The following is a 115,343-nucleotide window of genomic DNA, read 5'->3' as shown; positions in this document are numbered from 1 at the left end:
CGACGGTCACCGCGTGTTGCTTCGGTTGGCCAACCAGGTTCAGCACCTCAGCCCTCCCACCGCACACAGCACCCGCCCCGGCTATCGAATCGTCAGTTGGCGCAACCGAACCCCGGACGAGCTGATCCACTCCTTCTCGGAGGCTTTGAACCGACTCCTCGACGCGCCGGGCGCTGAACTGCAGGTGCCCGAACGTAATTGGGGAGCCGACGAGGTCAGATCGTGGGAACAGAAGATGACGGGTGGCTCTCGAGTACTCCTGGTGTGCTGCGCGGTCGACGACGGCGTCGGCGAAGTAGCCGCAGCGACAGTGGTGACGGTGGACGAACATGACAGCACCCACGCATCGCAGCACGACACCGTGGTACTTCCCCAGCACCGCGGACACGGTCTCGCTCAGTGGGTCAAGGAGCAACAAGCGTCTGTGTTGGCAGCTGAATTTCCCTCCGTGCGAAAGATTTACACAACGGTGAACGCGGAGAATCACCCGATGCTGACCGTCAATCGGAGCCTGGGATACCAGACCGTCGCGGAGCGGATCCTGGTGGAAATCAGGAGAGCCGAGAGTGCGCCGCACAAGCCTCGGTGACGATCTTCCTCCACAGGAGCGGGTGAGACTGCCAGAAGTTGTGCGCGACACCGTCGACGACCTCGAAACTGCCGTTAGGCACGAGCTCGGCCAGTTGCTGCAACGGCCACGACGGGCGAATGTCGTCGGCCGCCGCGAGAAATGTCATGGGCACTGGTGAGTCGGCCAACTGCCGAAACAGCTGTGGTTCATGGATCCATTCGATGAACGATTCTTGAAGCGATTGCCAGACAACAGGTTCCCAAGGTATCTGGGGGTCCGGCTCGATTCCCGCTTCGTACTGCTTCGACCATGTCCGGTCCTTGTGGAGGCCGTGCCCCGCGATGCCGACGACGCCGGACACCGATTCCGGACAGTCGAGTGCGTACCGCACCGCCAAGTCGGATCCCCACGAGTGCCCCAGCACGACCCAGCTGCCGATCCCGAACGTGCGTCGGACGAGTTCGAGGTCCGCAACGGCCTGCGCCATCGTATGAGCGCCGCCACCGGACCGGCCGACTCCGCGTGGCTCAGGGCACCACGCGCGCATTCCTTCCGGAACCAGCTCGTCGTGAGCAAGATAGTGAACGCATCCCGGGCCGCCGGAGAGAACCAGAACGTCCGCCCCTGCCCCACCGACATCGACGTGAAGACGTACGCCGTCCGTGTCGACCACGTGCCGGGATTCCATGAGGAAAAAGCCTAACGCTTACGCGGGTATCCAGCCGCCGAGACGACAAAGGCCGCCTCCATGAGCATCCACCCACCCACCTGCACCGAGAGGTCTCGCTCGGGCACGCTCGACGAGCGCACCGTTCCGGCGGCGAAGGTGGCGATGTCGCCGGACAGACTCGGCAACTGAGCATCCTTGGTCCAGTCGTGCCCGAACAGCGGCAGGCCTTCGATCTGCAGTCTGTTGTTCCAGGCAGCTTCCGCGGAGGAGAGAACGATCTGCGCTGCGAGTTCGCGCGCTCGCAGGTCCTCGTGAGTCTCCCAGGACAGGTTCACCACCACGAACGCGAGGTAGCGAGCCAGGATTGCGTTGAACAGTCCGCCGTCGCCTCCGCCACCGCCCGTGATAACTCCGTACTCGGTCATGCCGTCGTACACCGCGTCGACGAGTTTGTGGACTCGCTCGCGGTGGCGCGGTTCGCCCAATCGCGTCGACAACTCGGTTTCCAACCCCAGCGTGACGCCTTGACAGTACGAGTAGATCGCGCGCTCGAGGGTGCCGTCGCGGCGGATACCGTCGAAGATCAGTCCGGAGTCCGGATCCCGCAGCGTCTCGTCGATCCAGTCGGCCGTTGCCTGCGCACGCCAGAGTTTTCCGGTGCGCGCCAGCATGATTCCGGCGGGTCCGTTTGCCGGCGTGTTGTAGAAATCGGAGCCTTTGCACCACGGAATACCGCCGCCGTCGGCCGGGGACCACGAATCGAAGAGTTGCGATTCGAGCGCCTGAACCGCGGTTCGGTGATCGACCGAGAACATGCGTTGCGCACGTTCGAGCGAAAGGCCCAGCCACGCCATGTCGTCGTAGTAGTTGTTGGTCCACGCCGAGACGTTGCGGACCCGCACACTGCGGGCAACCTTCGCGACCCGGCGACGACGCTTGGGGGTCGGGTCACGTTCGAGTGCGTCGATCGCAGTATCGAGCAGGTGCGCTTGCCACCAGTAGTGCCACGGCTTGAACATCCGCTCGCGTCGAACAGCAGGCCAGGCAACCACGCCGAGTGCTGTCCGGGGCATTCCCCACAGGCGCCGAAGGTGACGACTGACTATCGCGCCCTCAGCCGCATCGGCCCGCTCTGCCCACACTTCCTGCATAACTACCTATCCTGTCTGGTCGAGGCGCTACACGCTAGCCGGAATTCGCGGGCGAGATCAGCGGGAATCGGCGAGATCGGCATGCTCACGTACCCACGCGTGCATCGCGATGCCGGCCGCGACACCGGCGTTGATGCTGCGAGTCGAACCGAATTGTGCGATCGAGACCGTCATGGACGCAACCTCTTTCGCATGATCGGTCACTCCGGGGCCTTCTTGACCGAACAGCAGGATGCACTCCCGCGGCAGGCTTGCCGTTTCCAGCGGCACCGACCCCGGGGTGTTGTCGACGGCCACGATCGTGAGTGAATTCTCACGGGCGTACTCGACGAGTTCGCCGATGTCTGCATGGTGAACGATGTGCTGGTATCGATCGGTCACCATGGCGCCCCGCCGATTCCAGCGCCGACGCCCCACGATGTGGACCGCGGCCGCGGCAAACGCGTTGGCCGTGCGGACCACCGTGCCGATGTTGGCGTCGTGCGCGAAGTTCTCGATGGCGACATGCATCGTGTGACGGCGCGAGTCGATATCCGCGACTATCGCTTCCCGCGTCCAGTACCGATACTCGTCCAAGACGTTTCGACGATCACCCTCGGCCAGAAGTACCGGGTCGTAGCGCTCGTCGGTCGGCGGTTCCGTGTCGTGCTCCTCGGCCCAGGGTCCGACGCCGTTGGGATTCTCGCCCCACTCGGTGGGTCCCGGTTCACCGGCTCCGCCGGACACGTCGTCGGCTGCGACTTCGGTCATCAGAACACCTCGTTGGAATCTGCAGCCACGGTGAAGCCGTGCGTGGTCTGATCGTTGACACACGAGACGTCTGTCGCGGTGGTCGTACAGGTGAAACCCAGTTTGCTCAGCGGTTGACCGGCCGCCAACACCGGATCGGCGTCGGGGCCGCCAGAGGTGTACACCTCTCCGCCCGAACACATGAAAGCACCCTCACCCTGGTCGGTGACGCGAATACCGTTGCCCCAGTTGACCATGCAGCTCTCCGGCCGCGGCGGAACGGGAGTGGTCGTTCCCTCGCACCCGGCTTCGATTCTGGTGGGCAACTTGATGATGCCGCACTGGAAGTTTCCGTCGGGAGTGGTGAAGTAGTACGACTCGTTGCGCTCGAACTGCACGTCCGTGAGTGTCGTCGTCGGTGGCAGCGTCGTGGTCGGTGGTTCGGTGGTCGTGGGGACGACGGGCGCGACGGTGGTGGTTGTCGTCGGCACTGCGGTAGTGGTGGACGAACTGGGCTGCGCCGCTACGGTCGGCGCTGAATCCGCCTCCCCGCTGCACCCTGCGAGCACGAGCGCCGACCCGACGCCCAACAAGACGAACCCCACCCGAACACGAACCACCCGACTACCTCCACACACGTCATCTTGGCCCAGCAACAGCCGACAGTGCACTCTATCGTGTGGTCGACTAAGTGCTGGTGACGCGCTTGTTCATCAGCCGTGAGAGCCACGCGGGCGAGAACCGCGACGCGCTGAGGAAGAGCTTCGCCTGAGTTCCGACCGGGTAGTGAACCTTGTGCATCCGTCCGGCGCCGCGTGTGGCCGCCCACAGTTCCTGCGCGACGTCGGTTGCAGTCAGCTTGATACCCAACGATCTGGTGGCTCCGGTGTCCATTCCAGTGACCATCGCGGTCTGGACGAACAACGGCCAGAGCGCGAGAACACGGATGTCGTGCTGTGCCCATTCCAGATCGAGCGCCTCGGTCAGGCCGCGGATCGCGAACTTGGTTGCACCGTACGTCGCCAGTTCGGGCTGGCCGTAGATCGCCGAAGCGGAGCACAGATTGACCACCTGGGCGCCGACGGTATCGCGGAGGTACGGGAAAGCCGTGTGCGTGCCGTTGAGGGTGCCGGTGATGTTGATGTCGACCATTCGGCGATGCGCCGCAAGAGAAATATCCTCGAACCGTCCCGACGAGAGCACGCCCGCATTGTTGATCAGGATGTCCAGACGCCCGGACTCCCCGGCAAAATCGGCCAGACACTGCGCCCACCCCGCCGGATCGGTGACATCCAGGACACCCGTCACGACACTGCCGCCGAAACCGTCGATCTCGGCCTTCAAGGAGGCAAGGCCGGCGTCGTCGATGTCGAACGCGCCGACGCGGTATCCGTTGCGCGCGAACAACAGCGACGTCTCCCGCCCGATTCCAGCCGCAGCACCGGTGATGAAGACGTTCGGTTCGCTCATCCGGTCAGGCTATCCTGGATGTGGAGGAAATCTGATGAATCACCGTCGCGTCGTACACACCGTGTGTTTCATCGCGGTGGGGTATCTGATCGTGCTCGCCGTGTGGCTCGGATGGCTGGTCGAGCACACCCCACCTGGCACGCTGCCCTATCAGATCGGCGGGCTGCTCGCCGCTTTCGGCTCGGTTCTCGGATTCGGAATGGCATGGGCCAACCGCCCGACCCGCGCCGAGCGCAAACTCGAAAAGCACGGCCTCGAAGGGTGGGCACGAATCGACACCGTCACACCCCTGCGCCGAACCGTCGACGGCGAATTGGCCAAGCTCGCACTCCACCTCACGGTTCCAGGTTCCGATTCGTACTCGGGCCGGATCGAGTACGAGATCCGACCCGAGTACAAAGACAAGATCACTCCCGGATCCACGGTCACCGTCATGGTGGACCCGAAGAACCGAGACCGAATCATGCTGTGCCCGTGAAGGACTAGACGCTCTTCTTGCGTCCCAGCGCCAACATGCCCTCCACCAGCATCAGCTGCGCTCCCGCGTACGACGCCAGGATCACTCCCTCGGCAGCAGCGCGGCCGGCGGTCCCGCGGATGAACAGACGACGCACCACGATCAGTCCGTCGGATGCGGTGAAGAGCACTCCGCCCAATCCGAGCCAGGAGCGTCGATCCTTGTTCGGGACGACCACGTCGAGCACGGCGTTGGACTGCGGTGCCAGAGCGGGGTCTGCCGACAACGTCGAGGTGGTTCCCAACATCAATCCGTATCCGGTGAGCGGCGTCGACACGCTCGGGGCCTTGGCACGGAGCAGTCCGGACGCCGTCGACCAACCGCTGATGCGGGGCCGCAGGGCAGCGCGGGTCGGCCGAGCGCCGCGCCGCAGCAGGAGCGCCGAGTAACTGGCCTGCATCACCGCGAACGAGGACGCGCCCTTGATCAGACGAGCATCGTTGTCCGGGTCGATCATGAACACGTCGCCGACAGTTGCAGCGGCGAGACCGGCCAGAAGCAGTGCGGTATCGGCAGTTTCCGTCTCCGAGCGCTTGCGCAGCACTCGGGCGGCCAGAGCGGGTGCGATCAACGGCTTCGCGATCTGCTGAACCCGCTCGTTACCGACTACTGCCCCGAACACTGTCGCTGCCGTCGCCGCCGCAAAAACTGCGTGCTCGATGCCCCACTTGCCCGCCATCACAATCCTCCTGTTGGTTACACGTCCAACAGCGACCGTACTGGGTCACTCAGGCGGCATCGCCGGATTTGACGTCCGCGCCGTAGACATCGACGTATTCCTGCCCCGACTGGTCACAGAGCACTGCCATCAATTCGTCCGTCGCCGCACGCACGACGGCCTGGTAGCCACGAAGTTCGCGGTACCGAGAGAAGTCGATCGGCTCCCCTACCGTGATCCGGACCTTGCTGAAGCGCCACATCCGCGTACCCGGCGGGTTGACTGCGTCGCCGCCGTGTACGACTACGGGAATGACCGGCGCCCCGGTTTCCAAGGCAACTCGAATCGCTCCGGTCTTTCCCTTGTACAGGCAACCGTCGGGTGATCGTGTTCCCTCGGGGTAGATCCCCCAGACACCACCCTTGTCGAGAATCCCGATGGCCGTGTCCAACGCCGCACGGGAGGCGTCGGCGCCGCTACGGTCGATCGGCACCTGACCGGCCCCACCGAAGAACCAGCGCTGCATCGCGCCCTTCACACCGGTCCCGGTGAAATATTCACTCTTCGCGACGAAGGTGATGCGTCGGCGCACCATGAGAACCAGGAAGAACGAGTCGACGACTGCCCGATGGTTGCCGGCGAGAATCACCGGCCCTTTCTTGGGGATGTGGTGCTGCCCCTCGATCGTCGGCCGCCCGAACAGCCAGAGGACCGGGCCGATCAGGACGTATTTGAACAGCCAATAGAGCACAGGGCATCACCTTTTCCGTCTAGTAGACAGTGTCTACGACGAGAATAGTAGACACTGTCTTCCATGACTGTCAGCAGCCTTCGCGAAACACTCGTCGCCACCGGCGTCGAGATTCTCGATGCCGACGGCGCCACAGAACTGACGCTACGGGAGATAGCGCGTCGGGCGGGCGTGTCGCACGGCGCCCCGCGGAGATACTTTCCGACCCACAACAGCCTGCTAGCCGCAATTGCCTCACACGGCCTGCGCGATCTCGCCGACAGACTCAATCCCGTCCTCGCCGGCAAACAACCCGCTCGTAGCCGATTGATCTCGGCAGCAATCGAATACGTGTCATTCGCCCAGGAGCGACCGGCGATGTTCGAGTTGATGTTTCGCCACGACCTCCTCGAGGGCGCAGGCAGCAACCTCCGAGAGTCTTCTCTCCCACTCTTCGCCGCCCTGCAATCCCTGACCGAAGAGGCCGACGCCTCCGATCCCACCACATCTGCGTTGAACATCTGGACCGGAACCCACGGCATCGCAGTGCTGGCGGCAAATCGAAGCCTCGCACTCGTCGCACCCGACCTCGATGTGCCGTCGCTGGTAGCCACCGCCGTGACGGACCACCTTCCACGGACTCGTTGATTTACATAGTTAACCTATGCAATAATATTCTTCGTGACAGACGAAGAACAGCAACTGCACGAACTACTCGTCGACCTCGTGAGCAATACGCACCGCTTCGCGAAGCTGGCAGGCTCCTTCGCGTCCGATCAGTACCCACGCGCCTGGCTGCGCGCACTCTCGTTACTCGAGGAATACGGCGAAATGCGGATCAGCGACTTCGCTCGACTCGACAGAAGCTCGCAGCCCTCTGCCACTGCACTACTGCGCAAACTCGGCGAGAACGGTTACGTCGAACGCCGCGCCGACCCCGAGGACGCCCGGGCAGTTCGAGTGGCCATGACGGACAAGGGCCGAAAGATCTTGAACGACGGTCGAAACGAGATCGCCGACGCTCTAGTCCCCCACTTCGTCGAACTCGGGCCCGAGCAGATCAAGAAACTGGCCGACGGATTGGCCGAATTGCGGTCCATCATCAAGACTTCCGATCCCAGCTGAAACACCCACCACTGAAAAAGGAGGTGGCCGTGAGCAACACGACCGCGACATCAACGCACCAGAACGAGGCTCCGCCGAGCCTCCTGAAACAACCGAAAGCGGTGTGGGCGGTAGCCTTTGCCAGCGTCATCGCCTTCATGGGCATCGGATTGGTCGATCCGATCCTCAAGCCGATCGGCGAACAACTCGACGCCACACCGTCGCAGGTTTCGCTGCTGTTCACCAGCTACATGCTCGTCACCGGCGTGGCCATGCTCATCACCGGTGTGGTGTCCAGCCGCATCGGCGCCAAGAAAACACTTCTTGCAGGCCTTGCCATCATCATCGTGTTCGCTTCTCTGGCAGGCGCTTCCAGCACCATCGGCCAGATCGTCGGATTCCGTGCGGGCTGGGGACTCGGCAATGCACTGTTCATCGCAACGGCGCTCGCGGCAATCGTCGGCGCGGCCAGCGGCGGCGTGGCACGGGCGATCATCCTGTACGAGGCTGCATTGGGCATCGGTATCGCAGTCGGACCGCTGGTCGGCGGAGTTCTCGGTGACATCAGCTGGCGCGCACCGTTCTTCGGCGTCGCAGCCCTGATGGCGGTCGCCTTCATTCTCATCGTGGTGATGCTTCCGAGCGCACCCAAGCCCGAACACCACACGTCCATCGCCGCGCCCTTCCAGGCGTTGCGGCACCGCGGGCTACTCACCGTTGCCATCACCGCGCTGCTCTACAACTACGGATTCTTCACGCTGCTCGCGTACACGCCGTTCCCCCTCGACATGGGGGCGTACCCGATCGGATTCATCTTCTTCGGTTGGGGCCTGATGCTGGCGATCTCGTCGGTTTTCCTCGCCCCTCGCCTGCAACGACGCTTCGGCACCCTGCCGATGATGATGCTGGCACTGACCCTGTTCGCACTCGACCTGGGCATGATGGCGCTGTTCACCGAGAACAAGATCGTCTTGATCGTCGGTGTCGTCCTCGCCGGTTTGTTCCTCGGCGTGAACAACACACTCATCACCGAAACCGTCATGATCTCAGCTCCCGTGGAGCGGTCGACCGCCTCGGCTGCTTACAGCTTCGTTCGATTCGTCGGCGGCGCCGCTGCTCCGTGGGTAGCCGGCAAGCTCGGCGAATCCAACGTCCACATGCCGTTCTGGGTCGGCGCGGTGCTCACCCTCGCCGCCGTATTCGTCCTGTCGAGCGGACGTAAGGTTCTCGCTCACGTCGACGACCACGATCCCGCGCCGCACAGCGTCGACGAAGCACTCGCCGTCACCGTAGGCGACTGACCCCTGTGAGTGGTTGAGGAGTGCAGGGACTCCTTAACCACTCACGGGGCGTCAGCTCAGGTTCAGATCTTCCAGGCCCAGCAGCGAGCGGTACTCGACGCCCTCGGCACCGATCACCGCATCCGCACCCGTCGCGCGATCGACGACCGTAGCGACTCCGACCACGGTGGCCCCTGCCTCGCGCAGGGCCTTCACTGCTGTCAACGGCGAATTGCCCGTCGTGGTCGTGTCCTCGACAACCAGGACACGCTTGCCGACGATGTCCGGGCCCTCGATCTGGCGCTGCATCCCGTGGGCCTTCGCGGCCTTGCGGACGACAAACGCATCGATCGGTCGGCCGGGAGCGTGCATCACCGCCATGGCAACCGGGTCGGCGCCCATCGTCAAACCGCCGACGGCGTCGAAATCCCAGTCCGCGACCAGTTCACGCAGCAGCGAGCCGATCAGCGGCGCTGCCTTATGGTGAAGTGTCGCGCGGCGAAGGTCGACGTAGTAATCGGCTTCCTTGCCCGAGGACAATGTCACCTTTCCGTGTACAACAGCCAATTCGCGCACCAGCGCAGCCAAATCCTCACGATCGCTCATGAGTGCTCAGCCTACCGACCACTGCCTTGTGTTCGGCTTCTGCCTCTGGGCTACGTCCGGCTTCCGCCTCTGGGCTACGTCCGCCCGCGGCCACGTCCGACGATGTTGGTCAGCCGGCGAACCAGCCCCTTGGGAACGAGACGCCCGGCCGTCGTGAGGACCTTGTACTGGAATCCCGGAATACTGATGACCTTGTCGTCACCGAGATCCTTCATCGACGCCGCAACCACCTGGTCGACGCTCAGCCACATCGGCTTGGGGATCGTGGACATCTCGATGCCCGCGCGCTCGTGGAACTCGGTGCGAATGAAGCCCGGGCACAGCGCCTGCACGCGCACTCCCGTCCCGGCCAACCCGCCGGACAGCCCTTCGGTGAACGAGATGACATAGGCCTTGCTTGCCGAATACGTCGAACCCCGCCCGGACAGCAGGCCCGCGACGCTCGCCACGTTGACAATCGTTCCGTGCGCCGACGCGATCATGCTGGGCAGCGCCGCACGGGTCAGCCGCATCACGGCGGTGACGTTGACGTCGAGTTGAGACTGAAGAAGCGCCGGATCGGCGGTCCAGAACTCGCCGGAGGTACCGAACCCGGCGTTGTTCACCAACACCTCGACGCCCTTCTCCAAACGAAGCGCGACCGTGTCGCGTCCGGCCTCCGATGCGAGATCGGCAACCAGAATCTCCGACTCGGTGCCGAACATCGTCTTCAACTCGGACGCGAGGTCGTGCAATCTGACCTCGTCACGTGCGACGAGAACCAGGTCGTATCCGAGGGAGGCGTATTTCTTGGCGAAACCGGCGCCGAGACCAGAGGTGGGTCCGGTCACCAGGGCAACGGGACGCACAGGGCGATCCGAGTGGGAAGTCGACATACCGGCCACGCTAGTGGTTATCGCGCCTGGACGGGAACCTTAAAGGTCAGTCGACCGGGCGAATTGTGCCCGAGCGCTGCGACGCCGGACGCTGAGCCGGCTTGTCAGCCGCCTCGGGCTTGCGCAGCGATTGATCCGGACGTGGCGCAGATTCCCGCGGTGCGGGCTCACGCGGTGCGGACTCACGCGGGGCAAATTCACGCGGCGGAGCGTCACGGGGCGGCTGCTCTTGACGCGAACGGGGCTGTTCTACCGGATCCGGAGTTGGGCGAGACTTCTCGGCGCCCGGCCGCGGGCGGCTCGGATCGTGATCGACCTCGAGTTCGTTGGGATCGGTGACGGGAGGCAGGACATGCAGAATGCCGGACAGGCGCGCAACCGACTCGATTGCCGCGTCCCAGTCCCGGCCGTTACTGGTCACCGGAAGCGAACCGAGCGTCCACTGCCCTTCGCTCCACAGCATGCTGATCGACGGCGGAACCGATTCGGTGAACGCCACCATGCGCTGATCACAGACACGACGTGCGATCTCGAGATCGGTCGCGAAGACGACTCGTGAACCGATCGCACCCAACAGGTTCAGGTCGCCGTCCTTGGGCGGAGCCGTCGACTTCAACCGAAGATCGATGTCGACGTCCGACCCGATCTCGCGGCGAACAGCCACGATGGTTGCGGTCTCCTCCAGGTCGAACAGCACGAACTGCTCTCCGCGACGGCGGCCGCGGACGACGTCGGTAGCAGTGAGGTAGTCCTGCTTGGCCATGACCGCGCGGTGCCATTCACCTGCCAGCTGATCGTCAGTGGCCGTGTACGTGTAACCCTGCGCCTTGGCCCAGATCTGACGCACTCGCCCGGATTGATCTCGCCTCGTCCTGTCGACGTACAGAAGCGCACCCGCGCCTGCGAGTGCAATTGCTGCCAGTCCGAACCACATTCCAGTCATCACCCTCCAGGGTAGCGACTCGCGGCCTCAACCTCCCGCGACACCCTGGTGGACTCGCCCGATGTGTCGTGAACGACTCAGTTGCCGAACTTCGGCAGCGACGTACTCAGAATCGTGTTGGCGGTCATCGTGCCGTTCTCCACCGGCGTTCCGTCAACGACGATGTTGTCTCCCGGTTGCAGATCGGCGATGGTGGCGCGGTTGAGCGCGATGAGCGTGGTGTCCGCGGTGGTCAGAATCGTCACCTGCGAACCCCCGATCGAATCGATGACCAACGTGCCGCCGTCGTTCGACTTCACGGTGCCGACGGCTCCCCCGGCGTCACCGATGACTTCGCCGAGCCCGCCTGGAAGCTGGCTGAGCGGAGAATCCGTCGTCGGAGTCGGCGCCGTGGTGCTGGCCTTCGGCGGTGTCGTGGTCGGCGCCTGCGTCGTGGTGGTCGGGGGAACGAAAGCGGTCTGGGTGCCCTTGTCGTTCGAGCCGAACGCCGAGAACGCGATGATCGCGATCACGGCGACCAGGATCCCGACCACACCGGCGGCCACCCACGTCGCGAGCTTGCGCTTCTTACCGCCGCCCGACGATCCATCGTCGATGAACGGCTGTTCCGGCGGAACTCCACCGCCACCACCGGCAACCGGATACTGCTGTGTATTTCCGTACTGCTGCGTGTTCCCGTACTGATCCGGGTTCCCGTACTGCTGAGCGGTGTACGGCGGATAGGCCTGCGTCGCACCAGGCGGCGGCGCCTGCGGATCGAACTGCGGGTTGTAGGCAGGGAACGCCTGAGTGGGATTCGGCTGCTGCCCCTGCTGCCCCAAGTACTCCGTGTTCTGATCCGGTCCGCCGTAGGGATACTGCTGTGCCCCCGGATACTGCTGTGCCCCCGGCTGCTGACCGAAATACTCCGTCGGCTGGTTCGGATTCTGGCCGGACACCGTCCCGTACTGCTCCGTCGGCTGGTCGGGCGTACGCCCCCACACCTCGGTGGCCTCGGGATCCTCACGGCGCGGCCCACCCGAGTTACGCGGATCGTTCTCATCGGTCATGCCTGGCTCACCTTCGGTTGGGACGAAAGAGCGTCGGAGTCGTTCGGAGAGGCGCGGGTGCACTCGTCCCCGGTTCGAGCATCCAGCCATCCAGGGTAGAACAAAATGCGAATGCCCCGCCGATCCAAGTGGATCGACGGGGCATTCCGCTTACCGAATCAGGAGAGAACCAACTGATCCGCGTCCTCGCTGACACCGACGTGCACGGTGTCGCCGTCCTGGACCTTGCCGGCCAGGAGCAGCTTGGCGAGCTGGTCGCCGATCGACTGCTGAACGAGTCGACGCAATGGCCGAGCGCCGTACAGCGGGTCGTAGCCGCGCACTGCGAGCCACATCCGAGCCGCACCGTTCACCTCGAGGGTGAGACGACGCGCAGCCAGACGCTTCTGCAACTGCTCGAGCTGGATGTCCACGATGTGCTCCAACTGCTCCTCGGAGAGCGAGTCGAAGATGACCACGTCGTCGAGACGGTTGATGAACTCCGGCTTGAACGCGTGGCGTACCGCATCCATGACCTGCTCCCGCGTGCCACCGGATCCCAGGTTGGAGGTCAGGATCAAGATGGTGTTGCGGAAGTCCACCGTGCGGCCTTGACCGTCGGTCAGTCGGCCTTCGTCGAGCACTGCAAGCAGGACGTCGAACACGTCCGGGTGTGCCTTCTCGACCTCGTCGAAGAGGACCACCGAGTACGGGCGTCGCCGAACTGCTTCGGTGAGCTGGCCGCCGGCTTCGTAACCGACGTATCCCGGAGGGGCACCGACGAGTCGGGCCACCGAGTGCTTCTCACCGTATTCGCTCATGTCGATACGGATCATCGCGCGCTCGTCGTCGAAGAGGAAGTCCGCCAAGGCTTTGGCGAGCTCCGTCTTACCGACGCCGGTCGGGCCGAGGAACAGGAAGGAACCGGTGGGCCGATTGGGGTCGGCGACACCTGCTCGGGCGCGGCGAACCGCATCCGAGACGGCGACGACGGCGTCGGTCTGGCCGACGACGCGCTTGCCGAGTTCGGACTCCATGCGGAGCAGCTTCTCGGTTTCGCCTTCCATCATCCGGCCGGCGGGGATTCCGGTCCAGGCTGCGACCACGTCTGCGACGTCGTCGGGCCCGACCTCTTCCTTGAGCATCACGTCACCGTCGGAGGCAGCTCCGGAAGCGGCTGCTGCCTCTTCCAGTTCCTTCTCGAGCGCCGGGATACGGCCGTAGCGCAACTCGGCTGCCTTGCCCAGATCGCCGTCACGCTCAGCGCGTTCGGACTCTCCTCGCAGGGTTTCGAGCTGTTCCTTCAGCACGCGCACCGAGTCGATGGCCTGCTTTTCGTTCTGCCAGCGGGTGCTGAGCTGATTGAGCTTTTCGCGGTCGTCCGCGAGTTCCTGACGCAGCTTCTCGAGCCGAGCCTTGGACGCGTCGTCGGTTTCCTTCTCGAGTGCCACTTCTTCGATTTCGAGTCGGCGAACCGTGCGTTCCACCTCGTCGATCTCGACGGGACGCGAGTCGATCTCCATACGAAGTCGCGATGCGGCTTCGTCCACGAGGTCGATGGCCTTGTCCGGCAGGAACCGCGACGTGATGTAGCGGTCCGACAGCGCGGCAGCCGCCACCAACGCGGAGTCGGTGATGCGCACGCCGTGGTGCACCTCGTAGCGCTCCTTGAGGCCGCGCAGGATACCGATGGTGTCCTCGACCGAGGGCTCACCGACGAGCACCTGCTGGAAACGACGCTCGAGTGCTGCGTCCTTCTCGATGTACTTGCGGTACTCCTCGAGTGTGGTCGCACCGACCAGTCGCAGCTCACCACGGGCGAGCATCGGCTTGATCATGTTGCCTGCGTCCATCGCGGATTCACCGGTGGCTCCGGCGCCGACGATGGTGTGCAATTCGTCGATGAAGGTGATGACCTGTCCGGCACTGTTCTTGATGTCGTCGAGGACAGCCTTGAGGCGTTCTTCGAATTCACCGCGGAACTTGGCACCGGCGACCATGGACCCGAGATCCAGGGACACGACGGTCTTGCCTCGCAGCGATTCCGGGACGTCACCCGCGACGATGCGTTGGGCAAGGCCCTCCACGATCGCGGTCTTGCCGACGCCGGGCTCACCGATGAGTACCGGGTTGTTCTTGGTACGACGCGAGAGCACCTGCACGACACGGCGAATCTCGGTGTCGCGACCGATCACCGGGTCGAGCTTGCCGCTACGTGCAGCTTCGGTGAGGTCGGTGGAGTACTTTTCCAGCGCTTGGTAGGTGCCTTCGGGCTCCGGGCTGGTGACGCGAGCGCTGCCGCGGACGGTGGTGAAGGCTTCACGCAATGCGTCCTGGGTAGCGCCATGACGTACGAGCAACTGTGCGACGTCGGAGTCCCCGCCGGCCAGTCCGTAGAGGACGTGCTCGGTGGAGACGTATTCGTCGTCCATCTCGGTGGCGAGGTGCTGAGCAGCAGTGAGTGCCGCGAGTGCCTCACGCCCGAGTTGCGGGGTGGAGCTTGCGCCGGTTGTCTTGGGTAGGCGATCGACGATTGCCTGTGCTTCACGGTGTACGACCGTGGGGTCGACGCCTACAGCTTTGAGGAGTGGGGCAGCGATGCCGTCGGTCTGGTCGAGCAATGCGACCAGCAGATGGGCAGGCCGGATATCGGGGTTACCCGCCGACGACGCCGACTGCAGTGCAGCCGTCATCGCAGCCTGGGTCTTGGTTGTTGGTGTGAACGAGTCCACTTGTCACCTTTCTGGCGAAGTCGAACGGGAAGAGCCGCGACCGGTTGGTATTGCGACTGTGTCAATATGCTCAACGCGGACAAACTTGAGTCTATTCCGCTCAAGTTTGTTTTCGCCAGGCCGAGTTGGTTTCGTAGGTCACATTTTCAGCCGTACTAGAATTGTGGCGAGAGTTGCAGCTGGTGCGAAAGGGGGATGGATTGGATCCGACAGTGATCGCCCGTCTGCAATCCAGCCTCGATTCTCTGACCGACGACGAAGAGAGCCGTGCGCACTTCTCGGCAGTGTTCTACACCGGCCTCTTTGCGGAACATCCTCTGTACCGCTCATTGTTCCCCGCCGGGATGGAATCGCAGGGCCACCGTTTCTTCAGAGCCATCGAGTTCGTCGTGAAGAATCTGCCCCAGCATCGCCGAATCCGAAAGTTCCTCACCCAACTCGGCCGCGACCACCGTCGCTACGGCGTCGAGCGTGAGCACTACGAGGCCGCCGGCGTCGCTCTGAAGCGTGCGGTTCGGTCGATGTACGGCACGAGCGCGCACAGCCGCTACAAGTGGACGCCGGAGCTGGACGAGGCCTGGTCTCAGTTCACCGACCTCGTCGTCGGCACGATGGCCGACGGCGCCGAATCCGATACGACCCCGGCGCTCTGGGGCGCAACCGTGGTCAGTCACGAACGAGTCCTCGACGATCTGGCGATTGTTCGCCTCGAAGCCGACCCACCCATTCCGTACGGGGCGGGGCAATACGTAGGTGTTCAGATTCCCCAGCGCCCGAAAATGTGGCGGTACTACTCACCGGCGATTCCGACCAACCCTTTCGGTCAGCTCGAGTTCCACATCCGCAAGGTGTCGGGAGGATGGGTCAGCCCCGCGATCGTCAGCGAAACCAACGTCGGTGACCGCTGGGTCATGTCCACTCCCCTCGGCGGTCTCGAGGTCGACTTCACCAGCGACCGTGACGTTCTCATGATCGGGTCCGGCACCGGTATCGCTCCACTGCGGGCACAGGTGATGGAAATGTCTCAACGCGCGCACAACCCGCGCGTGCACCTGTTCGTCGGCGGCCGCTATCCGTGCGATCTCTACGACCTCGAAACCCTCTGGCACATCTCGCTCAGCAACCCGTGGTTGACCGTCGTACCGGTTTCCGAAGAACCCGAAAACCCTTGGTGGCACAACGGACCGGTGCTCGAACCACCGTTCGGAATGCACAGCCGGCTGATCGGACCGATCGGAAAAGTGGTCGCGCAGTTCGGCTCGTGGGCCGACCGCCAGGTGCAGATCTCGGGGTCACCGTCGATGATCAAGACAACCGTCTACGCCTTGCGTGCCGGCGGAACTCCGCTCGACCAGATCCGGCACGACCCGCTCTACTGACTACAGGAGTACTTTCATGGCCCAGCGAACCTGGTCGAGCACAGTCGTCGAACATCACCGTCTCCGTGAGGATCTGGCGGTTGTTCGTCTTGTCGGCGACGTCGTCCCGTTCCGACCCGGCCAGTACGTCGACGTCAGCGTCCCGCAGAATTCGCGGTTGCTCCGTCGACTCTCCCCCGCACTGCCTCCCTCACACGACGGGAAGTTGGAGTTTCACGTCAAGACGGTTCCCGGTGGTTGGGTCAGCGGTTCGATAGTCAAGGACACCCAGCCTGGTGACGTCTGGCAGATCCTCGACCCGCGCGGCAACCTGTCCGTCGACGAGAACGGCCCCACCGTCATCATGGTCGCGGGCGGAACCGGTTTGGCCCCACTCCGGTCGATCATTCTCGATCTGGCTCAGACCCCGAACCCGCCGCAGGTGTACCTCTTCTTCGGTGGCCGAACGCTTCGTGATCTCTATGCTGCGGACATGCTGTGGCTGCTCGCCGACCAGTTTCCGTGGTTGCAGCCCATTCCTGTCGTCGAAGATCTCTCCGACGGCGGCCCGCCCGACGGATGGTTCGACCGGTTGAACGTCGACATCGGATTCGGCGACGATCATCTCATCGAAGGCACGCTCGCCGACGTCGTCGCGTCGTACGGTGCATTCACCGAACATCAGGTCCTGGTGTGCGGATCGGCGGCCATGGTTCGGTCGACGCGTGATCGATTGATCGAGGCCGGAACGCCGGCCGAGGTCATTCAGTTCGATCCGTACTGACGGTCAGTACGTCGGGTCGTTGCGAACGGTGTCGACGTCGATGCCCACTGCGCGAAGCCTGAATTTGGTGCTGTTGACCATGGATTCGCTGCCGACGACCTGAATGTCGTAGCCCGCCCAGTCCCCGAACGAGGTCACGACCTTACCGACCTTGCCGACGATGCGCCGCTTCATGCCGATCGGCGGCAGTGGCTCCGCTTCGGTGTGCCACCACGGATTCTCGTCTTCTTCGGAGACCGGGATGATCGTGAGCCACGGGTACTTCTCGGCCAGCTTCCACAGATGCGGAAGGTCGTAGAGATCGCACGGATGCTGTCCGGAGTAGAACAGTTGGACCTTGCGAGTGTTGCCGCGTCGGATCAGTTCGAGGATCTGAGCGCGAAGAGGCGCGACACCTGTTCCCGACGCGATCATCAAAAGGTCCTTGGAGTTCTCCGGAATCCCCAAGGCGCCGATGGGCGAACCGACCACCCAGGTGTCACCGACAGCGGTCTGGTTCACCATGACCGGGCTGACCCACCCGCCGGTGACCTGGCGGATGTGGAACTCGAGGATTCCGGTCCCGTCGTACGGCGTGGCCGGAGAGAGGTAGCGCCACATCCGTGGCCTCGCGGCGACCTGCACGCTGACGTACTGACCGGCGCGGTACTCCATCGTCTGGTCGAGTTGCAGCCGCACGACGGCGACGCCCTTGATGACCGGGCGGCATTCGATGACCGTGGCACTCCACGCGGGCGGACCGTCTTCCGCGTTGGCGGCGTCCATCATCGCTGCCGAGATGATCGCGAGCGCGTTGCGCCACGCGCTGTCGACCTCGTCTGTCCACATTTCGGCGCCACCGAAAGTCTCGAGTGCTTCGATCAGGGCATTGCCGACTGCCGTGTAGTGCTCGTCGGTGACGCCGTACTTACGGTGATCGCGGCCGAGCTGCGCGAGGTACTCGAGTATCGCGTCGGACTCGTCGAGGCGTTCGACGACGTGAGCGATAGCGCTGACAAGCCGGTCACGCTGCACATCCATCGCTGCCGGAAAGAACTCCCGGGTTTCGGGCGATCGAGCGAACAGGATCGAATAGAAGGTACGGGCGAGCCGTTCCGGACCATCTTCTACCGCAGCGACGGATTTGAAGCTCGACCGGACCAGAGAGATTGCTTGCGAATCCACGCTCATCCTCGTCCCGACTAGACGCGGCAAGACCCGCCGCGGAATTTCGTCTGCAGCTTATGTCACAAATGTCTGACTCGTAAATCATTCTGGACAAGTGTCACAATGCGACCCCATTTCGCGGTGTGACCGTCCCTTTCTTATTCTTGCGTGCAAGATAAACAAGAGCTTCGACACTCTCGATCGCCGAGCTAACGTTCAGCGAAATCTCAACCAGCCAAACAGGAGTCGTGCCGTGGATTTTGTTCGACAGGACGAATTGCCCACCGATAGCGGGCTTACGTCCCAGATCGCCTCCACTACCCCGACGCTGACCGAGCTTCAACGTCGGGAACTCGAGTGCGTCGAATTTTTCGACTCTCCGGAACTGGGCCACCTCCCGACGTCTCGGCGGCGTGAGGCCTTGCGTGAACTCCATCGGACCGGCACCTACACGCACACAGCGGAGGAATTGCTCGTCGGCGCCAAACTCGCGTGGCGAAACCACGCCAGGTGCGTCGGTCGCGCGCATTGGCGGACCCTCAAACTCATCGACGCGCGCGATGCCGTCACGGCTTCCGCTCTCGCCGAAGCATGCTGGGAGCACCTGCGACTGTCGACCAACGGCGGCGCTCTGCAGTCGGTCGTGACGGTCGGACCACTCCCCCGCGAGGACGGTCAGGAGTACCGAATCCTCAGCCCGCAACTGATCCGCTACGCCGGCTACCGGCAGCCTGACGGCACCATTCTGGGCGACCCGTGGCACGTCGATCTGACTGCTCAGGTCACCGCGATGGGGTGGAAGGGCGCCGGTACGCCGTTCGACGTTCTCCCCGTACTGATTTCGGTTCCCGACGAACCCCTGCAGTACTTCGACGTCCCGACCGACCTGATTCTCGAGGTCGAGATCGAGCATCCCGAATACAGCTGGTTCGCTGATCTGGGGCTTAAATGGCATGCCGTCCCTGCGGTCTCGGACATGAACCTCGACATCGGCGGAATCGTTTATCCCTGCACGCCGTTCAGTGGTTGGTACGTCAGCACCGAGGTAGGCGCACGCAACTTCAGCGACACCGATCGCTACAACATGTTGCCCACCATCGGAGCGATGATGGAGCTCGACATGAGCCACGACCGCACGCTCTGGAAGGACCGCGCACTGGTCGAACTGAACCGTGCAGTTATCCACAGCTACCGCAAGGCCGGCGTCATCATGGTCGACCATCACACTGTCGCAAAGCAATTCATCGATCACATCGCGCGTGAGGACAAGGCCGGGCGCAAGTGCCCGACCGACTGGTCATGGGTGAACCCGCCCATGTCCAGCTCGCTCACGCCGACGTTCCACCGCCTGTACGACGAGCCCGATCTCGACATCCGGCCCAATTTCGTGACAAAAAAGAAGAAGGGCACCGACCAAGGCCGGTGCCCCTTCCACAACTGATCGCGCTCAGAAGGGGATCTGCCCCAATCCGACGCCGACCACGAGCATCGTGATCGAGATCAGGCCCGCTCGCCACAGAACCTTCTTGTGGTGATCCGCCAGAGAAACACCGGCGAGTGTGACCAGTAGCAGGATCGCCGGGACCAGCGGGCTCTGCATGTGCACGGCCTGCCCGGTGATCGAGGCGCGCGCCATCTCCACCGGCTCGATGCCGTACTGCGCTGCAGTCTCGGACAGCACCGGCAGCACACCGAAGTAGAACGCGTCGTTGGTCATGAAGAACGTGAGCGGGATACTCAGGACGCCCGTGATGACGGCGAGGTGCGGGCCCATCGCGTCGGGGATGACCTGAAGCAGCCACTCTGCCATCGCCTCGACCATGCCGGTTCCCTGGAAAACGCCGGTCAGCACCGCTGCTGCCAGCACCATCGCGACCACCGAGACGATGCTCGACGAATGGCGTGCGATTGCTTCACCCTGATCCTTGACCGCCGGGAAGTTCACCGCGAGGGCGATCGACGACGCGATCATGAACAGCACCGGGATGGGCAGGATGTCCATCACGAGTACGACGAGAAGGATCGTCGTCAGCGCAGCGTTGAACCAGAGCAATTTCGGCCGCAAGGTGTCCCGCTTGGGGTCGAGGCCGTCGATGAATCGTCCGGTGTCGCCGCCGTCGTCCTCGGAGTCGTTCGAGCCGCCGGTGCCGGCGCTACCGGTGCTGGAACTTCCACCGTTTCCGACCTTTTCGAGGATGCGCTCAGAAGTCAGGACCAAAGTCCCGATCCTGCGGCGCTCCATGATCCCGAGGTGAATCGCGAATCCGAGCACCATGATCAGGCCGACGATCAACGACGGCACCATCGGCACGAACACGTCGGAGGGCGAGAGTCCCAGCGCGCTCGCGGCCCGGACGGTCGGGCCGCCCCACGGAATGATGTTCATCGTCGCGTTGGACAGGCCGGCGATCACCGTCAGAACGACGGGACTGACACCGAGTTTGAGGTAGAGCGGAAGCAGCGCCGAGGTCACGATGATGAAGGTCGTCGAACCGTCTCCGTCCAGCGAGACCACCATCGCGAGCACTGCGGTTCCGACCACGAGCCTCATCGGATCGTCTCGCACCATCCGCAGGATGAGCTTGACCAGCGGATCGAAGAGGCCGACGTCGATCATGATTCCGAAGAAGATGATCGCGAAGAACAACAGCGCCGCGGTGGGTGCGAGCGACTTGATGCCGTCGGTGATCATGTCGCCGATTCCGAGGCCGGCCCCGGCAAGTAGTCCGAAGGCCACCGGAACCAGAGTCAGTCCCACCACCGGGGTCGCGCGTTTGGTGAGAATCAGGAACATGAACACCGCAACCATGAGGAAGCCGAGTGTGACGAGCATGATGAACTCCTTTAGTGCTGAATTGCCGAGAAAAACGGCACGGCAAATCGAGCCGGTGACCTTCGTGGAGGTGAAACGAAACTTCGGTAGTGCTCAGTTGATGCCGGGCGGATCGAGTGTTGCGTCGACGAACCGGGATTGATCGGTGAGGAATGCGGAGAACTCGGGTTCGGTGAGAACTGCACTGTTCCAACCGTTTCGGCGAGACAGCTCGTTCCAGCGCGGACTTGCCGCCAGATCCCGCACCAAATTCTGCAAGTGCTGACGCTGATCGTCCGTCAGGCCCGGCGGCGCCATGAGGCCGCGCCAATTGGTGAACGTGACGTCGACGCCAGACTCCGCCATCGTGGGCGCATCCACCGCCGGGGTACGGGCCGGCGAGCTGACCGCAAGGACCCGAACCGTGCCTGCCGCAATCTGATCGAGGTACTCACCGATACCGGTGGCGGCTACGTCGACCTGCCTCGTGAGCAGTGCGGGAAGCAGTTCGCCGCCGCCGTCGTAGATGCGGTACGGGGAGCGCGACGGATCGACGCCGACCGCCCGTGCGAACAGAAGGCGGAACAACCCGTCCGGTCCACCTTCACTCGAACCACCGCCGATCGAGATCGACGACGGATCCGCCACCCAGGCCTGCGTCAGATCGGCGAGAGTTTTGTACGGTGAATCTGCTGGAACCAGTAGCGCTTCCGGTTCTTCGACGAGTCTCGCAATCGGTGTCACGTCGGCAAGTGTGTGCTCGGACGGCAGTATCTCGAGCGAACCGAGAACTCCGAGCCCCATGACCATGAGTAGGTCGGGATTCCCGCTTTCGAGAGCCAACCGGTTGAGTCCGACGATGCCGCCCGATCCGGGCAGCACAACGACGTCAGCGTCGACGGTCCCTTCGTCGGCCAGTGCTTGCACCATGGTCCGGGCGGTCAGGTCGTAACCACCACCGGCCACCGAGGGCACCAGTACGCGCAGTTCTTCGGAACTCTCACCCGCTCGGCCACCGGCGAAGAAGGACTCGACCGGAGTGCATCCGGTCGAGAGCACGAGAGTCATCGCGCAGGCACCGAGCAGGGCGATATGCCTGCTCAGCCGCTTCGATGTGCTCATGGCTTCGTCCTTGTCTGCCGGTACCGATGTGTGAACAGGTTTCATACTGACGCACTTTGTGACTGGGGTCACCATTGGGAAAGCAAATTGATTTGTGCTCATTGTGCTCACGAACGGCCGCTTTCCCGGCATCGAACTGAAGGCTAGGGTCTGGCTGGTGTCCTCAGGAAACGAGCAGGCGGAGCGAGAGAGCAAGTCGTCTCTGTTTGCCCGGCTGTTTCGCCGCCGGCACACTCTGGCGACACAACTTCTCGAACTGCAACTTCTGATCGTCGTTGCAGTTCTCGTGTGCGTCACCGCCCTCTCCCTCGCGCAGTCGTCCGCGAGTTTCCAACGCGAGGAGGGACGTCGCGCACTCTCGGCAGCGGAATCGCTCGCAGCCAATCCGGCAGTACGCGAGCTACTCCCCCAGGCGCAGACCCGTCTCCGCTCCGGACTACAAGGTTCGGTCGACTCGGTACGCGCCATCTCGGGCGTCACCTACGTCTCGCTTGCCGACGCCGACGGCAGTGTCGTCATTTCGACGCGTCCCGGTGATGTCGGCATCGACGCACGTCAGACGGAGGATCGGTCGTGGACGGGTTTGGTCGACACGCCCTCCGGCAAGGCCGTGGAGGCGCACGTTCCGATTCTCGGCAGCGAAGGAGCGATTACCGGAACCGCGATCGTCGGCATCGAGTACCCCTCGATCTGGACACGGCTGCTGCAGTCTGCACCGAATCTCCTGGTATACCTCGCGGTGGCATCCCTTCTCGGCGGCGTCGGGTCGATCCTGTTGGCCCGCAGGGTAAAACGGCAAACCCTCGGCATGGAAGCCGGCGAGATCCTGGACCTGGTTCGCCAACGTGAAGCAATGCTGCGCGGTCTCAAGGAAGGCGTCATCGCATTCGACGCGCAGGGAAAGGTGGTGCTGATGAGCGACAGTGCCCACCAACTCCTCGACATCCCACGCGGCAGCGCCGGTAGATCGGTGCGGGACCTCGGTCTCGACGACCGCCTCCAGAGTGTACTGACCTCCGGCACAACCGAATCCGATCAGTTGGTTCTTGTCGGCGATCGCCTGCTCGTCCTCAACACCGTCTTGATCGAATCGAAAGGCCGCACCATCGGGTCGGTCACCACTTTCCGCGACCGCACCGAATTGCGCTCCGTGGAAGAAGAACTCGACGTGACCAAAACCAGCACCGACGCACTACGCGCCCACATCCACGAGTTCGACAATCAACTGCACACCATCTCCGGCCTCATCCAGCTCGGCGAATACGACGAGGTGGTCGGCTACGTCGAGGGTCTGACCATGGAGCGCGCGCAGGTCAGCGCGACCGTGACCGAGAAGATCGCCGACGTCGGCACCGCCGCACTCGTGATCGCCAAGATAGGTGCTGCTGCACAGGGGTTGGTCACGGTCGAACTGGCGGCGGACACGCATCTGGAACCGGTGGACCGCAGACTCGGACGAGATCTCGTGACAGTGGTCGGAAACCTCGTCGACAATGCCGTCGACGCCGTCGGTGAGATGCCGGAAGCCGCGCGCCGCAAGGTTCGGTTGTCGATTCGGGGCCGTGGCACCGCGGTCGAAGTGCGGGTCGAGGACGCCGGCCCCGGTATCGCGCCGGAGAATCGCGACAGGGTGTTCGGCCAGGGTTGGAGCACCAAGGGACAATCGAGTGACGGACACGGTTTCGGTTTGGCGCTGGTGCGCCTGACGTGTCGTCGGCGGGGCGGCGACGTCACCGTGAGCACTCGTTCGGCAGAGGACATCGAGTGGACTGTCTTCAGCGCAGTCCTACACGACGGAGAGGGCGCATGATCCGGGTACTGGTGGTCGACGACGACTTCATGGTGGCGAAGGTGCACAGCGGATTCGTCTCACGGATAGACGGTTTCGAAGTGTGCGGCGTTGCCCATTCGGCCGAGACCGCGCTGGCCGCAGTCGGTGAGTTGCAACCCGACCTGGTGCTTCTCGACGTCCACCTGCCCGGCACCACCGGACTCGATCTGATCGCCCCGTTTCGCGAGCTGGCACCGGAGCTGGATGTTCTTGTCATCACTAGTGAGCGCGAGGCCGGCTCGGTCAAGAAAGCGCTGCGCAGCGGCGTCGTGCATTACCTGATGAAGCCCTTCACGTTCGAGGTTCTCCGTGAGCGTCTCGAGCGTTACCGATCGACATATGCGAATCTCGACAGCTCCGGCGAAGCAGAACAGGAGGCGGTGGACGAGGCTTTCGGCGTGCCAGGTGGCGCGACAACGGCGTCGTCCCTCAAGGGTCTACCGAAAGGACTCAGTCCTGAGACCCTTCAGCTGGTCGAGGCAGCACTACGAGACGAAACCGAACCCGCCTCGGCCACAGACATTTCCGAGAGGGTCGGCATCTCACGCGCGAGCGCGAGGCGCTACCTCGAATACCTCTACGAAACCGGGCGGTCCACCACTTCGCTGAAATACGGAGTGGTGGGCCGCCCGGAACGTCGTTACGTCTGGAAACGCTGACCCTTCGCTACACGACGCTGGTTCCTAGACCGCGCGGGCGCTGGTCTCCCAGTACCGCGCGCGCAGCGCCTTCTTGTCCAGCTTGCCCAGCGGTGTCAGCGGGAGTGATTCCACGAAGTCGATGCTCTTGGGAGCGTGAACCGAACCCTTGGCTGCCTTCACCTTGTCGACCAGTTCCTCGGTGTCGACGGTCAGTCCGGCACGAAGTACGACACAGGCCTTGACGGCTTCGCCCCACTTGTCGTCCGGCACACCGACTACCGCCACCGACGCGACGGACGGATGCGCCGAGATCACGTCTTCGATTTCGCGGGGGAACACGTTGAAACCACCGGTCACGATCATGTCCTTCTTGCGATCGACGATGGACATGAACCCGTCCTTGTCCTTGCGCGCGATGTCGCCGGTGTGCAGCCAACCACCCCGGAACGCCTCGGCGGTTTCGGCCGGCTTCTTCCAGTAGCCCTTCATGATCAGCGGGCCACGGACGCAGATCTCACCGAGTTCTCCCTGCGGCACCTCGTTGAGGTCGTCGTCGAGCAACCGGACGTCGAGCCACGGCACCGGACGCCCACACGTGGCGAGGCGGGCCGGATCGTCGGCGAGGTGTTCTTCCTTGCGCAGCACCGAGATAGTCATGCCGCACTCGGTCTGACCGTAGAACTGGAAGAAGATCTGACCGAACTTCTTGATGCCCTCCTGCAGTCTGGCGGGAGACATCGCGGACGCTCCGTAAAACAGCGTCTGCAAACTCGAGACGTCCCGCTTGGGCAGATCGGGGTGGTCCATGAGCATGTAGATCATGGTGGGCACCAACATGGTTGCCGTGATCTTGTGCTTCTCGATCGCTTCGAGCACAGCACCTGGCTCGAAGGCAGGCAGGACGATCAACGCACCGCCGCGCAGCAAGGTCGGGATGAAGAACGCTGCACCTGCGTGTGAGAGTGGCGTGCAGATGAGGAAGCGGTTGTCCTCGGGCCACTGCCACTCCGACATCTGGATCTGATTGAGCGCAGCACCCGAACGGAAGGATCCGACAACACCTTTGGGCTTGCCGGTCGTTCCACCGGTGTAAACCATGCTGCTGGCGTCTTCGGCGTCGACGTGCGCTGCCTTCAGCGGCGCGGGCTCGAACGTGGCAGCCAGCGCGAGGATGTCGATTCCCACCTCGGACGGCCCCATCGAGAGCACGTTGGTCAACGAGGGTGACGACGCCTTCAACTCGGCGGCACGCTCTTCGAAGGCATTGGGATCGAAGATCAGCGTCTCGATCTCGGCGTCGTCGACGATGTACTTGTGGTCGTCGAGCGATCCCATCGGGTTCAAGGCGCTCGCCCGGCAGCCGGTGATCATGGTCGCGCCCATACTGATCAGAACCTCGGGGCGATTCTTCGACAGCATCGCGGTGCTGGTGCCCTGAGTGATTCCCAAAGACGCGAGCGCCTGGGCGAAGCAGCTGATCTGATCGCGCATCTGACCGCCGGTGAGGATCACGTCGCCGAGGTACAGCGCGGGCTTGTCGTGATTGCGTTCCAGAGCGGTGATGAGCAGGTCCGGACCGTATACCGGTCGGTGCAGGTCAGCGAACTCGTCTGTCATCTGGTCTTCCTTCTGCTCGGCGCGTGCAGTCATCGAGATGTGCTCCCGGTCACGGATACGATATCCAGAATTGCACAAAACTGGAACAGGTTCCACCTCTTCGATCGAATCCGAGAATGCTCCCGATCAGCGGGAAGCCCGTCGTCACCCGCGAGAGCGGTGGTTAGCGTCGATGTACCCACCGAGACGACAGCGTCTCGGTCGCGTCCAACGGAGAGTGTCATGACTACCAACCTCGGTACCGCCCACTTCACGGCAACTGCTCCGCGTACTGCCACCACGCTCCTCTCCGATTTCGACTCGTTGTACGGCACCGTGCGCTCGGCACCCGACGGGGCCGTCGTCGAGCAGGACGTCGTGTTCTTCGGACGCCCCGATCCAGGCGCACTGCTCACCGGATCCGTGAGGGCGCTGAGTTCGACACTCGAGCGGATCACCGAATACCACGACCAGACCGGGCATCTGGTGGCCGAGGTCTTCGTCCGGGAAGCCCCGACAGCGGGCACCGGAACCGATTCCGTTGCCGCCCTTGCTGATTTCGCTGCTCGTCGTTACGGCTCGGCGTCACTACGACGCTTCCGCGGACGTTGCACCGCGACTTCCACGGGAACAGATCTGCACTGCTCCGTGACAGTGCTCGCGACGTACGAGAAGGACCACGAGAGCGTGGCCGACGTAGCTCTGGTCGCCACCGATCCCGCTGGGGTCGTCACTGCCCGGGCCTGGGCGACTTACGCGATCGACGATGTGGCGACACTCGCGAGCTGAATCTCTGCAGGTCACCGAGTAAGCGTTCCATCCAGCGGGAACTGCCGTATCTCCAGCGGACGCTTCGTCGTTGTATGAGACGGATCACATCACTGGAGCGTCGCAAGACGCGGCTCGGAGGAAGACATGGCACTCGGAACCGGCCCACTCACCACTACGGACACCCCGACGCAGACGGGCGCCGGCGAGGAAATTCGAGAAATCGAAGCGGCAGCGCCTCCCGCACGGTTCGCACGTGGATGGCACTGCCTCGGACTGAGCAATACCTATCGCGACGGTCAGCCCCACCAGATCGAGGCATTCGGCACCAGCCTTGTCGTCTTCGCCGACAGCAAGGGCGACATCAAGATTCTCGACGCATACTGCCGCCACATGGGTGGCAACCTTGCTCACGGAACCGTCAAGGGCGATTCGATCGCCTGCCCGTTCCACGACTGGCGTTGGGGCGGTAACGGAAAATGTACGGCGATCCCCTACGCACGACGCGTTCCGCCGCTGGCCAAGACGCGGGCATGGATCACTCTCGAGAAGAACGGTCAGCTGTTCGTCTGGCACGATCCCCAGGGAAATCCCCCGCCCGCCGAGGTCACGATCCCCGACATCGAGGGCTTCGGAAGCGATGAGTGGAGCGACTGGAGCTGGAACACGCTCACCATCGAAGGCTCTCATTGCCGCGAGATCGTCGACAACGTCGTGGACATGGCCCACTTCTTCTACGTTCACTACTCGTTCCCCAAGTACTTCAAGAACATCTTCGAAGGTCATGTCGCGAGCCAGTACATGGAATCGGTGGGACGTGAGGACGTCATCAGCGGCACCAACTACGGCGATCCCAACGCTGTGCTCCGTTCGGATGCTTCATATTTCGGACCGTCGTACATGATCGACTGGATCAAGAGCGAAGCCAACGGGCAGATCATCGAGACCGTCCTGATCAACTGCCACTACCCGATCTCGAACAATGCGTTCGTCCTGCAGTACGGCGCGATGGTCAAGAAGCTACCCGGTATGGACGACGAGTCCACTGCCGCGATGGCCGCGCAGTTCACCGAGGGCGTCGAGATGGGATTCCTTCAGGACGTGGAGATCTGGAAGAACAAAGCTCCGATCGACAACCCCCTGCTCTCCGAGGAGGACGGCCCGGTTTACCAGTTGCGTCGCTGGTACAACCAGTTCTACACCGACGTCGAGAATGTCACGGAAGACATGACGAAGCGCTTCGAATTCGAGATCGACACCACCCGCGCAGTGGAGAGCTGGAAGCGGGAAGTCGCCGAAAACGTTGCCGCACGCGACGCCCAGGCACTCGAGACAACCTCCTGATCCGCAGTCGAAAACACTGCTGAGACAACCAGACTGGATGCAAGGAACAACATGACGTACGAAGTGCTCGAACAGATCAACGCGATGGCCGACGACATCTTCGCCGAAGGCATCGAGGCCGAGCGGATCGGCCGGGTGGCCGACGACACCGCCAAGAAGATGAAGGCAATCGGTTCCATCCGCATGCTGCAGCCCAAGGAGCATGGCGGCATGGAGGCGCATCCGCGCGAATTCGCCGAAACCGTCATGCGCATGGCTTCACTGAACCCGTCGGCCGGCTGGGTCCACGGGATCGTCGGAGTTCACCCGTGGCAACTCGCGTTCGCGGATCCCAAGGTGCAGCAGGAGATCTGGGGATCCGATCCCGACACCTGGATGGCATCGCCGTACATGCCCGGCGGAATGTGTATCCCCACCGACGGCGGCTACAAGTTCTCCGGTCGCTGGCAGTTCTCCTCCGGTACCGACCATTGCGACTGGGCATTCCTCGGCGCGATGGCGTGCGACAAGGACGGCAACATGGAGATGCCGCCGCGCATGCTCCATGTGATCATTCCGCGCACCGACTACGAGATCATCGAAGACTCGTGGGATGTCATGGGACTTCGCGGCACCGGCTCCAAGGATCTCGTAGTCAAGGATGCGTATGTCCCCGATTACCGCGTCATGGACTGCGACGAGGTCATCGACGGCACGGCAGTGCGCAAGTACGGGCGCACCGAGACGCTGTACCTCATGCCGTGGTCGAACATTTTCCCCCTCGGAATCACCGCCGCCACGATCGGCATCTGCGAGGGAATGCTCTTCCACGCCAACGAGTACCAAGCCGATCGCATCAACGCGCAGGGCACGGCGATCAAGGACGACCCGTACACCTTGTTCGCCATCGGTCAGGCAACCGCCGACATCCGGGCTGCGCGCGACACCCTGCTTGCCAACGTCGACCGCATGTGGGATCGAGTGGACGCTGGCAAGGAAGTGACCTTCGAGCAGCGCGCGGAGGGACGTCAGACTCAGGTACAGGCCGCCTGGCGCGCCGTCAACGCAATCGATCAGGTCTACCCACGCTGCGGTGGCAACGCATTGCGGATGGACAAGCCGCTTCAGCGATTCTGGCGCGATGCTCATGCTGGACAGCATCACGCAATTCACGTGCCGAGCACCGTTTTCCACGCCGCATCACTGAGCCGTCTCGGCGCAGACCCGCAGGGTCCGCTGCGGGCGATGATCTGATCAGACTTCGACACAAGAAATCGACAGGAAAAAGACACGATGACACGCACTGACATCAAGGGACTTGGCTACGTCAAGATCTCGACCAACGACATGGCACGTTGGCGCACTTTCGCTTTCGACGTTCTCGGCTTCGCCAAGGGCAGTGGGCCGGACGAGAACGCGCTCTACCTACGACTCGACGAGCGTGCTGCTCGCATCGTCGTCGTCGAGGGTGAGCGCGACGAGATCGTCAACATCGGTTGGGAGGTCGCCGACCACGCCGCACTGCGCCGCGTTCAAGAAGCACTCGAGAAGAACGGCACCGAGGTCGAGCAGCTTTCGCTCGCCGAAGCAGATGCTCGACGGGTCGAAGAGGTCATCGCCTTCACCGATCCCGGCGGAGCAGCCATCGAGGTCTTCCACGGAGCGATCCTCGACCACAGCCCCGTGGTGACGCCCTTCGGCGCTCGATTCGTCACCGGCTCACAGGGTCTCGGCCACGTCGTACTCCCCGTCATGGACAGTGCTGCGAGCTTCGACTTCTACACCGAGGTGCTCGGCTTCTACCCGCGCGGCGCCTTCCGCCTGCCGGCCCCGCCTGAATTCGGGCCGCTGCGAATCCGTTTCATGGGCGTCAACGAGCGTCACCACAGCTTGGCCCTGTGCCCGGCACCGCACGGCGGCGCACCCGGCCTGATTCACATCATGGTCGAGGTGGACACCCTCGACGCCGTCGGCCAGGCACTCGACCGCGTGATGAAGGACGGATTCTCCGTGTCGTCGACCCTGGGTCGTCACACCAACGACAAGATGATCTCCTTCTACGTCCGCGCACCCGGCGGCTGGGACATCGAGTTCGGCACCGAGGGCGCGAGGGTGGATCAGGACTCGTACTCCTCCGAGGAGATCACCGCTGACAGCTACTGGGGCCACGACTGGTCCGGAAGCGAACCACTGGCAGCTATGTAGTACCCGCCGGTGGCGATCAATACCTGCCGGTGGCGATGTAATACCTGCCAGTAGTTAAACGACGAGGGGGTTTGCGCGAGCATTCGCGCAAACCCCCTCGTCGTTTCCACCGCGACGCGCCCGAAAACAGACCGGTGATCCACTTCACAAATCCGTAACTTTATGACACTATTTCTAATTGAAATAGCCAGTTCACTGGTTGTGGAGCTCTAAGAGAAGTGAGGTACACGATGACACTGCAGGCTGTGGATGCTTTAGGCGCCGATTCGGCCCCGACAGCAATTCTCGATCGCGTCTCGCTGGTTCTCGACGCCTTCGACGGTCCCGGCAGGTTGACGCTCGCTCAAGTCGTTCGGAGCACAGGCCTTCCCCGCTCGTCTGCCCACCGCATGCTCGAACGTCTCGTCTCGATGCGTTGGCTGCGTCGCGACGGCCGTGACTACGAACTCGGTATGCGCCTCGTCGAACTGGGATCGCTCGCGGTTCATCAGGACCGCCTCCACGCTGCAGCCATGCCCCTTCTCCACGAGCTCTACCGAGTCACCGGATTCGTGGTTCACCTCGGCATCCTCGACGGGCCCGATGTGGTCTACATGGAGAAGATCGGCGGACGCCTCGCCGCCGCAGTGCCGACGCGTGTCGGTGGTCGACGCCGCGCCGAGACCACTGCGATCGGTCAGGCACTGCTCGCGTTCGGTTCGCCGAAGTCCTCGGGCTACGCACTGCCCCACCTCGCCAGAATCCGCGAGTCCGGGGTGGCCTTCGAATCCGGAAACGGCCTACCGGGATTCAGCTGTCTTGCGGCACCGATCGGCCCCATCGGCCGCGCCGTCGCCGCGGTATCCATCTGCGCGCCGTCGAAGGCCCTCCGCCTCGACCACGTCAGCGCAGCGCCGGTCCGTATGGCGGCCGCTGCAATTTGGCGAGGCATCGACGGCGGATCGCTGAGCGTCACTCCGACTTTGCAACGTCGTCATCTGCTGCGCAACATGCCGACCGCAGCCGGGGCCTGACTCAGATACTCGAACCGTTGCCGGTGAGCCCGGCTTGCTCGAGCGCCAACACGTACTCCTCGACGTTCTTCCATTTGCCAGGCGTCGAGGGCAACGGTGATCCCAGTCGGTCGTGCTCGGCGACGTTCGCGAACTCGGCGGTCGCACGATCGATGTCGTCGAGCAGTTCGCGAGCAAGTTCGATCTCGGCTCGGAAGTACCGTTCCGACCATCGCAACGTCATGACCGGGAACGACCAGGCCGGCTCGTTCTCGGCATGATCTGCGTGGAGTTTCGCGCGTCGAATCTGCTCTTCGACATTGGCGATGTGGGCTTCCACCAGCGCCTTCAGTCGCTCGGGCTCGTTGAGGTGTCCCATCCACAGACGCAACATCACACCGTGCTTGAGCACCGGAACTTCCACCGGTGCCTCCCGTGACCACGTCCGGACGGCGTCGGTTCCTGACTGAGTAATGGAGTAAAGGCGCTTGCCTCGCACCCCTGGTTCGGAGACGACCCGGGACTCCACGAACCCAATGCTTTCGAGCTTCTTCAGTTCTGCGTACACCTGGCTGATGGACGGGCTCCAATAGAAGAAGCCGACACTCCAGTCAGCCCACTTCTTCAAATCGTTTCCGGTCAGCTCCTCCCCGAACGTCAGCATCCCGAGCACTGCCCAGCTGGTAGCGGGAAGTCCTCGGGACACGTCATCAGGTTCGGACATGCCCGAAGTCTAACAATCACTGGTCATTTGCTGGTTTCGTAGAATCCGAACGGACCGCTGAGCGGGATCAAATTTGCTCGAAACCCCTCCACCTGCCACTCGGTCGGTCCTGACCCGTGCCGAGAAGCCATTGCTGCCATTGAGTGGGACTGCCGCTGGATTACGGCCGCGGCGCCACACATCGTTGCTTCTGAAGCTGTTTGCAGAGTTTTGAACAAAAGATTTGAACAAGGAGACGACATGACCGTGGAAAACGCCGAGCCGCCAGTTCTGGACGGACGCACACTTCGCAACGTGATGAGCAATTTCTGCACCGGCGTCACCGTCATCACCGCTCACGACGGAAATTCACCCCTCGGTTTCACCTGCCAGTCCCTGGTCTCGGTATCGCTTGATCCCCCGTTGCTCTCGTTCTGCCCGGCGAAGACGTCGACAAGTTGGCCGAAGCTTCGCGAAACGGGAACTCTCTGCATCAATGTTCTCGCCCACGATCAGCAGGACATGTGTTCGGCGTTCGCTCGCGGCGGGACGGACAAGTTCCTCGGCGTCGAGTGGGATGCCGCCGGCAACGGTGCTCCGGCGCTGAGCGGCGCGCTCGCCCGCATCGAAGCAACGGTCGAGCAGGAGCACGACGCCGGTGATCACACCATCGTCGTCGCACGCATCACCGATCTGAACGTGCTGCGCCACGACGGTCCGCTTCTGTTCTACCGCGGCGGGTTCGGACGCTTCGACGCCTGAGTGCTCAGGCTGTCCCGCTGCGTGGGAGATGCCGGCGCCGAATCGAGCCCGCACCGATAGCGTCCGAAGTAGTTGTCAGACCCTGAACTTCTCGACTGATCGGACTAACTCGATGACCACTCTCGAACCAGACACCACGGCCGCGATCACGGCGACGGTTACCACCTACCTCGACGCCGTGGCTCGCGGATCGTCAGCGGACATCGCCGCCCTCTACGCCGAGAACGCGACGCTCGAAGACCCGGTCGGCAGCGAACCCCGCGTCGGCAAGGCCGCGATCACCGAGTTCTACGGCGCTCTCGAGGGCGGTTCGCAAGAGACGGAACTGCTTACCTTGCGGGTGAGCGGATCCAGCGCGGCCTTCCACTTCCGCGTCGTCACACCGGTGGGCGATCAGGTCTACGAGGTCGAACCGATCGACGTCATGACTTTCGACGAGGACGCCAAGATCACGAGCATGCGCGCCTTCTGGTCACCGGCCGATCTGATTGCACGCTGATGCGTCAGGTCAGTTGCCGCAACTGCGGAAACCGTGTCCTCGTCGAGAAGTACAGCGAAGCGCACACCAGCGTCCAATGGCTCGAAGAGTCGCAGGAAGTGTGCCCGGAGTTGGGTCGCGCGAACAGCCGTGCCAACGCTCAGCGGACGTGTGGCGCTCTGCGCCAGACGATCAACGACCTTGCCGACGCCGGTGAGCTGGAGATGAGCCTGCGCAGCTACCCGGTGCCGGGCAAGCTGTCCTGAACGCTTCCGCGTAGCATTTCGGCGAACATGCGCGCCGATTCCAAGTCGTCGGCGTTCGGCCGCCCCTTCCGGATACCGCCGAAAGGCTTGAACGGGAGATAGGTATCCCACGCACGGGACGAGAAGGCTGCGACCACATCGAAGCCCTTCTGTTCGAGCAACTGAACCAGTGGACGCGAGAAGCGATGAATCCCCTTGTCAGGAAAACCACTGGTGGCGAAGACAAAAGCCTTGGATCGCCGTTCTTCGGGGAGTGCCTCGACGAACGAGCGTAAATCTGCGTGGTACGAGCGTAGGTAGATGCCGGAGCCGAACCCCACCAGGTCGTAGTCGGCGAGCTGCGCGGCGTCGATGTCACCGGGCTCGACCACGCGAGCATCGAGAACTTCTCCGATGACGTCGGCGATCAGCTTCGTATTGCCATGGGAGACAGAGGTACACACGATGATCGTCTTCATTGACTTCTTTCTTTCGTCGCAGCGTCTCCGGTGCTCTCTTCATTTGCGCGTACGTAGATCCAAGTGATGAATCCACCGCACATTGCAAAGATCACGGCGACAATCGAATACATGTCGAGGGGAAATCCAGTCCAGATCAAGCCTGCAACAAGAACCATTGCACCAACAGCCAGACCCGCCGATACTTCCTTGGACATACGCACCCCTCCCCTGGCTTGTCACCGACAGTTCCAGGATAGAGGTCCCGGCGAAGCTACGGAGAGGGTGGCGATGGGGAATGATGCCGGTATGTCAGCACGATTGAAGGGGCGAAGACGTGCGGTGAACGCGCTGCTCGTCGACGTCGAACGATGGGCCGCTGAGCACGATGACGTCAAAGCTGTAGCGCTGGTCGGGTCCTACGCGCGCGGCGCGGAGCGTATGGCGAGTGATCTTGATCTGATGATCCTGGCCGACGACGCGAACGCGCTCGCAAATGAAGACTGGTTCGACCGGCTCCGCCCCGACGCGCGATTCATCAGAGCCGCCAACTGGGGGCCAGTCCGAGAACGACGCTTCCGCCTACGGTCCGGCCTCCTCGTCGAACTGAATTTCGCGAGCGAGAGCTGGGCCGACCTTCCGCTCGACGCGGGCACTCGACGCGTCCTCGAAGACGGCCACCGAATCCTGTACGACACCGGGCCTCTTCGCGTCGCTACGAGCGAGGGAAGAACTGCTCGATGAGCACCAAGACGGTCTTCGAGACCTTGGCCGCCGAAATAAACGCGCTGCGCGGCTCTCCCGTCGTCGCGATCGACGGCGTCGACGGGAGCGGCAAGACGACATTCACGAAAAGTCTTGCAGCACAGCTGAATGAACGCCCCGCCATTGTGATTCACGTCGACGACTTCCTCAATCCGCCGGAGATTCGCCATCGCAGAGGTCGGCTGTCACCGGAAGGCTTCTGGCTCGACAGCTACGACTACGACGCCCTCGAGCGTCATGTTCTCGCCCCTCTGAGACCGGGAGGTAACCGCGAGTACCGACCACGACGGGACAGCGACGCGTACTTGCATGCAGCCGACGGAGCCGTAGTCCTCGTCGAGGGACTCTTTCTGCATCGGGACGAACTTGCTTCCCGATGGGACTATTCGATCTTTCTCGACGTGCCCTTCGAGATCACCGCCGAGCGAATGAACCTTCGCGACGGAACGAACGCGGATCCGGAACACCCGTCGATGAACCGTTATGTCGGCGGCCAACGTCTGTACTTCGCGGCTGCAGAGCCCTGGACCCGCGCGGACAGTGTCATCGACAATTCAGACCCGAAACTGCCTCGAATCACGACACATGCCGCCCACTGGAGTTGGCAGTCCGCATCGCCGGCCCCGCGTTTCATCGGTGCGCTGTGGATGTGAATTGGAAGGTTGCGGCATCCACGATCTCAGCGGGCGTGATGTCGATTTCGCCGTTGAGCCAGGCCGTCACCAATTCGGCCAGGCCGCCCACGAACAGTAATCCGTTGATCTCACCCTGATGGGGAGGCCAAGCTCGATCGCCGTACAAGAGCGCAGCCTCGTCGGCCACCATCTGCGCGAACCCACGCAGCGCTCCCCGCCTGTGAGTGCGCAGCGGCTCGTAAGCCACCGACTCGACCATCGCGACACGCCCTTTTCGAGGATCGTCCGTCAGGATGTTGACGAACGAAGCAATGGCGCTCCGCACGCGCTCCTCCCGTGTCCCATCGGTCGTTCGGAGTGCAGCCATTCCGGCCACGCGCACCTCGTCGACGATTCCGTCGAAAACCTGCTGGAGGAGTTCGTCCCTGCTGGTGAAACTCTCGTAGAAATATCGCTCTGTCAGCTTGGCATGCGCACAGATGGCGGTCATGGTGGCACCCTGCCTGCCCGCGGCTGCAAACACGTCCAGTCCTGCTGCGAGCAAGCTTTCACGCCGAAGCGCGGCCCGCTGCTCACCACTCAGACCGGCATATCGACGGGGTGTGGGAGAAGCCATGAGTCGATCTTGACAGACAACGCGACTGTGACGCAGACTACCCCCATCTGACAGGCGCCACTGTCAGATGCAAACGGAAGGCAGGTACGTGATGTCGAAAATCCTGGCCGCTCCACCCATCCGGTCGCAGTTGCGTCCCATCTCAGGCAATTCGGGACTACCCGGAATAGGGCAAACTTTCGAATACATCCGCGACCCTCTCGCTCTGATGCAAAAACGCTGGGATCGTTACGGCGAGGTCTCGTGGTTCTCGATGGCCGGTAGACGGTGGGTCGCAGCCCTCGGACCCGACGCATGCCAAGAAGTTCTCCAGAACAAGGACCGCGCTTTTGTCAACAGCGACGGTTGGTCAGTGCTCATCGGCCCCTTCTTCCACGGGGGTCTGATGCTTCTCGACTCCGAAGAGCACCTACGACAACGACGCATCATGCAACAAGCCTTCACGAGATCGCGTCTCGAAAAGACCGTGGACGTGCTGAATCCCGCGATCGCCTCCGCGCTCGACGCCTGGACTCCGTCCGATGGCTTCCGCGCCTACACCGCTCTCAAAGCTCTCACACTCAACCTCGCGACCGACATCTTCATGGGCGGCGCGGAAGGGACCACTGACAACGAAATCGACTCTGTGAAAAAAGCTTTCGTCGATTGCGTGCAAGCTGCAACCTCGGTGATCCGTTATCGAGTTCCCGGCACCAGATGGAAGCGCGGCCTCGACGGGCGCCGAACCCTCGAAAACTTCTTCCGCCGCTACCTACCTGCGCGCCGTTCACGCGAAACCGACGACCTGTTTTCCGTTCTCTGTCACATCGAATCAGACACCGGACAGCGCTTCAGCGACGGCGAGGTGATCGATCACATGATCTTCCTGCTGATGGCCGCACATGACACCTCCACCATCACCATCTCGACAATGATGCAATATCTCGGCCAGAATCCTCAGTGGCAGAACAGATGTCGGGCGGAATCACTCGCACTGAGTACGTCGACGCCGAGCTATGCCGAACTCGACCAACTCGCAGGCTTGGACCTGGTGATGAAAGAATGCCTCCGACTCGTCGCTCCCGTGCCGGTCATGGCTCGCCGAGCGGTGTGTGACACCCAGATACAGGACCACTTCGTACCCGCTGGGACCTACGTGTCAGTGGTGCCACATTTCACTCACCACATGCCGCAGTACTGGCCCGACCCCGAACATTTCGATCCCGAACGTTTCGCGGACCACCGACGTGAAGACAAGGTGCACCGGTATGCCTGGGAACCGTTCGGTGGAGGCGTGCACAAATGCCTCGGCATGCACTTCGCCGGCGTCGAAATCAAAGCGATCATGCACCACCTGCTCACACGCTTCGATTGGCAGGTCGCGCCCGGCTACACCGCCCCTCTCAACTACATGTCCTTGCCGTTCCCCTCCGACGGACAGCCGATCGATCTGAAACCACTCACGACTTCTCATGACCGGTAGCGACCGAACAGACGTCAGGATCAACTCGCACATGACTACCGGCACAGACGCTTTCGAAATCCAGAGGAAAACATGAGCACTCGGCCCGCCCGAAACCGGCATGCACGCGCTGCTCCGAAACCAGAGGTCGTCTCAGCGGCGGAGTTCCTACTCGCAGAATCCGACGCCCATGTCTTCCGTCGCCGCTATCTCGAACTGCTCACCCACACCACAGCGCCGGATGGCGCAACCGTCACGGACTACACGGTCGCCGAAAGGTATCTACTCAACTCTGCAGCAAAGAGACGTGCTGCGCGGCGCCCGGCCACTCCTTAGCCACGATCGCCGGTCGGGCAGCGCTCGCGGCGAACGTCGAGAACATCGGTACGGGGTTCACGAATTCGTCTTGGGGTAACGACGAAGAATAGAGTGCGCTGCCTGGGTGACGGTGGTGCGATCGTAGGTTTGCACGAAGTCGAAGGTCCGCTCGAGATCTGGACCGTTGTCATGAAGATCTCGCGCCGACAGCATCGCCGCATGGTGTGGTCCCAGAGTGACGACCGTCCACTCGTTGACGAGATCATCACCCGGGTCGAGCGGTGCGTGTTGAACTTTACCGTCGAGCATCACGGACAGTCCGACACCGTAGACACCGGCAAACCCTACGGTATCGGCGAGGTGACGCCACCGTGCTGTTGTGGATGCGGTGAAATGCTCGGCTTGTTGAAAGGTGCCCAGAACAAGCATCGAGGAACCCGATGTGGCGGCTTGCGCTTCGAGAGACTTACTCAGTTGGATCAACAGACGCTTGGTACCGCGCCGGATCCGGCTGTGAGCAGACACGATCGAGTAGGGAGTGCCCACGTCGGGGATGGGATCACTCCACACCGGACTGTCGGGCATCGCGACGACCGGTTCGGACAACAGTGAACTCGGATCGTCGACTGCGGGATACAACTCACCCGTTCCGTATGTGGCTCCGATGGTGATTGCGGCAAGACGGGACGATTCCGAGTCGACACCCTCGGCAAGGATAATCGCGTTCGATCGCTCGACGTAGGCGCCGAGCGCGTGCACCGTCGTTCCAACTTCGAAATATGCCGCCTTGGAGAGTAATTCAGCGGAAGTGATAATGATGTCGGGTTCGACCAAAGACAGAAGTGTCGCCGAGTGCCTGTCGATGCCGACGCCGTCGAGTGCAATCAGACGCCCGCCCGCGCGGGCTTCTCTGATCACTGCCAGAGAGTTGTGGGGATCGGTAAGCACCGATGCGCTGTCAACCGTGATGACGATCCGTTGCAGATTTCTCGTCACTCCTTCGATACCAGGAGCGTTCAGAGCTGCTCGGGAAGCCGAGTCGACTGCCACCAGCAACGGCAGGCGATCCGCGACGGTGCATGCGAGTGCAGTACGGGACATGGCCAGTTTGTGACTGTCGAATTCCGAGCGTTGCTGCATCAATTGCGAGGCGCGACGGAGGGCATGCGCCGAACACAGAGAGGAATTGTCAGGCCCACGCAATTGCAACTCGGCGCCTGCAAGTGCGTGGTCGTCGAGGCGGCGTATCGGTGCGAACTGCATGCTTACTTCCAGACCAATCACATCGGAGAACTGGGTGATCGGAGAATTCGACGATGTCGAACCGTTGCTGGTGTCATACGCCATGGTGTGGCTCTTCACTACGAGTCGGGACCACCAAGCGTTCATGCGGCCGGACGCGTCGATGGCAGCGCCGGCTGCTCGACACCGAACGAGAATACCGCAAATCTCGGCGCAACCCGGTGACGACAACCTGATCCCGCGCCGCAAAGTGCACATCGACACGCAGATCAGACCAGATACCAAGTCAACGCGTATCGAGCACTGCTCACTTCACATCGTTCGTGGGAGTTGTTTCCGGCTCAAGCACCGAGAGCATCAGCGGTCGACGTGGCAACGCCCGCAATGAGTTCGGAGGCGCCGAGAGCCTGAAAGATCATGGAGACCGCTCGCGTCGGGGCAAACAAGCGAATGCGGTTGTTGCCACGCCCCGCAGCATCGACAACGGCATTCGCCACTCCGGACGACATGAAGGTCACGCCGGAGAGATCGACGTGAATATCGGTTCCGACCAGGAGAAGTCGGTCGAGCGCGTGCACCAATTCCACCCGCTGACCCATGTCCAATTCTCCGGCAAGTCTCAGTACCGCATACGAAGGGGTGTAGCTTTCCACGTCGATACTGTACCGATGCCCTTCTCGGCCGGCGCTGTCAAAGAGATCGAGAACATTTGCAGCTGAAGAACGTTCGTTGATCGTAGTCATGAAAGCCTCTTGTCTGGACTCGGCGTGCCCCACCGCCCGAATCAGCGATGAATCACTGTGCGTCGGATAACCAACCGTGTCGGTCACTGCGTTCCAGACGAACTCTGCCACCGGCAGGTTTCGCCGACACAACCACATCTATAACGCTAGGGTCTCGAAAACGTCACAGCGCGATATCGCACTTTTGGCGCCACCCCCGACGCACTGAACCGCTACCTCGCCTGGCCCCCGACGTGCCTGCGGGGCGACGTCTCTGCGGCGCCGACCACTGGCTTTCTCGCTCATCGGGAAGGTGGGTTCGCCGCACCACCATTCCGCAATACCTTCTGTGACATGGATAACATTGTCGACGTACTCGTCATCGGATCGGGCGCTGCCGGATCGGCCGCAGCGCTCCAAGCGCACGCCGACGGCGCATCGGTCGTGATTCTGGAAAAGAGCGGACCTGATTCCGCGGGCGGCAACACTCGACTGTCCGGCAGTGGATGGTTCGTCAACCAGGACCCCGCTGCCGCCCGAACCTTCCTGCGTTCGTTGAACGGGGAGTTCCCCGTTGCCGAGGACGTCATCGATGCCTGGGCCGAGAACACTCACGGACTGTCCGACTGGATCCGCAGTCTGGGTGCAACTGTAGCGATGACCGGCGATTTCCATTCCGCGGCAGAGTTCGCCGAACTTGACGGAAGTTCTTGTTACGCAGGGATGGACACCGTCGAAGGGAAGATGGGCAATGAACTTCTCTACCGGTTCCTCGTCTCCGCTCTCGCTGAACGCGGCGTCACAACACTATTCGACACCGAAGCCACCGGACTGCTGACGGATGAATCCGGAGCGGTGACCGGAGTCGAGATCCGTTCGGGTGAAAAGACTTCGCAGATCCAGGCACGCCGGGGCGTCATCCTTGCCACCGGAGGATTCGAAGCAAATCCGACGATGGTGCGCGACTACTTGCGTCTGGAGAATCCGAAGATCTGGGGCTCACCATCGGCAACCGGCGACGGTCACCGCATGGCACAGGCCGTGGGCGCCGATCTGTGGCACATGAACAACATGATGACCATTACGGGAATTCCCGGCGACCTCGAAAATCCGACTGGATTCTTCCTCGCACTGTGGAACGCGCACAACTATGTGTTCCTCAGCCGGGAAGGTAGACGCTTCACCGACGAGTCAGCCGAAATGCGGCATGGTCATGTGTTCAGAGAGGGTTCTTACCAACACTTTCCGGTGCAACCGATGAACGTCGTCTTCGACGAGACGATGAGGTTGGCCGGACAGCTGAGCCCCGGCCGCGACGCACTGCCCGTCGGCCACAGGGTTCTCGACGAAGGGTACGAGTGGAGCTCGGACAATCAAGCCGAGATCGACAAGGGATGGATCCTAAAGGCGGACACGCTCGCCGAACTCGCCGAGAAACTCGGACTGGACCCAACAGTCGTGGAAACGAGCGTGCGACGCTACAACGAGGCGTGCGCGGACGGCATCGACCATTCGTTCGGCCGCAATCCCGAAACTTTGGCCCCGGTGGCTACCGCTCCGTTCTACGCCGTCTCCGGGTCGCCACTGCTGGGATGGAGTAGCGGTGGGCCGCGCCGCGACGGTCATTCCCGCGTACTCGATACTGCCCGCAATCCAATTCCTGGCCTCTACGCCGCGGGCGCGGTCAGTTCCACCTACAGCGCGGCCAAGGACGGCGGATTCCACATTGCCGACGCCTTCGCATTCGGCCGTGTCGCCGGGGCCCATGCCGCCGCGCGTAAAGCTTGATATCGCCGGCCTTTCGACTGACTAGCCACGCACGATTACGTGGCTGGTCAGTTGTGGTCGATCGTCACGCAGATGAATCCTCTGCGCCGGATGAAACCGGGATTCGTACCGGACGCTATCGCCTCGGCCGTCCCGTAATAGCTCACATCGCGCGGACGTCCCTTCGCACGCCGCAAGGACTCGTCGAAGCTTGCTTCAACCCAGATTCGTAGGTCGAACTGATCTCGCATCAGTCCGCGAAAAAGCAGCACTCCCTCGACGATCACAATGGCGCGATCCGGGACTCGTGGCTTCGACACCACAGATTCGTCTGTCTCCGGATCAGTCGAGACGTAGGAAATTTCGGTAACTTCGGCCAACCGTAGCGGCACCATCACACGGCTACTCAGGTTCGAATAGTCGTACGCATCCTCGAGATACCCACGCACCGTGTCAGGATCTTTGTTCCGTACCGCTTTCGCAGTCGAGAACTCGTCCCCATGGATCATGATGAAGTCATGGCCCGACTTCGAGATACCGGCAGCCAACTCGTCCGCGATCGTCGATTTTCCGGAAGCCTCGATTCCCGAGATCCCGACAAAAGTGCGTCCGGCCCGATCTTCGTGGCAGCGCACGACGTGCTCGACTAGAGAACCCGAATCATCCGCGCCGAAGGTCTTCTGCCGATTCACACCCGAGCAGCCTTGACCTCGTCGAAGAACGCGATGACGGCTGCCTCGTTCTCCGGCGGAACAGTCAGCGATGCCCGTGGACCCGCTACCGCGATCGAGTCGTCGGCGAGCCTGTTCCCGATGGTGAGTTTCAGTCCCGACTTCGACGGTTTCGCCTTCACCGCAATGTGTTCGACATGCCAACGAGCCACTTCGCTCGTGCTCGCGGCGGTGCGGTCGAAGACCTCCACCGTGCGGTGGTCGAGGACCATCACGATGTTGATCCCGACGGTGACTTCCAGATAGCGCCGTTCCGCCACGGTGTACGCCTTTCGGTTAGGTGAAACCGACGCTACACACCGTGGCGGAACTCAGCGTGTCAAAACCTCAGCTGTTCAAGATTTCAGCTGTTCGAAACCTCAGCGGGACGAACTTCCTGCATCCACCGGCAGGGCGACCGACGTGATGTAGCGAGCCTCGTCGGAAGACAGGAACAGAGCAGCGTTCGCTACGTCCACCGGTTCGATCCACGGAATGGCGAGCATGTTCATCGTCATCGCTGCGGCAGCAAATTCTTCGCGCGTCGGGTTCTCGAGATCGGGGCGGAACTTGCCGCGCACCAACGGGTTTTGAATCATGAGGGTGTCGACGTTGGTGGGATGGACCGTATTGACGCGTACGTTGTGCGGAGCCAGTTCCTTTGCCAGCGAACGCATCAGACCAACGACTCCATGCTTGGCTGCGGTGTAGTGCGCGACTCCGACCAGCCCCCGAAGTCCGGCGATGGAGCTTGTGAGTGTCATCGATCCCCCGCCCCGCGCGATCAAGTGCGGAGCCGCGACGGTCGTGGTGTGCCACACGCCGGTCAGATTGACGTCCAGCATGGTCTGCCACATCGTTTCCGACATGGTCAGGGCCCCGTCGGAGGACGTGATACCAGCTGTAGCGCAGACGATGTCGAGACCACCGAGCATTCCGACGGCCGAGTCCACGGCACTGCGTAGTGCCTCGAGATCCCGAACGTCCACTACCGCAGATTCGACCTTTCGCCCCAGCGCCCGGATCTGCGCCACTGTCTCATCGAGATCGGCCTCCGTCGCGGGCGGCGTGACTGTGGTTTCCACCGAAGTGCACACGTCGACCGCGATGATGTCCGCGCCCTCTTCGGCAAAACGCACGGCCTGAGCCCGCCCGATTCCTCGTGCCGCACCCGTGATCAGCGCGATCTTGCCTTCCAATCGAGAAGTCATCAATTCACACTTTCTGGGTCAGGCCGGCGTCGACAACCAACTGACAGCCGGTCATGTAGCGGGACTCCGCGGATGCGAGAAACAGGACCGCATTACTGACGTCCACCGGATCGACCCAGGGAACGGGCAGCAAGTTGCGAGCGCTGAGCACTGCAGCAGCGTCTGCTTCGGTGGGATTCTCGATGTCCGGGCACAGGTTCGCGAACACTCGCTCGTTGATGATCATCGGGGTACGTACCGAACCCGGATGCACGGAGTTGACGCGGATACTCTGCGCCCCCAACTCGTTGGCCAGCGTTCTGGCCAGGCCCACCACGGCATGCTTGGCTGCGCTGTAATGACTTGCTCCGGCAATACCTTTGATTCCCGCTGTCGAGCTGACCAGAACGACGGATCCACCGTCGCCGAAGTGCGGAACGCAGGCCTTGACGGTGTGCCACGCGCCGGTCAGATTGACGTCCAGCGAGCGGTTCCACACTGCAGGATCGATGGTCCACGACGGTCCCGGCGTGTCGTAGACGCCCGCATTCGCGACCACGACGTCCAACCCGCCGAGTTCGGTAACGCACTCGGCCACGACGGCGGCCAGACCGTCGAAGTCCCGAATATCCGCCACACCGGTGACCGCGACACCACCTCGATCACGCACTGCCTGAGCGGTTTCCGCCAACCCCGATTGCGCCTGTTCGACATCCAACGCGATCACGGACGCGCCTTCCTCGGCGAGCCGCTCACAGTGTGAGCGTCCCATTCCTCCGGCAGCACCCGTCACGAGTACCCGCTTGCCCTCCAGCCGGCTCATGCGTGCACCGCGCTGTTCAGTTCGAAGCCTCGGTATCCCGCTGCTGCCACGTCTGCACAGATGTCGGAGTAGACACCGAAGCCTCCGATGAAGGGCATGAATATCCTCGGCTTTCCCGGGATGTTGGCTCCCATGTACCAGGAGTTCGCGGATGGGAACAATGTTGCCGACGCCCGGCGTGAGCACTCCTCGAGCCAGTTGTCCACGGCTTCGGCACTCGGCTCGATGGTGTCGATCCCCGCCGAATCGAGGTGGTTGATCGCGTCGGCGATCCAGTCGACGTGCTGTTCGGCAGCGAGAATCATGTTGGACAGCACACTCGGGCTGCCCGGCCCGGTGACGATGAACAGGTTCGGGAAGCCGTGAACTCCCAAACCAAGATAGGTTCTCGGACCCGCATGCCAGTTCTCTCGCAAGGTCTCGCCGTTGCGGCCACGGATCTCGATGCGATCGAGTGCCCCGGTCATCGCATCGAAACCGGTGGCGAACACCAATGCGTCGAGTTCGTAGTGCGAGTCGGTCGTCTTGATCCCGGCCTCGTCGATTGCCTCGATCGGTGCGCTCTTGAGATCGACCAGGCTCACGTTGTCACGGTTGTAGCTCTGGTAGTAGTCGGTGTCCGTCACGATCCGCTTGGTCCCGATGGGGTGGTCGTTCGGGATCAGCAGGTCGGCGATGGCCTGATCTTCGACCACCGATCTGATCTTGGCCTCGGCAAATGCGGCCGCCGTCGCGTTGGCGTCGATGTTGCTGGTCTGGTCTGCGAAGGTTTTGGCGAACAGAACACCGCCGAGCTTCCACCGCTCCTCGTAGGCCGCGTTCCTCTCGGCCTCGGACACCTCGAGCGCGCTGCGAGGATCCGAAACGAACGGAGATCCACCGCCACTGCGCTTGGACAGCGCTCGACGCTCGGCGTAGTCGGCCTTGATCTCTGCGCGTCGTTTGTCATCGAGAGGCGTGTTTCCCGCCGGCACACTGTAATTCGCGGACCGCTGGAACACGAAGAGGTGATCGGCCTGCTCGGCGATCAACGGAACGGACTGGATGCCCGACGATCCGGTGCCGATCACTCCCACTCGCTTGCCGGTGAAATCGACGCCCTCGTGCGGCCAGAAGCCGGTGTGGAAGACCTCACCGCCGAAAGTCTCGCGACCTGCAATGTTCGGAACGTTCGCGGTCGAGAGGCTGCCCGTGGCGCACACCACGAACCGCGAGGTGACGTCATGACCACCGTCGGTGTGCACTCGCCACGTCGACGAGTCCTCGTCGAACTGTGCGCTCAGGACACGGGTATCGAAAGTGAACCCACTGCGTAGGTCGAAGCGATCGGCGACTTGATCGAGGTAGGACAGGATCTCCGGCTGCGCGGCGTACTTCTCGCTCCAGTCCCAATCCTGTTGCAACTCTTCGGAGAACGAGTAGGAGTAGTCGAAACTCTCGACATCGCAGCGTGCGCCCGGGTAGCGGTTGAAGTACCACGTGCCGCCCACTCCGGAGCCCGCCTCGAAGCCGTGGACACGCAGCCCCTGCTCGCGAAGTCGGTGCATGGCGTACATGCCGGCGACGCCGGCGCCGATGACTACGACGTCGAGTGGTGCGGTGGAGAAGTCAGGATCGGTCATGGTGGCCACGCTACGAGTGGGTTGAATGGTAGAGGAACAGGTTCTCCCGCTGGGTGGGCGGAGCCTCCACCCCATGACGCTGGGTGGGCGGAGCCTCCACCCCATGACGCTGGGTGGGCGAAGCCTCCACCCCATGACACTGGGTGGGCGGAGAGCGCTGTGTCCACCGATCGGGGGACAGCGATGTCGTCCAGCACTCGGACCCGTAGGTGGACAGACCCGAAGGGATTTCGGGGCCATAGTTGTCTCATCACAGAAACACACGGTCACCAAGACCGACAAATCGAGGAGAACATGATGAGCACCAACACAATTCGACCTGAAGCACTTTCCTTCTCCGGCCTCAGCATGGCAGCTCTGGTTGCCCGCTCCGCCGGTGCGAACACGGTGAAGTCGATGACCGACACATCCGTCACGACGGCGATGATCAGCAATTCGGGTCGCGGGGCCCTGTATCTGGTCGACGCATCCAACCCGAACGGCGACTGGGTCGTCCCGCCGGCGGACTACATCCTCCCCAACATGAACGTGAACGTTGTGGCCACGAGCAAGAACCAGAACGACTTCCCCATCGTGCTCACGTACCGCTCCGACGACGGTGGAGTGTTTGTCTTCAGTGCCACCAACTCGAAGACCAGGGCGGATGCCGGAGGTACGCACGCCCCCGACAGCCACGACGTCACGGTGACGATGACCTCGGGTTACCCGGCCATGAACGTCACGTACGTGCTTCGGTGACGCTTGCTCACTCCAACAATCCCTGCCGCATTGCAGCGGCGACGGCGGCGCCTCGATCGTTGACTCCGAGTTTCTCGTAGAGGCGCTGCACGTGGGTTTTGACGGTGGAGGGCGCAAGAAAGAGTTGTGAGGCAATGGCCGGGATGCTGGCGCCCTGCGCGATCAATCCGAGAACCTCACGTTCGCGCGCGCTGAGCGTCGGACCGGACGGTTCACTACGACGCCGAACCTCTCCTACCAATCCGGCGGCGATACTGGGCGGCAACACATCTCGTCCCGCAGCACAGTCGAGCACGGCACTCACGATCTCGGCGCGAGTGGATTCCTTCGGCAGGAATCCGGCAGCACCGGCTTGCAGGGCCTGGTACACGACAGACGATTCGTCGTGAGCGCTGAGCAGAAGCACACGCGTCGGAAGCTCGTCTCGAACGACTGCGGCGGCGACCTGAGTTCCATCCAGGTGCGGCATCCGGAAGTCGAGCAGCGCGACCTGCGGGCGTAGTTCGCGGATCATTGCGAGCGCTGCTGCGCCGTCGTCGGCCTCGCCCAGGACGTCGATGCTGTCACTGCCGGTCAGAGCCCGAACCACGCCCTCACGGAACAGTGGGTGGTCGTCGCCGACCACCACGGAAACCTTGCCGGCCAGCGGCTTCGTGCCTTCGCGCATTGCTCACTTTCTCACGCCCGTACCAGCAATGCGAGCACTTACGCCTCCCCCGATCGGGGGACAAGAGATTCAACCCCGCCACGGCCCCGTCGGCGGACATACTGCAGCACTCATTCGCGACAAGATTGATTCATCGCCGAGAACGGCAACCACACACCATCCCAGGAGCAGACATCATGCGTACCAACACCACCCGCTTCGTAGCAGTCACCGCAATCGCCCTCACTGTCGGCGGAACCGCACTGGGAACCGCAGCGATCGCCAACGCCGGCACCATGCCCACCGACGGCCCGACGGTTGCCATGACCATCACCAACAACACCGACAACCCGATGCTGCTGGACAGCGCGTCCAACCCCTACGGACAGTGGATCAACGGCCCCCGCTCCTACCTGGCCCCGCACACCACCGAAATCGTCACCGCCTACAGCAGCGATCCCCGCGGTATCGGTGTCGACGTCACCTACAACGTCGCCGACGGCGTCCAGACGGTCATGGCTGCCAACAACTACGTCGGCAACCCCACCCTCGACGGGACTCGCATCATCGGCGACCCGACGCACGTCATCCTCACCGACTACATGGCCACCGGCTACCCCACGATGAACGCCTCCTACGACGTCTTCACGCAGAACTGAACCAAGCGTTGATGCGACCACGAACTTGATCCGCTACGGCCCACGACCCGGTATCCGCATGGATGTCGGGACGTGGTGTGCGCTGACCAGCTCAGACGCGTTCGACCAACACGCAGCGGGCGCCACTGAAGATCGTGGGCATGCACTTGTTGCAGTGGATGCACAGTGATTGGGTATCGGATTCGGCCGCGATCCGATTGATCAGATCCGGTTCTCTGAGCAGCGCCCGTGCCATGGCGACGAACTCGAACCCTTCCGCCATTGCGGTATCCATGCCCGCTTTGTCCGTGACACCCCCGAGCAGCACGAGCGGCAACTTCACCGCAGCACGAATCTGCCGAGCCTCTTCCAGCATGAACAACGGCTTGTACGGATAGGTATGCAACATGCTCTTCCCCACCAACTGCACACCGAGTCGAACAGGTTGCGGCATCGCGGCGGCGAACTCGCGGATCGGCGCATCGCCCTTGAACAGGTACATCGGGTTGAGCAGTGAACTGCCCATCGTCAACTCGAGCGCGTCGACGCTTCCGGATGCTTCGAGCCACTGCGCCACCTGGATTGCTTCGTCCACCCAGAATCCGCCTGGCACACCGTCGTCCATGTTCAGCTTGGCCAAGATCGCGATCTTGTCACCGACGGCATCGCGCACACTGCGTGCAGTTTCGAGTACTACGCGAGCCCGGTTCTCCAGCGATCCGCCGTAGGAGTCCTTACGACGGTTGAGTTTCGGGCTCAGGAACGAGCTCGCGAAATAGTTGTGACCGAAGTGGATCTCGACGGCGTCGAATCCTGCCTCGACGGCAAGTCGCGCAGCGCTCCCGTGCGCGGCCGCAATTCTGATGATGTCCGCTGTCGTGGCAGTGCGAATCATCCTCATGCTCAACGGATTGAACGAACTCGACGGTGCCAGCGCGGGCAGTCCGGTCGACTTCTGATTCGCCACGGGACCGGCATGGCCGAGCTGCGCCGACGCAGCAGCACCTTCGGCGTGAATGGCATCGGTGAGCCGCCGAAGCCCGGGGAGGGCATCGGGCCGCATCCAGAGCTGGCCGTATTCGGTGCGCCCTTCCGGTGCGACGGCGCAATACGCGACGGTGGACATCCCGACTCCGCCGGCGGCTGGGCGACGATGGAACTCGATCAGCTCGTCGGTGACCAGGGCGTCGGGAGTTTTGCCTTCGAATGTCGCGGACTTGATGATTCGATTTCGAAGGGTCACCGGGCCGAGCTTCGCCGGGGCGAGCACGTCGGGAGCAGTGGTCATCGAGTTTGCCTCTCGCGGGAGTTGTTTGCAGGACGGTAGATCGATGGCCCCGAGCCGGCTAGGGCCCGTGCCACGGAGCGGGAAACGGCTTCAGCCCGGCCGAGGTGGCCGGGCTGAAGCCGTCATTGCCGTTCAGACGCGTCCGAAATACGCATCCTTGAGCACTGCCAGGTCGTCGATGTCCTTGGCGTCGGCGTCGAGAACCACCTTGCCGATGTCGAGGACCGTCACATGATCGGCGACGCTCATCGCGGCCTCGACTGCCTGCTCGACCAGTAGAACAGCCAGGCCGGTTTCCTTGAGTTGTTGGACGCGGTCCATCACCTCACCGACGATCACGGGAGCGAGACCGCCCGAAGGTTCGTCGAGAAGGAGCAACCTAGGCTGCGCCATCAGCGCTGCGCCGATCGCGAGCATCTGCTGCTGACCGCCCGACATGGAACCGGCGGGAAGCGAACGCTTCTCCCCCAGGATCGGGAACATCTCGTACATCGATTCGACGGATTCCATAAGCTCGCCGCGCTTTGCCTTGCGGGTGTACCCGCCCAGCAGGAGGTTCTGCTCGACGGTCTGCTTGTGGAAGACCCGCTTGCCCTCCTGCACGTACGCCATCCCCTGTCGTACCCGTTTGTGCGCGGGGACTCCGGTGATGTCGGCGCCGTCCATCTCGACGGTTCCGGAGGCCACCTTGTTGAGGCCGGACAGGGCACGGAGCGTGCTCGTCTTGCCTGCGCCGTTGCGTCCGAGCAGGGCGGTCACCTGACCGGGATAGACGTCGAACGAGACATCCCAGACGACGCGCAGATCGCCGTACCCGGTCTGCAAGTTTCGGACCTTCAGAATCGGTTCCATCACTTCACCTCACTGGTCTGATGGTCTACCGCGCCGATTTCTTCGAGAAGTGCTTCTTCGTCACCGGACTTGACTCCGAGGTACTCGCTCAAGACGCGTGGGTGATGTTCGATGGTTGCCGCATCGCCGGTGGCGATCACCTGCCCTTGCGCCAGCACGACTATCTCGTCGGCCAGCGAGAGGACGAGGCGGAAGTTGTGCTCCACCAACACCACTGTCGCCCCGGCATCTCGCAGTACCCGGATCAGATCTGCCAGGCGTTCGAGTTCGTCCTCGTCGAGTCCGGATGCCACCTCGTCGAAGAGGACGACCCTCGGTTCGGCGATGACGGCGCGAGCAACCTCGAGCATGCGACGCATCCCCAGGGGCAGCGACGTCGCGATCTCGTTGCGCAAGTGCGACATCCCCACGAGTTCGAGGACACGCTCGGCCTCGACGATGTCGGCCTTCGCGATCCTGCGGAAGCTGGGCAGGCGAAGCACAGCCGACGCCATCGACGCTCGGTGCACCGAATAACGTCCGGATGCAACAGCTTCCAGAACCGTGATGTTTTCCGGAATCGTCGGAGTTTGGAACGTGCGCGCCACACCCACGCGCGCCACCTTGTGCGGCGACGACTGCGAGACCACCGTGTCACCGATCGTGATCACGCCCGCATCTGCGGTGTAGAAGCCGCAGATCATGTTGAGCATGGTCGTCTTACCCGAACCGTTGGGCCCGATCAACGCGGTGACCTTACCGGCCTCTGCGGTCAGGGTTGCCGCATTGAGCGCCTGGTTGCCACCGAACGCTTTGGACACTCCGTCGACCACCAACCGTGCTCCGTTGATCGGCGCCAGTTCCGTTGTCCCACCGCTGTTTTCCTTTGCGGTGACTACGCCCAGGCCGGCCTTGCGATCGAGTTTCGAGACGATCGCTCGCCCGACCTTGGTCAAACCCCCGGAGAGAAGCACACCGCCGATGATCAGGAAGCCGCCGTAGAAGATCAGCGAATACTCCTGGAACGCCGTCGACTGGTTGGGACCGAGCTGCATGATCGCGGCACCGACCACGGCGCCGTACACACTTGCCGCACCGCCGAGGATCGACGCCGCCAGAACTGCTGTGGCAAAGGTGAACCCGAAGGCTTCCGGCGAGATGAACAGGTCGGTGTTGGCGAACAGCGCACCCGCCAGACCGGCGGGGAACGCACCGATGGCATAACCGAGCAGCTTCATCCGGAACACCGATACACCCTGCGACGACGCCAGAACCGGCGACTGCTTGAGCGTGCGGAACGCGATGCCGTGGCGCGAGACCACCAGGTTACGCATCACCGCGAACCAGAGCACGGTCACGACGACGACCACCATGTAGTACTGCTGGGTGTCGAGTTCGGAACCGAAGAACGTCGGCGGCTCCATACCGGTGAGGCCGTTTCGGCCGCCGGTCTTGCCACCGAAGATCGCCAGTACGTCCGGTACCAGCAGAACCAGGAAGAACGACGTCATCGCCAGGGACCAGTTGCCCAGGCGCAGACCGGGAACACCGGTCAGGATTCCGACCGCCAGTGCCACTGCTCCGGAGGCAGCAAGCTGAAGCAGAATGTCGGTGTGACAGGCCTGGGACATCAGACCCGCGGTGTAGGCACCGGCCGCGTACATCGCTGCCTGGCCGAGTGCCAGTTCACCGGCAAAGCCGAGGCTCAAGTTCAGGCCACTGACCACAAGTGCCAGGATGCAGGCCAATTGAATCTGACGTGATGTCGACAGGTCGAGTCCCATCACGGGCAGCAGCAGGATCACCACGGCCAGGACGAGTGGGATGATCCAGCTCGGTAGGGAACGGAAAGTCCGCCACGCACTTACCATCTCACACCACCCGTTCTCGGACATTGCCGAACAGTCCAGCCGGTTTGACCATCAAGATGACGATCAGCACCGTGAAGACGGCGATATTGCTGTACTGACTTCCCGCCCACAGGGCGGTGAACGATTCCACCAGGCCGACGGTCAGACCGCCGATCAAAGCGCCAGGCAGAGAGCCGAACCCGCCGATCGCCAACGCCACGAATCCCTTGAGGGCCAACGCTGCACCCAACGTCGCAACTGCAAACGTCTTGGGGCCGACGAAGAGTCCGAGGACACCGGCCAAGGCACCCGAGAAGGCAAACGCTCCCAGTGCCAACCGTCGTACGTTGACTCCTCGCAGCATCGCCGCTTCACGATCCTCGGAGATGCCGATCAGAGCCAGACCCGTCATCGTTTTCTTCGAGACGTAACTCAACCCGACGACCAGTGCGATCGCCGCAACCAGCAAAGCGATCTCGACCGGGTAGGTACGGCCGCCGAGCAGGGTGATCGGTTCGTTCGATCCGAAGAACGGAACCGTGAGAGGTTCACTACCCCATATCAATTGAGTGGCGCCGTTGAGCAGAGTTGCGACACCCAACGTCGTGACCAACTGGTTCTGGTGATCGGCCACCGGTCTGATCGCGACGATCTCCTCGACCGAGGCGAGGAGCATCACGGTCACGGTAGCCATGACGGCCACCACGAGAACGGGGAGTTTCAGGGTCACCAGACCCGTGTAGGCGACAAAGGTGCCCACCATCATCAGCTGAGCTTGAGCGAAGTTGAATGTGTTGGAGGAAACGAAAACGATGTTGTACCCGATGGCAACCAGCACGTAGACCGCGCCGAGCGCCAACCCGGACCACAGAATGGTCATGACGCAGCCGGGTTTCCGAACTGACCGTTGAGGATCTTCGTCGGACTGATGAACTTCAGCTCGCTGGTGTCCGGGTTCGGGCCGTGGTTGTCGGAGCTGAAGTTGTAGCGCGAGAGGAATGCGGTCTTGGCATTCTCCTGGACCTCAGTGGTTTCCAGTGCTTCGGCGAGCTTCTTCGGATCGGTCGAACTGCCGACCTTCTCCGCTGCCGCCGCGACGAGGGGGAAAGCGTCGTAGTTGTCCGCGAGGATCAGCGTCGACGGGATGGAGCCCAGCGAAGCCATCGTGTCCACCATCGTGTTGACGAGTGCGTTGTTCGGATCGAACACCGTGCTGCTGAACACCTGCGTCACCAGGTTCTTCACCTGCGGGGTGCCGAGCACACCGGCCGGCGGATCATTCGCGATCAGGTTGGTGGCAGACACCGAGGTGTTTCCGACCAGCGGCACGTCCCAGCCGAGTCGCTCGAGGCTTTGCAACACGTATCCGAGAGGAGCGCCGTACGCATCCAAGGCGATTGCCGCGGCACCCGAATTCTTGAGCGACTGCAACTGCGCCGTCATGTCCAAAGCGGCGGCGTCGTACTCCTCGTTACCGGCGGCCTTCAGACCTGCGGATTGCAAAGCACTGGTCATTTCTTCGCCGAACAGCTCACCGTAAGCGGTGCTGCCGTGCAAGACTCCGACGCTGCTGTAACCCTTGGACTTCGCGTACTCGGAAATTCCGCGAGCGGTATCGGTCGCACCCGGAGCCAGATCGAAGTTGAGCGGGAACTTCGAGGGGTCCGTCGAATCGGGCGAGGGAGCCATGCTCATCGAGAGAATGTTGTTCTGCTTGAGGATCGGCAGAACCGCAGCCGCGATCGACGAAGGACCCGAGTTCAGGTAGAGGTCAGGCTTGTTACCCGAATTGATGGCTTCGCGCAGCTTGGTGACGGCGATGGTTGCGTCACCCGCGTCGTCCACCGTAGTGAGCTCGATCTGACGGCCACCGATCCCCCCGGCTTCGTTCTGCACCTGAACGCCCGCCTTGGTGGCGAGCAGAGAGGTCTGCGAGTTAGCCGCGAGAACTCCCTGTGCACTGATCCCGCCGGTCAGCAGCACACGGTAGGGCGAGTCCGCACCTCCGTCGGACTCCGAAGAACCACTGCACCCTGCAAGAGCCAGAGCCGTCACGGCAACTGCCGCAACAAGAATGGGCCGACGATTCATGTCTGCACTCCTAGAACACATTGATGCACCGAACGTCAGGCGAATACCTGACGAAAGAATGATCGGCCGGAGGACGTGCCTGATTTCGAGCACCAGCCAACCAAGCACCCGCTTGATGATCTAGCAAGCAGTTGCTTGGGATGGAGCATAGAATGTGATCTGGATAACGTCAAACGCTGAAAAGCGGAGTCATGGAAGCGGACGCTATGCACATTGAGGCGGCGTCGACAGATCTCTTCCCGCTGGGTGGAAACGCCGAAACGGCTCCACGCCCTGGCGGATTCGACGAAATGAATCCGACAGGGCGTGGAGCCGTTTGTGTAGAGGTCCGACTATCGCTGGTTGCGGGGCTTCCAGACCACCAACGCGTTGTTGCGCGGAATCGGCACGAGATCCCGGCGATAGCCCGCATGGACTTTCGCGATCTCCTCGGCCAATTCGCGGACGCGATGCTGCAGAGCCTCGACCTGGTTGGTCAGTTCGATGATTCGCTTGATTCCGGCAAGGTTGACTCCCTCGTCCTGCGAAAGCCGTTGTACTTCACGAAGAAGCGCAACATCGCGCGGGGAGTAGCGTCGTCCGCCACCGGTGGTTCGATGCGGGGTGACCAACCCGAGTCGGTCGTAGTTACGCAAAGTCTGCGCGTGCATTCCGGCCAACTCGGCTGCCACCGAGATCACGAAGATCTGAGCGTCAGGATCGACCGTCGCATCCCATTGATTCTGCGGTCGCTCTGTCATCATGCACCGGCCCACCCGGCCCGTGGATCGAACCCGCTCGCCTTCTCGGCTTCGAGATAGGTTTTCAGCGCTTCGATCGCCGGGTCGTCCAACTTCTGCGGAACGGATACCTTGACCGTGACCAGAAGGTCACCGGCACCGTCCGGCCGCTTGGGGATACCGCGTCCGCGAACTCGCAGAATGCGTCCGTCCACCGTTCCAGCCGGAACCTTCACTCCGACACGGCCTTCCAAAGTCGGCACGGACAGTGTCGTTCCCAGCACCAGCTCGCCGTAGCTCACCGGAACCGTCAGTGTCAGGTCGTCGCCGTTGCGTCCGAAGACACTGTCCGGCTTGACGCGGATGTTGACGAACAGGTCGCCGGCCGGAGCGCCGCGGAGTCCCGCTTCGCCCTTGCCCTTGAGTCTGATCTTCTGACCGTCGCTCACACCGGCAGGCACGCGAACCGTGATGGTCCGTGTGCGATTGGTGACGCCGCTACCGTGGCAGTCTTCACACGGCGAGTCGATGATCGAGCCGGTTCCCCGGCAATCGTCACACGGCTCACTGAATCCGAAGGCGCCCTGGTTCCGGCTGACCACGCCGGTTCCGTTGCAATGTGGGCACACTCGCGGACTGGTGCCTGGCTTTGCGCCGCTGCCGTGACACGTGGTGCACGACGTAGGGCTGGTCAGACGAAGAGGGACGGTGACACCGAGCGCTGCTTCACGGAAGGCGAGCGTCGTCTCGGTCTCGAGATCCTTGCCTCGACGCGGGCGGTTGGGCGCAGCTGTTCGCTGGCCCGCTCCCCCGCGGTTGAACAATCCGCCGAAGATGTCTCCGAGACCCGAGTCCTGCCCACCGGCCCCGCCGCCGAACAGGTCGTTGATGTCGAAACCACCAGCGCCGGGGTTGAATCCGCCGCCGCTCTGCGCGCGGGGACCGAAGCCGCCGCTGGCAAAGAGGCGCCGAGCCTCGTCGTACTCCTTGCGCTTGTCCGGATCAGACAGAACGGCATGAGCTTCACTGACGGACTTGAAACGCTCTTCGGCCTTCGCATCGTCAGGGTTGGCGTCGGGATGAAGATCCCGAGCCAGCTTGCGATACGCCTTCTTGATTTCGTCGGCCGTCGCGGTGGACGAGACGCCCAGCTCCTTGTAGAAGTCCTTCTCGATCCACTCCCGTTGACTCACTGGGCGTCTCCTCCTCTCACTCTTACTTCGCTTCTTGTTCTGAACCGTCTGCAGGCTTGTCGCCTACCCGGTCCGTCACGGCCACCATTGCGGTCCGAAGGACCCGGTCGCCGAGCTTGTATCCCTTGCGCATGACCGTCCCGAGTACGGGGTCGTGGCCTTCGCCTTCATGTTGCACCGCTTCGTGGAGTGCGGGATCGAAATCGTCACCCTCGCTGCCGAAGTCGGTCAAACCCAGACCCGTCAGGGTCGTGTTGAGTTTGTCTGCGAGTGCACGCAGTGGACCCGATTCGAGGTCACCGTGTGCCCGAGCGCGATCCAGGTCGTCGAGAATTCCGATGAGCTCGGTGATGACCGAAGCCCGCGCGGTTTCCTTGATGACCTGCTTGTCACGCTCGACGCGACGACGGTAGTTGGTGAACTCCGCCTGAAGTCGCTGCAGATCCGCAGTCCGTTCGGCGAGCTGATCGGTGGCGGATGCTTCCTCCACGATCGACTCTGCTTCCTGAACTACCCCTGTGTCTTCCGAGTCGAGCGGCGGCAGGGATTCCCCCGCCGCCTCTCCCTGTGCACCGGTCTCGGGGTCGACCGGGTTGTTCTCGGGGTTGTCCGAGGTCACTTCTTGTCCGAGTCGGTGGGCTCGTCGACAACCTCGGCGTCGACGACGTCGTCGTCATTGCCTGCGCCGTCGGTGTTTCCGGCCTCGTTTGCAGCGGAAGCCTCGTAGATGGCCTGGCCCAGAGCCTGCGACTCGGTGCCCAGCTTCTCCACTGCGGTCTTCACTGCAGCGATGTCGGTGCCTGCCAGGGCGTCGTTGACGTCCTTGACCGCTGCCTCGACCTTGGTCAGGATCTCCTCGGAGACCTTGCCCGCGTTCTCACCTTCACGCTGCTCCTTGACGAACTTCTCCGTCTGGTGGACCAGCGACTCGGCCTGGTTGCGAACCTCTGCCTCTTCGCGACGGGCCTTGTCTTCCTCGGCGTGAGCCTCGGCGTCCTTGACCATGCGCTCGATCTCTTCCTTGGACAGACCGGAGCCGTCCTGGATCTTGATCGTGTTCTCCTTGCCGGTGCCCTTGTCCTTCGCCGTCACGTGCACGATGCCGTTGGCGTCGATGTCGAAGGTGACCTCGATCTGCGGAACGCCACGCGGGGCGGGCGGCAGATCGGTGAGCTCGAAGGAGCCGAGCAGCTTGTTGTGCGAAGCGATTTCGCGCTCACCCTGGAAGACCTGGATCTGCACCGAAGGCTGGTTGTCGTCAGCGGTGGTGAAGGTCTCGGAACGCTTCGTGGGGATCGTGGTGTTGCGCTCGATGAGCTTGGTCATCACGCCACCCTTGGTTTCGATGCCGAGGGAAAGCGGCGTGACGTCGAGGAGCAGAACGTCCTTGACCTCACCCTTGAGCACACCGGCCTGGAGTGCGGCGCCGACGGCGACGACCTCGTCCGGGTTGACGCCCTTGTTGGGCTCACGGCCACCGGTCAGTTCACGAACCAGATCGGAGACGGCCGGCATACGGGTGGAGCCACCGACGAGCACGACATGGTCGATGTCCTTGACGGCGATTCCACTGTCCTTGATCACTGCCTGGAACGGCGCACGAGTGCGATCGAGCAGGTCCGAGGTGATCTTCTGGAACTCGCTGCGGGTGAGCTGCTCGTCCAGGAAGAGCGGGTTCTTGTCCGCGTCGACCGTGATGTACGGGAGGTTGATGGAGGTGCTCTGCGAGCTGGAGAGCTCGATCTTCGCCTTCTCCGCAGCCTCACGCAGACGCTGCAGGGCCATCTTGTCCTTGGTCAGATCGATGCCGTTCTGAGCCTTGAACTTGTCGACCAGCCAAGCGACGACGCGCTCGTCCCAGTCGTCGCCACCGAGGTGGTTGTCACCGGAGGTTGCGCGAACCTCGACGACACCGTCGCCGATTTCGAGCAGGGAGACGTCGAAGGTGCCGCCACCGAGGTCGAAGACCAGAATGGTCTGCTCGGTGTCACCCTTGTCGAGTCCGTATGCCAGTGCAGCCGCGGTGGGCTCGTTGACGATACGAAGGACGTTGAGGCCGGCGATCTGGCCGGCTTCCTTGGTTGCCTGACGCTGTGCGTCCTCGAAGTACGCGGGGACGGTGATGACGGCGTCGGTGATGTCTTCGCCGAGGTAAGCCTCCGCGTCACGCTTGAGCTTCATGAGCGTGCGGGCGCTGATTTCCTGCGGCGTGTACTTCTTGCCGTCGATTTCCACGTTCCAGTCAGTGCCGATGTGGCGCTTGACGGAGCGGAGGGTGCGGTCGACGTTCGTGACTGCCTGGTTCTTCGCGGGCTGACCGACGAGAACCTCGCCGTTCTTGGCAAATGCGACCACCGAGGGGGTGGTACGTGAGCCTTCGGCGTTGGCGACCACTACGGGCTCGCCGCCCTCCAGCACTGCAACTACCGAGTTGGTCGTACCGAGATCGATACCGACTGCACGAGCCATAGTGTTCCTACCTTTCGTTCTGCGGTTCTCTGCCCGAGTGGTTGATCTCGAACATGACCGCGAGTTTTTCGCTTGGTGAGCGTCCTCCGCTCAAGTTTGCCTCCGACCGTGGCCGGGAGTCAACTTGAAGTTGAGCCGAGGGCGCTCAAGCTTGTCGAAATGGTCAACTACAGCCCACGTAGATTTGTTCCCGCCTTCCCCGAAAAGCCGGAAAAGTGCGCCACATCACTTCCGTATCTCTCCGAATGGCTACGATCGGCCGGTGACCGATCCCGACAATTCTCCCGCGCGACCTCCTCGCCCGTCACCTCCACGCCCGGCACCCGAGCGACCCGACGTCTCGGTTCGGCCGCTCCGACCTGCAGCGAGCGACGAGACACCCAAAGCCGTGACATTGTCCACCTCTGCCTGGATCGGCTCGTTCGTCGTCCTGGCCGGAATCGCCGGAGTGGTAGTCACCAGCCTCGACGACGTCCGGTCGGCTCTCGAAGAATCGACTGCGCGCGACAATCCCGGATACTCGTCCACCGACATCTCCGATGCCGTGACCGTCGTACTCGCGGGCAGCGGCGGCGGCGCTCTCGTCCTGGTCCTGCTCGCACTCATGAGCCTTCAACTCCTCCGCGCACGCAAGAACGCCGGGCGGGTGATGACGGCGATCGTGGGAGTCGTGAGCATCGCGGCCGGACTCGGCTTCATGTCTCTGGTCGACGGCGCAGCAGACATCGGCGCCGGAGTTCTGAGATGGGGTCCGATTCTCTACTGCGCCCTGGTCGCGGTGGCGGCGATCGCTCCGTTCGCTCCCGGTGTCAGCACCTGGCTGCGGGGACGCCGATGAAGGTTCACGTACAACTGGACTCCGCGCCGGGCGCGGGCGCTGCTCGTAGCCGTGAACTCGCGGAGACCGGCGCCGGTGGCCTGTTCACGTTCGAGGGACCACACGACGTGTTCTTCCCGCTCGTCGAAGCAGCATCGGCCGTCGACCTCGACCTGATGACCAACGTCGCCATCGCATTCCCCCGCAGTCCCATGCATCTGGCGCATTCGGCCAACGACCTGCAGTTGCTCAGTCGCGGCCACTTTCGACTGGGTCTCGGATCGCAGATCAAACCGCACATCGAAAAACGCTACAGCGCAACGTGGTCGCGTCCGGCGGCCCGCATGAAGGAGACGGTCGCAGCGGTCAAGGCGATCTTCACTGCGTGGGAGAACACCTCGACGCTGAACTTCCGCGGCGAGTTCTTCACCCACACGTTGATGCCTCCGACGTTCGATCCAGGCCCCAACCCCTATGGGCCACCGCCCATCCTGATGGGTGCGCTCGGACCGGTGATGACCAGGACGGCTGCCGAGGTGGCCGACGGACTACTGGTCATGCCGTTCCACACGCAACGTCATTTCCTCGAACGAACACTTCCGGCCGTCGGTGCCGGTCTTCGCGAATCCGGCCGCACCCGAGACGAATTCACGATCATCCCGCAGGTCATCGTCGGCGTCGGCCGCGGCGACGATCAACTTGCCGCGGCCGCCAGAGGCGTCCGAGCCCTGCTCTCTTTCTACGGTTCGACGCCCGCATACCGTCCGGTGCTCGACGTCGAAGGGTGGGGCGAGGTCCAACCGGAACTCAATGCCCTGTCGAAGCGAGGTGGCTACACCGAGATGGCGTCGCTGATCACCGATCCGATGCTGACCACACTCGCCGTCGTCGGCACTCCCGAAGAGTGCGCCACCGAGATTCGGCGGCGGTTCGGCGAACATGCCGACGAAGTGTGCTGCTATTTCCCCGGTTACGACGTAGAACCGTCAGACGTGGCGTCGATGATCGCGTCTCTCACCTGAACCCGGTCGAACTTCTTGATCAGGCCCCCAAGGTACGGGCCAGCTCGGTCAACGATTCCCGGGCAGCACGCAGGCTCGCGTCACCCTGCTCGATCAGAGGTGCCATTGCCGGAATACGTTGCGCCAAAGTCAGTTCCGCGGTGATGACGGAGACATCCATTCCCATCGACACCCCGAGCACCTGAACGAGTGGCGGGACGGTGTGATCGTTGGCCTCGTTTCCCGAGCCCGGCGCATAGGTGTTTCCGCGGCTGGAGACGATCACCACCGGCTTACCTGCCAGAGGCTGAGTACGCGTGTCGAAAGGGACCGTAGTCCCCAGGACGTGTACGTAGTCGATCCACGCCTTCAACGTGGACGGGATCGACCAGTTGTACATCGGCGCACCGATCACGACGACGTCTGCAGCGGTAAGTTGCTCGATGACCCGAGCCTGGAGTGCTTCCGCGGCGGGATCCGGAATCTCGCCCTCGACTCGCAAGCGTGGTGCATAGTGCAGGGCCGCGTCCGCGAGGTGCGGCAAGGGATCCCGGTGCAGGTCCAACGTCACCGTCGTGTGATCCGGACTGTTCTTCGACCACTGCTGAGCGAACAGTGCGGTCAGATCACGTGAGGTCGAGTGGTGGAGTTCGGCGGACGAATCGATGTGAAGTAGCTGTGGCATCCCTCATCACTACCAGAGCGCGCTCAACTCTTCTCCGCGGCTAGATCGGATTCCGCCGCGTACTGCGCCAGCAGGACTCGTTCGCGCTCGCGACGCGGATAGAAGAACGTCACCACCGCGGCACCGGCACACACGATGATGATCGCCGCGATGTAGGCGTTTGTATCCCCGTCCAGGAAGGCGTTTTTGGCGGCGGTCATGATTTGCTCCGCGTATTGCGGGTAGCGTTCCGCGAGAACTTCGGCGCTGGAGAAGGATTTGGTGAGCGCGGCCTGAGTTTCGGGAGTCACTTCGGATGCGTTCGGCGAGGACGAGATCGCATTTCCCAACGATTTTGCGTACCCGGCCGTGAGTATTCCGCCGAGAATCGACTGCATGATGGCGCCGCCCAGGTCGCGTTGCAGGTCCGAGGTTCCCGACGCCATACCAGCGCGGTGCACGGGAACGGATCCGGTCAGCGAACGCGATGCCGGTGTGCCGGCCAGACCGACGCCGATGCCGACAAGCGCATAGGCCAGCGCGACCTGCCAATACTGTGTGCTTTCGTTCCACAGGAACAGCGCGACGAACAACCCGAGAACCACGAACAGGTAGCCGGCGAGCAGCGTGACGCGGGCGCCGTACCTTTCGATCATGGTCGCCGAGCGCGGCGCAACGATCACCATCGCCAGCGCAGCCGGAATGATCGCCGCACCGGCTGCCAGCGTCGAGTACCCGAGGACGTTCTGCAGGAACTGCTGGCCGATGAACATCGCGCCCATGAGCGAACCGAACACGACCAACCCACCCACCGCCGCGACCCAGAAGGTCGGGCGCGCAGCTACGTGAAGATCGAACAGCGGATTGGCCGCGCGTCGCTGTTGCAGGAAGAACCCGATACCCGCGACAACTGCTATCGCCCCGAGCACCAGAGCCAACGTGCCCGAACCCTTCACCGGCGCAAAGTTGATGGACAACACCAGAGCCCCGATGAAGACGATCGACACTATGCCGCCGAGGTGATCGACTCGCTCGGTCGTCTCGTTGACGTGAGCGGGAACCAACACCAGGGAACAGATCAGTGCCACAAGGGCCAAGGGAAGGGTGACGAAGAAGACCGAACCCCAGTGAAACTGCTCGAGCAGCGCCCCCGAGACGATCGGACCGAGTGCTGAAATCGCGCCACCGATTGCCGACCACATGGCAATCGCCTTGGTTCGTGCCGGTCCGGCCCACAACGCCGTGATGATTGCCAGCGTGGTCGGGAACGCCAGACCTGCCGAGACGCCTCCGACTATCCGAGCGAGGAACAGCACTTCGAAGTTCCCGGCGAATCCCGCCACGATCGACGCCGGAATGGACAGCGCCATGCCGGTGACCAGCAACATCTTGCGGCCGTATCGGTCTCCCAAGGCCCCCAGGTAGAGCACCGTTCCGGCCAGGCCCAGCGAGTAGCCGACCGCGATCAGGTTCAGTTGCGTCTGACTGGCGTCGAAAGCCCGCCCGATATCGGGCAAAGCGACATTCGCGACCGAGAGATTGAGGTTCGCGACCGCAGCGACCAGGATGAGCGTCCCCAGGACGAGGGTGGCTCGATCCGGTGAAGCGGACTTGATGTCACTCGCCATGCGCGTGCTCCCATCGAGGTGGGACCCGAACCTGGGAGTTATGTCCGGATCATCCCGAACTCAAGATAGAACCCTCGTCCGGCGCTCGCATAGTGAACGGGTCCCTATTCGGGCACAATTTCAGCCAGGACGCCCTCGGCGCTGCGGGCGGCGACCAGGCAGGCGCGCGAGGTGAACCTGTCGAAGAGCGGATGTCTGGACAACTCGCGCCATCTGCGGACAGCCGCCGTGGCCCGCGCACGCTGCACCTCCGGCGATTCTTCCGGTTCGCAGCCCAACCGGTCACTGGCCCGGATTCCGTAGCCGCCGATCAGTCTTTGCAGTTGCGCCAGGTCGTCGGGTGGCAGATCCGTGTGTACCGAACGAAGACGCCCGAGCAGGCGAAGTTCGTGAAAGCCGTGAACATCGGCAAGCAACCGTTGCGCCTCCGCCGCGATCTGATCGCCTTCCTCGCTCGGATCGGCTTCGAGGATTCTTCCCAGCGTCACCAGCGCCGTGTGCGATTTGAGCTGATCTGCCCGCTGCCCGAATTGAACGTCGATCACCTGACGCAGTTCGTCCAGGCCGCTGCGCTCCAACAATTCGGCCGCCAGGGACGGTGAATCAGTGGCCCCCAACTTGATCGACGTCACGGCGAGGCGAATTCCGAAGAGCCCGAACCGATCGGCCAATTGCGCCCGCATGGCCGCATCGACCGGCAGCGGACTGTCCTGCCTGGCAAAGCGATCCGCGGAGAGGAGCGCAAGGCTCAGATCCTCGGCCGGAACCTGCGCGAGCGCCGAGAAGGCCGCGAACTCGCTCTGCCTCATCGTCCGAGCAGCGAGCGCGAGCAGACCTGCCACCGGAACCACCGACTGGCACAGGCCGGTTCGCTCCAACTCCTCGGCAAATCGCGCCGCGACGTCCTTCGCCGAAGACAACGCGTCGAGCCTGCCTGCGCCGACCTCATCGGCACGCGAGAGAACTCCGATCACTCCGAGTGGCCCGGATTCTCCGCCCACGTGATCCGCGATCTTCCCGAGGAACTGCATGTCACTGGCGTTGAGAGCCCGCAAGAGGTAGACCACTGCATCCGCGCCCGGTGCCTCACCGTCGGGAACGAGCATGTCCCAGGTGCGGGCCGAGACCTCGGTCGAGAGCGACGAGGTGCCCGGTGTGTCGATGATCGTCGTACGAGCCAATGCCGAAGACGGCCAGTCGACGTCGATGCGGTCCACCGAGTCTGCGGTGTACTCGCCCAGATCGAACGTGAGCCTGCCGTCGCGGCGCGTCACCGGCACGTTGAACTCGGCACCGTTCTCGGCCGTCGCGGTCACCTGCGGCGTCGTCCCGTTCCGATACCAGGTGACGACGCGTGTGCATTCCGTCGCGTCGGTAGGCGCTATATCCTGTCCGACAAGCGAATTGAGCAGCGTCGACTTACCCGCTTTGAGGGAGCCGGCGAGCGCCACCCGGAGTGGCTCGTCGAGCCTGGCCGCACATTCTTCCAACTGGGCGCGCGTCTGCGGCTGATCGGCGTAGGCACGTCTGGCGTGGTCGATCAGGGCGTGTGCCGACTCCACTGCGGTCACGGTGGTCGTGGCATTCATGCGTTGGTCACCTTTGCCGAGGCAGGAGCGGGAGTTTCGCCGATCAGCGTTCCGGCAACGGCGTCGAGCTCCGCGACGACGCGCATGTCGGTCTCCAGACGCTTGATCCGAGCGGCATGTTCACTCGACTCCAACTGCGCGGCTTCCTGAGTGGCGCGGAGGGATTCGTTGATCGAGCGCAACGCCTGCTCGGCGATGTCGGTGAAGTGATCACGCAACAGCCGCTGCACCAGGCGTAGGCGATCCTTCGACTCCTTGCCCACCTGGAAGCTGACGTCGTCGGCAAACCGTCGGATGGCCGCTTTCGCCTCAGCGCGACGCTTGAGCACCTGAGCCTGCTTGTCTTCACGATAAGCCTTGGTGCCCAGCAGAACCCCGGCGCCGATGGAGATCGGGTTGACCAGAGCCATGCCCATCATCGTGGTGATCAAGCCGAACATGAGCACGCCGCCGTACGAGCCGCGCATGCCGACCAGGACTTTCTGAGTGATGCCGATTCGGCCGGATTCGAGGTCCGCCAATGCACCGACCGGTTCCAGGAAACCGTCGGTGTCGGCGACGTCGAGATGCGGGAGCGCGACGTCACCGGTCTCCGCAAAGTGCTGCGCCACAACTTCTGCCAGCCACTGTGCGCGATCATGCGCCCACACGAAGTTGTCACCGATCGCGGTGGCGATCTCCTGTTCGAGCCACTCCCCCACGACGTCCCAGTCCTTACCGGGATCGCCTTCGTCGACCGTCTCCTCGGCCTGGCGGGTCACCCGGCGCAACCGGTCCCGGAGGTCGTGATCGATGTCGGCGGCGAGGTCTGCGATGCCGTCACCGAGGCTCTGCTGCCACAGTGAGGTCTTCTTGTGCAGTTCCTCGGCCGCTGCCCGGGCACGCTGCAGTCCCGCGACCGCTGCCTGAGCGGTCGACGGATCCTTCAGCGCCGCAAGCTCACTGCCCATCTCCAACGTCAGATGCGCTGCCGCAGAACGCACATCCATCGCAACTGCGCGTCGAGTATTCGATTCGGCACGCGCAACGACGTTGTCCCGCAAGAACTGATAGAGGTCCAAAAATCCGGATTCCGCTTCGAGGTCCTTGTCCCCCAGCCTCAGCGCGTGCGAGCGCAGTACCGAGGAGATCGGAATGAGCGGCAGATCCAACCCGGCACGCTGGAGATGTCCGCGATCGGCGTCGAGGATCTGCCGCCAGTGCGGGTACAGATCGGTCTTGCTGATCAGCCCGGCTACCGCAGGACACAGATTGACGACCTGGCGGATGAATCCCAGCTCCGGTTCGGTGAACTCCTGGCTGGAGTCCGACAGAACCAACACTGCATCGGCCGCAGTGATCAATCCCAATGTTCCTGCAGCATGAGGATTTCCATGACCGCCGACACCAGGGGTGTCGATCAGAACCAAACCGTCGGCCAACAGCGGACTGGGAACACCCACTTCCACACGCAGAACCTCACGCCCTTCGGCGCGAGGCGTGGCCGGGGTGATCCCCATCAGTTCCTCGAGCGGGAGGGGCACCCGAATGGGCGCCGCACCCGGATCGGCGAGAATCAGTTCGGCGACCGCGGTCTCCGCGTACTGAACTACCGTCGCCACGGCCGTGGTCTCGTCGTCACCGACCGAGCACACGTCGATGCCTAGCAGAGAATTGACGAACTGGCTCTTGCCCTGCTTGAGGGGTCCGACCACCACGATGCGAATACGCGGGTCGTTGACTCTCACCTGAGCGTTCTCGAGTCGGCGCACCAGATCCGTGCGCCCGAAATCCTTCGCCACGACGGCTGTTCGTTCGAGCAACGACGCCGTCGACGACGCGACGCGCGCCTTCCGGCTGCTTACCTGACTCGCTGAATCACTCATGAGCTACGTTGACCCGCAATTCTTCCCGACTCGAATATCCGGCCCTGCGAACGCATAGCGCACGCAGGGCCGGATTTGTTACATCAGGTCATTTTGACCGATTTCAGTTCCTGCGTCAGCAGATCAGGGATGCAGGTGATCGACAACCGCAACCGGGTCGATGTGATCGACCGGCGCTGCAACCGAATCCTCGGCGAAGAGCGAGTGTTCGGTATCGGCGCTCAGACCCGAAGTGGAACCCGAACCGAAAGCATCGGTCGCATCGATCGACGACCACGGGTTCAGCGCACCGGTCAACGAACTCGTCAGGTCGGACACTCCGCTCACTGCTCCACCGAGGGATCCGCCCAGGTCAGCGACTCCGCCGCCGCCAACGGTACCGCCGCCGTCGACTGTGCCACCGGCAGCTGCGGCTGCGTCGGCACCGATCGAACCCGTCACGTCGGTGACTGCTCCGACAGCCCCGCCGAGCGATCCACCGAGATCGGTGATGCCGTTCAGTGCTCCGCCGAGCGACCCACCCAAACCGGCCGCAGCGTTCGTGGCCGCGTCGAGACCTGCTGTTGCGTCGAGACCTGCTGTTGCGTCCAGCGCGCCGCCCACAGTTGCTCCGAGGTCGCCGGTCACACCGCCGAGGTTCAGGCCTTCTGCCGCGATGCTTCCGAGGTCGACGGAAGGCAGTTCAGCGGAGATCGGGCCGAGGTTCACAGCGCCGAGGTCGACGGAGGGCAGGTCGGCACCGATCGAACCGGTGTCGATTCCGCCGAGGTTCAGTGCCGTGTCCAGCGCTCCACCGAGTGCACCTTCGGCACCGAGAACGCTGTCGAGAGAGCCCCCCAGCCCGAGGCCCGCGCCCAGCGCACCGTCCAGCGCGCCGGTCAGGTCCGTGCCCACGGAACCGACAGCACCCAAGCCGCCTGCACCTGCGAGGGCGGTGTCGAGAGCCGCAGCGACACCGGCTGCCAAGCCTGCTTCACCGCCCAGACCGAGTGCACCACCGAGGTCGATTCCGGTAAGTCCGCCTGCGCCCAGCGCTGCGTCGAGAGCGCCGCCGAGACCGCCCGCGAGCCCGGCATCGACGCCGAGTGCCGAACCGAGAACACCCTCGAGGGCCGTCGACAGATTCGCGCCTCCGCCCAGAGCTGCCGCGAGGTCTGCGCCGAGACCACCTTCGAGGTCGAGTGCTCCCCCGAGCAGTCCACCGAGTGCGCCACCCAGGTCGGCTCCGACCGTTCCGCCGGCACCGAGGGCGCCGGAGAGTGCCGCGCTGAGCTGCGCGCCGAGGTCTGCGCCGCCGCCGAGTACGGCGTCGAGGTCGAGTCCGCCGCCGAGACCCAGTGCTGCGTCGAGTGCGCCGCCCAATGCAGTTTCCAGACCGCCGCCGACGCCGAGTGCTCCGCCGAGGGCGCCACTCAGGGCAGCACCGAGATCGAGGCCGCCCGCGATATCGGTGAGAACGCTGACATCCGTGATCGCGCCGAGGACGCCACCGAGCGATGCACCCAGATCGGCGCCAATCGTGCCGCCGGCTCCCAGGACGCCCGAGAGCGCGCCGGACAATGCCGTGCTGAGGTCGCCTGTCAGAGCGCCGGCAAGATCCAGGCCGCCGCCGAGTGCAAGAGCGGATTCCAGTGCGCCGGTCAGGCTCGCGCCCAGTTCGCCGCCGATGTCAAGGAGACCGCTGAGGTCTGCTGCGCCGCCGAGGAGTCCACCGAGAGCCAGGCCGAGATCGGCTCCGAGGTCACCACCGATGGCGAATACGGGTGCGAGAGCTCCGCTGAGCCCTGCCGTCAGGTCGAGTCCGCCGACTGCGCCGATCGCGGCGTCGAGGGCTGCTCCCAGCTCCGCAGTCAGGCCGCCGGTCACACCGAGGGCGCCGCCCAGAGCCGCGCTGAGCTGTGCGCCCAGATCGAGAGCTCCTTCGAGATCGAGTGCGCCGCCCAAACCGAGACCGGCTTCGATCACAGCGCCGAAGGCTGCGCCGAGTTCGGCACTGATCTCGCCACCGATGGCAAGCGCAGCGCTGAGGGCTGCTGCGAAGTCGCCGACCAGGTCGAACTGGCCGCCGAGGGCGCCTCCGACTCCGATTCCTGCACCTGCGCCGAGACCCAGGCTGCCGCCGAGGCCACCACCGAGACCACCGGTGAGTCCACCACCGAGACCACCGCCGAGTCCGAGACCGCCGCCGATTGCACCGGCAGCGGACGCACCGGCGTTGACGATCGCGGACAGGTCGGCGCCGCCACCGGCAAAGAGTCCGGACTCGGCGACCAGCGGAGCGACCGCGACGATGTCGGCGGGGCTGACGTCGCACAGACCGGCAGCATCGAGTGCCGCGGTCGGGTTGGCGCAGTAGTTGGCAGCTGCCTCGTCGTCACGAAGTAGCCCGAGGATGAATTCGAGTACGGCGTTCGTTGCCATGGCGGGTTCTCCTGAAGTTCGTTGACCGGGTTGTTGCCGGTGGGTAGTTGCCGGTGGTCCGGAAACTGGTGCGCTGCCAGAGGTAGCGAGTGGAATCAACGCTAAGAACTTTTGCGACTGGGGCCAACGGGGAGCACCCCCCTCTTCTCCAGGGACAGGTGGGGAAGCCCCCCATTGGGCTACGCCCGGTCGGAATAGGGGATTTGCCCCGATTAGGGGATCGGTCCCCTACTTCGTCGCGACGCCTCCGATCCGGTAACGATCTAGGTCCTGAAACCGACATCGCAGACAACCGCGACAGTCCTTCTGTCGCCCACGACCAGGGGAGTTCGTTCATGGCGGCAGGGCTCGGCATCAGCATCGGTTCGGCCACTCTCGTAGCTGTCACCGACGGCTCGACCGGTGAAACGCAACAGGTCCGCTTACCCAGTGCGCTGCAATTGGACGACGGATCCGTCATCACCGGATTTGTCGAGCGCGTCGGGGACCCGATTCCGATACTTGCCGCCGACGGTACCGAGTACCGCGGCGAGGCTCTCGCGGCGACAGCGGTCGGCGCACTGGTAGACCAGGCAGGCGGTAACGAAGGGCCAACTGTCGTCCTGGCTCACCCGGTGGGGTGGAACCGCCACACGGCACGCACCATGGAGTCCGCTCTGGACGACGTCGGAATTCACGGGGCGACTCTCGTCGCCGAACCCGCAGCCGTCATGGCGTGGCTCGCCGCTTCCGGAACTGTCGTCAGCGACGGTCTGACCGTCGTCTACGACCTCGGTGCTCGCTCGCTCGACGTCACGATGATGTCCACGACCGACGGACGAAGCGAGATCTTCGGTAAGCCGCTGCGCAGCGAGGACATCGGCGGCGACGAATTCGATCACCTCGTCACCGTTCACCTGCTCGATGCGGTTTCCGACCAGTTCGCAACCCTTGATCCCTTTGCACCCGAGACGATTGCAGCGCTGGAAACTCTGCGCGAGCATGCCCGCGCAGCCAAGGAGGAACTTTCCACCGAGACGGAAACCGTTGCCCGCGTGGCGCTTCCCGGTGCCGTCAGCGACGTTCGACTCGTTCGTTCCGAACTCGAAGATCTGATCCGGCCCGCCCTCACCGAATCGGTGGCATTGGTTCGCGAAAGCCTGCGATCTGCCGGCGTCGAGTCCAGTGACGTCAATCAGGTTGTCCTGGCCGGCGGAAGCTCGTCCATTCCCCTTGTCGCCGAACTACTGTCCGCGGAGCTTCGTGTCCCGGTGATCGCCGACGCCGATCCAGCGTCGTGCGCGGCGTCCGGCGCCGCGGCCCTCGCACTCGACGCCAGAGACTCGCAAGTACCGGCCGCCGCCACTGCAGTGATTCCCGCCGAGCCGTCTCGCAAGCCCGCACCAGTTCCCGCCTTCTCCACTCCGTTGCTTGCCGAGCCGACCGAAGAAGAGAACACGGCGACTCGACGCTCGTCGAGGGTCGGCGTCGTTGCTGCAGTGGTGGGAGCATTCATCGTGCTCGCCGCAGGCGGGCTCGGAATCGGAACTGCCATGGACAAGATCAACGTTCCGTCCAGTTCGGCGAACACCACCAGCGAGTCCACCTCCTCGACCGCTTCGACCACCGCGGGCTCTACTCCCGGCAGCACCACGGCAGCGGAAGCGGCAGGCACCGGATCCACGACTGCGAACAACGGCACTCAAAGCAATCAGCCCGGTTCTCCTGCTGCCGCAGGCGGCTCGACGACGGCGCCGGGGGCAGTTCCGGTTGCCGGCGCACCGGCGGGATCCTCGCCCGCACCGGGCGAGACCGCTCCGTCGGCGCCTGCACCTGCCGCACCCGGCGCCCCGGCGCCCGCACCTGCTCCCGCCCCGGCACCAGCACCCGCGCCTGGAGCCGGCGTCGGGACCGGTGTCGGTGACGCTGCGACCGGCATCGGAAACGGAGTCGGCGGTCTGGTCGACGGTGTCGGCAACGGAGTCGGCGGCGTGGTCGGAGGTCTCGGTAACGTCGTCGGTGGTGTCGGAAACGTGGTCGGTGGTGTCGTCGGCGGCGTCACCGCACCGATCCGCTGACCGGCGGTCTTTCGATGAACCGTGACAACGGCACCGAATCGTCGTTCATCGCAGGACTTTTGCGCGACGTCGACCTGACTGCATCGCCACTGCGCCTATTCGTCACCGGGACCGATGCCAGCGCTCGGCCCCAAGTGACGAGGGTTGTACGGAAGCGAATCGAATCGGGTGACAAGCCCGTGGTCACCGCAGTCACGCATGACGTCCCCGCCGACGCGATTGTGGTGATCGCGGACGCGCAAGCTCTGACCTCCGATGAAATCCGTGCCCTGAAAGAGCTTGTCCAACGTGACGACCTCGGAGTTGTCGTAGCCTCCGATCGGATCGATCCACCACTCGCACCGATCTACTCGAACATCTCGAGTTTCGGCACCGTGTTGCATCTGAACCCGTTGAACCGAAACGATATTCGGAAGATCGCGGCCGAGCGAAGAGTCCCGCTCGACGACCGCGCCGTGGTGGCGCTCGAGCATCTGTCCGGTGGTTCCTTCGGGGCGATCGAAGCGTACTTCGCCGCCGCCTCGGCAGGCCGCCTGGAAATGCCGAACGCCATACGCACACACATCCTCCACCAGGTCACCGCTCTGCATCCGATCGAGCGCGAGATCCTCGAAGTTTCACTCGCCGTCCCGGACATCGACGCCTTCGAGCTCGATCTGGGACAGGAGAAGTTCAGCCTCACAGCTGCATTCGACCGGGCACTGGCGACCGGACTGTTCGGTTCGCGATCACCACTCGTCGCGAGCGTGCTCGCCGAGTCGACGAGCACCGGGCGTATCCGCAGCGAGCTGATCAGAATCGTCGCATCACGCGCACACACGAGAACCCTCGATATCGACACAGCACGAAGACTTTTCGACTCCGGAATCCGCCACCGCGATCTCACGGGTGTACTACGAGACGCCGTCGAGGCGAGCACGCCGGCGGTCGCGGCAGATCTCTTTCGCCGCGTGAATTCGATCGAGCCTCTCGGCGTGGCCGACACGCTGCTGTACGCCCAGGTCTCGGCTCGCAGTGGTGACCTCGACACTGCCTGCCGTCTGGCCGATTCCGTCATCGCCGCACCCGATCTCGACGACGCGAGATTGGCTGCGGCGGTGCGAATCCGCGCAGCTTCGTCCGCAGCATGCGGCCAACTCGGCGCCGCTGCAGATCTCTACACCTGGCTGGGGCCAGGGCGCACCGGAAACGAATCCCCCTTCGCCGCAATCACTTTCCTCGGCATCGGCAAGGTCGATGACGCGAACGCGGCGCTCACCGGACACACCGGATCACCGTCGAGCTCGACGGTCGGCGCTACCACACTGGCCAACGGACTGATGCAATCGGTCACCGGGAGCGCACCGAGTGCGCTCAACACGATGTCGCGCGCACTCTCGCTCCCCGGCGGAGCCGACACATCTGAATTCCAGCCTGATTCCGCCCCGGCGCTGGTAGCTCTTGCACTCCTGCACAACGGTGCCCATGAACGGGCCGCCGCTGTCGTCACGGCCGCGATCGCCGCCGACGACGCAAGCAGCCACACGTGGGCGCGACTTCACCTTCTCGGCGCCTGGATCGCGATGGTCCGCGGGCAGGACGCGATTCTCGAAGACCTACCGCAGGAGGTAGTCCGCGGCCCCCTCCGTGAGCGTGACGCACTGTTTCTGCATGCTCTGATCGTGGGTCTTGCTCGGCGTTCCGGCGATCTCGCCCAGCTGCGTCGAGCTTGGTCGGGCGCGGCAGGCACCCTCTCGTCCTGCAGCGTTGATCTGTTCGATCTGCTTCCCATCGGCGAACTGTGGCTTGCGGCAGTACGGCTCGAGGAGACCGAGCAGGTCGAGCATCTCGTCGACGACGCGCGCTCCCTCCTCCGCGCGCTCGGCGAGCCGCCGCTGTGGTCGTCGCCGCTGCATTGGTACGGCGTCCAGGCGTCGATCCTCTCGCAGTCGCCGGCCGATCTCCTCCCACACGCCCATACACTCGCCGAATCAGCCAAAACTCACACTTACGCAGCCGGTTTGGCGACCGCCGGACGCCAGTGGCTCCTACTCATGCAAGGCAACGTCGACGCAGACGATGTCGAAGCCGCCGCACGAACGCTCAGTCGGATCGGACTCCCGTGGGACGCCGCTCGCCTTGCCGGCGAAGCAGCGCTGCGCACCCCGGACACCAAATCGGCCACGGCACTGCTCCACGTTGCGCGCTCGCTACGCACAACGTCGACGGCCGAGACGAATGCAACCGATACCACCACAAGTGCGGCGCCACCGTCGGTGTTGACCGAGCGCGAACAAGAAGTTGCCGAACTCGTCGTCGTCGGACTGACGTATCGGGAAATCGGCGAACGCCTCTACATCTCCGCTAAAACCGTCGAGCACCATGTCGCACGCATCAAGCGGCGTGTCGGGGCGCAGTCTCGTTCGGAACTGCTCACCATCCTTCGCAGCATGACACCGTCGAACAAGTAGTTAGCTGCATATTGTCCAGAGGGTTGCGTATATCCGTTTAAGTGATAGTTTTCACAGGAATCAGGACATGCCTGCCGAGCAAAGTTCGGTAACTGTGAAACGGGGATCGCTATGAAGTGGGGAGTCGGACTCGCCGTCGGCAACAAACGAAGCATTGCTGCGATCGCGAGACCTGACTCGGAGCTGGTGACCCTCGAACGCGAATCGGTTCTGCACCACGCCCCCGACGGCACCGTGCAACTAGGCGGAACCGCGGCGGGGTCCACCGGGTTGCGCGGGTTCCTCGACAGGGTCGGCACCGACGATACTGACAACTTCTCCGAGCACATGACGCGAGGGGAGGAACTGGTAGCGACAGCAATGTATTGCCTGGTCAAGGAAGTCCGAACACTCACCGATCAGAACCTGAACATCTCTGCGGTGATCCCCGCGGGTTGGTCGAGCGATTCCGTCGACGTACTGCGCGGCGCACTCGACAGCATGAATCTCGACGGCGTCGAACTGATTTCAGAAGATGAAGCCTCTGCGGCTTGGCTCGCGGATCCGGACGCCGACGACCGTGCTGCTCGCGGAGCCGCAGCGTTGGCCGCACCCTTCTCGATCACCTCTACCTGTCCCGAACCCCAGCCAACCGATTTTGCCGAGCCAGAGGACACCCCCGAAGAGTTTCCGCCGTTCGTTCTGATCGAACCGGAGCCGGAATCCGGCGTGGAGGCACCGGTCACGAAAGAACCGAGCATCGACGGTTGGCTGAATCGCCAGTGGCGGTCGGAGCGCCGACCGATCATCGCCGCAGCAGCCGCCGCAGTCTTTCTGACCGTGTCGGGTTGCGCGGCCGCGGTCATCATCGGACACACTCCGACCATTTCAGCACCCAGGATTCTCGACGCACAATCTTCCCTGTCCCCCGGGACGGACACAGCTGCCACCTCGACGAGTTCATCCGGGACAGGCACGCAATCAGCGACCTCACCCCCACCGGAAGTACCCGCTCTCGGCGCGCAGCCGACGGCGCAGTCGTGGGCATCCGAAGCGGAATCGACCTCATCCGAATCCCAGCCCATTCCGGTGAGTCCGGGCACCGGTACAGAGAAATCCACTACGGCGAACGTCCCCGCGCAACAGGGATCGCCGATCACCATCCAGATCGATCCCCTTCGGATCGAGAACCTGCCGCCGGTCGTCGGACCGCTGGATCCGGTCGATCCGGATACCCCGGACACTCCCGCCGTGACCGCCCCCACTGATACACAGACAACGCCGACGCAGCCGTCCAACCCGACCGACACAACCGATCCGGTGGTTCCGAATCCCGACATGCCCGTCATGCCATTGGCCCCGAGACCCGGAATGCCAAGTTAGACAGAATAATTCGACTTGCCGACAATAGGCACATATTCCTCGTCGAAACTTTTCCCCTATGGTGGGTGCGGTACCTACCGGCTCGGTGCCGGGGACTTGAAGGGATTTCATGCGTAACTCGTTGGCGATCCGCACCGCTGTGGTCGGCGCCTCGGCACTACTGCTCGCAGCTCCATTCACCACGACGGCATCGGCAGAGCCCGCCTCCGACACGCATGTCGAACAGCTCGGGGCAGATCAGCTTCCGGCTGAGCTGATCGAAGCGATCACACGCGATCTGAAGATCTCCCCACAGGAGTATCTGGACCGCGCTGCCAAAGCTCAGGAACTCGGTGCATACGCCCAGGAATTCAAGTCCGCGCGCCCTGGCGACTACGCCGGCTCGTGGATGGGACTCGACGGTCAACCCGTCGTAGCCGTCACCACCACCGAAGCTGCACGCATCGCGGCCGACGACGGTTACCGCACGCACGTCGCCCCCGTCTCCGCCGACACCCTCGAGAAGACGCTGGCCGACGTCAACGGATGGATTGCCGGGCTGCCCAAGGAAATCTCACGCGCAGTCAATTCGGCGACTATCGACGTCCTGAACAACCAGGTCGTCATCGACGTCGCGAACAGCCCCGTCGGGCAGGCGCTCAATCTTCCGACCCTGCTCGAGAACACCAAGATCGTTCTCAGCCCGGACGGTGGCGGATCGGTTGATCCCGGAGCACTCGGCGGCGACACCTACATCACGTCGACAGGCCCCATTCGCGAGACACCGACCGAGAACATCTCGGTCTGCTCGTTCGGGTTCAACGCCGTCGACGATCAGAACAATGCTCTCAATATCAGTGCCGGACACTGCAATCCGGCCGAGGGTTCGAAGTCGCCCGTCTACCTGCCGAATCACGCGAACGTCGACGACAGTCAGTTGATCGGAGCATTCTCACAGTCTTCCGTCGGCAACAACGCCGGCGATCTCGATTACTCGGTCATCAAGTTCGACCAGTCCGGCATCGACGCGGGCCTCGACCGTGCTGCCGTCCGCGGTGCCAACGGGACCACCCTCGCGATCACCGGAACAGCACGTCCCGTGATCGGCGCTCCCATCTGCAAGTCCGGCCAGACGTCGTCCTTCACCTGTGGTGTCGTGGCAGCCGATCGCGTCGAAACTCAACTGGTCATGGCGGACGGTGATTCACGAACCGTTCGCGGATTCGCCGGCACCGCGTGCACCCTCGCCGGGGACAGTGGCGGCGCCATCGTCTCCGGAACCTTGGCTCTGGGCATCACCAGCGGCTCCAACAGCAGCGGAGCACCCAGTTGCAACGAAGCGAACCTGGTACTGGCGACCTCCGGTGGAACCTCGAATCTGGGTATTCCGGTCGGAGACATCCTCGACGCGGCGGATCGCGCTTCCGGTGGCGGTGTCGGTGCCGGAATCCGCGTCCGCACTGCAGGTTGACCAACCACTGATTCACGCACTGTGCCCGCCGATCCGTTTCGCGATCGGCGGGCACAGTGCTGTTGTCGGTCGGGGTCAGCGCTGTCTGCTCATGTAACGGGTGGGAATAGCGCGTTCGAACCCATATAGTCATGGTCGACTGTGATCGGCTCACCACAAGTCCGTGAGCCGTATCCGTGTGCTCCCAGGGGGGTGGTACGCGGTCAACGAAGTGGAAAGGCCCACATGCGAAGCTCCATCGCACGTCGCGCCGCAGTGTTCGGTTCGGCCGCGCTGCTGCTCCTCGGACCGATCACCGCGGTCGCGAACGCAGAACCGAACGAATCCGGGGTATCCGATCAGGCAGCCCATCTGCCCGTCGAACTCGCCGAAGCCCTACAGCACGACTTGGCGCTGACGCCCGACCAGTTCGTCTCGCGTTCCGAACTCGCGCAGAAGCTCGCGGAGTTCGCCGCCATCGCGCGCGTCCAGTTTCCCGACTCTTTTGCCGGAGTGTGGCTCGACGACCTCGGTAAGGGCGTAGTCGCTCTCGCTGACGGTCGAGACAAGGATGCTGCCCGCGAGGCCGCCGAGAAGGCCGGTTTCGAGGTCAAGGACGTCGCGCAGAGCGAGCAGGCTCTGCAAAGTCAACTCTCGGCACTCAACACCTGGCTCGATTCGCAGCCTGCCGAGGTCGCAGACCTCGTGCGTGGCATTGCCGTCGACGTCGTCGGCAACGGAGTCGCCCTCACCGCCGATCCTGCCGCCGGCATCGAATTGCCTGAGTTCCTGAAGCGGACCGTCGTCCATACCGCTGCTCCGCTACTGGTTCCCCCGATCGTCGCGGACCTCATCCCCGCAACCGGATCCGCAACCGGCGACGCCGCACTGGGCGGAGACGCCTTCGGCGCAACCTCCGGTAACACTGGACTGCGTTGTTCGTTCGGCTTCAACGGCACCGACGGTTCAGGGCGCACGGTCAACATCAGCGCCGGTCACTGTGATCCCAATCGCGCCGCTGCCGGCACCTCGAACTCCAGCCAGGTCTTCCCGATGGTGAACAACCAGACCGGGCCCCGCGTCGGGTACTTCGCCAAGAGCAGCTTCGACGGGCGCGACTACTCGATCATCAACATCGACGACAACGCGAAGTACCGCTTCGAGAACAACAGCGTGCGGGTCCCGTTCAACCGCTCGGTCAACATCACCGGTACCGCCGATCCTGTCGTGGGCGCCCCGGTCTGCAAGGCAGGATCGACCACGGGCTTCAGCTGCGGCGTCGTCACCGGCGTCAACCGCGTCGCAAAGGTTTTGGATCACACCCTCGACAACGGCTTCACCACCAACATCTGCGTCCTGCAGGGTGACAGCGGTGGCCCGATCGTCTCCGGAACATTGGCAGTGGGCATCACGAGTGCGTCCAACGTCGCCACCTCTCCCCTGTGCGAGATCGCTCAGGCAGAGACACTGTTCGGGCAAGAAGCCCCGACCCAGTACGCGACGCCGATCAACGACATCCTCGCCGCCAACCCAGGCCTGAAGGTTCGCGACTACTGATCACACGCATTCCTCGAGACAGCAAAACGGGCGCCACACCTTCTGAAGGTGTGGCGCCCGTTTCGGCGTTCGTGACGTTCTACTGGAAGAGAGTTGTTCCAGCCGGAGCGTTCAGAACCTTGATCAGGTCCAAGCCCGCGACGACGGCGGTTCCGCCGCCGGCGAGGATGGTACCGGCGACTCCACCGATACCGGCCCCTGTGACCATGCCGGGCAGGCAGCCGACGACCAGGCCGGGCAGACCCACGATGCAACCGATGACCGCCCCGACGATCGTGCCGGTGAGGCTACCGATCTGCGTGGCAAGCCCGAGCTGTGACTGGAACTTCTCGATTGCCTTCTGATCCTCGTCAGGCGAAGCAACCGGGGTGAACTCGGCAGCGACCGGCTTCGGCTTGGAGCTGGCCGGGTCCAGGTTCGGCTTGAGGGTGAGGGTCTTGCCGTCCTCACTGACGGTCTCGTCGAACGGGAACTGAACGTCGCCGAGGTTGAACGCGAGCGGAAGGCTCACGAGAGTTGCGCCCTGGCTGTTCTGCAAGTCGACGTGAGTTCCGTCGCCCGAGACCCGGAATGCTCCGGCGTCGATGGTGGTGACAACGGCCTGGTCGACGACCTCGGCGGTGTACGAAACGTCGGGTGACGTCTCCGGAGCTGCGTAAGAAGTACCTGCAGCGATGCCCGTAGCGGCAATGGTCATCGCTGCGACGGCCGCAGCTTTTCGAATGAACATTTTTGATCCTCCCCGGGATCGGGCGGGCGTCAGTCGATGACTCACACCACCCGTTTCCCCTGTGCGTGACGGGCGTAACGATAACAGCCGGTCGGTTGTTCTCACCTGCTCGGAACCCGACTTAGGGCTGCCTGACAGATGGACACCTGACGGGCACCGCCTAACGTGACGACCAGACATGTCTGCGTCTGGCCCAGCCCGTCCGACGCAGAAGATCGATCTCTCCAGGCCACGAGCGGTTACCAGCCGGTACCTACAGGCTGGTAATGCTAGTTACTGGCGGGTAACATAACGCAGGTTAGTATCAGTGGGCTGTCCCGAGGTGGCCGACGCGTCGCCCTGAAACGAAAGGCCGCGACATGAATGCCCTGACGATTACGTTGGGCACGATTGGTGCTCTGCTGAGCTTGGTGTGTTGGTACATCTTCCTCTCAGGCGCGCTGAGGATGTTCAACACCGTGCGCATCGGCCAGTCGGCACCCGATCGATGGCGCCCGTTCTTCCCTCGCTTCAAGCAGATGATCATCGAGTTCATCGCGCACACGCGCATGAACAAGTTCCGCAGCGTCGGCTGGGCCCACTGGCTCGTCATGGTCGGCTTCCTCGGTGGGTTCCTGCTGTGGTTCGAGGCCTACGGCCAGACGTTCAACCCCGAGTTCCACTGGCCCATCTTCGGTAACACGTGGGCGTGGCACCTGTGGGACGAGATCCTCGGCCTGGGCACCGTCATCGGTATCACCACGCTGATCGTGATCCGTCAGCTCAACCACCCGCGTCTGCCCGCGCGCCTGTCCCGTTTCGGCGGCTCCAACTTCAAGGCTGCCTACGTCATCGAAGGCATCGTCCTGCTCGAGGGCCTGGGCATGATCATGGTCAAGGCAGGCAAGATCGCGACCTACGGTCACGCCAACCCGTGGACCGACTTCTTCACCATGCAGGTCGCGAAACTGCTTCCCGCCAGCCCCGTCATGATCTCGGTGTTCGCATTCGTGAAGCTGATGACCGGCATGATCTGGCTCGCGATCGTGGGCCGCAACATAACCTGGGGCGTCGCGTGGCACCGCTTCTCGGCGTTCTTCAACATCTACTTCAAGCGTGAAGACGACGGCACCGTCGCCCTCGGCGCGGCAAAGCCCATGATGTCCAAGGGCAAAGTCCTGACGATGGAGAACGTCGACCCCGACACCGACACTCTCGGCGCCGGAAACATCGAAGACTTCTCCTGGAAGGGCTGGCTCGACTTCACCACCTGCACCGAGTGCGGTCGTTGCCAGTCCCAGTGCCCCGCGTGGAACACCGGAAAGCCGCTCTCGCCCAAGCTGCTCATCATGTCGCTGCGTGACCACGGCTACGCCAAGGCCCCGTACCTGCTCGCTGGTGGACGCAAGGACATGGGCGGCGACGAGATCGGTCTCGTCGACAGCGAAGGCAATGTCAAGGAAGGCGCCCTCGCAGCCATCCCCGAGGCGGCACGCCTCGAGGCCGACCGCAAGCTCGTCGGTGAAACCGTCGAAGGCGAGATGGCCCCGGTCATCGACGCCGAAACCTTGTGGAGCTGCACCAACTGCGGCGCCTGCGTCGAACAGTGCCCCGTCGACATCGAACACGTCGACCACATCATCGACATGCGTCGCTACCAGGTCCTGATCGAATCGGAGTTCCCCTCCGAGCTCGCCGGCCTGTTCAAGAACCTCGAGAACAAGGGCAACCCCTGGGGTCAGAACTCCAAGGACCGTCTCAACTGGATCAACGAGATGGACTTCGAGATCCCTGTCTTCGGCAAGGACGCCGACAGCTTCGAGGACTACGAGTACCTCTTCTGGGTCGGCTGCGCCGGCGCCTACGAAGACCGTGCCAAGAAGACCACCAAGGCTGTCGCCGAACTCCTCGCCACCGCGGGAGTGAAGTTCATGGTCCTCGGCGCCGACGAAACCTGCACCGGCGACTCCGCACGTCGTGCCGGCAACGAGTTCTTGTTCCAGCAGCTCGCGATGCAGAACATCGAGATGCTCAATTCGGTCTTCGACGGTATCGAGCAGAAGAAGCGCAAGATCGTCGTCACCTGTGCGCACTGCTTCAACGCCCTCGGCAACGAGTACCCGGAGGTGGGCGGCGACTACGAGGTCGTGCACCACACTCAGCTGCTCAACCGTCTGGTGCGCCAGAAGAAGCTGATCCCGGTTGCGTCCGTGAGCGAAGACGTCACCTACCACGACCCGTGCTTCCTCGGACGCCACAACAAGGTTTACGACGCTCCCCGTGAACTCATGGAAGCCTCAGGCTCCAAGCTCGTCGAAATGCCGCGTCACGGCGAACGTTCCATGTGCTGTGGTGCCGGTGGTGCTCGCATGTGGATGGAAGAGAACATCGGCAAGCGCATCAACGTCGACCGCGTCGACGAAGCGCTCTCCACCAACCCCAAGAAGATCGCCACGGGTTGCCCGTTCTGCCGCGTCATGCTCACCGACGGCGTCACTGCCCGCCAGGAGCAAGGCCAGGGCGAAGGCGTCGAGGTCGTCGATGTCGCGCAGCTGATGCTGAACTCCGTCACTCGTCTCGATCCCGCCCAGCTCGGCGAGAACATCAAAGTGATCCCGCGCGAGAAGGCACCGGTCGCTGCTGAGGCAAAGGCTGAGACCGACGAGCAGGATCGGGTCGCCGAAGTCGAGGAAGCTGCCGCGACTCCCGAAGCCAAGGCTGCACCGGCAGGCAAGGGTCTGGCCATGAAGGGACTCGCCAAAGCACCAGGTGCGAAAGCTCCCGGCGCCAAGGCACCAGGCAAGGGGCTCGGAATGGCCGGCGGGGCAAAGGCTCCCGGCGCCAAGAAAGCGGCTCCCGCCGCAAGCGCGGAAGCTCCCGCTGACGAAGCTGCTGCACCGGCAGCACCTGTCGCAAAGCCCAAGGGTCTCGGCTTGGCAGGCGGGGCCAAGGCTCCCGGCGGCAAGGGACTGCAGATGAAGGGCGCCGCCAAGGCACCCGGAGCAAAGGCCGCTGCCGCGCCGGCAGCGGAAGCTCCGGCTGCTGAGGCTGCTGCACCCGTCGCCAAGCCGAAGGGTCTGGGCCTGGCGTCCGGCGCCAAGGCACCCGGCGGCAAGGGACTGCAGATGAAGGGTGGGGCCAAGGCTCCTGGTGCAAAGGCTGCTCCTGCTTCTGAAGCACCTGCTGCTGCTCCGGCAGAGGCTCTGGCAGAGGCTCCGGCTGCACCGGCAGAGGCTCCGGCCGCCGAGGCGGAAGCCCCGAAGGCTCCGCCTGCTGCCAAGGCCGGCGGACTCGGATTCAAGTCGGGCGCAAAGGCTCCCGGTGCCCGGAAGGCAGCTCCCGCTGCGGCCCCGGCGCCGGCTGCAGAGGCCCCGGCTCCCGAGGCCGAACCTGTGAAGGCAGAACCCGCCGAAGCACCTGAGGCGTCCGCACCCGCGGAAGCTCCGGCGCCTGCTGCCGCGCCGCCCGCCCCCAAGGCAGGCGGACTCGGATTCAAGGCCGGCGCGAAGGCTCCTGGCCGCAAGAAGTAAGCGCACCACACGCGAATGCCCTCACCGTCACGGTGAGGGCATTCGTGTTTGTGCGGGAGCCTTTGCCGACCGAGCACCCTTTCCCTCGACCCGACACACCGTCCAGCACACGGAAACCGGTGCTCGCCCTGTGCAAGTGGTGCTCACTCCCCCGCCAACTCGAGGCCGGCGTGTCAATCGGCGACAAGCATCACCGCACCGCGCGCACGCCCGACGCCCCTTTCCTGCTGCCGGCCGATGACGTATCGTCCCGGAGCGATGCCGGTCGCGCCGTGCTCCGGGTGGATGAGGTACGCGGTCACTCGGGCGTCGAGCATGCCGAGTGCAAGGCCCCGAGCATCTTTCACCGGCGTCGACCACGTGCACTCCCCTTCGTCTGCAACCAGACTGTGGGGGTTCCCTCCCGCCGCACTTCGCAGCAGTTCCACGCCGGAGAGCGGCACTCTCACAGAGCGTGTCCATGGCAGAGGCGCCACGATATTTGCGAGCAGCGAAAACGGGACCACGATGAGATCGCCTTGCGCCTGAAGTCCGTCGATCACAGGAATGGACACTTCCTGGTCCAGGTAGTCGAAGACATCCAGGCCGGTGAGGGTGGTGAGAGCGGACAAGGTCATGTTCGAGTTCATAAGTATCTCCCAGGGTTTGAGGATTGAGGGTAGAGGGTTCGGGATTCAGGTTCGACGAACGAGACGGGAATAGTCGGTACCGGTGATGCCGTAAGTCCATCCGGCGGCATCCAACGCGGAGGTAAACCATCCGGGTACGTGAAGGCCGTATCGACGCCGATGCCCGTCGCGTTCGAGAGAACCGTTGACCGCGAGGAGAATCCGTCCACTTCGACCCCAGCCCTCCGGCGACGCGTAGAGCTGCAGCAGGCAACCGGCGTTACCGGGATCGTCGGTTTGGTCGACCAGTGTCAGGCCCGCCAGCTCGATGTAGGAATCCCAGCCGATCCGCTCGATTGCACATCGACGGATCTCGACGTTGCGCTCGTGCGCGATGCGTTCGGCGGTGGGGTCGAGCACTACCCACTCTGGAACGATCGCTCCGTGTAGAACGAACGCCGTTGTACCGTCTACGAATTCGATTGCGGGGGAATCAGAATGATGCAAGCGCCGTGCTCCCTGCGCGCTGCCCGGAATCGGTTCGGCATGTAAGGCGGTGGGTCGTTCCGCCATGATGCACACGTCGTCGAACGCCCACCACCACCCGGTCGAGTCGGCCAGTGCGGTCTGCACGTCGAGGAGTTCACGGTCTTCCGAGCGGAAAGTCGCAAGACCGAATCGATGACATGTGTCGTAGTACGCGATTCGATGTGCGTCCTGCTGCCCGTACCAGGTCACTTCCCCGGCCACCGGAGTCGACATCGTTCGTATCGCAGCTGCGACGCCGTCGAACAGCGTGGTGTGCAACGATTCCCAAATGGACGCCCTGATCAGGCGCTCCCCCTGCCGGCGTTCCATCTGCCAGCCAGTTCTCCGACATTCGATTCGCGCGTCCATGCGTCGGCGCGAAGCCGCAAACATGCTCGCGATATACCCGGAAGCGCAGTCGAGGCCGGTGCCGTCCAATGACATCTTGGTCGACAGTCCTTCGGTGACGATCAGGTCCGAACCAGCAGACGGCGACGGGACCCAGACGAACTCCGGTTTCGGGAGCCCGGAGCGTCGATACAGTTGCGCGACAGAGGCTTCTGCGGTGTTTCGATCAGCAGGACGAGTACACAATCCGCGCTCGAGCCACACGTCGCGGATCTTTTCCAGGGCCAGACTGTCTTCATCGAAGAGATTGAAGTTCTCGGGCAATGTCGCTCGATGTGATGCCGACGAGCGAATCGGTGCGGCGCTCACGCGACGGTGGCGGTGTCCGCCTTTCCTGTAGTCATAGCTGAACAGCCTGGCACGCGAACGATCCGGACGCAAGGGTTTCCTAGAGCGCGACACCGGGAACCTGCCACCGTTTCCCCATACCGAACACCCTCTCCAGCGACGCGAAACCGGTTCGAACTGTGGACAAGTGGTGTTCACTCACGGCTATCCACACCCCCGGGGTCACGGCTTCCTTTCCATCGCCGGGCGCAGCAAGATCGATCGACATGGGGGAACAGACACATATCATCCGCAGGCCGGACCAACTGTCGATCGGTCGCACCGATGCCGAGATCCGACAGGCCTGCGCTAGTGGAACCTGGGCCAGAATCCATCGTGGTGCGTACGTGGACAGCGGCCACCTGTCCCGCCTCGACGCATACGGACGACATCGATTGCGGGCAGAGGCCGTGGCCTGCGCCGCTTCACCCTGTGCCACTGTCAGCCACGTCTCGGCTGCGGTTCTGCACGGTTTCGAACTCTGGAACACTCCGCTCGAGGTCGTTCACCTGTCCCGGAACCGGCGAGGTGGTGGCCGAAAGTCCGCTCGACGTCACGTGCACTCGACATGGCTGGCGGACAACGAGATCACCGAAGTCGATGGGCTGCGCGTCACGACTCCGGCACGAACTGTTGCGGATCTCGCGAGGACACTCACTTTCGAACAGGCTCTCGTCGTGGGCAATTCAGCGTTGCACCGTTCAAGGTTGACCAAGGACGCGGTTGCAGCCTCGCTGGCACTCAGCCCGAACCATCCGCGCCATCGACATGCGCTCCACGCGCTCACCGCGATGGACTCCCGCATCGAAAGCGTCGGTGAATCACGGAGCCTCGCATTGTTCCTGCACGAACACCTGCCACTCCCCGAACCCCAGGTCGACATCCACGACGCCCGAGGGTTCGCCGGCCGCGTCGACTTCCTGTGGCGTGAGCAGCGCACCATCGGAGAGTTCGACGGCCGCGTCAAGTACGGCCGACTGGTGCCCGCCGGTCGCAGCCCCGAGGACGCGCTCTGGAACGAGAAGCTCCGCGAAGACCGACTCCGTGACGCAGGGTGGGAGGTCGCGAGGTGGACGTGGGCCGACCTGTCGACCCCGTCACTGGTGGCAAGTCGGATCCTGGCGGCCTTCGCGCGCAGCCACGGGGCCGTCAGCTACTGATCACAGGCTTCCACAGCTCGATCGTCGGAATGCCGGGTGGAGTGAATCCGAGCACCTGCCCGTAGAAGGACAGCTCGGCGTTGCGCGAGCTGATGATGGTCGACTGCTTGCGGAATCCGTGAGATTCACCCTCGTAGGCCAGGTACGCGTGCGGAATGCCCTTGGCCACCAGAGCATCCCGGAATCGCTCCGCCTGCGAGGGTGGCACGATCGGATCGTCGAGACCCTGGAGAAGCAACACCGGGCAGTTCAACCCGTCGACGTTGTTGAGTGGAGCACGTTCCGCGTACAGGTCGGCAGATTCCGGCAGCGGGCCGATCAAACCGTCGACGTAACGCGATTCGAAATCGTGAGTTTCCTGCACGAACAGGTCCAGTTCGGCCACGCCGAAATAGGAAGCACCACAAGCGAACACGTCGGACGTCGTCAGTGCGGCCAGAACGGTCCAACCACCGGCGGATCCGCCTTCGATGGCAAGGCGGGCCGGATCGGCAAGCCCCTGCTCGGCCAACCCGTTGACGGCGGTGACGACGTCCTGCACGTCGACGACACCCCACTGACCACGCAATCGATTACGGTACTCACGTCCGTAACCGGTCGACCCGCCGTAGTTCACGTCGACGACGCCGATTCCGCGGCTGGTGAAGAAGGCGTAGACGAGGTTGAGGGCCGGTGCGACGTGCGCCGTCGGCCCACCGTGAACAAACGCGACATACGGCGGTCGTTCATCGTCGAGCCCTTTGTATCGCGGACTGCGCGGCGGATACGCAACGGCGTGAACTTCTCGCCCGTGTCCGTGAGCCACGACGGCTCGCGCTTCCGGAAGGTAGGCAGACTCGGGCAATTCTTCGACCGACGAACGGATTTCGGTGAGTTCGCCGGTACCGAGGTCCAGTTCACGTAGCGCGCCCGCCAGTTTCGCGCCTCCCGAGATGAGCAGTAACCGATCGCCGCGAACTTGCATGAGGCCGATGCTGGTGACACCCGGGGTCGCGATGTCGCGCAGTTCCCCCGACGCCGGGTCGAGTACCGCCAGCGTGTCGGTTCCGACGGTGCGTGCGGTGAGAAGGTGCCCGTTGCCGAGTTCGACGAACCAGCGCCCACCGAAGCGCCACTGCGGGCCACCGAAATCCGCGTTCACCGGGCAAATCGGGCTGATCTTGCCGCCGACGCGATAGATGTTCCACCAGCCGCTGCGATCGCTGATTGCGTAGAGTTCGTCGTCGGTGATCCACTCCGGCTGCAGGACGGACTCTTCAAGTCCGCCGATCAGCACGGAATACGCCTGAGCGACGCCGTCGACGAGTGGAGCTACCCGCAGTTCGGTACCGTCCCAGGGCATTTGCGGATGGTTCCATGCGATCCAGGCGATCTTGGTTCCACTCGGCGAAAGCCTCGGTGACGAGAGGAAGTCCGAGCCGCCGACGATCGAGCGGATGTTGCCGGAACCGTCCAGCGGAATCGCGCAGATATCGCGAGTGATCGCCCCGTCCTCCGCGTGCGCTTCCCGAACCGCCCACACCTCGCCGTTCACGATCTGCAGGTCTGCGTATCGCCACGCGGCCGGCGACGCCGGTTCGGGCGTCAGAGCCCGTGGAGTGACTCCTTCGAGGATGTACACCCGTTGATCGGAGAATTCACTGAAGACCAGTTTTCCGGACTCGGTGACCGTCCAGGCGCCACCGCCGTACTCGTGAACCCTGGTTCGCGCGTTCCACGGCGCGGGGAGGATGTCGACGGGTTGGTTGTCGAGACCAGATCGACGGATCGAGGTCCGACCACCCTCGGTCGGACGAAGTTCAGCCCACCAGATCTCGTCACCGACGTATCGTCCACCCTCGACAGGGTGCCCACCTGCAGCCAGATCAGCTGCTCCGATCGGAGAAGTCCACGATCCGTACGGGGCTGCAATCTGCTCGCTGGGGGTCATCGCTCGACAATAGCCAACGGGGCGTGCGACACGGTCCCCGACAATGCACTTGCACAGTGGTGGAATCATGTAACTCGTGAGCACACCAGAACCCGTCCGCCACCGTCAGCCGCAGCGCGAGCTGGAGCAGTCGTCGAAGCTCCAGAACGTCCTGTACGAAATCCGTGGACCGGTGCACGCGCATGCCGCCCGGTTGGAGGCGGAAGGACACCGGATCCTCAAGCTCAACATCGGCAACCCGGCACCGTTCGGATTCGACGCCCCCGATGTGATCATGCGGGACATGATCGCCGCCCTGCCCTATGCACAGGGCTATTCGGAGTCGAAGGGCATTCTGTCGGCGCGGCGCGCAATCGTGACGCGTTACGAGCTGGTTCCCGGCTTCCCCGAGCTCGACGTCGACGACATCTACCTCGGCAACGGTGTTTCCGAACTGATCACGATGACCATGCAGGCCCTCCTCAACAACGGCGACGAGGTTCTGATCCCAGCACCGGACTACCCCCTGTGGACTGCGATGACGAGCTTGTCCGGAGGCACGCCCGTCCACTATCTCTGCGACGAGGCCAACGACTGGAATCCCGATATCGCCGATATCGAATCCAAGATCACCGACAAGACCAAGGCTCTCCTCGTCATCAACCCGAACAACCCCACGGGTGCGGTGTACTCGATGGAGGTTCTGCAGCAGTTGGTCGATCTGGCACGCAAGCATCAGCTTCTGCTGCTCGCCGACGAGATCTACGACAAGATCCTCTACGACGACGCCAAGCACATCTCGCTGGCAACACTTGCCCCTGATCTGCTGTGCCTGACGTTCAACGGCCTCTCGAAGGCCTACCGCGTCGCCGGCTACCGCTCCGGCTGGGTGGCGATCACGGGCCCGAAGGATCACGCGGCCGGCTTCCTCGAGGGACTCGATCTCTTGGCGTCGACCCGTCTGTGCCCCAACGTCCCCGGACAGCACGCCATTCAGGTCGCCCTCGGCGGTCACCAGAGCATCGAAGACCTGATCCTGCCCGGCGGCCGCCTGCTCGAGCAGCGCGACGTCGCTTGGGAGCGATTGAACATGATTCCGGGCGTTTCGTGTGTGAAGCCTCGCGGCGCGCTCTACGCGTTCCCTCGTCTGGATCCGAACGTCTACGAGATCCACGACGACGAGAAGTTGGTTCAGGACCTGCTTCTCCAGGAGAAGATCCTGATGGTTCAAGGCACCGGGTTCAATTGGCCGAATCACGATCACCTTCGGATCGTCACCCTTCCGTGGGCCCGAGATCTCGCCGTGGCCATTGAGCGATTCGGCAACTTCCTCACCAGTTACAAACAGTAGATTCTCACGCTGAATCCGGCTGAAATCGAGTAAACAATTCGTTGTACAAATGCCCCGTAAACGTAAAACTGCGGGGCATTTGTGCGACCTTGGTCACATTTTTCGCAAACCATGCGGTTTGATTGACTCTTTAACTATTTAGTGACCTGCCCCGATGTGAAAACGGTCCAACCGGTACGTGATTCGTTGTGAAATTGGTAGTTGGACAACGCGCCAAATCGGTTTGAAATTGGGTACATTAGTTAGCAGCACTTCGGTGCCGCGAGCACCTGGTATCCCTCCCCCCCCTGTGGATACCAGGTTGGTGGCGGGGACAACCCCCCCTGTTCCCCGCCACCCAGCTCGACCAATCCCAGTTTCACAACCCCTCATCGGTAGCACCGGTTTTCGCCGACTCTGCCTTGCGGCGACACTGCCTTTCACCGACACTGCCGTCAGAAGCTGACCATTCGCTTCGGAGCCGATAACATTGCACCGGTGCAAATCCCCAGTCCGACACTCAGTTTCCGATGAGTCACGGCCATGGCCACGGTGGCCCCATTCAGATCGGCCCCACCGCATCACGCGTCGTCATCGGGTTGCTCGTCGTCATCGGCATGGTCGTCGTCGCGGCAGCTGTCGCACTGTGGCCGGACAAGAACACCATTCCCGTCCCACTCCCCTTCCAGAATGCCGACGGCAGCTCGGTGGAAACCGAGGCGGGCACCGTCACGATGCAGGATCTCGGCGACTGCGGAAGTTCCTCCGCCGGAAGGGTATTCGTCGGTGCCCCGCAACCGCCGCCTACCTCCGCCTACCAGTGCCAGCGAAGTATCGTCGATATCGAATCCGGGCCGAATGCCGGAACGAAGACATTGCTCGAGGTCATTCCGGGCGCCGGTCAGCCGGACCTTCGCGTGGGTGACCACATTCGGCTGGTGCGTCAGACCGACCCGAACGGAAACACGCAGTACTCCTTCGAAGACTATTCGCGTGGGCTCCCGCTGGCGTTGATCGTCATCGCGTTCGCCGTCGTCATCATCGCAGTCGCACGGTGGAGAGGGCTGCGCGCACTCGTCGGCCTGGTGATCGCCTTCGGCGTAGTCGTCGGGTTTCTCCTACCCGCTCTGCTCGACGGCAAGCCTGCGATACCGGTTGCGCTGGTCGCCGGGGCGGTGATCTTGTACGCGGTTCTCTATCTGGCGCACGGGGTCTCACTCAAGACCAGTTCTGCTTTGCTCGGCACCCTTGCCGCCATGGTGCTCGCCGCGGTTCTCTCCTACCTCTGCATTGAACTGACACACCTCACCGGTTTGTCTGAAGAGCAGAACACCAATGTTCAGACCTATATCGAGCACATAGACATTACCGGCCTGCTGCTGGCGGGCTTCATCATCGGCTCGCTCGGCGTTCTCAACGACGTCACCATCACCCAGGCATCCTCGGCATTCGAGTTGGCCGAACTCGACAAGCATGCGTCCCGTCGAAAAGTCTTCGGCGGTGCGATGCGGGTCGGACGTGATCACATCGCCAGCACGGTCTACACCTTGGTTCTCGCGTACGCGGGTGGGGCGCTGCCACTGCTACTGCTCTTCAGCGTCAGCGGGCGCCCTCTTCAGGACGTCCTGGTCGGTGACGCCGTCGCAATCGAGATCGTAAGGTCCGCTGTCGGCGGAATAGCCCTGGCGCTTTCGGTTCCACTCACCACTGCCATCGCCGTGATTCTCGCCCGTCCGCCCGGTAGCGCGGTCAAGGCCGGCCCCACGTCAGGTGGCCGACACTCCAAGCGTTGACACCAGCTGTTCAGCGAAGCAGACGGGAAAGTATGCTCCCACGACGCTTGAACCTGACGCAGTCACAGAGGGCGCAGTCGGTTCCCGCACGATGATGGCTGTGTGCCACCTCTGCATGACCGCATGCACATACTTCGCCCTCGCCATTAGCCACGGCGCCATCGTACTGGACTGCACAAACCCGACCAGTCGGTCGCATCAGGCAAATCGCTCGCACATGGAATTTCACAATTTATTCGCGCTATCACCCGCCTTGAAGTGCAACGATTCTCAATAGAGCAATTTTGACCGACCCGTCGACATGCACAAGTTAACTACTGGCAAGTAGCATCGGAAGATCGACTTCCGAAAGTGGACATGACGCACTCATCACCGGTCACAACCGTGGCATCACCAGAAACGCCAGCTACAGACAAGCGCAAGTTCGAGTACGACTCGATCGCCGTGCTGATCTCGGGCGCCGTCACGGCAGTACTCGGGCTGGTGTTCTGGGCAGTCACAGCTCGGATGTATCCGGTCGACGTTGTCGGCCGGGCATCTGCGGTGATCAATTCGGCGGTGGTACTGTCCACTCTGTCTACGTTGAGCCTCGGATCGATGTACGAGCGATTCCTACCTTTGGCAGGAAGCCGTGCCGGCGCACTGGTGGCGCGCGGATATCTCCTCGTAGCGCTCCTCGCGACAATCCTCGCCACCGCACTGTTGATGTTCGGTCCACGTGAAAAACTGTTCTCCTCGGGGTGGGCCATGCTCTCGTATGTAGGGCTCGTCGTTACCCTCGCGCTGTTCGCCCTCGAAGACCAGACCACCAACGGTCTTCGAGTTGCGAGGTGGTCAGCCGCGAAGAACATCGTTCATGCCATCGCCAAACTAGCTCTTGTCGCGTCACTGGCATTCACAGCGCATGAACTTGCTGTCGTCGGAGCCTGGGGTGGGTCGGCGGCGATCGCGGCCCTGGTCCTCGGTGTTGCGATACGTCGGAAACTGCGCACGCGAGGTGAGTCCGCGGCCCAACCGGCACTTCCCCCTGCACGTGAACTGTGGTCGTACTTCGGCCACTCGTACGGCCTCATGACGCTCGGTTCCCTTGCCCCGCTTGCAGTGCCGCTCGTTGTCATTTCACTTCTCGGCGCGGAGGAGAATGCATACTTCGCGATAACCTGGGCATTGGTGAGCGCCCTGTTCGTACTCTTCTACATGCTCATGGGCCCATTCGTCTCAGAGGCGAGCGCCTTTCCGACGCAGATACAGTCACTGACCCGTCGATTCATCGCACTACTGTCCGGACTCGCCGTTCTCGGTGCAATCTTTCTCGCACTCGTGGCACCGGTTGCGCTGGGATCCGTCGGCGATCACTATCGGACAGAAGGCACGACCCTACTTCGCTTGTCTGCGATCATCATTCCGATATCCGCACTCGTCGTTCTACACAACGCACTCGCCAGGGTGTACCAAAGAATGGGCTCGGCTGTTGTTGCGCAAGTACTCAACACCATCGTGGTCATCGCCGGATCAATTGTCCTGACACCTCACGTCGGCATAGCCGGTGTCGGCTGGTCCTACCTCGCGGCCGAAATTCTCTCCGCAGCAATTGTTTCGGTTCCACTGGTCGGAATGTTGCGACGCGCCGCACGTACTCCGACTCAAATCGAATCCAACGAATCGACGGTCGATCACCAGCCGGGGGCATAGACGCTCACCCAATCGATTTCGACGTTCGAGACCGCAGGCGTACCCGCAGATGGACAGGACCCCACTCCCCACGCCACTTTCCGCGCGCAGGCCCCGGACTCGGTTTGCAGTCCGAGCCACATCGGCGTCGCCGGAACCTTGGTTGCAGATTCGAACGTAGTCCACACGCGACCGTTGAGAGTGCCGCGAACAATTCCTGGCCCCCACTCCACTCCCACCGTATTCCAGTTGCTGAAGTCGCCTGTGATGTCTGCTTGCCCCTGACCGAATCCATCTGTCGGTGTATTCCAGTGTACGAACGCCGACATCGACTTCCGGTTTCCGTCAACAGTTTCCGCAATGTCGATCTCGGGGGGCCATATTTCATTCTTCGGCCACAACAGAAGATGGAAGCTGATCTCGTCGGACTTGTCTGCTCTAAATCTCATTTCCCATTTGCCATACTGCTGCGCGCGGGTGAAGTTGGAAACCCCACCCGTGAGCCATCGACCATCTACTTGTTGCGCACGAAGCTGCAACTTGCCACCGTCGAGGCGAACCATCGACGGATCCCACCAGCTCGCCGAATTGCCACCTGGTGCACCATAGTAAGGACCCCAGTCCCCGCCCAGCGAACACCGGTCGAAGTTGTCGATGAAGATCTGGCGCCACTTCGGCCAGGTCGAAATATTCCCGACCGGAGCAGGTTTGGTACCGGAGCTCGCTACCGAAGAACACAGCGGAGCTGCGCTCACAGTTGCCTGCGGCACTATTCCCACTAGAACAGACAGAAGAAGAAGATTGAGCCAACCGAAGAACCGCTTCGAAACACGCTGCCGTGGATTTACCATCATGCCACCGTCTAGTCGCAGTGAATGTTCATCTGCTACCAGAGCATAACGCACCAATTGGGACTAAAGGTATAAATTTTCAGCGACAATTAATCCACAGCTACTACCGACGTGGAGTCAGTTCGATCAGTTCGAGATCAGTACTTCGCGCAGACTCGACAGCTGCCAGAGCCGCGAAATCGGGCGAGTAGACGCTGACCCAATCGATATCGATGTCAGCGATTGCCGGCGACCCCGAAACCGGGCAATCCCCCGTTCCCCACTCCCTCTGCTTGTCACATGCCCCGGCTTGCGCCTGAATCCCCAACCACATGGAAGTCGATGGAACAAAAGATGATTCGAATTCAGCCCACTCACTATCGTCGACAAGGTATCGAACAATTCCCGGGCCCCACTCCACACCGACGGTATGCCATTCGTCGAATCGACCAGTTGTGTCCGCTTGTGCGAAGTGATGCTCACCTTCGTCGGACCAATGAATGAAAGATGACATCGACTCACGTCGACCCGACACACTTTCCGCGATGTCGATCTCTGGCGGCCATACCTCGTCTCGCGGCCACAGCAACACATGATAGCTGATCTCGTCCGATACCCCCGCCCGCAGACGAACCATCCATTTCCCATAAGTTTGCGACACTGCACTGTTAGAAACACCGCCAGTGACCCACTGGTCGCCATCCTGCTGCGCACGCAGGCGCAAAACCCCCTCGGTGACACTGACTTGCTCAGGCTCCCACCAACTGTGAGGATCACCCCCAGGTTGGCCGCTGTACGCCCCCCACATTTCTCCCAGCTCGCAGCGATCGAAGTTGTCCACGAATACTTGCGTCCACCCGCGCAGATCCCCTGTCGGCGCATTCGTGGTGCCTGGCGCGCTCGGTCCTTCTTCACATGCGTCGGTTGGCACGTCACCCGTGACCGAACACCCCACTGACAAGCACAAAGCGACAACTCCACCGAGGGCCGTTATTTTGTTGAACAACAATGTGTTTCACTCCTGACTCGAGATCAGCGCGATCTGGTCGAATCGTAAGAACACCACGGCGACTGCACACAGGACCAGGACGACCCCGAGAACGGTAAGAGCTCTCGCAGCCTTCCCACGGCCGATGGTGCCGAGGTCCGGCACCTGCCGTTCCCGCGTCACCGTAATCAGAGTGAGCACAACGAACAACAATCCGAAGATGCATGCTCCCAACAGATTTGTCATCGCTGTTCCAGGTCGATCTCGGGGGCACCAGCGCGACGCAGCACGGTGACATCGGCATTCTCGACGACGATCTCGAAATTGCCGGACGCGAGCATATCGGCGATGGCATCGTCGAACATTCCCGCAGGGTATCCGTATTGAAGGGATATCTGGGAGGAAGCCTGCTGCGCAACGAATACGTAGTCCGGATCTCGATCAGCGACACATGTATCGAAGTTGTCCAGGCAATCGATCGAATCAACTTGAGAAACCGTCACTCCGGTGAGAATTCGCGGGGAGACCAGTTGCGCGGACGGTCCCCACGCCATGATCGTGGCACCGTCCGGTACTGACGCGAGGAGTGCATCACCAATCCGGATCTGATAAGGCGACGAGTGCTCGAATGAGGTGTTCAACCCTCGAGTAGCGGTGAGAATGACGGAGAGAACGAGAATCGACAGCGACGCCATGACAACACGCGGTATACGCCCGCCACGCCGTCGTCTCGAATTCATCAGAACGTTCCGAAGCGCAGCGGCACTACGCACAATCGTCACGGCGCCAAGTGGAGCCAGGATCGGAGCTGCCATGACAAAACACCGAATGACCACTTCGCCGCCGTAACTCTGTACTGCCACCAATCCGAAGGGAACCACACACAGCACTCCCGACATCAACCACGTCTTTCGTCCACGTGTCAGAACCCAGCCGAGGAACCCGAGCAATCCCATGAAACCTGTAGCTGCGAGCCGCAGATATTGCATTGCTTGGTAGGTCGGCCCGGAGCCGATGCGTTTGCTGACACCGCCTTGCACCGCGCCGCTCACCTGCCCGACATCCGACAGCAACGCCTGAAGGTGGCCTTTCCAGTAGTCGACTGCGCCGTAGCTGAACCAGACGAGAAAGAGCGCGCCGACGGCCACCCACAACAACCGATAGCGAGTCGATCCCGTCAGCGTGAACATCAACAGTGCACCGACCATCACCATCGGCGTCAACTGGTGTGTCACAACCATCGCCGCCAGAATCACAACCAGAATCGCCTCTACGGCGAGGGTCTGCGCCGAACTCTGTCCAGGCACACGCCCCGGAGTGCGACGAGATGCGCCGACAGTTCTCGCCACCAACCCTCCCTCGACCACGGGGAGTGGAGCACGACGCAGTTGCCACAAGAGCACTGCAATCACGCTGGTGTAGAACATCATTGCGGTTGGTTGAGGCGCAAAGTAGTCCTGTTGGTACCAGTTGAAAAGCAAATAGACAAACACGCCCAGCCATGCCACACGTCGACTCCGTGATATCGACAACCCGATCGAGTAGATCGGCAACGCGATCATCGCGTTGAAGAACACGGGTGCCCAGATGAAAATGGCGGTGAAATCGGTAATCCCGTAGGCGGTACTCATTTGGGCGCTCCCGGAGAAGAATCCAGCCCAACTGAAGCGCGCGTCGGAGGGTGGTGGAAGTTCTCCGAAATGGACGAGTATCTCGATGAGACCACGATGTACGTAAGCTGTGGGGATTGATGTCACCCCGTCTGCAAGGCTTACCAGCAAAGTCGTGAATGTGATCAAAGTCAGTGCTGCGACAGTCAGCACTACTGCGTCGAGTCTGCGCGAAGTCAGCGCGATCCCGGCTACGAGTGAGACCAGGAAAAGCGCAACGTAGTACGCCCACCCGATTTCTGGAATGATTCCTGCGGCGCCTGCGGCAGCGGTGTCCAGAGTTCGAACTGCCATCGCGAAGAAGAGCACTGCAACCGTGATCGTCACACCGGCGAGCATTCGCCGACGCCCTACCCGCGGCGGTCCGATCTCTCGATAGGGCATAACCTTCCACGCCACCGCACAGGAGAGGAGGGACAGCCCGCACAGCACTGTCTGAATCAAGGTCGGATGAAATGCGCCGATAACGAACTGAGACTGCGCAACAATGATGTTGACCGAGAGTGAGAGGCTTATCCCCACTGCCGTCGTGATCACTGGATCCGGAATGCGAACCATGAGTGCAATAGGCACACCAGGAACCAGAACCGTCGTCGCGACCCCGATCAACACGCGCAGTGAGAATGGAACTCCCTCCCCTCCATCGCGGCGAACAAGCAACGCGAGAATCAGCGCGGTACAGGTCAATACAGCGATTGCGATGAGGACGACATGATCGAGTCCCAGTTGTGCGGTGCGAGTGGTTCCGCCGTCATCGAGGTCACCTCGATGACGACCTCGCTTCGTTTCCGCGTCCCCCTTAGTCGACGCCTGTCCGACGATCATCGGGACAACTGATCCGCCTGCGCCCGCCTACGACGCAGGCGTAGCTTGCTGGAAGCGTACAGATAGGGGCCAGCCAGATACCCGGCCAGTTCCACTCGCTTGAGATCGCCGGGCATCGTTGTACTTCTGTCACCGAAACGCGCAGTGTCGGGAACGAGAAGCATGCGCACACCTCGGGGCACGACCTTCAACAAACCCAGAGCAGTCCGGTCGCCGCCCGAAATGATCTTGACCAAAACCGCGGACATTCCCGTTCCGTAGCCGTACATCTGGTCCCGCAACTCCGCGACACTCGCGCGGTGATGGTGTCCTACTGTTGCCTCGGGGGCGTAAACCAGCGTCGCTCCAGCAAGAACTACCCGCCGAAACAGGTCGAGGTCTTCGCCTCCGAGCGTCGGTGTTCCGGGTCCGAGTGCCTCGTCGAACCCGCCGAGACGTCGGATGCTTTCGGTGCGGAAGGCCATGTTGTTGCCGCTACCGAGTTCGCCTGCCGTGTAGGGGAAAAGCGGTGAAGTCCCCCGCTGACCCAATCCGATCGAAGCAATTTTCGGCGTCTCCATCGCCCACAAGGTCGTGGTATCGCCCTTGTCGAATATGCCCACTTCCTCGAACCACCGTTGTTCGGCGGTGTCGATGCCAATTCCCACAACGCGACCGGTCACCGCAGCAACCTCGTGGGAGGCGTCGAGCACGAAGACGTCCAAAATCTTCTCGATCCACAATGGGTCGGGCTCCGCGTCGTCGTCGGTGAAGGCCACGATTCGCCCGTTCGCGTGGTGAAGTCCGAGATTACGCGCGGCAGAAGCACCTTTGACTGGTTGTCTCAGTATCACGCAACGCTCGTCGTCCATCGCCGACAGGACCTGGTCCACGCGATCGGTATCAGGTTTGTTGTCGACCACCAGAATTTGCAGATTGTGGTGGCTCTGACCCAACAGAGCGTCCAGTGTCCGAGCGAGCGAATCACGGCCGACGGTGGCCACGACCACAGACACCAGTTCATCGGCGTTTATGTCGTCGCAGTCGTCAACCAGGTGCTCTCCACCGAATACGGTTCTCGCCGAAAGGAACCCGAGCAAGGTGGCAAGGAACCCGAAAATCAGAGCTGCCGCGCGGGCTGGCGCGAAGCGATCGCCTCGAATCGAATCCTTGGCTGCGGTGAAGATTCCACTGCTCAAGACACCGACGACGTACGCCCGTTCGTTGGACAACCCGTCCGCGCTCCCCACCGCTTGGGTGAGAATTCGCTTGGACCGACCTTCGTAGAAACAACGTCGACGAAAATAGCGAAACTGCTGGCGGTCGGCAGGAACAAAATGATCGACTGCGAAATCACAGACTCGCAGTATCTTGGCAGTGCGATCCCGCTGGCGGATCTTGATTCCCATCAGCGTCTCCTCACAACCGACCGGCAACGTGCCGACCCGCCCGAGTTCGCTCGAGAACCCGCCGATGGACTCGAGCGCGGTGCGCCGAACCGCCATACATGCGCCGATCGGATTGCGAATCTGTTCTCCGTCTGGTGGGAGGCCGCGGTAGTCGCAGCCGACGACCCAGCCGTATTCCTCCGGAAACCACCGAGCCTTAGACCCCTCGTACCGTGCGTGCACTGCCCCTCCGACTGCCGCAATCGTGGGATCTGCACTCATCGTTGCTCGGATCGCGTCGATCCCGCCAGTTCGGAGGATCGCATCGTCGTCGAGAAATGCCACCAGATGACCGTTGCCTGCACTGATTCCGCAGTTTCTCGCGCCGGACAAGCCCTGCTCGGCAGTGTTGGGCACCACCCGGACCCCCGTTGGTACGTGTGCACGAACATGAGCAAGCATGGACTCGTTGTGATCGATGACAACAACGACCTCGTCGCCTGGGCCGTTTGCCTGGACAGTGGCGGCATCAACCGCAGCGAGCAGCATCTCGAGCCGACTCATGCTGTACGCGCAGATCACCACGGATACCGAACATGTTGTCTTGTCGAGGAATTCGACCTTCGAAACCGGTGACGAAGACATGATCACCCCTGCCCGTTCGAATCGAACCTCGATATTCGCCTCCGCCGTCCTGCGTCACGGAGCAGAGCTCTGTACGTCGTGGCGAACGAATCTGCTCGTCGCTCGATGGACAGGTCGTCTCTGGACCGGCCCAACGCCTCGGCGGCGATTCGGGTGCATAGTGCGGGATCGCCGAGAAGCCGTTGTGCGGCAACGGTCAAAGAATCGACGTCCCCTGTCCGGAAGACCACGCCGGTTCTGTTGTCGTGAACGAAGTCGCGCAATCCTCCACTGTCACTGGCTATCACCGGGACTCCGGAGGCTTGAGCTTCCAACGCGATCAGCCCGAAAGGCTCGTCGTGAGACGGGCACGCGAGGACGTCGACGGCACGCAGAATCGACGGAATGTCATTTCTGGGCGACAGGAACCGATGGGCGCCCGGCATCGATGCCCGCGCCAAGGTGTGCAACGCGTCGACAAATGCAGCGTCATTCTTGGCCGGTGCGCCGACAACAGCCAGATGTACGTCAACTCCCGATCGACGCAACGACCCCAGTGCCTCGATCAACTCGCCGATGCCCTTCTCTCTGTCCAACCTCCCCACCACCGCCACGAGCAATGCTCGGGGATCTGCTGACAGCTCGGCGCGAATCGATGGATCGGCCACTCCCGGACTAAATCGAACAGAGTCGACACCTTGATGGACGACCCGGGTCTTCCTCCGTGCCAGCGGGCCCAACTGCTCGAATACAGCCTCGCTCACGGCGACTGCTGCGTTTGCGGTGGACACCGCACTACTCATCACCAGCCGCCCACCACCTGGGGGCACGATGTCGTGCAACTCGAGCAACGACGGCCTTCCTGCCAGTCGCGCGGCGAGCACGACGTCCACGTGAGTCATCAAGTCGTTCGAATGGACGACATCGAAGGAACGAACCTTCCCGATCAAAGCCTTGACCGCGCGCATACTTTTCGGGACTTGCGAGAAAAAGTCATACTTGGAGTTGAAGCCTTCCCCGCTTGTCGGACGCAATCCAACTCGCTTGGGAATTTCCAGCGGAACATATTCAAGGTTCGATTCTGTCCACCAGCGCCGGGTCGGGGTATCTCCGGACGGGCCTGCCAGCGACAATTGAATACCTTCCGAGGCAAGAACGAGAGCTAGATTTCGGAAGCTGTGATCGGTTCCGCCGACATTCTCCGAAAGCGTCACTCCAAGCACTTTGATAACCTCGCTACGCGTCACTGAATTAGCATACCAAGAAAGAATCACGCGCCATGAGGACACAATTTCCGAAATGTCGCATATCTCCCCACTTTCTACTATTAGAAAGGCCTCACCGTGCGAAATGAGATTCAGCCCACGCGCTACAAAGTTACCGATCTCGACGTTGCCATGGTTGAAAACTGGACATTAGTCGCAATGGGGCCAATCGACCATGGAGGTGTGGAAGGAGTTCGCGCGGCGCTCCGCACGATCGCGTCCGCGGGCCCACACGCGCGAGTCGGACTGATCCCGAGCAGTCGAACTCGGAATTGGGTGTTCGAACCGGACTCACTGCAGCGCGGCGTGCACGAAATCCCTGCTGTTCACACACAAGACCTACCTGCCACCCTCGCCGCTGCGGTCCGCCTGGCCGACGTGTCGCTGCCTATTGCGGTGACGGTCTGCGGCCGATACCTGATCGTGCGACTTGCACACGGAGTGGGAGACGGCCAGACCACAGTCAATCTCACGCGCGCGCTCGCTGACCCTGCGACGCGTACCGGCAAAGTCCCACAATGGTGCACTGCGCTACAACCGACACGATTCCCTCTGACGGCTGCCTCCTGGAATCTTTATGCGTCGAGCCCCGGCAAGCTTCTCCGCAGCGTGACCGCAGGGAGACCGAAAGAGGTTTCTTCACAACCAATTACAGCGAAGTGGCAACCTTCCCATCACGTCGGATTCGCAACATCGTCACCCACTGCGCTTGGTGATCTCGCGGCTTGGAGGAAAGCAAACGCCGTTCCCGCGTCGTTGTCGTCGATCTTCTTCGCCTCCATAGTGCGCGCACTTCGAGAGGAAGGTATCAAGGTGGACAACACCGTGAAGGTCCTGTTCGACGCCAGGCGGTACCTCCCCGAGAACCACCGGACGCTCTCCAACTTCGCGGCAGGCCTGGACTTGTCATTCGACGATGCGGGCTCACCTGCATCCGTCGGGGACGGTATCTCCGCCGCGGCCGATTCGGGTCGACCGCTGCTCAATCTCGCCGCCACTTCAGTAAAGTCCCGACTCGGTCGCATTACGCGCAGGCCGGTGGGAGACGCTGTGACGAGCGCTCCGGCACACCCTCGTGCGCGCATCGCTTACAGCGATATGTCAGGCGCTCCGCAGTTCAAGAATTTTCCATTGACCGGCACCCCGAAAGAATCTGTCTATATCGCGACCTTGTTACCTGAAAGTCCCGAACATATCGTGATTGCAGTCGGACGACTGGGAACCTTGAACAATGTCTCGTTTTCGTTTCACGACAATGTATTCGACGCCGAAAGAATCGGATCCGCATTCGAGAATGCATGCAAAAATCCACTGAAGTTCTTCAGAGAAGGAATCGCTGAATGATCCACTCGGACTACAACGAAGAATTCGTCGCAAACAAAGGAAACGGCAAATCCTCGCACATTATCGAGCTGTTCGCCAGATACGCGTGGATTTCGACATTACTGTTTTTTGTGTGTGAATTCTTGACCGCGTGGAGCTGGCGAGGAAACTACTCGCGCCGCAATCAATTCGTAAGCGAACTAGGTGTTCGTGTCTGCGACAGTCGTGCGGGCGTGTGCAGTTGGTACTGGTTGATGAACATTTCTTTCGTGACCACTGCACTGGGAATATCTGTCGGTACACTATTGTGGTGGAAGTCGCGAGTCGTATCGCCTACAGAAGGCTCCTTTCTACTCGTGTCGGCAAGCGGTTTGATCCTGATCGCCGTGTCGTCCCTCGACCGCGGATCGATCCTCCATGGAATCGGTGCAAACATGTATTTCGTCTTGGCCAACACCGCCGTGATCATGATCGCGACCTCGTCCCGGACGCTCCGCAGACCGTCCCCAGCAAAATGGGTCGCCCTCGCAGCCGGAGTACTCGGACTGAGCGCCTACTTCATCCACACAGTCGGCGGTCTCGGCATGCTCGGGCAGGGCACGATCCAAAGGTTCACGGTGTACCCGTCACTGATCGGACTGATCGCGCTGGCGACGGTCCTGGGTACCGAACCGGCAACCAGACGCGAACAGGAACCGATTTAATGTGCGCTCCAACCTGCTTCAGCTGACGATCGACTCAGGCAACGTCAATTTTTGCGGGTCGAGAGGGCTGGAGCGACGCGAGGTAGCGCCCCTGCGTGCGCTGCGTCGGCGGCGCCACTCCATCCCGATGATACGCAGCACGCGCATTCCGTCAGAGAAGGCATTGAGGTTGCTGACACCGTGAATTCGATCGGCCTCGAAGCTTCCGACTTCCGCAATTCCCAATCCGGCGGCAGCTACACGAACATTGATCAACGTCTCGATCTCGAATCCGTCACCCCACTGAGCTGCAGCAATGTCTGTATCCGGGAGCTGCATGACGTCGAGTGCATTGCGCCAGAACGCGTTGTACCCATAGCAAAGGTCTGTGAATTGCGTACGAAAGAGGATATTCACCAGGGAATTCAGGCCGTAGTTGCCTAGCCGCCGCAACTTTGTGATGTCCGAACTTCCACCCCCTGCGATAAATCGCGAACCCTTGGCGAAGTCGGCCCCATCCACGAGTGCCTGCACGAAGAGCGGAATCTCGCCGGGGTTGGTGGACCCGTCGGCATCGATCATGACAATTATGTCGCCGGTCGCCGCCTCGAACCCGCATGCGAGGGCGTTTCCTTTTCCTTTGCGCGTTTGTGTGATCACCGTGGCGTCGGGCCACAACATCGTGGCGACCTCGACGGTGTCGTCAACCGAATTTCCATCGACGAACACGATCTCGTCGATTCCCTTCGGCATCTGAGCAGCCACGTGAGGCAGATTCTTCGCCTCGTTCATCGCCGGCACGATCACCGTGACACGGGGGCGCATCGTCGCCGAACGCATACGCTCGTCTGCCGCAGGGGCGTCGTTGTCCATGATGTGCTTCCTTCGGTCGTGTGCCTCACAGTGATGCTCAATCGATACAGATTCATCGAATCGCTACCAATCAGCAAATCGAAACCTACACGAATCTGCGCCGAATGCACGGGATAGTCATCCGTCTGAGCGCAAACCATGACCTCGTTTGTATAAGCCAAATCGTCGCAAGATACTGTTCGCAAGGCGAATAATTACAGCTCAAAGGGGGAATTGCCTGAATTTTTGGGCGAAAAGAGACCATCAACCCGGTTATTGGAACACGAAAGCAAAGAAATTCGGCACCAAAGTAAAGTAGCCAGAAATTTGCTCATCCAGCCTTCGGGAACCCTGTGAAGTCGATCACCGGACCTGCTTTGCGAAGGCCGCGCCGCCCGTCAGGAACAGCCCAACCGGCCCCTGAGTCCACGAATCGGCGACTCAGGGTCCAGGAATCAACTGCTCAGAGTCCGGGAATCGGTGGGAGGACCGGCAACAGAATCGGCGGAAGCCCCGGGATGTAGATCGCCGGCGGTGGCGGCGCGGGCGCGGGCGCGGGAGGCACGTAAGTGTCCTGCACGACTGGCGGAGCCTCGACGACCGGAGGGGCTTCCTCCGTCGTCGTCGGGGGCGGGGTCGTTGTGGTCGTAGGCGGCGGGGTAGTCGTGGTCGTCGGTGCCGTCGTGGTCACCTCGGTTGCCACGGGTCCGGCGTCCTCGGAATCGAAGACCTTTCCTCCGTAGCCCAATCCCAGCCCCACGATCACGATCGCCGCGATCACACCGGCACCGAGGCCCGCGAACCGTAGCGGGTTTCTCGGCTCTTTGGATGTCGATTCAACGGGTTGTGTCCCGGCGAGCCAGGACGGGTGTGCGGCCCCTGCCCCGGGTGCCTCGCCTTCGTACATCGCCGAGTACGCCTGGGCGTCAACCATCACGGCCTCGGTGTCTGCGTCACGTTCTGTGCTGAATCCGTCCGTGGCCTGGTCGCTGTCGGCGACCACGAGATCTGCGGCCGGATCGAATCGTTGCTCGTGCCGGTTCGGTCGCGGCAGAGGCAGTTCCGCCGCGTAAGGGCTCGGCACCTGTTCTTGCGGAACGGACTTCGTGCCGGAAGTGACTTCGGACAACGCATTCGGCCGCTCCGATTCCGCGAGCGTTGCGACCCCTCCGTGGCTGAACGCCTGAACCGGAACGGGTACCTCCGCCGGGGTGTGGATCGGATACGGCGCAAAGATCGGCGCTACAGCCGGAACCTGAACCGGGGCAGATACCGCGCGCGCCGATGGCGTCATCGACGACTCCGCGATCAGCGCAGCGCCTTGAGCAGTCACGAGTTCCGGCTGCTCGGGCGCGATGAGGGGGCACTCCAGCCACGCGGCGAGGGTCGCCCGCACGATCGGAATGCGTGCACCGCCACCGATCAGGAGAATCGCGTCGGGGTTACGGCCGGACGTTGCGATGACCTCTCGTATCTCGCGTGCGAAGGCCTCCACCGACGTGACGACCAACGAATCGAAAACTTCCCGCGACAGCAGGAGAAGCCCGCCGGGGCCGGGCAGGCACACCGCACTTCGTGAGGACAGCTGTTCCTTCGCGAGTCGGCATCGCGCCTGCAGTTCGGCATCGCCGCCCGGGTCGGCCGGCGTAGCTATACGGCGACGCACGGTCTGATCCGAGTAGACGAGCTCGTCGAAGTGATCTCCACTGACCCGCGTCGACCGGGCGGTGACGACGGTAGACCGCATCTGCCTGTCCACAATGCTGATCGTCGATCCAGAACTACCGATGTCGACGACGACGAGTGTGCTCTGGTCGGTCAACGCACCGGACTCCTCGAGCATTCGAAGCGTCGCGACTACTTCGGGAACCAGCTCGAAGTTGTCGATGCCCTTCTGTTCGAACGCTGTTTGGAGTGCTCCGGCCTGCGCTTGATCCCGGTAAGCGACGACCGTATTGCTGCCGAGGTCGGCATTCTCGGTCAAGGCCACGCCGGTTGCCTCCGCTGCGACTTCCTCGGGAATCTCGCGGCCTCGATCGACCGCTCTGGATCGGAACACCGGACCACTGTGGTCGGGCGTCCCCGGGCGCGCCAAACGCACAGCGCTGGCTCCCACCGTCACACCCAAAACCAAGTTCATGATCCACCTTCGTCGACCGTCGACGGGTTCCGTCACCAGACCCCGTCATTCCCCGGCCGGAAGTCTACCCACTGGGCATGGTCTGCGAGGTTCGCGCATCTCACCTAAGGCCTTCTCGCAGCTATTTTTTCGCTACCTGGACGTTCGACCTACCGCCCCAATCCGCGATAGTTCCAACCGGCGGAGCGCCACAGGTCCGGATCGAGGCAATTTCTGGCGTCAACGATCACCCGCCGCCGAACGAGTGGTTCCAAATCGGCGGGCACGAGTGAGGCGAACTCGTCCCATTCAGTGGCGATCAAGACCACATCAGCATTCCTGCAAGCTTCTGACGTGGAGGTTGCGTAGTGAAGGGTGGGAAACAGTCGGCGAGAATTATCCATTGCCTTCGGATCGAAAACGGTGACCGCCGCCCCGTGCAACTGCATCATTCCTGCAACGTTGAGCGCAGGCGAATCGCGCACATCGTCGGATTCGGGCTTGAACGCAGCTCCCAGCACCGACACGTTAGCTCCCAGCAAACTGCCATCGCAGGCTGCCGTCACCAGTTCCACAGCTTTTGTCCGTCGTCGCATGTTGATGCTGTCGACCTCGCGGAGGAAGTACAGCGCCTGGTCGACACCCAACTCCCCGGCGCGTGCCATGAACGCCCGAATGTCCTTCGGCAGGCAACCACCGCCGAACCCCAAGCCCGCATTGAGGAACCGTCTACCGATCCGAGCGTCGTACCCGAGAGCGTCGGCCAACATCGTGACGTCGGCCCCGGTCGCCTCGCACACCTCCGCAATCGCATTGATGAAGGACACCTTGGTCGCGAGAAACGCATTCGCAGATCCTTTGACCAACTCGGACGTCGCCAGATCGGTCACGAGGAAGGGCACCCCCGCGTCCAGTATCTCGGCATACACCTCGCGAAGAACGCCTTCGGCGTTTCCCGGCCGGTCACGATCGATCCCCAGAACCAACCGGTCAGGGCTCAAGGTGTCCGCGATCGCGTGTCCTTCACGCAGGAACTCCGGATTCCAGGCCACCTCTACCGAGCCACCCGCCGGCGCAGTCGCTCGGAGTCGCTCGCCGAGAGCCGCTGCCGTGCCTACCGGCACCGTCGACTTCCCGACTATCAGCGAAGGCTTTCGCAACAACGGCGCCAACATGTCGATCACCGAATGAACATGACTCAGATCTGCGGCGTACTCCCCCTTCTTCTGGGGCGTCCCCACACCGACGAAATGGATGTCCGCAAAATCCGCGGCATCGGAGTAGGAAGTCGTGAACTGCAGCCGACCCGACGCCAGATTCTTCTCCAGCATGTCGGTCAGACCCGGCTCGAAGAACGGGACCTCCCCACGAGACAACTTGTCGACCTTGGACTGGTCGATGTCGACTCCCAGCACGTCGTGGCCAAGTTCGGCCATACACACTGCGTGGGTCGCCCCCAGGTATCCCGTTCCGAACACGGTCATCTTCATGTGTTGTTGGTATGCGTCCGAACTTTCCGAAACGCGTACGCCAGGTGGGCGCGAAACCAACATCGGGCGTACGACGAGTGCGTCGCGTGTGCAACCTATGCTTCTGCCATGCACGTTCTCTTCGTTTGTACGGGAAACATCTGCCGATCACCCACGGGCGAACGCCTTGCACGTGCTTATGCCGCCGAAGCCGGGGTCACCGGATTCACCGCGTCGAGTGCCGGAACCCGGGCGATGGTCGGGCACCCGATCGAGCCGACTGCTGCGAGGGTTCTCGCGGGGCTCGGCGGCGACCCCACGGAGTTTCAAGCCCGACGCATGACAACAGCGCTGGCCTCGGACGCCGACCTCATTCTCACGATGACCGAAAGTCAGCGAGACAAGGTCCTGGCGATGGCTCCGGCGCGGCTCAAGCGCACGTTCACACTTCGAGAAGCCGCACGGTTGGGCTCGCTCGCAGATGCAGGAACTGTCGAGGACCTCGCCGCCGCCAGACCCCGATTTCGTGCCACCGAACCCGAGGACGTCATGGATCCGATGGGTAAGGAAGAGAACGTGTTTCACGAGATCGGACTTGAGATCGCCGATCTCCTCGGCCCGCTGCTCAGCCGACTTCGCTTCGGTGAGCGTTGAGCGCGGGCACCGCGGTCAACTGCGGTAGCGACTTGTCCGACTCGTAGTAGTAGCTGTACTCGTACGCATTGCGTCCGCGAGACGGCGTCATCGTGATGACAGTGCCCAGGACGTGCGCACCCACACTCTGTAGGTTTCCGACCGCGCGCGCCAGTTGATCGCACTTCGTGGAGCCGTGTCGGGCGATCACCAGGGCACCGTCCGACATCGCGGCCAGGACCGCGGCATCCGTGACGGGTAGCAACGGCGAGGCGTCGATGATGACGTAGTCGTATCGCGCCCGCAGTTCCTCGAGAACATGTTTGGCCGTGTCCGTGCCGAGTAGTTCGCTCGGGTTCGGCGGGATCGGTCCGGAGGCGAGCACTGTCAGCCCGTCGAACTCGGTCGGCTGAAGCACATCGTCCAGCGTCGCTTGACCGGAGAGCACCGAACTGACGCCGACACTTCCGAGCAATCCCAAATACTTCGATACTCGCGGCTTCCGGAGGTCGCCTTCCATCAGGCACACTGATTTGCCGGCCTCCGCCAAGACGAGAGCGATGTTCACGGCCGTGGTCGTCTTACCTTCGGAGGGAAGCGAACTCGTGACGACGATGGCACGCGGTGGATGGTCCACCTCGAGGAACTGAAGGTTGGTGCGCAACTCACGGAAGGCTTCGGCACTCACGGAACTTCCGTCACTGAAAGCGATCGCGTGATTGACTTCGACGTCCTTGTCGAACGGGATCGTGCCCACCATCGCCGAACCCGCGATCTCTTCTACAGTTCGACGATCTTTCACCGTGTTGTCGAGTCGATCACGAATCAACGCAAGCGCGATCCCCACAACCAGTCCCGCCACTGCGCCGAGCGCGAGGTTGCGCGAAGTCTTGGGTGACACCGGAACAGTCGGCTGTTGAGCCTGCTGTTCGACGACCACACGTGCAGGCGGTGTTCCGCCGTTCTCGGGTGTCTCCAGTTCCTTTGCCAATGCCACGAATTCGGATGAGAGAGTGTTCGCGATCTCGCGTGCGAGTTCCGGTGACGCGTCCTTGACTGCGAGGTCGATCAACACAGTGTCGGGCGCCGACGTCGCAGTGACCTTGGAGGCCAACTCGTCAGCCGACATCCCGCCGACCACCCTCGGTCCCAGTTCGTCGATCGTCCGCTGTGCGAGTGTTCGGCCGGTCAGGAGTTTTGTATAGGACAGAACTCGCTGCTGTGAAAGTTGACTGCCCTGCAGTGCCTCGTTGACCGAGGTACCCGCCGACGTCGAAACGAACAGCCTCGTCGAGGCCTGGTAAACGGGCGTCGAAAGAAGAGAAGCGCCAAGGGCTCCGAGGATTCCGAGCACGGTTACAGCAGCGACGATTCGCCATCTGGCTTGCAATATCTTCAGGTAGTCGACAATTTCCATCTTGATGTCTCCTTCGGCTCACGCATGTCCACTGCGGGTCTGAGCGGTCTTTGCCGGTCGGACCGCGAGGGCGAACCGGGCTTTATCAATTTCGATATAGATCAGCTGCGACGGACGAGACGTCCTGTGCTCACGGGCGTCCCAGTCCGCGGTAGTTCCAACCTGCGCCTCGCCAGTCGTCGGGGGAAAGGCAATTGCGCCCGTCGACGATCACTTTGTTGCGAACCACCGAATCGAGATCGGACGGCTGCAACTTCAAGAATTCGAGCCACTCGGTCAATACCAGGACGACGTCGGCACCTTCGCAGGCCTCCAATGCATTTGCCGAGTAGGTCAGCGTCGGGAACAGCGCGCGCGAATTGTCCATGGCCTTTGGGTCGTACACGTTCACTGCAGCACCTTGGAGCTGAATCTGACCCGCGACGTTGAGCGCCGGCGAATCACGAACGTCGTCCGAGTCCGGTTTGAACGCGGCACCCAGAACTGCGACTCTCGCACCGAGAAGCGATCCGCATGCCTCCCGCGCCAGTTCGACCATGCGTGTACGTCTGCGCATATTGATGTTGTCGACTTCGCGCAGGAACGTCAGTGCTTGGTCGGCACCGAGTTCACCGGCGCGAGCCATGAAGGCGCGGATGTCCTTCGGCAAACACCCTCCGCCGAAACCAATTCCCGCGTTGAGGAATCGACGTCCGATCCGAACGTCGTGCCCGATCGCGTCGGCGAGCACTGTGACGTCGGCGCCCGCGGCCTCGCACACTTCGGAGATGGCGTTGATGAACGAGATCTTGGTGGCCAGGAAAGCGTTCGCTGACGCTTTCACCAACTCCGCCGTCGCAAGGTCCGTGACGAGAAACGGAATCTCCTCATCGAGGAGCTCTGCATAAACTTCGCGCGCAACAGATTCCGCTCGACCGCGGACATTTCGATCGACTCCGAGCACAAGTCGGTCCGGGTGCAACGTGTCCTGGACGGCAAATCCTTCACGGAGAAACTCGGGATTCCACGCGACTTCGACGCCGTCACCGATCGGTGCCAGTTCCCGCGCGCGTTTGCCGAGCCGTTCCGCGGTGCCCACCGGTACTGTGGACTTGCCGAAGATGACCGAGGGCTTGGTGAGCAGCGGCGCCAAAGTCTCGATCACGGCATCCACGTAGACCATGTCCGCGGCGAACTCACCCTTCTTCTGCGGCGTACCGACCCCGAGGAAGAACACGACCGCAAATTCTGCGGCTTCCTCGTACGACGACGTGAACTTCAGTCGCCCTCGATCGATGTTTCGTCGTAGGACCTCGCCCAACCCTGGCTCGTAGAACGGAACTTCACCTGCTGCCAGTTTCTCCAGCTTTGCCGCATCGACATCCACTCCGAGGACCTCGTGGCCGAGTTCGGCCATACAGGCCGCGTGTGTCGCGCCCAGGTATCCCGTGCCGAATACTGCTATGCGAGTGCTCATGTTGCTCGATCTGCTTTCTCGAGAGTGTGCGAAGTGTGTTGATGGGAAAAGTGATTCAGGTGCGTACGGCACCGATGTTGTCGCGGTACCACGAGATCGTCGACGCGATTCCTTCGCGCAATCCGATTGTCGGCCGCCATCCGAGTTCACGAATCATGCTCACGTCCAGCAGTTTCTGCATCGTTCCGTCAGGCTTCGAGGTGTCCCACTGCGTCTCGCCGGTGTATCCGACCTCGTCGGCGACCATCGAAGCGATCTCGCGAATTGTGTGGTCTTCGCCGGTTCCGACGTTGACATGCGATGCACCGTCGTAGTTGTCGAGCAGACGCAGACACGCCGACGCCAAGTCGTCGACATGCAGGAATTCACGTCGCGGATTGCCACTCCCCCAGTTGACAACCGACTGGACTGCCGACGACTGCGCCTCGTCGTAACGCCGAACGAGGGCGGGAAGTACGTGCGATCCGCGCGGAGAGAAATTGTCTCCCGGGCCGTACAGGTTGGTGGGCATAGCTGAGATCCAGGGGCGACCATGCTGCCGCCTGGCAGCTTGAACATGGAGTATTCCCGCGATCTTTGCTATTGCATAGGCGTCGTTGGTCGGCTCGAGATACCCGGTGAGCAGGTATTCCTCCTTGATCGGTTGCGGTGCCAATTTCGGGTAGATGCACGATGATCCGAGGAACAGGAGACGCTCGACGCCGTGTGCGAGGGCAGCGTCGAGCACGTTCACCTGGATGCGCAGATTCTCCGACAGGAAGTCGACGAGGAAAGTGCTGTTCGCCGCAATCCCCCCAACTTTTGCTGCTGCGAGGATCACGTTGGTCGGCTTTTCGCGGGCGAAGAAATCGAAAGCAGCTTCCCGGTCACGTAGATCGAGTTCGGCCGACGTCTTTCCGAGCAACCTGGTGAAGCCCGCAGATTCCAGGTGTCGCCACACCGAAGAGCCGACCAGACCTCGGTGGCCGGCCACGTAGAACGGTGCGCCTCGATCGAGTGGTCGCGCTGCGAATGAATCACTCATCGCGTCGCCGACCAGTCGGGAAGTGCCGGAGTGTCGATCCACGGTCGCCCTTCGTGTTCGAGCGCTTCGATGTCTGCCTCGACCATGATCCGGGCCAGTTCGGGTGTGTGCACGCCGGCCTTCCAACCGAGTTTGCGCTCGGCATGACTCGGATCCCCGATCAGTGCGTCCACCTCGGTCGGCCGAAGATACCGTTCGTCGAATCGAACGTGGTTTTCCCAGTTCAGACCTGCATGTTCGAACGCGACGGTCAGGAAGTCGCGCACCGAGTAGTTGCCACCGGTGGCGAGCACAAAATCCTCAGGCTCGTCGACCTGCAGCATGCGCCACATTCCCTCCACGTACTCCGGCGCATATCCCCAGTCGCGAATCGCATCGAGATTGCCCATGTACAGATGATCCTCGATACCTGCCTGGATGCGTGCGACCGCGCGCGTGATCTTCCGCGTCACGAATGTCTCACCACGCCTCGGGGATTCGTGATTGAACAGAATTCCGTTCACAGCGAAGATCCCGTATGCCTCACGATAGTTCTTGGTGATCCAGTACGAGTACACCTTCGCCGCACCGTAGGGCGAACGTGGGTAGAACGGTGTCTCCTCGTTCTGCGGTGGCGGTGTGGCACCGAACATCTCGGAACTCGACGCCTGGTAGAACCGGCAGTCGAGTCCGGCCATCCGAACCGCTTCGAGTAGTCGGATCGACCCGACGCCAGTGGTGTTCCCGGTGTGTTCGGGTTCGTCGAAGCTGACCCTGACGTGAGACTGCGCAGCGAGGTTGTACACCTCGTCCGGCTTGATCTGCGCGAGTAGTGTCACCAGGCGCGCTCCGTCACTGAGGTCACCGTAGTGAAGAAAAAGTCGAGCATCCGCATCGTGCGGGTCAACGTAGATGTGGTTTATCCTCGAAGTGTTGAACGTCGAGGATCGACGGATCAGTCCGTGAACCTCGTAGCCTTTGGAGAGCAGCAACTCGGCAAGGTAAGAGCCGTCCTGCCCCGTGATTCCGGTAATCAGTGCGCGTTTCATCCTGCGTTCCTTCCGTTGCGGGACAGCCCGCCTGATAGTTGCGAAACCACGGTTGTGGTCCGTAGTCCTCCGAATCGCTCGGCAGTCTTGATCTCGCTCATGCGCGTCCCCCCAAACGGCCGAAGACTTTTCGTATGTCACGTGATGCCAGCCGTATGAATGTCGAGTTACCGAACAGGTAGCGCCGCCACAGACGTTTGGGTTCGGATACAAGTCGATACAACCACTCGAAACCCGAGTTCTGGACGAAAGATGGTGCCTCCGAAACAGTTCCGGCCAAGAAGTCGAAGGCCGCGCCGACACCGACGGCCACGTAGTCGGTTCGATCCGCTATCGCCTTCGTGACAAAGTCCTGCTTCGGCGCACCCAGACCGACCCACACGATGTCCGGTGACGTCGGATCGATCTTCGTGATGATGTCGTCGACGAACTCCTTGCTGAACGCGGCAAACGGCGGGGCATATGTGCCGGCCACCTTGATTCCCGGGTACAACTCCTCGACTCGATCCGTCAAGAGATTCAACGTCTCTTCTGTCGTGCCGACAAAATGGTGACGAAGGCTGTAGCGGCGTCCCTTGTCCAGGGTGGCCTCGAAGAACGACGGACCCCGGACTGGTCGAACACCGACGTGATCGGCGGTGCCGCCGATCAGGCGCATCACCCAGCTGACCGGGGTTCCGTCTGCGAAGTTCACACCCGGACCCTTCAAAACCGCGGAGTAGTCGCGATCACTGTGCGCCGCCGACACGCAGTAGGAATTCGACAACCTCACGGAGACTCCGGTTCCTGCTCCCTCTCGTCTGTCGTTGACTACCCAATCGGTAGCTCTCTCGAGATTGGCCGCGGCAAACGGAATGCCACCCACCTCGATGACCTCGAACGGACTGCTCATCTGTCTCACCACTTTTCCGAGTTCGTATGTCGACGTTCATTGCACTGGCCGTAGCTGCGCGACAAGACCGATTTCAAGCGGGACCGAGTCCAATCACGCTGCGGTTCAAAGAGAGAAAGCTCGGTCTCGACAATCGATCGAGCGATACGAGAGGAGAGAGTCGACGCCGGAGCAACCTGGATCGTCACGGCGTTCCTACCTGCCAGTGTCGGCACACCGCCGAGATCCAAACAGACCACCGGCAGGCCCACCGCAGCCGCTTCGGCCGCCACCCAGCCGCCCGAATCGTGCATGCTCGGGAAGAGCAGAGCGGAGGAGGCCCCCATCTCGCTTACCACTTCCGATCTGTCGCGCCATCCGCGAAGCGTGACCTGACCGCGCCGATACGGAAGCGACTTCTCGATCCGCCCGCGGGCGGGTCCGTCCCCGACAAAGGTCATGGACCAATCGGTGCCCAGCTGCTCGAGCGCATCCAGAATCAGGTCGATTCCTTTGTATTGCAACAGTCTTCCTACGAACAAGAGTCTTCGTTTCGGTCTGGGTACCGCTTGCTTCTCGATTCCGTCGTAGTCCAGAACACAATTGGGTTGGACGACGACATTGCGTGCCCGCGGTGCGCCTCGTCCGCTGTCGGAGTTCATCGCGATGAAAGTGTCGACTCGTCCGGACATGAAGATGTGTGTCAGTGACCGAACGGCTTTCGTGGAGCAGGTCCGAACTGCCGTGGTTGCCAGGTACCGCATACCGATGCGCCTGGCGAGCGGCATCGGCGGGTAGGTGTTGCCCCCGGCAGGCCCCCATACCAGTCGTACTCCGCCGGCTCCACCGAACAGCACCGGTGGGGGCAACCAGTCGGAGGCGAACGTTGCATGATGCAGGACGTCGAAGTTTGCCGCTTCACGCCGAACGAACAGTGAGGTGTGCCAGAGCCATCGGAGGTATCGACCGTACGATCCGGCTTCTTCCGCGGGCAAAGTCGCTATTCGCACGACACGAACTTCGCAACCGAGCTGTTCACACTCTGATTCCAATTCGGGAGCCTCACCGGAGCGAGTCACCACCGTGATCGACTCACACAGTTCGGAAGCTGCCGAGAGAAGCGCCCAACCCGCACCGGATTCACTCCCCTGATTCGGATCGCAGGCGTATGCCGTCATCAACAACCGTGTCATCGCGCTACCACCAGCCTCTGTGCGCGCGGCGTCCGAGAATCGCTGCGGCTGAATCGCTCTGAGAACCAACCGATGTTGCGTGCACCGTTGTCGAGAACCACGCGCTTGATCCGTGGACTCATCAAGGCAACGGGGATCAACGTCGCCGACGCGAGTACGAGCAGAGCGCGTTTGGCACTCTGAGCCGCCAACAGTGGCAGCTCGAGCTGTCCCTGACAGACCGCGAGGATTCGTCCGTTGTTGACATACCGGGCGAAGAGCCAGGAATCCCGACGCCGATCCTCGTCTACCGGTTCGTACGCAAGCGCCTCGTCGCACCACACCAACCGGACACCGCCGGCGCTCATCCTGAGCGTGAACTCGGTGTCCTCGCCGCCAGGTAGATCCCAGTTGTCACTGAAGTTCAAGCCGTTCAAAGCCTTCAGGTCCAACAACAGATTTCCAGCGCCTGCAGACGCAACCGGGGTGCCGGTCGAATGGCGAACGCGAGTGTGCAATGGAAGTTCCGAGGCAGGCAGACCCACCGGAATCACAGGACCGGCCACAGCACCTGCGTCGAAATCTGCGGCGCAGGTGAGGAGATTCGACAGCCAGTCGACATCGACGTACTCGTCGTCGTCGACGAAGACGATGTAACGACGATCTCGTGCACGGGCGAGATCGACCAGCGCACGTCGCGCCGGAGATACCCCGCCGAATCCGAGATGCAGTCGTTCGATCCCGTCGGCAACATACGTCGGCGTGGTGGATTCCGGATCGTTGTCGCCTACTACGACCTGGGCGGAGGCACCGGAAGCCTGGATCGATGCCCGGACGCTGTCGATGCAGACAGCCAGTTCCGATTCACGACGAAAGGTCAAAATCGCCACTACGACGCCGTTGGGATTCTTCATGAGAGGTCAACTTTCGGTCGGGCGTCACGGTTCATCGAAACCAGAAGTGCGACGCTCGCGCTGGCGCACGCCGACACGGCCAATGCTCCTGCGACGTATACGGCGCTGTCGGTCAGTCCCGCCCCGAGAACGATCAGAAACTGTAGAGGCAACAGCATGGCGCGAAATGTGTTGAGGTTTGCGGTCTTGTCCACGACGCGGATCGAGGTACCGACGCCCAGAAGAATCCCGTTGAACGCCACCGCCAACCCGCACAGCAGAATGACCGGTATCAAGTTCGGAAGGTGCGGCCCGACCAGATGATCCATCAATCGCACTCCCGAGAGTCGAATCTCGAGCGTGAGACAGATCAGCGAAACGCAGATGATCGAAACCCAGAAGATCTGCAAGCCCACTCGGCGGCCGAGTGCCATGCACTCGCTCGGGCTCATCGCTTCGACACCACTGCCGAACTTACGCATCAGAATTGGCGAGATGCCCGCGAACATCAAGGACAGCGGACCGAGCAGTGTCTGGGCAGTTCTGATCTCACCGATCATCGAGATCGACGCCACCACAGTGAGTATCAAGAACATCGCCTGCTGAGCAGCTGATCCCATCAATATCTCGATCGCAAACGGCACTGATCTATATCGGTGAGTGCGCGAGTACCTGATCGACGGTACCGGCGGTACCAGACGCATAGATGCGTGACCGAGAGCGAGCGCGACGAAGACACCGACCGTATAGGTCACGAGTGCAAGTGTCAGATTCTCGACCAGGAAAGCTGCAATAAGGACGAACGAGAGTGTCACGATCTGTATCGACACAGAGATCCAACTCGCACCGTCGTGCATCAGCATCGTGCGTATCACGTCCAACACCACGAAACCAGCTGCAGCCAAGGCGTATACCGTGAGATTCATCGAGTCCGAGCCGGCGATCACGAACAGTGCCCACACCGATGTCACCGATACCGCCGCCAGCACGATCGTGGGCGCCAACGCCGGTCCACGCTCGTCGGACCCCGCCCCTCGCGACAGCCAGACGTCGACGCCGATCGCTCTCCCCAGTGCCAGTGCCAACAGACCCGCCGATTGAATCACGGCAACCTGGCCGACTTCGATCGGACCACCGAGTCGTGCCACCGAGGTGAGAACGACAAAAGTGAGGACGCTCGAAAGCCCTTGATCGGCCATGAATGTCACATGCCGAGTGCGATCTTTCACGATCTCACCTCGTCGATGAGCTCACGCATCGACGTCGCCGCTTTGCGCGATGTGAAGCGATTCGAGTAGTGACGATAAGCAGATCTGCGTATCGCCGATCGATCGTCCGCTCCGAAGATTCGATCGAGGGCCTCGCGTATCGACGACTCTTCCAAGGTATGGAGAGGCGTTCCGCCCGGTCCGACGATGT

The 115,343-nt window shown here is 62.4% G+C and carries 103 protein-coding genes (2 of these 103 running past the window's edge); 40 read left to right on the top strand and 63 right to left on the bottom strand.

The window, feature by feature from the left end:
- On the top strand, positions 1–589 hold the 3' portion of the coding sequence (locus P0M12_RS19380) for a GNAT family N-acetyltransferase (RefSeq protein WP_277376720.1). The gene continues 410 nt to the left of window position 1, outside the view; only the last 589 of its 999 coding nucleotides appear in the window; its start codon lies beyond the left edge, outside the window; it ends in the stop codon at positions 587–589.
- Here the strand turns inward: P0M12_RS19380 and P0M12_RS19375 are convergent.
- From P0M12_RS19375 to P0M12_RS19355, 5 genes are all read right to left on the bottom strand, one after another.
- Positions 552–1,259: an alpha/beta hydrolase gene (locus tag P0M12_RS19375; RefSeq protein WP_042452181.1), complete on the bottom strand. Its 708-nt coding sequence runs from the start codon at positions 1,257–1,259 to the stop codon at positions 552–554. The genes P0M12_RS19380 and P0M12_RS19375 overlap by 38 nt on opposite strands.
- 11 nt (positions 1,260–1,270) lie before the next feature.
- Positions 1,271–2,392, bottom strand: coding sequence for a glycoside hydrolase family 76 protein (locus P0M12_RS19370; RefSeq protein ID WP_003944321.1), 1,122 nt, complete (start codon positions 2,390–2,392; stop codon positions 1,271–1,273).
- 57 nt (positions 2,393–2,449) lie between these two features.
- Positions 2,450–3,142, bottom strand: a complete 693-nt coding sequence (locus P0M12_RS19365; protein WP_042452183.1) for a TrmH family RNA methyltransferase — start codon at positions 3,140–3,142, stop codon at positions 2,450–2,452.
- Positions 3,142–3,741 carry a DUF6636 domain-containing protein gene (locus tag P0M12_RS19360; protein ID WP_042452185.1) on the bottom strand — a complete coding sequence of 200 codons (600 nt, stop codon included), beginning with the start codon at positions 3,739–3,741 and terminating at the stop codon, positions 3,142–3,144. Before P0M12_RS19360 ends, P0M12_RS19365 begins: the two co-directional genes overlap by 1 nt.
- Positions 3,742–3,808: 67 nt before the next feature.
- Positions 3,809–4,591, bottom strand: coding sequence for an SDR family oxidoreductase (locus P0M12_RS19355; protein ID WP_003944309.1), 783 nt, complete (start codon positions 4,589–4,591; stop codon positions 3,809–3,811).
- A gap of 34 nt (positions 4,592–4,625) precedes the next feature.
- On the opposite strand from P0M12_RS19355, the gene P0M12_RS19350 reads away from it, so the two are divergent.
- On the top strand, positions 4,626–5,069 hold the full coding sequence (locus P0M12_RS19350; RefSeq protein WP_007726759.1) for a hypothetical protein: 444 nt from the start codon (positions 4,626–4,628) through the stop codon (positions 5,067–5,069).
- Positions 5,070–5,073: 4 nt separating this feature from the next.
- Here the strand turns inward: P0M12_RS19350 and P0M12_RS19345 are convergent, their stop codons facing one another.
- Positions 5,074–5,787 (bottom strand): lysoplasmalogenase, encoded by a 714-nt coding sequence (locus tag P0M12_RS19345; protein ID WP_042452187.1) that lies wholly within the window; start codon positions 5,785–5,787, stop codon positions 5,074–5,076.
- A 49-nt stretch (positions 5,788–5,836) separates the two neighbouring features.
- Complete coding sequence (locus P0M12_RS19340; protein WP_003944312.1) at positions 5,837–6,517, bottom strand: lysophospholipid acyltransferase family protein; 681 nt, start codon at positions 6,515–6,517, stop codon at positions 5,837–5,839.
- A 63-nt stretch (positions 6,518–6,580) separates the two neighbouring features.
- On the opposite strand from P0M12_RS19340, the gene P0M12_RS19335 reads away from it, so the two are divergent.
- From P0M12_RS19335 to P0M12_RS19325, 3 genes are read left to right on the top strand one after another with little or no spacing between them, the layout of a single operon-like run.
- A complete protein-coding gene (locus P0M12_RS19335; protein WP_042452191.1) occupies positions 6,581–7,144 on the top strand; it encodes a TetR/AcrR family transcriptional regulator in 564 nt (187 codons plus the stop codon).
- A gap of 33 nt (positions 7,145–7,177) precedes the next feature.
- Complete coding sequence (locus P0M12_RS19330) at positions 7,178–7,621, top strand: MarR family transcriptional regulator (protein ID WP_003944339.1); 444 nt, start codon at positions 7,178–7,180, stop codon at positions 7,619–7,621.
- A 23-nt stretch (positions 7,622–7,644) separates the two neighbouring features.
- Positions 7,645–8,901, top strand: a complete 1,257-nt coding sequence (locus tag P0M12_RS19325; RefSeq protein WP_003944384.1) for an MFS transporter — start codon at positions 7,645–7,647, stop codon at positions 8,899–8,901.
- Between the two features lie 51 nt (positions 8,902–8,952).
- Here P0M12_RS19325 and pyrE read toward each other — a convergent pair whose 3' ends face one another.
- The 5 genes from pyrE to clpB form a co-directional block, all read right to left on the bottom strand.
- Positions 8,953–9,486, bottom strand: a complete 534-nt coding sequence (pyrE, locus tag P0M12_RS19320; protein ID WP_003944385.1) for an orotate phosphoribosyltransferase — start codon at positions 9,484–9,486, stop codon at positions 8,953–8,955.
- A gap of 74 nt (positions 9,487–9,560) precedes the next feature.
- Positions 9,561–10,361, bottom strand: coding sequence for an SDR family oxidoreductase (locus P0M12_RS19315; protein ID WP_037131478.1), 801 nt, complete (start codon positions 10,359–10,361; stop codon positions 9,561–9,563).
- Positions 10,362–10,407: 46 nt separating this feature from the next.
- Positions 10,408–11,295 (bottom strand): hypothetical protein, encoded by an 888-nt coding sequence (locus tag P0M12_RS19310; RefSeq protein ID WP_003944407.1) that lies wholly within the window; start codon positions 11,293–11,295, stop codon positions 10,408–10,410.
- 86 nt (positions 11,296–11,381) lie between these two features.
- Positions 11,382–12,353 (bottom strand): hypothetical protein, encoded by a 972-nt coding sequence (locus tag P0M12_RS19305; protein ID WP_003944332.1) that lies wholly within the window; start codon positions 12,351–12,353, stop codon positions 11,382–11,384.
- A 158-nt stretch (positions 12,354–12,511) separates the two neighbouring features.
- Entirely contained in the window at positions 12,512–15,064 is a 2,553-nt protein-coding gene (gene clpB / locus P0M12_RS19300) for an ATP-dependent chaperone ClpB (protein ID WP_007726750.1), read from the bottom strand.
- Between the two features lie 212 nt (positions 15,065–15,276).
- Here clpB and P0M12_RS19295 point away from each other — a divergent pair, with 212 nt between their 5' ends.
- Both P0M12_RS19295 and P0M12_RS19290 read left to right on the top strand, forming a co-directional pair.
- The gene (locus tag P0M12_RS19295; protein ID WP_037131510.1) at positions 15,277–16,443 is read left to right on the top strand and encodes an FAD-binding oxidoreductase; all 1,167 of its coding nucleotides are present in this window, start codon (positions 15,277–15,279) and stop codon (positions 16,441–16,443) included.
- A gap of 16 nt (positions 16,444–16,459) precedes the next feature.
- Positions 16,460–17,206: an FAD-binding oxidoreductase gene (locus P0M12_RS19290; protein WP_003944435.1), complete on the top strand. Its 747-nt coding sequence runs from the start codon at positions 16,460–16,462 to the stop codon at positions 17,204–17,206.
- A 3-nt stretch (positions 17,207–17,209) separates the two neighbouring features.
- Here P0M12_RS19290 and P0M12_RS19285 read toward each other — a convergent pair whose 3' ends face one another.
- A complete protein-coding gene (locus P0M12_RS19285) occupies positions 17,210–18,370 on the bottom strand; it encodes a globin domain-containing protein (RefSeq protein ID WP_003944359.1) in 1,161 nt (386 codons plus the stop codon).
- Positions 18,371–18,605: 235 nt separating this feature from the next.
- On the opposite strand from P0M12_RS19285, the gene P0M12_RS19280 reads away from it, so the two are divergent.
- Positions 18,606–19,793 carry a nitric oxide synthase oxygenase gene (locus P0M12_RS19280; protein WP_082845667.1) on the top strand — a complete coding sequence of 396 codons (1,188 nt, stop codon included), beginning with the start codon at positions 18,606–18,608 and terminating at the stop codon, positions 19,791–19,793.
- 6 nt (positions 19,794–19,799) lie between these two features.
- Here the strand turns inward: P0M12_RS19280 and P0M12_RS19275 are convergent, their stop codons facing one another.
- Positions 19,800–21,185 (bottom strand): citrate:proton symporter, encoded by a 1,386-nt coding sequence (locus P0M12_RS19275; protein ID WP_003944372.1) that lies wholly within the window; start codon positions 21,183–21,185, stop codon positions 19,800–19,802.
- Between the two features lie 93 nt (positions 21,186–21,278).
- Positions 21,279–22,286, bottom strand: a complete 1,008-nt coding sequence (locus tag P0M12_RS19270; protein ID WP_231915012.1) for a tripartite tricarboxylate transporter substrate-binding protein — start codon at positions 22,284–22,286, stop codon at positions 21,279–21,281.
- A gap of 157 nt (positions 22,287–22,443) precedes the next feature.
- Between P0M12_RS19270 and P0M12_RS19265 the strand changes: the two genes are divergently transcribed.
- Together P0M12_RS19265 and P0M12_RS19260 are read left to right on the top strand one after the other, a co-directional pair.
- The gene (locus P0M12_RS19265) at positions 22,444–24,096 is read left to right on the top strand and encodes an ATP-binding protein (RefSeq protein WP_230359592.1); all 1,653 of its coding nucleotides are present in this window, start codon (positions 22,444–22,446) and stop codon (positions 24,094–24,096) included.
- The gene (locus tag P0M12_RS19260) at positions 24,093–24,776 is read left to right on the top strand and encodes a response regulator (protein ID WP_125050437.1); all 684 of its coding nucleotides are present in this window, start codon (positions 24,093–24,095) and stop codon (positions 24,774–24,776) included. The genes P0M12_RS19265 and P0M12_RS19260 overlap by 4 nt, the downstream gene beginning before the upstream one ends.
- 24 nt (positions 24,777–24,800) lie before the next feature.
- On the opposite strand, the gene P0M12_RS19255 is transcribed toward P0M12_RS19260, so the two are convergent.
- A complete protein-coding gene (locus P0M12_RS19255; RefSeq protein WP_039972740.1) occupies positions 24,801–26,375 on the bottom strand; it encodes an AMP-binding protein in 1,575 nt (524 codons plus the stop codon).
- A gap of 222 nt (positions 26,376–26,597) precedes the next feature.
- Between P0M12_RS19255 and P0M12_RS19250 the strand changes: the two genes are divergently transcribed.
- The 5 genes from P0M12_RS19250 (at position 26,598) to P0M12_RS19230 (ending at position 31,663) form a co-directional block, all read left to right on the top strand.
- Positions 26,598–27,143, top strand: a complete 546-nt coding sequence (locus P0M12_RS19250) for a hypothetical protein (RefSeq protein ID WP_003944299.1) — start codon at positions 26,598–26,600, stop codon at positions 27,141–27,143.
- Between the two features lie 126 nt (positions 27,144–27,269).
- A complete protein-coding gene (locus P0M12_RS19245; RefSeq protein WP_003944428.1) occupies positions 27,270–28,466 on the top strand; it encodes a Rieske 2Fe-2S domain-containing protein in 1,197 nt (398 codons plus the stop codon).
- A gap of 51 nt (positions 28,467–28,517) precedes the next feature.
- Positions 28,518–29,699 (top strand): acyl-CoA dehydrogenase family protein, encoded by a 1,182-nt coding sequence (locus P0M12_RS19240; RefSeq protein ID WP_003944352.1) that lies wholly within the window; start codon positions 28,518–28,520, stop codon positions 29,697–29,699.
- A gap of 39 nt (positions 29,700–29,738) precedes the next feature.
- Positions 29,739–30,650: a biphenyl-2,3-diol 1,2-dioxygenase gene (gene bphC / locus P0M12_RS19235; RefSeq protein WP_007726736.1), complete on the top strand. Its 912-nt coding sequence runs from the start codon at positions 29,739–29,741 to the stop codon at positions 30,648–30,650.
- Between the two features lie 230 nt (positions 30,651–30,880).
- Positions 30,881–31,663 (top strand): IclR family transcriptional regulator, encoded by a 783-nt coding sequence (locus P0M12_RS19230; RefSeq protein ID WP_007726735.1) that lies wholly within the window; start codon positions 30,881–30,883, stop codon positions 31,661–31,663.
- Between the two features lies 1 nt (position 31,664).
- On the opposite strand, the gene P0M12_RS19225 is transcribed toward P0M12_RS19230, so the two are convergent.
- The gene (locus tag P0M12_RS19225) at positions 31,665–32,366 is read right to left on the bottom strand and encodes a PadR family transcriptional regulator (protein ID WP_003944324.1); all 702 of its coding nucleotides are present in this window, start codon (positions 32,364–32,366) and stop codon (positions 31,665–31,667) included.
- A gap of 240 nt (positions 32,367–32,606) precedes the next feature.
- On the opposite strand from P0M12_RS19225, the gene P0M12_RS19220 reads away from it, so the two are divergent.
- The 3 genes from P0M12_RS19220 to P0M12_RS19210 all read left to right on the top strand — a co-directional run bounded on the left by P0M12_RS19220 (position 32,607) and on the right by P0M12_RS19210 (position 33,851).
- Positions 32,607–33,107, top strand: a complete 501-nt coding sequence (locus tag P0M12_RS19220; RefSeq protein WP_007726733.1) for a flavin reductase family protein — start codon at positions 32,607–32,609, stop codon at positions 33,105–33,107.
- A 112-nt stretch (positions 33,108–33,219) separates the two neighbouring features.
- Positions 33,220–33,606, top strand: a complete 387-nt coding sequence (locus tag P0M12_RS19215; RefSeq protein WP_003944423.1) for a nuclear transport factor 2 family protein — start codon at positions 33,220–33,222, stop codon at positions 33,604–33,606.
- Positions 33,606–33,851, top strand: a complete 246-nt coding sequence (locus tag P0M12_RS19210) for a hypothetical protein (RefSeq protein WP_007726731.1) — start codon at positions 33,606–33,608, stop codon at positions 33,849–33,851. Before P0M12_RS19215 ends, P0M12_RS19210 begins: the two co-directional genes overlap by 1 nt.
- On the opposite strand, the gene P0M12_RS19205 is transcribed toward P0M12_RS19210, so the two are convergent.
- Positions 33,824–34,309: a flavodoxin family protein gene (locus P0M12_RS19205; RefSeq protein WP_007726729.1), complete on the bottom strand. Its 486-nt coding sequence runs from the start codon at positions 34,307–34,309 to the stop codon at positions 33,824–33,826. The two genes, P0M12_RS19210 and P0M12_RS19205, sit on opposite strands and share 28 nt — an antisense overlap.
- Positions 34,306–34,506 carry a hypothetical protein gene (locus P0M12_RS19200; protein ID WP_007726726.1) on the bottom strand — a complete coding sequence of 67 codons (201 nt, stop codon included), beginning with the start codon at positions 34,504–34,506 and terminating at the stop codon, positions 34,306–34,308. Before P0M12_RS19200 ends, P0M12_RS19205 begins: the two co-directional genes overlap by 4 nt.
- 91 nt (positions 34,507–34,597) lie before the next feature.
- Here P0M12_RS19200 and P0M12_RS19195 point away from each other — a divergent pair, with 91 nt between their 5' ends.
- Positions 34,598–35,032, top strand: a complete 435-nt coding sequence (locus P0M12_RS19195) for a nucleotidyltransferase domain-containing protein (RefSeq protein WP_039972698.1) — start codon at positions 34,598–34,600, stop codon at positions 35,030–35,032.
- A complete protein-coding gene (locus tag P0M12_RS19190) occupies positions 35,029–35,706 on the top strand; it encodes a uridine kinase (RefSeq protein WP_007726723.1) in 678 nt (225 codons plus the stop codon). The genes P0M12_RS19195 and P0M12_RS19190 overlap by 4 nt, the downstream gene beginning before the upstream one ends.
- Here the strand turns inward: P0M12_RS19190 and P0M12_RS19185 are convergent.
- On the bottom strand, positions 35,684–36,304 hold the full coding sequence (locus P0M12_RS19185) for a TetR family transcriptional regulator (protein WP_039972697.1): 621 nt from the start codon (positions 36,302–36,304) through the stop codon (positions 35,684–35,686). The two genes, P0M12_RS19190 and P0M12_RS19185, sit on opposite strands and share 23 nt — an antisense overlap.
- 91 nt (positions 36,305–36,395) lie before the next feature.
- On the opposite strand from P0M12_RS19185, the gene P0M12_RS19180 reads away from it, so the two are divergent.
- Together P0M12_RS19180 and P0M12_RS19175 are read left to right on the top strand one after the other, a co-directional pair.
- On the top strand, positions 36,396–37,766 hold the full coding sequence (locus P0M12_RS19180; RefSeq protein WP_007726721.1) for a cytochrome P450: 1,371 nt from the start codon (positions 36,396–36,398) through the stop codon (positions 37,764–37,766).
- 72 nt (positions 37,767–37,838) lie between these two features.
- A complete protein-coding gene (locus P0M12_RS19175) occupies positions 37,839–38,081 on the top strand; it encodes a hypothetical protein (RefSeq protein WP_003944403.1) in 243 nt (80 codons plus the stop codon).
- Positions 38,082–38,138: 57 nt separating this feature from the next.
- Here the strand turns inward: P0M12_RS19175 and P0M12_RS19170 are convergent, their stop codons facing one another.
- Entirely contained in the window at positions 38,139–39,326 is a 1,188-nt protein-coding gene (locus P0M12_RS19170; RefSeq protein WP_047269510.1) for a DICT sensory domain-containing protein, read from the bottom strand.
- 320 nt (positions 39,327–39,646) lie between these two features.
- The gene (locus P0M12_RS19165; protein ID WP_228401988.1) at positions 39,647–39,958 is read right to left on the bottom strand and encodes an STAS domain-containing protein; all 312 of its coding nucleotides are present in this window, start codon (positions 39,956–39,958) and stop codon (positions 39,647–39,649) included.
- Between the two features lie 423 nt (positions 39,959–40,381).
- On the opposite strand from P0M12_RS19165, the gene P0M12_RS19160 reads away from it, so the two are divergent.
- Positions 40,382–41,815 carry an FAD-dependent oxidoreductase gene (locus tag P0M12_RS19160; RefSeq protein ID WP_054187130.1) on the top strand — a complete coding sequence of 478 codons (1,434 nt, stop codon included), beginning with the start codon at positions 40,382–40,384 and terminating at the stop codon, positions 41,813–41,815.
- 47 nt (positions 41,816–41,862) lie between these two features.
- Here the strand turns inward: P0M12_RS19160 and P0M12_RS19155 are convergent, their stop codons facing one another.
- The 5 genes from P0M12_RS19155 to P0M12_RS19135 all read right to left on the bottom strand — a co-directional run bounded on the left by P0M12_RS19155 (position 41,863) and on the right by P0M12_RS19135 (position 46,139).
- Positions 41,863–42,486: a uridine kinase gene (locus P0M12_RS19155; protein ID WP_277376718.1), complete on the bottom strand. Its 624-nt coding sequence runs from the start codon at positions 42,484–42,486 to the stop codon at positions 41,863–41,865.
- A complete protein-coding gene (locus P0M12_RS19150) occupies positions 42,483–42,785 on the bottom strand; it encodes a hypothetical protein (RefSeq protein ID WP_042452216.1) in 303 nt (100 codons plus the stop codon). The genes P0M12_RS19155 and P0M12_RS19150 overlap by 4 nt, the downstream gene beginning before the upstream one ends.
- 99 nt (positions 42,786–42,884) lie before the next feature.
- Positions 42,885–43,715 carry a mycofactocin-coupled SDR family oxidoreductase gene (locus P0M12_RS19145; protein WP_042924153.1) on the bottom strand — a complete coding sequence of 277 codons (831 nt, stop codon included), beginning with the start codon at positions 43,713–43,715 and terminating at the stop codon, positions 42,885–42,887.
- A 4-nt stretch (positions 43,716–43,719) separates the two neighbouring features.
- Positions 43,720–44,517 (bottom strand): mycofactocin-coupled SDR family oxidoreductase, encoded by a 798-nt coding sequence (locus P0M12_RS19140; protein WP_058038555.1) that lies wholly within the window; start codon positions 44,515–44,517, stop codon positions 43,720–43,722.
- Positions 44,514–46,139 (bottom strand): NAD(P)/FAD-dependent oxidoreductase, encoded by a 1,626-nt coding sequence (locus P0M12_RS19135; protein WP_277376717.1) that lies wholly within the window; start codon positions 46,137–46,139, stop codon positions 44,514–44,516. The genes P0M12_RS19140 and P0M12_RS19135 overlap by 4 nt, the downstream gene beginning before the upstream one ends.
- Before the next feature lie 297 nt (positions 46,140–46,436).
- On the opposite strand from P0M12_RS19135, the gene P0M12_RS19130 reads away from it, so the two are divergent.
- The gene (locus tag P0M12_RS19130) at positions 46,437–46,877 is read left to right on the top strand and encodes a hypothetical protein (protein ID WP_042453463.1); all 441 of its coding nucleotides are present in this window, start codon (positions 46,437–46,439) and stop codon (positions 46,875–46,877) included.
- Between the two features lie 7 nt (positions 46,878–46,884).
- Here P0M12_RS19130 and P0M12_RS19125 read toward each other — a convergent pair whose 3' ends face one another.
- Positions 46,885–47,544, bottom strand: coding sequence for a response regulator transcription factor (locus tag P0M12_RS19125; RefSeq protein WP_007726710.1), 660 nt, complete (start codon positions 47,542–47,544; stop codon positions 46,885–46,887).
- 176 nt (positions 47,545–47,720) lie between these two features.
- Between P0M12_RS19125 and P0M12_RS19120 the strand changes: the two genes are divergently transcribed.
- Entirely contained in the window at positions 47,721–48,182 is a 462-nt protein-coding gene (locus tag P0M12_RS19120; protein WP_054187128.1) for a hypothetical protein, read from the top strand.
- A gap of 91 nt (positions 48,183–48,273) precedes the next feature.
- Here P0M12_RS19120 and P0M12_RS19115 read toward each other — a convergent pair whose 3' ends face one another.
- From P0M12_RS19115 to dnaK, 9 genes are all read right to left on the bottom strand, one after another.
- The gene (locus P0M12_RS19115) at positions 48,274–49,449 is read right to left on the bottom strand and encodes an NADH:flavin oxidoreductase (protein WP_064074636.1); all 1,176 of its coding nucleotides are present in this window, start codon (positions 49,447–49,449) and stop codon (positions 48,274–48,276) included.
- 132 nt (positions 49,450–49,581) lie between these two features.
- Positions 49,582–50,301, bottom strand: a complete 720-nt coding sequence (locus P0M12_RS19110; RefSeq protein ID WP_003944438.1) for an ABC transporter ATP-binding protein — start codon at positions 50,299–50,301, stop codon at positions 49,582–49,584.
- Complete coding sequence (locus P0M12_RS19105; RefSeq protein WP_277377928.1) at positions 50,301–52,151, bottom strand: branched-chain amino acid ABC transporter ATP-binding protein/permease; 1,851 nt, start codon at positions 52,149–52,151, stop codon at positions 50,301–50,303. Before P0M12_RS19105 ends, P0M12_RS19110 begins: the two co-directional genes overlap by 1 nt.
- Before the next feature lies 1 nt (position 52,152).
- Positions 52,153–53,010, bottom strand: a complete 858-nt coding sequence (locus P0M12_RS19100; protein ID WP_007726703.1) for a branched-chain amino acid ABC transporter permease — start codon at positions 53,008–53,010, stop codon at positions 52,153–52,155.
- Entirely contained in the window at positions 53,007–54,221 is a 1,215-nt protein-coding gene (locus P0M12_RS19095; RefSeq protein WP_007726702.1) for an ABC transporter substrate-binding protein, read from the bottom strand. Before P0M12_RS19095 ends, P0M12_RS19100 begins: the two co-directional genes overlap by 4 nt.
- A gap of 332 nt (positions 54,222–54,553) precedes the next feature.
- A complete protein-coding gene (locus tag P0M12_RS19090) occupies positions 54,554–54,961 on the bottom strand; it encodes a helix-turn-helix domain-containing protein (protein ID WP_020906601.1) in 408 nt (135 codons plus the stop codon).
- A complete protein-coding gene (gene dnaJ / locus P0M12_RS19085; protein WP_065456001.1) occupies positions 54,961–56,133 on the bottom strand; it encodes a molecular chaperone DnaJ in 1,173 nt (390 codons plus the stop codon). The genes P0M12_RS19090 and dnaJ overlap by 1 nt, the downstream gene beginning before the upstream one ends.
- A gap of 22 nt (positions 56,134–56,155) precedes the next feature.
- On the bottom strand, positions 56,156–56,752 hold the full coding sequence (gene grpE / locus P0M12_RS19080; protein WP_003944430.1) for a nucleotide exchange factor GrpE: 597 nt from the start codon (positions 56,750–56,752) through the stop codon (positions 56,156–56,158).
- Positions 56,749–58,602, bottom strand: coding sequence for a molecular chaperone DnaK (gene dnaK, locus P0M12_RS19075; RefSeq protein ID WP_003944365.1), 1,854 nt, complete (start codon positions 58,600–58,602; stop codon positions 56,749–56,751). Before dnaK ends, grpE begins: the two co-directional genes overlap by 4 nt.
- A 262-nt stretch (positions 58,603–58,864) precedes the next feature.
- Between dnaK and P0M12_RS19070 the strand changes: the two genes are divergently transcribed.
- Entirely contained in the window at positions 58,865–59,440 is a 576-nt protein-coding gene (locus P0M12_RS19070) for a hypothetical protein (RefSeq protein ID WP_039972689.1), read from the top strand.
- Positions 59,437–60,441 carry a TIGR03617 family F420-dependent LLM class oxidoreductase gene (locus P0M12_RS19065; RefSeq protein WP_277376715.1) on the top strand — a complete coding sequence of 335 codons (1,005 nt, stop codon included), beginning with the start codon at positions 59,437–59,439 and terminating at the stop codon, positions 60,439–60,441. Before P0M12_RS19070 ends, P0M12_RS19065 begins: the two co-directional genes overlap by 4 nt.
- Positions 60,442–60,460: 19 nt before the next feature.
- On the opposite strand, the gene P0M12_RS19060 is transcribed toward P0M12_RS19065, so the two are convergent.
- The 5 genes from P0M12_RS19060 to P0M12_RS19040 form a co-directional block, all read right to left on the bottom strand.
- Positions 60,461–61,105 carry an NAD(P)H-dependent oxidoreductase gene (locus P0M12_RS19060; RefSeq protein WP_007726694.1) on the bottom strand — a complete coding sequence of 215 codons (645 nt, stop codon included), beginning with the start codon at positions 61,103–61,105 and terminating at the stop codon, positions 60,461–60,463.
- A 23-nt stretch (positions 61,106–61,128) separates the two neighbouring features.
- Positions 61,129–62,712, bottom strand: coding sequence for an MFS transporter (locus P0M12_RS19055; protein WP_064074633.1), 1,584 nt, complete (start codon positions 62,710–62,712; stop codon positions 61,129–61,131).
- A 104-nt stretch (positions 62,713–62,816) separates the two neighbouring features.
- Positions 62,817–64,301: a dynamin family protein gene (locus tag P0M12_RS19050; RefSeq protein ID WP_042452229.1), complete on the bottom strand. Its 1,485-nt coding sequence runs from the start codon at positions 64,299–64,301 to the stop codon at positions 62,817–62,819.
- Positions 64,298–66,166: a dynamin family protein gene (locus P0M12_RS19045; RefSeq protein WP_070162093.1), complete on the bottom strand. Its 1,869-nt coding sequence runs from the start codon at positions 66,164–66,166 to the stop codon at positions 64,298–64,300. The genes P0M12_RS19050 and P0M12_RS19045 overlap by 4 nt, the downstream gene beginning before the upstream one ends.
- 123 nt (positions 66,167–66,289) lie before the next feature.
- The gene (locus P0M12_RS19040) at positions 66,290–68,587 is read right to left on the bottom strand and encodes an IniB N-terminal domain-containing protein (RefSeq protein WP_209907894.1); all 2,298 of its coding nucleotides are present in this window, start codon (positions 68,585–68,587) and stop codon (positions 66,290–66,292) included.
- 335 nt (positions 68,588–68,922) lie between these two features.
- Between P0M12_RS19040 and P0M12_RS19035 the strand changes: the two genes are divergently transcribed.
- The 5 genes from P0M12_RS19035 (at position 68,923) to P0M12_RS19015 (ending at position 77,442) form a co-directional block, all read left to right on the top strand.
- Positions 68,923–70,644, top strand: coding sequence for an Hsp70 family protein (locus P0M12_RS19035; RefSeq protein WP_054187121.1), 1,722 nt, complete (start codon positions 68,923–68,925; stop codon positions 70,642–70,644).
- Between the two features lie 14 nt (positions 70,645–70,658).
- A complete protein-coding gene (locus P0M12_RS19030) occupies positions 70,659–73,094 on the top strand; it encodes a LuxR C-terminal-related transcriptional regulator (RefSeq protein ID WP_277376713.1) in 2,436 nt (811 codons plus the stop codon).
- A 111-nt stretch (positions 73,095–73,205) separates the two neighbouring features.
- Complete coding sequence (locus P0M12_RS19025; protein ID WP_275231803.1) at positions 73,206–74,456, top strand: hypothetical protein; 1,251 nt, start codon at positions 73,206–73,208, stop codon at positions 74,454–74,456.
- A gap of 109 nt (positions 74,457–74,565) precedes the next feature.
- Positions 74,566–75,906 carry a S1 family peptidase gene (locus P0M12_RS19020; RefSeq protein WP_007726684.1) on the top strand — a complete coding sequence of 447 codons (1,341 nt, stop codon included), beginning with the start codon at positions 74,566–74,568 and terminating at the stop codon, positions 75,904–75,906.
- A 225-nt stretch (positions 75,907–76,131) separates the two neighbouring features.
- Entirely contained in the window at positions 76,132–77,442 is a 1,311-nt protein-coding gene (locus P0M12_RS19015) for a S1 family peptidase (protein ID WP_007726683.1), read from the top strand.
- 79 nt (positions 77,443–77,521) lie between these two features.
- Here the strand turns inward: P0M12_RS19015 and P0M12_RS19010 are convergent, their stop codons facing one another.
- Entirely contained in the window at positions 77,522–78,172 is a 651-nt protein-coding gene (locus tag P0M12_RS19010; RefSeq protein WP_003943407.1) for a glycine zipper family protein, read from the bottom strand.
- 359 nt (positions 78,173–78,531) lie between these two features.
- Here P0M12_RS19010 and P0M12_RS19005 point away from each other — a divergent pair, with 359 nt between their 5' ends.
- Positions 78,532–81,681 carry a (Fe-S)-binding protein gene (locus tag P0M12_RS19005; protein ID WP_277376711.1) on the top strand — a complete coding sequence of 1,050 codons (3,150 nt, stop codon included), beginning with the start codon at positions 78,532–78,534 and terminating at the stop codon, positions 81,679–81,681.
- Between the two features lie 173 nt (positions 81,682–81,854).
- On the opposite strand, the gene P0M12_RS19000 is transcribed toward P0M12_RS19005, so the two are convergent.
- Both P0M12_RS19000 and P0M12_RS18995 read right to left on the bottom strand, forming a co-directional pair.
- Positions 81,855–82,310: a hypothetical protein gene (locus P0M12_RS19000; protein ID WP_007726677.1), complete on the bottom strand. Its 456-nt coding sequence runs from the start codon at positions 82,308–82,310 to the stop codon at positions 81,855–81,857.
- A 45-nt stretch (positions 82,311–82,355) separates the two neighbouring features.
- Positions 82,356–83,534 carry a DUF6745 domain-containing protein gene (locus P0M12_RS18995; RefSeq protein ID WP_007726675.1) on the bottom strand — a complete coding sequence of 393 codons (1,179 nt, stop codon included), beginning with the start codon at positions 83,532–83,534 and terminating at the stop codon, positions 82,356–82,358.
- Positions 83,535–83,779: 245 nt separating this feature from the next.
- Between P0M12_RS18995 and P0M12_RS18990 the strand changes: the two genes are divergently transcribed.
- Entirely contained in the window at positions 83,780–84,712 is a 933-nt protein-coding gene (locus P0M12_RS18990; RefSeq protein WP_007726672.1) for a hypothetical protein, read from the top strand.
- On the opposite strand, the gene P0M12_RS18985 is transcribed toward P0M12_RS18990, so the two are convergent.
- Positions 84,702–86,642, bottom strand: a complete 1,941-nt coding sequence (locus P0M12_RS18985; protein ID WP_007726670.1) for a prolyl oligopeptidase family serine peptidase — start codon at positions 86,640–86,642, stop codon at positions 84,702–84,704. The genes P0M12_RS18990 and P0M12_RS18985 overlap by 11 nt on opposite strands.
- Before the next feature lie 76 nt (positions 86,643–86,718).
- Between P0M12_RS18985 and P0M12_RS18980 the strand changes: the two genes are divergently transcribed.
- The 3 genes from P0M12_RS18980 (at position 86,719) to P0M12_RS18970 (ending at position 91,436) form a co-directional block, all read left to right on the top strand.
- The gene (locus P0M12_RS18980) at positions 86,719–87,972 is read left to right on the top strand and encodes a pyridoxal phosphate-dependent aminotransferase (protein WP_003943683.1); all 1,254 of its coding nucleotides are present in this window, start codon (positions 86,719–86,721) and stop codon (positions 87,970–87,972) included.
- 509 nt (positions 87,973–88,481) lie between these two features.
- Positions 88,482–89,744 (top strand): YibE/F family protein, encoded by a 1,263-nt coding sequence (locus P0M12_RS18975; RefSeq protein ID WP_003943628.1) that lies wholly within the window; start codon positions 88,482–88,484, stop codon positions 89,742–89,744.
- A gap of 384 nt (positions 89,745–90,128) precedes the next feature.
- A complete protein-coding gene (locus tag P0M12_RS18970) occupies positions 90,129–91,436 on the top strand; it encodes a lipopolysaccharide biosynthesis protein (protein WP_230691577.1) in 1,308 nt (435 codons plus the stop codon).
- Here P0M12_RS18970 and P0M12_RS18965 read toward each other — a convergent pair.
- From P0M12_RS18965 to P0M12_RS18945, 5 genes are all read right to left on the bottom strand, one after another.
- Positions 91,418–92,185 (bottom strand): glycoside hydrolase family 16 protein, encoded by a 768-nt coding sequence (locus P0M12_RS18965; protein WP_158170303.1) that lies wholly within the window; start codon positions 92,183–92,185, stop codon positions 91,418–91,420. The genes P0M12_RS18970 and P0M12_RS18965 overlap by 19 nt on opposite strands.
- Positions 92,186–93,260: 1,075 nt before the next feature.
- Positions 93,261–93,479, bottom strand: a complete 219-nt coding sequence (locus P0M12_RS18960; protein ID WP_007726658.1) for a hypothetical protein — start codon at positions 93,477–93,479, stop codon at positions 93,261–93,263.
- The gene (locus tag P0M12_RS18955) at positions 93,476–95,728 is read right to left on the bottom strand and encodes a serine/threonine protein kinase (RefSeq protein ID WP_277376708.1); all 2,253 of its coding nucleotides are present in this window, start codon (positions 95,726–95,728) and stop codon (positions 93,476–93,478) included. The genes P0M12_RS18960 and P0M12_RS18955 overlap by 4 nt, the downstream gene beginning before the upstream one ends.
- Complete coding sequence (locus P0M12_RS18950; RefSeq protein ID WP_047269050.1) at positions 95,725–97,740, bottom strand: glycosyltransferase family 2 protein; 2,016 nt, start codon at positions 97,738–97,740, stop codon at positions 95,725–95,727. The genes P0M12_RS18955 and P0M12_RS18950 overlap by 4 nt, the downstream gene beginning before the upstream one ends.
- 2 nt (positions 97,741–97,742) lie before the next feature.
- Positions 97,743–98,933: a glycosyltransferase family 4 protein gene (locus tag P0M12_RS18945; protein ID WP_047269049.1), complete on the bottom strand. Its 1,191-nt coding sequence runs from the start codon at positions 98,931–98,933 to the stop codon at positions 97,743–97,745.
- Between the two features lie 234 nt (positions 98,934–99,167).
- On the opposite strand from P0M12_RS18945, the gene P0M12_RS18940 reads away from it, so the two are divergent.
- Positions 99,168–100,328: a hypothetical protein gene (locus tag P0M12_RS18940; RefSeq protein WP_007726654.1), complete on the top strand. Its 1,161-nt coding sequence runs from the start codon at positions 99,168–99,170 to the stop codon at positions 100,326–100,328.
- A complete protein-coding gene (locus tag P0M12_RS18935) occupies positions 100,325–101,011 on the top strand; it encodes a DUF998 domain-containing protein (RefSeq protein ID WP_007726653.1) in 687 nt (228 codons plus the stop codon). The genes P0M12_RS18940 and P0M12_RS18935 overlap by 4 nt, the downstream gene beginning before the upstream one ends.
- Positions 101,012–101,029: 18 nt before the next feature.
- Here P0M12_RS18935 and P0M12_RS18930 read toward each other — a convergent pair whose 3' ends face one another.
- The 3 genes from P0M12_RS18930 to P0M12_RS18920 all read right to left on the bottom strand — a co-directional run bounded on the left by P0M12_RS18930 (position 101,030) and on the right by P0M12_RS18920 (position 105,451).
- Positions 101,030–101,863, bottom strand: a complete 834-nt coding sequence (locus P0M12_RS18930) for a glycosyltransferase family 2 protein (protein WP_007726652.1) — start codon at positions 101,861–101,863, stop codon at positions 101,030–101,032.
- 442 nt (positions 101,864–102,305) lie between these two features.
- Positions 102,306–103,982, bottom strand: a complete 1,677-nt coding sequence (locus tag P0M12_RS18925; protein WP_277376707.1) for an Hsp70 family protein — start codon at positions 103,980–103,982, stop codon at positions 102,306–102,308.
- A 149-nt stretch (positions 103,983–104,131) separates the two neighbouring features.
- Entirely contained in the window at positions 104,132–105,451 is a 1,320-nt protein-coding gene (locus P0M12_RS18920) for a UDP-glucose/GDP-mannose dehydrogenase family protein (protein ID WP_007726649.1), read from the bottom strand.
- A gap of 108 nt (positions 105,452–105,559) precedes the next feature.
- Between P0M12_RS18920 and P0M12_RS18915 the strand changes: the two genes are divergently transcribed.
- On the top strand, positions 105,560–106,084 hold the full coding sequence (locus P0M12_RS18915; RefSeq protein WP_058038968.1) for a protein-tyrosine-phosphatase: 525 nt from the start codon (positions 105,560–105,562) through the stop codon (positions 106,082–106,084).
- Here the strand turns inward: P0M12_RS18915 and P0M12_RS18910 are convergent.
- From P0M12_RS18910 to P0M12_RS18870, 9 genes are all read right to left on the bottom strand, one after another.
- On the bottom strand, positions 106,056–107,480 hold the full coding sequence (locus P0M12_RS18910; RefSeq protein ID WP_277376706.1) for a polysaccharide biosynthesis tyrosine autokinase: 1,425 nt from the start codon (positions 107,478–107,480) through the stop codon (positions 106,056–106,058). The two genes, P0M12_RS18915 and P0M12_RS18910, sit on opposite strands and share 29 nt — an antisense overlap.
- 130 nt (positions 107,481–107,610) lie before the next feature.
- Positions 107,611–108,936, bottom strand: a complete 1,326-nt coding sequence (locus P0M12_RS18905; RefSeq protein ID WP_192712051.1) for a UDP-glucose/GDP-mannose dehydrogenase family protein — start codon at positions 108,934–108,936, stop codon at positions 107,611–107,613.
- Positions 108,937–108,991: 55 nt separating this feature from the next.
- Positions 108,992–109,960, bottom strand: a complete 969-nt coding sequence (locus P0M12_RS18900; RefSeq protein ID WP_277376705.1) for a GDP-L-fucose synthase — start codon at positions 109,958–109,960, stop codon at positions 108,992–108,994.
- Complete coding sequence (gmd, locus tag P0M12_RS18895; RefSeq protein WP_007726640.1) at positions 109,957–110,988, bottom strand: GDP-mannose 4,6-dehydratase; 1,032 nt, start codon at positions 110,986–110,988, stop codon at positions 109,957–109,959. Before gmd ends, P0M12_RS18900 begins: the two co-directional genes overlap by 4 nt.
- Positions 110,989–111,085: 97 nt before the next feature.
- Positions 111,086–111,880, bottom strand: coding sequence for a WecB/TagA/CpsF family glycosyltransferase (locus P0M12_RS18890; RefSeq protein ID WP_277376704.1), 795 nt, complete (start codon positions 111,878–111,880; stop codon positions 111,086–111,088).
- A 5-nt stretch (positions 111,881–111,885) separates the two neighbouring features.
- Positions 111,886–113,052: a glycosyltransferase family 4 protein gene (locus P0M12_RS18885; RefSeq protein WP_256520454.1), complete on the bottom strand. Its 1,167-nt coding sequence runs from the start codon at positions 113,050–113,052 to the stop codon at positions 111,886–111,888.
- Positions 113,049–113,945 carry a glycosyltransferase gene (locus P0M12_RS18880; protein WP_277376703.1) on the bottom strand — a complete coding sequence of 299 codons (897 nt, stop codon included), beginning with the start codon at positions 113,943–113,945 and terminating at the stop codon, positions 113,049–113,051. Before P0M12_RS18880 ends, P0M12_RS18885 begins: the two co-directional genes overlap by 4 nt.
- Positions 113,942–115,153, bottom strand: coding sequence for a hypothetical protein (locus tag P0M12_RS18875; protein WP_277376702.1), 1,212 nt, complete (start codon positions 115,151–115,153; stop codon positions 113,942–113,944). The genes P0M12_RS18880 and P0M12_RS18875 overlap by 4 nt, the downstream gene beginning before the upstream one ends.
- A protein-coding gene (locus P0M12_RS18870; protein ID WP_277376701.1) for a glycosyltransferase family 4 protein crosses the window boundary here: on the bottom strand, positions 115,150–115,343 show its final stretch. Its footprint extends 1,018 nt past the window's final position; only the last 194 of its 1,212 coding nucleotides appear in the window; the start codon falls outside the window, past its right edge; the stop codon is at positions 115,150–115,152. Before P0M12_RS18870 ends, P0M12_RS18875 begins: the two co-directional genes overlap by 4 nt.

Source organism: Rhodococcus sp. RCBS9 (genome assembly GCF_029457415.1).
GTDB lineage: Bacteria > Actinomycetota > Actinomycetes > Mycobacteriales > Mycobacteriaceae > Rhodococcus_F > Rhodococcus_F qingshengii.
The sequence above is the reverse complement of the archived record's forward strand: the minus strand, read 5'-3'. Positions and strand labels throughout refer to the sequence as shown.

Bases quoted from the DNA above. Each gene is read 5' to 3' on its own strand.
- P0M12_RS19375 (WP_042452181.1), bottom strand. From the start codon at position 1,259: ATGGAATCCCGGCACGTGGTCGACACGGACGGCGTACGTCTTCACGTC.
- P0M12_RS19370 (WP_003944321.1), bottom strand. From the start codon at position 2,392: ATGCAGGAAGTGTGGGCAGAGCGGGCCGATGCGGCTGAGGGCGCGATA.
- P0M12_RS19365 (WP_042452183.1), bottom strand. From the start codon at position 3,142: ATGACCGAAGTCGCAGCCGACGACGTGTCCGGCGGAGCCGGTGAACCG.
- P0M12_RS19355 (WP_003944309.1), bottom strand. From the start codon at position 4,591: ATGAGCGAACCGAACGTCTTCATCACCGGTGCTGCGGCTGGAATCGGG.
- P0M12_RS19350 (WP_007726759.1), top strand. From the start codon at position 4,626: ATGAATCACCGTCGCGTCGTACACACCGTGTGTTTCATCGCGGTGGGG.
- P0M12_RS19345 (WP_042452187.1), bottom strand. From the start codon at position 5,787: ATGGCGGGCAAGTGGGGCATCGAGCACGCAGTTTTTGCGGCGGCGACG.
- P0M12_RS19335 (WP_042452191.1), top strand. From the start codon at position 6,581: ATGACTGTCAGCAGCCTTCGCGAAACACTCGTCGCCACCGGCGTCGAG.
- pyrE (WP_003944385.1), bottom strand. From the start codon at position 9,486: ATGAGCGATCGTGAGGATTTGGCTGCGCTGGTGCGCGAATTGGCTGTT.
- P0M12_RS19315 (WP_037131478.1), bottom strand. From the start codon at position 10,361: ATGTCGACTTCCCACTCGGATCGCCCTGTGCGTCCCGTTGCCCTGGTG.
- P0M12_RS19310 (WP_003944407.1), bottom strand. From the start codon at position 11,295: ATGTGGTTCGGACTGGCAGCAATTGCACTCGCAGGCGCGGGTGCGCTT.
- P0M12_RS19305 (WP_003944332.1), bottom strand. From the start codon at position 12,353: ATGACCGATGAGAACGATCCGCGTAACTCGGGTGGGCCGCGCCGTGAG.
- P0M12_RS19290 (WP_003944435.1), top strand. From the start codon at position 16,460: ATGGCCCAGCGAACCTGGTCGAGCACAGTCGTCGAACATCACCGTCTC.
- P0M12_RS19275 (WP_003944372.1), bottom strand. From the start codon at position 21,185: ATGCTCGTCACACTCGGCTTCCTCATGGTTGCGGTGTTCATGTTCCTG.
- P0M12_RS19270 (WP_231915012.1), bottom strand. From the start codon at position 22,286: ATGAGCACATCGAAGCGGCTGAGCAGGCATATCGCCCTGCTCGGTGCC.
- P0M12_RS19260 (WP_125050437.1), top strand. From the start codon at position 24,093: ATGATCCGGGTACTGGTGGTCGACGACGACTTCATGGTGGCGAAGGTG.
- P0M12_RS19255 (WP_039972740.1), bottom strand. From the start codon at position 26,375: ATGACAGACGAGTTCGCTGACCTGCACCGACCGGTATACGGTCCGGAC.
- P0M12_RS19250 (WP_003944299.1), top strand. From the start codon at position 26,598: ATGACTACCAACCTCGGTACCGCCCACTTCACGGCAACTGCTCCGCGT.
- P0M12_RS19245 (WP_003944428.1), top strand. From the start codon at position 27,270: ATGGCACTCGGAACCGGCCCACTCACCACTACGGACACCCCGACGCAG.
- P0M12_RS19240 (WP_003944352.1), top strand. From the start codon at position 28,518: ATGACGTACGAAGTGCTCGAACAGATCAACGCGATGGCCGACGACATC.
- bphC (WP_007726736.1), top strand. From the start codon at position 29,739: ATGACACGCACTGACATCAAGGGACTTGGCTACGTCAAGATCTCGACC.
- P0M12_RS19230 (WP_007726735.1), top strand. From the start codon at position 30,881: ATGACACTGCAGGCTGTGGATGCTTTAGGCGCCGATTCGGCCCCGACA.
- P0M12_RS19225 (WP_003944324.1), bottom strand. From the start codon at position 32,366: ATGTCCGAACCTGATGACGTGTCCCGAGGACTTCCCGCTACCAGCTGG.
- P0M12_RS19220 (WP_007726733.1), top strand. From the start codon at position 32,607: ATGACCGTGGAAAACGCCGAGCCGCCAGTTCTGGACGGACGCACACTT.
- P0M12_RS19215 (WP_003944423.1), top strand. From the start codon at position 33,220: ATGACCACTCTCGAACCAGACACCACGGCCGCGATCACGGCGACGGTT.
- P0M12_RS19210 (WP_007726731.1), top strand. From the start codon at position 33,606: ATGCGTCAGGTCAGTTGCCGCAACTGCGGAAACCGTGTCCTCGTCGAG.
- P0M12_RS19205 (WP_007726729.1), bottom strand. From the start codon at position 34,309: ATGAAGACGATCATCGTGTGTACCTCTGTCTCCCATGGCAATACGAAG.
- P0M12_RS19200 (WP_007726726.1), bottom strand. From the start codon at position 34,506: ATGTCCAAGGAAGTATCGGCGGGTCTGGCTGTTGGTGCAATGGTTCTT.
- P0M12_RS19195 (WP_039972698.1), top strand. From the start codon at position 34,598: ATGTCAGCACGATTGAAGGGGCGAAGACGTGCGGTGAACGCGCTGCTC.
- P0M12_RS19190 (WP_007726723.1), top strand. From the start codon at position 35,029: ATGAGCACCAAGACGGTCTTCGAGACCTTGGCCGCCGAAATAAACGCG.
- P0M12_RS19185 (WP_039972697.1), bottom strand. From the start codon at position 36,304: ATGGCTTCTCCCACACCCCGTCGATATGCCGGTCTGAGTGGTGAGCAG.
- P0M12_RS19180 (WP_007726721.1), top strand. From the start codon at position 36,396: ATGTCGAAAATCCTGGCCGCTCCACCCATCCGGTCGCAGTTGCGTCCC.
- P0M12_RS19175 (WP_003944403.1), top strand. From the start codon at position 37,839: ATGAGCACTCGGCCCGCCCGAAACCGGCATGCACGCGCTGCTCCGAAA.
- P0M12_RS19170 (WP_047269510.1), bottom strand. From the start codon at position 39,326: ATGCAGTTCGCACCGATACGCCGCCTCGACGACCACGCACTTGCAGGC.
- P0M12_RS19160 (WP_054187130.1), top strand. From the start codon at position 40,382: ATGGATAACATTGTCGACGTACTCGTCATCGGATCGGGCGCTGCCGGA.
- P0M12_RS19145 (WP_042924153.1), bottom strand. From the start codon at position 43,715: ATGACTTCTCGATTGGAAGGCAAGATCGCGCTGATCACGGGTGCGGCA.
- P0M12_RS19140 (WP_058038555.1), bottom strand. From the start codon at position 44,517: ATGAGCCGGCTGGAGGGCAAGCGGGTACTCGTGACGGGTGCTGCCGGA.
- P0M12_RS19135 (WP_277376717.1), bottom strand. From the start codon at position 46,139: ATGACCGATCCTGACTTCTCCACCGCACCACTCGACGTCGTAGTCATC.
- P0M12_RS19130 (WP_042453463.1), top strand. From the start codon at position 46,437: ATGAGCACCAACACAATTCGACCTGAAGCACTTTCCTTCTCCGGCCTC.
- P0M12_RS19125 (WP_007726710.1), bottom strand. From the start codon at position 47,544: ATGCGCGAAGGCACGAAGCCGCTGGCCGGCAAGGTTTCCGTGGTGGTC.
- P0M12_RS19120 (WP_054187128.1), top strand. From the start codon at position 47,721: ATGCGTACCAACACCACCCGCTTCGTAGCAGTCACCGCAATCGCCCTC.
- P0M12_RS19115 (WP_064074636.1), bottom strand. From the start codon at position 49,449: ATGACCACTGCTCCCGACGTGCTCGCCCCGGCGAAGCTCGGCCCGGTG.
- P0M12_RS19110 (WP_003944438.1), bottom strand. From the start codon at position 50,301: ATGGAACCGATTCTGAAGGTCCGAAACTTGCAGACCGGGTACGGCGAT.
- P0M12_RS19105 (WP_277377928.1), bottom strand. From the start codon at position 52,151: ATGGTAAGTGCGTGGCGGACTTTCCGTTCCCTACCGAGCTGGATCATC.
- P0M12_RS19100 (WP_007726703.1), bottom strand. From the start codon at position 53,010: ATGACCATTCTGTGGTCCGGGTTGGCGCTCGGCGCGGTCTACGTGCTG.
- P0M12_RS19095 (WP_007726702.1), bottom strand. From the start codon at position 54,221: ATGAATCGTCGGCCCATTCTTGTTGCGGCAGTTGCCGTGACGGCTCTG.
- P0M12_RS19090 (WP_020906601.1), bottom strand. From the start codon at position 54,961: ATGACAGAGCGACCGCAGAATCAATGGGATGCGACGGTCGATCCTGAC.
- dnaK (WP_003944365.1), bottom strand. From the start codon at position 58,602: ATGGCTCGTGCAGTCGGTATCGATCTCGGTACGACCAACTCGGTAGTT.
- P0M12_RS19065 (WP_277376715.1), top strand. From the start codon at position 59,437: ATGAAGGTTCACGTACAACTGGACTCCGCGCCGGGCGCGGGCGCTGCT.
- P0M12_RS19060 (WP_007726694.1), bottom strand. From the start codon at position 61,105: ATGCCACAGCTACTTCACATCGATTCGTCCGCCGAACTCCACCACTCG.
- P0M12_RS19055 (WP_064074633.1), bottom strand. From the start codon at position 62,712: ATGGCGAGTGACATCAAGTCCGCTTCACCGGATCGAGCCACCCTCGTC.
- P0M12_RS19050 (WP_042452229.1), bottom strand. From the start codon at position 64,301: ATGAATGCCACGACCACCGTGACCGCAGTGGAGTCGGCACACGCCCTG.
- P0M12_RS19045 (WP_070162093.1), bottom strand. From the start codon at position 66,166: ATGAGTGATTCAGCGAGTCAGGTAAGCAGCCGGAAGGCGCGCGTCGCG.
- P0M12_RS19040 (WP_209907894.1), bottom strand. From the start codon at position 68,587: ATGGCAACGAACGCCGTACTCGAATTCATCCTCGGGCTACTTCGTGAC.
- P0M12_RS19035 (WP_054187121.1), top strand. From the start codon at position 68,923: ATGGCGGCAGGGCTCGGCATCAGCATCGGTTCGGCCACTCTCGTAGCT.
- P0M12_RS19030 (WP_277376713.1), top strand. From the start codon at position 70,659: ATGAACCGTGACAACGGCACCGAATCGTCGTTCATCGCAGGACTTTTG.
- P0M12_RS19025 (WP_275231803.1), top strand. From the start codon at position 73,206: ATGAAGTGGGGAGTCGGACTCGCCGTCGGCAACAAACGAAGCATTGCT.
- P0M12_RS19020 (WP_007726684.1), top strand. From the start codon at position 74,566: ATGCGTAACTCGTTGGCGATCCGCACCGCTGTGGTCGGCGCCTCGGCA.
- P0M12_RS19015 (WP_007726683.1), top strand. From the start codon at position 76,132: ATGCGAAGCTCCATCGCACGTCGCGCCGCAGTGTTCGGTTCGGCCGCG.
- P0M12_RS19010 (WP_003943407.1), bottom strand. From the start codon at position 78,172: ATGTTCATTCGAAAAGCTGCGGCCGTCGCAGCGATGACCATTGCCGCT.
- P0M12_RS19005 (WP_277376711.1), top strand. From the start codon at position 78,532: ATGAATGCCCTGACGATTACGTTGGGCACGATTGGTGCTCTGCTGAGC.
- P0M12_RS19000 (WP_007726677.1), bottom strand. From the start codon at position 82,310: ATGAACTCGAACATGACCTTGTCCGCTCTCACCACCCTCACCGGCCTG.
- P0M12_RS18990 (WP_007726672.1), top strand. From the start codon at position 83,780: ATGGGGGAACAGACACATATCATCCGCAGGCCGGACCAACTGTCGATC.
- P0M12_RS18985 (WP_007726670.1), bottom strand. From the start codon at position 86,642: ATGACCCCCAGCGAGCAGATTGCAGCCCCGTACGGATCGTGGACTTCT.
- P0M12_RS18975 (WP_003943628.1), top strand. From the start codon at position 88,482: ATGAGTCACGGCCATGGCCACGGTGGCCCCATTCAGATCGGCCCCACC.
- P0M12_RS18960 (WP_007726658.1), bottom strand. From the start codon at position 93,479: ATGACAAATCTGTTGGGAGCATGCATCTTCGGATTGTTGTTCGTTGTG.
- P0M12_RS18955 (WP_277376708.1), bottom strand. From the start codon at position 95,728: ATGATCGTCGGACAGGCGTCGACTAAGGGGGACGCGGAAACGAAGCGA.
- P0M12_RS18950 (WP_047269050.1), bottom strand. From the start codon at position 97,740: ATGTCTTCGTCACCGGTTTCGAAGGTCGAATTCCTCGACAAGACAACA.
- P0M12_RS18935 (WP_007726653.1), top strand. From the start codon at position 100,325: ATGATCCACTCGGACTACAACGAAGAATTCGTCGCAAACAAAGGAAAC.
- P0M12_RS18930 (WP_007726652.1), bottom strand. From the start codon at position 101,863: ATGGACAACGACGCCCCTGCGGCAGACGAGCGTATGCGTTCGGCGACG.
- P0M12_RS18925 (WP_277376707.1), bottom strand. From the start codon at position 103,982: ATGAACTTGGTTTTGGGTGTGACGGTGGGAGCCAGCGCTGTGCGTTTG.
- P0M12_RS18920 (WP_007726649.1), bottom strand. From the start codon at position 105,451: ATGAAGATGACCGTGTTCGGAACGGGATACCTGGGGGCGACCCACGCA.
- P0M12_RS18915 (WP_058038968.1), top strand. From the start codon at position 105,560: ATGCACGTTCTCTTCGTTTGTACGGGAAACATCTGCCGATCACCCACG.
- P0M12_RS18910 (WP_277376706.1), bottom strand. From the start codon at position 107,480: ATGGAAATTGTCGACTACCTGAAGATATTGCAAGCCAGATGGCGAATC.
- P0M12_RS18905 (WP_192712051.1), bottom strand. From the start codon at position 108,936: ATGAGCACTCGCATAGCAGTATTCGGCACGGGATACCTGGGCGCGACA.
- P0M12_RS18900 (WP_277376705.1), bottom strand. From the start codon at position 109,960: ATGAGTGATTCATTCGCAGCGCGACCACTCGATCGAGGCGCACCGTTC.
- gmd (WP_007726640.1), bottom strand. From the start codon at position 110,988: ATGAAACGCGCACTGATTACCGGAATCACGGGGCAGGACGGCTCTTAC.
- P0M12_RS18890 (WP_277376704.1), bottom strand. From the start codon at position 111,880: ATGAGCAGTCCGTTCGAGGTCATCGAGGTGGGTGGCATTCCGTTTGCC.
- P0M12_RS18885 (WP_256520454.1), bottom strand. From the start codon at position 113,052: ATGACACGGTTGTTGATGACGGCATACGCCTGCGATCCGAATCAGGGG.
- P0M12_RS18880 (WP_277376703.1), bottom strand. From the start codon at position 113,945: ATGAAGAATCCCAACGGCGTCGTAGTGGCGATTTTGACCTTTCGTCGT.